The sequence below is a fragment of the Microbispora sp. H10836 genome (assembly GCF_012999525.1).
Lineage (GTDB): Bacteria > Actinomycetota > Actinomycetes > Streptosporangiales > Streptosporangiaceae > Microbispora.
Window position 1 is genome coordinate 55675 of record NZ_JABBWU010000012.1, and the last position, 112545, is coordinate 168219.

Annotated in this window: 109 protein-coding genes, 1 tRNA gene and 2 pseudogenes (2 of these 112 cut by a window edge); 53 read left to right on the forward strand and 59 right to left on the reverse strand. The window is 70.8% G+C overall.

Annotated elements, in window-relative coordinates:
* The 5 genes in view from kdpA to HHX30_RS22160 are tightly spaced (at most 14 nt apart) and all read left to right on the forward strand, a layout consistent with a single transcriptional unit that may run on beyond the window.
* Positions 1–1655, forward strand: the 3' portion of a protein-coding gene (kdpA, locus tag HHX30_RS22140) for a potassium-transporting ATPase subunit KdpA (protein ID WP_169983892.1). The gene continues 7 nt to the left of window position 1, outside the view; 1655 of the gene's 1662 nt are visible here — the last part of the coding sequence; its start codon lies off the left edge, out of view; the stop codon is at positions 1653–1655.
* Between the two features lie 2 nt (positions 1656–1657).
* Positions 1658–3772, forward strand: coding sequence for a potassium-transporting ATPase subunit KdpB (gene kdpB / locus HHX30_RS22145; RefSeq protein WP_169983893.1), 2115 nt, complete (start codon positions 1658–1660; stop codon positions 3770–3772).
* 14 nt (positions 3773–3786) lie between these two features.
* Complete coding sequence (locus HHX30_RS22150) at positions 3787–4650, forward strand: potassium-transporting ATPase subunit C (protein WP_169984084.1); 864 nt, start codon at positions 3787–3789, stop codon at positions 4648–4650.
* A gap of 6 nt (positions 4651–4656) precedes the next feature.
* Positions 4657–7239, forward strand: a complete 2583-nt coding sequence (locus HHX30_RS22155; protein WP_169983894.1) for a DUF4118 domain-containing protein — start codon at positions 4657–4659, stop codon at positions 7237–7239.
* Complete coding sequence (locus tag HHX30_RS22160; protein ID WP_169983895.1) at positions 7236–7904, forward strand: response regulator; 669 nt, start codon at positions 7236–7238, stop codon at positions 7902–7904. Before HHX30_RS22155 ends, HHX30_RS22160 begins: the two co-directional genes overlap by 4 nt.
* A 15-nt stretch (positions 7905–7919) precedes the next feature.
* Here HHX30_RS22160 and HHX30_RS22165 read toward each other — a convergent pair whose 3' ends face one another.
* Positions 7920–8534: a DUF6461 domain-containing protein gene (locus HHX30_RS22165; RefSeq protein ID WP_169983896.1), complete on the reverse strand. Its 615-nt coding sequence runs from the start codon at positions 8532–8534 to the stop codon at positions 7920–7922.
* A 117-nt stretch (positions 8535–8651) separates the two neighbouring features.
* Here HHX30_RS22165 and HHX30_RS22170 point away from each other — a divergent pair, with 117 nt between their 5' ends.
* The 4 genes from HHX30_RS22170 to HHX30_RS22185 all read left to right on the forward strand — a co-directional run bounded on the left by HHX30_RS22170 (position 8652) and on the right by HHX30_RS22185 (position 11723).
* The gene (locus HHX30_RS22170; protein WP_169983897.1) at positions 8652–8867 is read left to right on the forward strand and encodes a hypothetical protein; all 216 of its coding nucleotides are present in this window, start codon (positions 8652–8654) and stop codon (positions 8865–8867) included.
* The gene (locus HHX30_RS22175) at positions 8864–9385 is read left to right on the forward strand and encodes an AAA family ATPase (RefSeq protein WP_169983898.1); all 522 of its coding nucleotides are present in this window, start codon (positions 8864–8866) and stop codon (positions 9383–9385) included. Before HHX30_RS22170 ends, HHX30_RS22175 begins: the two co-directional genes overlap by 4 nt.
* Positions 9386–9603: 218 nt before the next feature.
* The gene (locus HHX30_RS22180) at positions 9604–10809 is read left to right on the forward strand and encodes an NAD(P)/FAD-dependent oxidoreductase (RefSeq protein WP_169983899.1); all 1206 of its coding nucleotides are present in this window, start codon (positions 9604–9606) and stop codon (positions 10807–10809) included.
* Positions 10806–11723 (forward strand): RNA polymerase sigma-70 factor, encoded by a 918-nt coding sequence (locus HHX30_RS22185; protein WP_169983900.1) that lies wholly within the window; start codon positions 10806–10808, stop codon positions 11721–11723. Before HHX30_RS22180 ends, HHX30_RS22185 begins: the two co-directional genes overlap by 4 nt.
* An 8-nt stretch (positions 11724–11731) precedes the next feature.
* Here the strand turns inward: HHX30_RS22185 and HHX30_RS22190 are convergent, their stop codons facing one another.
* From HHX30_RS22190 to HHX30_RS22215, 6 genes are all read right to left on the reverse strand, one after another.
* Positions 11732–12439, reverse strand: coding sequence for a (2Fe-2S)-binding protein (locus HHX30_RS22190; protein WP_169983901.1), 708 nt, complete (start codon positions 12437–12439; stop codon positions 11732–11734).
* Between the two features lie 14 nt (positions 12440–12453).
* Positions 12454–13080, reverse strand: a complete 627-nt coding sequence (locus HHX30_RS22195; RefSeq protein WP_169983902.1) for a GNAT family N-acetyltransferase — start codon at positions 13078–13080, stop codon at positions 12454–12456.
* Positions 13070–15346: a penicillin acylase family protein gene (locus HHX30_RS22200; protein WP_169983903.1), complete on the reverse strand. Its 2277-nt coding sequence runs from the start codon at positions 15344–15346 to the stop codon at positions 13070–13072. The genes HHX30_RS22195 and HHX30_RS22200 overlap by 11 nt, the downstream gene beginning before the upstream one ends.
* Positions 15347–15458: 112 nt before the next feature.
* Complete coding sequence (locus tag HHX30_RS22205; RefSeq protein ID WP_169983904.1) at positions 15459–16322, reverse strand: ABC transporter ATP-binding protein; 864 nt, start codon at positions 16320–16322, stop codon at positions 15459–15461.
* On the reverse strand, positions 16319–17329 hold the full coding sequence (locus HHX30_RS22210) for an iron chelate uptake ABC transporter family permease subunit (RefSeq protein ID WP_169983905.1): 1011 nt from the start codon (positions 17327–17329) through the stop codon (positions 16319–16321). The genes HHX30_RS22205 and HHX30_RS22210 overlap by 4 nt, the downstream gene beginning before the upstream one ends.
* The gene (locus HHX30_RS22215) at positions 17326–18366 is read right to left on the reverse strand and encodes an iron chelate uptake ABC transporter family permease subunit (protein ID WP_311922709.1); all 1041 of its coding nucleotides are present in this window, start codon (positions 18364–18366) and stop codon (positions 17326–17328) included. Before HHX30_RS22215 ends, HHX30_RS22210 begins: the two co-directional genes overlap by 4 nt.
* Before the next feature lie 131 nt (positions 18367–18497).
* On the opposite strand from HHX30_RS22215, the gene HHX30_RS22220 reads away from it, so the two are divergent.
* The 5 genes from HHX30_RS22220 (at position 18498) to HHX30_RS22240 (ending at position 24850) form a co-directional block, all read left to right on the forward strand.
* Positions 18498–19559 (forward strand): ABC transporter substrate-binding protein, encoded by a 1062-nt coding sequence (locus HHX30_RS22220; protein WP_311922710.1) that lies wholly within the window; start codon positions 18498–18500, stop codon positions 19557–19559.
* Positions 19560–19646: 87 nt separating this feature from the next.
* Positions 19647–21143, forward strand: a complete 1497-nt coding sequence (locus HHX30_RS22225; protein WP_169983907.1) for an aspartate aminotransferase family protein — start codon at positions 19647–19649, stop codon at positions 21141–21143.
* The gene (locus tag HHX30_RS22230; RefSeq protein ID WP_169983908.1) at positions 21130–22440 is read left to right on the forward strand and encodes a lysine N(6)-hydroxylase/L-ornithine N(5)-oxygenase family protein; all 1311 of its coding nucleotides are present in this window, start codon (positions 21130–21132) and stop codon (positions 22438–22440) included. The genes HHX30_RS22225 and HHX30_RS22230 overlap by 14 nt, the downstream gene beginning before the upstream one ends.
* Positions 22437–23039 carry a GNAT family N-acetyltransferase gene (locus HHX30_RS22235; RefSeq protein ID WP_169983909.1) on the forward strand — a complete coding sequence of 201 codons (603 nt, stop codon included), beginning with the start codon at positions 22437–22439 and terminating at the stop codon, positions 23037–23039. The genes HHX30_RS22230 and HHX30_RS22235 overlap by 4 nt, the downstream gene beginning before the upstream one ends.
* Positions 23036–24850, forward strand: coding sequence for an IucA/IucC family siderophore biosynthesis protein (locus tag HHX30_RS22240; RefSeq protein ID WP_169983910.1), 1815 nt, complete (start codon positions 23036–23038; stop codon positions 24848–24850). Before HHX30_RS22235 ends, HHX30_RS22240 begins: the two co-directional genes overlap by 4 nt.
* Here HHX30_RS22240 and HHX30_RS22245 read toward each other — a convergent pair.
* A complete protein-coding gene (locus tag HHX30_RS22245) occupies positions 24831–25115 on the reverse strand; it encodes a DUF1540 domain-containing protein (RefSeq protein WP_169983911.1) in 285 nt (94 codons plus the stop codon). The genes HHX30_RS22240 and HHX30_RS22245 overlap by 20 nt on opposite strands.
* A 159-nt stretch (positions 25116–25274) precedes the next feature.
* Between HHX30_RS22245 and crcB (HHX30_RS22250) the strand changes: the two genes are divergently transcribed.
* The 3 genes from crcB (HHX30_RS22250) to crcB (HHX30_RS22260) are packed head-to-tail and all read left to right on the forward strand — an operon-like array spanning position 25275 to position 26523.
* Positions 25275–25817: a fluoride efflux transporter CrcB gene (crcB, locus tag HHX30_RS22250; protein ID WP_169983912.1), complete on the forward strand. Its 543-nt coding sequence runs from the start codon at positions 25275–25277 to the stop codon at positions 25815–25817.
* Positions 25814–26155, forward strand: a complete 342-nt coding sequence (locus HHX30_RS22255) for a DUF190 domain-containing protein (protein WP_169983913.1) — start codon at positions 25814–25816, stop codon at positions 26153–26155. Before crcB (HHX30_RS22250) ends, HHX30_RS22255 begins: the two co-directional genes overlap by 4 nt.
* Entirely contained in the window at positions 26152–26523 is a 372-nt protein-coding gene (crcB, locus tag HHX30_RS22260) for a fluoride efflux transporter CrcB (protein ID WP_169983914.1), read from the forward strand. The genes HHX30_RS22255 and crcB (HHX30_RS22260) overlap by 4 nt, the downstream gene beginning before the upstream one ends.
* 42 nt (positions 26524–26565) lie before the next feature.
* On the opposite strand, the gene HHX30_RS22265 is transcribed toward crcB (HHX30_RS22260), so the two are convergent.
* The 4 genes from HHX30_RS22265 to HHX30_RS22280 all read right to left on the reverse strand — a co-directional run bounded on the left by HHX30_RS22265 (position 26566) and on the right by HHX30_RS22280 (position 29955).
* A complete protein-coding gene (locus HHX30_RS22265; RefSeq protein ID WP_311922711.1) occupies positions 26566–28005 on the reverse strand; it encodes an alkaline phosphatase PhoX in 1440 nt (479 codons plus the stop codon).
* Positions 28006–28135: 130 nt separating this feature from the next.
* Positions 28136–28969: an alpha/beta fold hydrolase gene (locus HHX30_RS22270; RefSeq protein ID WP_169983916.1), complete on the reverse strand. Its 834-nt coding sequence runs from the start codon at positions 28967–28969 to the stop codon at positions 28136–28138.
* Between the two features lie 131 nt (positions 28970–29100).
* A complete protein-coding gene (locus tag HHX30_RS22275; protein ID WP_169983917.1) occupies positions 29101–29574 on the reverse strand; it encodes a MarR family winged helix-turn-helix transcriptional regulator in 474 nt (157 codons plus the stop codon).
* A 108-nt stretch (positions 29575–29682) separates the two neighbouring features.
* Complete coding sequence (locus HHX30_RS22280; protein ID WP_169983918.1) at positions 29683–29955, reverse strand: hypothetical protein; 273 nt, start codon at positions 29953–29955, stop codon at positions 29683–29685.
* A gap of 158 nt (positions 29956–30113) precedes the next feature.
* Between HHX30_RS22280 and HHX30_RS22285 the strand changes: the two genes are divergently transcribed.
* Entirely contained in the window at positions 30114–30446 is a 333-nt protein-coding gene (locus HHX30_RS22285) for a hypothetical protein (RefSeq protein WP_169983919.1), read from the forward strand.
* 66 nt (positions 30447–30512) lie between these two features.
* Here the strand turns inward: HHX30_RS22285 and HHX30_RS22290 are convergent, their stop codons facing one another.
* From HHX30_RS22290 to HHX30_RS40815, 6 genes are all read right to left on the reverse strand, one after another.
* Positions 30513–32750: a cation-translocating P-type ATPase gene (locus HHX30_RS22290; protein ID WP_169983920.1), complete on the reverse strand. Its 2238-nt coding sequence runs from the start codon at positions 32748–32750 to the stop codon at positions 30513–30515.
* Between the two features lie 26 nt (positions 32751–32776).
* Positions 32777–33682, reverse strand: a complete 906-nt coding sequence (locus HHX30_RS22295) for a hypothetical protein (RefSeq protein WP_169983921.1) — start codon at positions 33680–33682, stop codon at positions 32777–32779.
* Positions 33679–33888 carry a heavy-metal-associated domain-containing protein gene (locus HHX30_RS22300; protein ID WP_169983922.1) on the reverse strand — a complete coding sequence of 70 codons (210 nt, stop codon included), beginning with the start codon at positions 33886–33888 and terminating at the stop codon, positions 33679–33681. The genes HHX30_RS22295 and HHX30_RS22300 overlap by 4 nt, the downstream gene beginning before the upstream one ends.
* A gap of 99 nt (positions 33889–33987) precedes the next feature.
* Positions 33988–35274 carry an ArsB/NhaD family transporter gene (locus HHX30_RS22305; protein ID WP_169983923.1) on the reverse strand — a complete coding sequence of 429 codons (1287 nt, stop codon included), beginning with the start codon at positions 35272–35274 and terminating at the stop codon, positions 33988–33990.
* Positions 35271–35708, reverse strand: coding sequence for a CBS domain-containing protein (locus HHX30_RS22310; protein ID WP_169983924.1), 438 nt, complete (start codon positions 35706–35708; stop codon positions 35271–35273). The genes HHX30_RS22305 and HHX30_RS22310 overlap by 4 nt, the downstream gene beginning before the upstream one ends.
* 118 nt (positions 35709–35826) lie before the next feature.
* Positions 35827–37143 (reverse strand): NUDIX domain-containing protein, encoded by a 1317-nt coding sequence (locus HHX30_RS40815; RefSeq protein ID WP_211592363.1) that lies wholly within the window; start codon positions 37141–37143, stop codon positions 35827–35829.
* A gap of 108 nt (positions 37144–37251) precedes the next feature.
* Between HHX30_RS40815 and HHX30_RS22320 the strand changes: the two genes are divergently transcribed.
* Positions 37252–38187, forward strand: coding sequence for an aldo/keto reductase (locus HHX30_RS22320; protein WP_169983925.1), 936 nt, complete (start codon positions 37252–37254; stop codon positions 38185–38187).
* A gap of 76 nt (positions 38188–38263) precedes the next feature.
* Here HHX30_RS22320 and HHX30_RS42790 read toward each other — a convergent pair whose 3' ends face one another.
* From HHX30_RS42790 to HHX30_RS42795, 3 genes are all read right to left on the reverse strand, one after another.
* Positions 38264–38578 carry an STAS domain-containing protein gene (locus HHX30_RS42790; protein ID WP_169983926.1) on the reverse strand — a complete coding sequence of 105 codons (315 nt, stop codon included), beginning with the start codon at positions 38576–38578 and terminating at the stop codon, positions 38264–38266.
* 195 nt (positions 38579–38773) lie between these two features.
* A complete protein-coding gene (locus HHX30_RS22330) occupies positions 38774–39595 on the reverse strand; it encodes an SAM-dependent methyltransferase (RefSeq protein WP_169983927.1) in 822 nt (273 codons plus the stop codon).
* Between the two features lie 95 nt (positions 39596–39690).
* Positions 39691–40089 (reverse strand): ATP-binding protein, encoded by a 399-nt coding sequence (locus tag HHX30_RS42795; RefSeq protein ID WP_310741784.1) that lies wholly within the window; start codon positions 40087–40089, stop codon positions 39691–39693.
* 299 nt (positions 40090–40388) lie between these two features.
* Between HHX30_RS42795 and HHX30_RS22340 the strand changes: the two genes are divergently transcribed.
* The 8 genes from HHX30_RS22340 to HHX30_RS22370 all read left to right on the forward strand — a co-directional run bounded on the left by HHX30_RS22340 (position 40389) and on the right by HHX30_RS22370 (position 44468).
* The gene (locus HHX30_RS22340; protein WP_169983929.1) at positions 40389–40625 is read left to right on the forward strand and encodes a DUF397 domain-containing protein; all 237 of its coding nucleotides are present in this window, start codon (positions 40389–40391) and stop codon (positions 40623–40625) included.
* A gap of 88 nt (positions 40626–40713) precedes the next feature.
* The gene (locus HHX30_RS22345; RefSeq protein ID WP_169983930.1) at positions 40714–41619 is read left to right on the forward strand and encodes a helix-turn-helix transcriptional regulator; all 906 of its coding nucleotides are present in this window, start codon (positions 40714–40716) and stop codon (positions 41617–41619) included.
* Positions 41620–41761: 142 nt separating this feature from the next.
* A complete protein-coding gene (locus HHX30_RS22350) occupies positions 41762–42157 on the forward strand; it encodes an ATP-binding protein (RefSeq protein WP_169983931.1) in 396 nt (131 codons plus the stop codon).
* A 304-nt stretch (positions 42158–42461) separates the two neighbouring features.
* Entirely contained in the window at positions 42462–42581 is a 120-nt protein-coding gene (locus HHX30_RS40820; RefSeq protein ID WP_208802288.1) for a DLW-39 family protein, read from the forward strand.
* A 39-nt stretch (positions 42582–42620) separates the two neighbouring features.
* Positions 42621–43337 (forward strand): HAD family hydrolase, encoded by a 717-nt coding sequence (locus tag HHX30_RS22355; RefSeq protein ID WP_169983932.1) that lies wholly within the window; start codon positions 42621–42623, stop codon positions 43335–43337.
* Between the two features lie 143 nt (positions 43338–43480).
* Positions 43481–43553 (forward strand) — tRNA-Ala (locus tag HHX30_RS22360).
* A 319-nt stretch (positions 43554–43872) separates the two neighbouring features.
* The gene (locus HHX30_RS22365; RefSeq protein WP_169983933.1) at positions 43873–44103 is read left to right on the forward strand and encodes a DUF433 domain-containing protein; all 231 of its coding nucleotides are present in this window, start codon (positions 43873–43875) and stop codon (positions 44101–44103) included.
* Complete coding sequence (locus HHX30_RS22370) at positions 44100–44468, forward strand: DUF5615 family PIN-like protein (protein ID WP_169983934.1); 369 nt, start codon at positions 44100–44102, stop codon at positions 44466–44468. The genes HHX30_RS22365 and HHX30_RS22370 overlap by 4 nt, the downstream gene beginning before the upstream one ends.
* A 189-nt stretch (positions 44469–44657) precedes the next feature.
* Here the strand turns inward: HHX30_RS22370 and HHX30_RS22375 are convergent, their stop codons facing one another.
* From HHX30_RS22375 to HHX30_RS22385, 3 genes are all read right to left on the reverse strand, one after another.
* Complete coding sequence (locus HHX30_RS22375) at positions 44658–45017, reverse strand: ribbon-helix-helix domain-containing protein (protein WP_169983935.1); 360 nt, start codon at positions 45015–45017, stop codon at positions 44658–44660.
* A complete protein-coding gene (locus HHX30_RS22380) occupies positions 45014–45259 on the reverse strand; it encodes a hypothetical protein (protein ID WP_169983936.1) in 246 nt (81 codons plus the stop codon). Before HHX30_RS22380 ends, HHX30_RS22375 begins: the two co-directional genes overlap by 4 nt.
* An 814-nt stretch (positions 45260–46073) precedes the next feature.
* The gene (locus HHX30_RS22385; RefSeq protein WP_169983937.1) at positions 46074–47087 is read right to left on the reverse strand and encodes an NADPH:quinone reductase; all 1014 of its coding nucleotides are present in this window, start codon (positions 47085–47087) and stop codon (positions 46074–46076) included.
* 266 nt (positions 47088–47353) lie between these two features.
* On the opposite strand from HHX30_RS22385, the gene HHX30_RS22390 reads away from it, so the two are divergent.
* Positions 47354–47905 carry a TetR/AcrR family transcriptional regulator gene (locus HHX30_RS22390; RefSeq protein WP_169983938.1) on the forward strand — a complete coding sequence of 184 codons (552 nt, stop codon included), beginning with the start codon at positions 47354–47356 and terminating at the stop codon, positions 47903–47905.
* A gap of 634 nt (positions 47906–48539) precedes the next feature.
* On the opposite strand, the gene HHX30_RS22395 is transcribed toward HHX30_RS22390, so the two are convergent.
* From HHX30_RS22395 to HHX30_RS22410, 4 genes are all read right to left on the reverse strand, one after another.
* Complete coding sequence (locus tag HHX30_RS22395; protein WP_211592364.1) at positions 48540–49553, reverse strand: phosphotransferase; 1014 nt, start codon at positions 49551–49553, stop codon at positions 48540–48542.
* An 833-nt stretch (positions 49554–50386) separates the two neighbouring features.
* A complete protein-coding gene (locus tag HHX30_RS22400) occupies positions 50387–50917 on the reverse strand; it encodes an RICIN domain-containing protein (RefSeq protein ID WP_169983939.1) in 531 nt (176 codons plus the stop codon).
* 594 nt (positions 50918–51511) lie between these two features.
* Complete coding sequence (locus HHX30_RS22405) at positions 51512–52198, reverse strand: hypothetical protein (RefSeq protein WP_211592365.1); 687 nt, start codon at positions 52196–52198, stop codon at positions 51512–51514.
* Between the two features lie 9 nt (positions 52199–52207).
* On the reverse strand, positions 52208–52846 hold the full coding sequence (locus tag HHX30_RS22410; protein ID WP_311922714.1) for an FCD domain-containing protein: 639 nt from the start codon (positions 52844–52846) through the stop codon (positions 52208–52210).
* A gap of 84 nt (positions 52847–52930) precedes the next feature.
* Here HHX30_RS22410 and HHX30_RS22415 point away from each other — a divergent pair, with 84 nt between their 5' ends.
* The 6 genes and pseudogenes from HHX30_RS22415 to HHX30_RS22440 all read left to right on the forward strand — a co-directional run bounded on the left by HHX30_RS22415 (position 52931) and on the right by HHX30_RS22440 (position 60558).
* Positions 52931–54187 (forward strand): CynX/NimT family MFS transporter, encoded by a 1257-nt coding sequence (locus tag HHX30_RS22415; RefSeq protein WP_169983941.1) that lies wholly within the window; start codon positions 52931–52933, stop codon positions 54185–54187.
* 480 nt (positions 54188–54667) lie between these two features.
* Positions 54668–54874: pseudogene (locus HHX30_RS22420) on the forward strand (transposase family protein); the annotation flags it as partial.
* Positions 54875–55480: 606 nt separating this feature from the next.
* Entirely contained in the window at positions 55481–56269 is a 789-nt protein-coding gene (locus tag HHX30_RS22425) for a hypothetical protein (RefSeq protein WP_169983942.1), read from the forward strand.
* Between the two features lie 1131 nt (positions 56270–57400).
* On the forward strand, positions 57401–58678 hold the full coding sequence (locus HHX30_RS22430) for an ABC transporter substrate-binding protein (RefSeq protein WP_169983943.1): 1278 nt from the start codon (positions 57401–57403) through the stop codon (positions 58676–58678).
* A gap of 67 nt (positions 58679–58745) precedes the next feature.
* Positions 58746–59702 (forward strand): carbohydrate ABC transporter permease, encoded by a 957-nt coding sequence (locus HHX30_RS22435; RefSeq protein WP_169983944.1) that lies wholly within the window; start codon positions 58746–58748, stop codon positions 59700–59702.
* A 10-nt stretch (positions 59703–59712) separates the two neighbouring features.
* On the forward strand, positions 59713–60558 hold the full coding sequence (locus HHX30_RS22440) for a carbohydrate ABC transporter permease (protein WP_169983945.1): 846 nt from the start codon (positions 59713–59715) through the stop codon (positions 60556–60558).
* An 80-nt stretch (positions 60559–60638) separates the two neighbouring features.
* Here the strand turns inward: HHX30_RS22440 and HHX30_RS22445 are convergent, their stop codons facing one another.
* From HHX30_RS22445 to HHX30_RS22455, 3 genes are all read right to left on the reverse strand, one after another.
* On the reverse strand, positions 60639–61070 hold the full coding sequence (locus HHX30_RS22445; RefSeq protein ID WP_169983946.1) for a hypothetical protein: 432 nt from the start codon (positions 61068–61070) through the stop codon (positions 60639–60641).
* A 157-nt stretch (positions 61071–61227) separates the two neighbouring features.
* The gene (locus tag HHX30_RS22450) at positions 61228–62835 is read right to left on the reverse strand and encodes an ABC-F family ATP-binding cassette domain-containing protein (RefSeq protein ID WP_169983947.1); all 1608 of its coding nucleotides are present in this window, start codon (positions 62833–62835) and stop codon (positions 61228–61230) included.
* 555 nt (positions 62836–63390) lie between these two features.
* Positions 63391–63780 carry a DUF1330 domain-containing protein gene (locus HHX30_RS22455; protein WP_169983948.1) on the reverse strand — a complete coding sequence of 130 codons (390 nt, stop codon included), beginning with the start codon at positions 63778–63780 and terminating at the stop codon, positions 63391–63393.
* Between the two features lie 80 nt (positions 63781–63860).
* On the opposite strand from HHX30_RS22455, the gene HHX30_RS22460 reads away from it, so the two are divergent.
* Positions 63861–64439, forward strand: coding sequence for a TetR/AcrR family transcriptional regulator (locus tag HHX30_RS22460; protein WP_249350317.1), 579 nt, complete (start codon positions 63861–63863; stop codon positions 64437–64439).
* A gap of 19 nt (positions 64440–64458) precedes the next feature.
* On the opposite strand, the gene HHX30_RS22465 is transcribed toward HHX30_RS22460, so the two are convergent.
* Positions 64459–64923, reverse strand: a complete 465-nt coding sequence (locus HHX30_RS22465; protein ID WP_169983949.1) for an N-acetyltransferase — start codon at positions 64921–64923, stop codon at positions 64459–64461.
* An 88-nt stretch (positions 64924–65011) separates the two neighbouring features.
* Positions 65012–65569 carry a DinB family protein gene (locus HHX30_RS22470; protein ID WP_169983950.1) on the reverse strand — a complete coding sequence of 186 codons (558 nt, stop codon included), beginning with the start codon at positions 65567–65569 and terminating at the stop codon, positions 65012–65014.
* A gap of 94 nt (positions 65570–65663) precedes the next feature.
* Between HHX30_RS22470 and HHX30_RS22475 the strand changes: the two genes are divergently transcribed.
* Positions 65664–66617 carry a YafY family protein gene (locus HHX30_RS22475; RefSeq protein WP_169983951.1) on the forward strand — a complete coding sequence of 318 codons (954 nt, stop codon included), beginning with the start codon at positions 65664–65666 and terminating at the stop codon, positions 66615–66617.
* A gap of 19 nt (positions 66618–66636) precedes the next feature.
* On the opposite strand, the gene HHX30_RS22480 is transcribed toward HHX30_RS22475, so the two are convergent.
* Positions 66637–67809 (reverse strand): hypothetical protein, encoded by a 1173-nt coding sequence (locus HHX30_RS22480; protein WP_169983952.1) that lies wholly within the window; start codon positions 67807–67809, stop codon positions 66637–66639.
* Between the two features lie 40 nt (positions 67810–67849).
* Positions 67850–70120, reverse strand: a complete 2271-nt coding sequence (locus HHX30_RS22485) for an LLM class flavin-dependent oxidoreductase (RefSeq protein WP_169983953.1) — start codon at positions 70118–70120, stop codon at positions 67850–67852.
* Between the two features lie 91 nt (positions 70121–70211).
* Between HHX30_RS22485 and HHX30_RS22490 the strand changes: the two genes are divergently transcribed.
* Positions 70212–70724, forward strand: coding sequence for a MarR family winged helix-turn-helix transcriptional regulator (locus HHX30_RS22490; protein WP_169983954.1), 513 nt, complete (start codon positions 70212–70214; stop codon positions 70722–70724).
* A gap of 160 nt (positions 70725–70884) precedes the next feature.
* Here HHX30_RS22490 and HHX30_RS22495 read toward each other — a convergent pair whose 3' ends face one another.
* The gene (locus HHX30_RS22495; protein ID WP_169983955.1) at positions 70885–71331 is read right to left on the reverse strand and encodes an Lrp/AsnC family transcriptional regulator; all 447 of its coding nucleotides are present in this window, start codon (positions 71329–71331) and stop codon (positions 70885–70887) included.
* A gap of 93 nt (positions 71332–71424) precedes the next feature.
* Between HHX30_RS22495 and HHX30_RS22500 the strand changes: the two genes are divergently transcribed.
* Together HHX30_RS22500 and HHX30_RS22505 are read left to right on the forward strand one after the other, a co-directional pair.
* Positions 71425–72276 carry an LLM class flavin-dependent oxidoreductase gene (locus HHX30_RS22500; RefSeq protein ID WP_169983956.1) on the forward strand — a complete coding sequence of 284 codons (852 nt, stop codon included), beginning with the start codon at positions 71425–71427 and terminating at the stop codon, positions 72274–72276.
* On the forward strand, positions 72273–72698 hold the full coding sequence (locus tag HHX30_RS22505) for a nucleoside deaminase (RefSeq protein WP_169983957.1): 426 nt from the start codon (positions 72273–72275) through the stop codon (positions 72696–72698). The genes HHX30_RS22500 and HHX30_RS22505 overlap by 4 nt, the downstream gene beginning before the upstream one ends.
* A gap of 7 nt (positions 72699–72705) precedes the next feature.
* Here HHX30_RS22505 and HHX30_RS22510 read toward each other — a convergent pair whose 3' ends face one another.
* The 3 genes from HHX30_RS22510 to HHX30_RS22520 form a co-directional block, all read right to left on the reverse strand.
* A complete protein-coding gene (locus HHX30_RS22510; protein WP_169983958.1) occupies positions 72706–73254 on the reverse strand; it encodes a dihydrofolate reductase family protein in 549 nt (182 codons plus the stop codon).
* Between the two features lie 102 nt (positions 73255–73356).
* Positions 73357–73896 (reverse strand): NUDIX hydrolase, encoded by a 540-nt coding sequence (locus HHX30_RS22515; RefSeq protein ID WP_311922716.1) that lies wholly within the window; start codon positions 73894–73896, stop codon positions 73357–73359.
* Positions 73897–73934: 38 nt separating this feature from the next.
* Positions 73935–74483, reverse strand: coding sequence for a dihydrofolate reductase family protein (locus HHX30_RS22520; protein WP_169983959.1), 549 nt, complete (start codon positions 74481–74483; stop codon positions 73935–73937).
* A 400-nt stretch (positions 74484–74883) separates the two neighbouring features.
* Here HHX30_RS22520 and HHX30_RS22525 point away from each other — a divergent pair, with 400 nt between their 5' ends.
* A complete protein-coding gene (locus HHX30_RS22525) occupies positions 74884–79104 on the forward strand; it encodes a BTAD domain-containing putative transcriptional regulator (protein ID WP_169983960.1) in 4221 nt (1406 codons plus the stop codon).
* Between the two features lie 45 nt (positions 79105–79149).
* Here the strand turns inward: HHX30_RS22525 and HHX30_RS22530 are convergent, their stop codons facing one another.
* The 3 genes from HHX30_RS22530 to HHX30_RS22540 all read right to left on the reverse strand — a co-directional run bounded on the left by HHX30_RS22530 (position 79150) and on the right by HHX30_RS22540 (position 81282).
* Complete coding sequence (locus tag HHX30_RS22530; protein ID WP_211592367.1) at positions 79150–79629, reverse strand: hypothetical protein; 480 nt, start codon at positions 79627–79629, stop codon at positions 79150–79152.
* A gap of 79 nt (positions 79630–79708) precedes the next feature.
* Positions 79709–80653 (reverse strand): sugar kinase, encoded by a 945-nt coding sequence (locus tag HHX30_RS22535; RefSeq protein ID WP_169983962.1) that lies wholly within the window; start codon positions 80651–80653, stop codon positions 79709–79711.
* Positions 80650–81282 carry a bifunctional 4-hydroxy-2-oxoglutarate aldolase/2-dehydro-3-deoxy-phosphogluconate aldolase gene (locus HHX30_RS22540; RefSeq protein ID WP_169983963.1) on the reverse strand — a complete coding sequence of 211 codons (633 nt, stop codon included), beginning with the start codon at positions 81280–81282 and terminating at the stop codon, positions 80650–80652. Before HHX30_RS22540 ends, HHX30_RS22535 begins: the two co-directional genes overlap by 4 nt.
* A 297-nt stretch (positions 81283–81579) precedes the next feature.
* On the opposite strand from HHX30_RS22540, the gene HHX30_RS22545 reads away from it, so the two are divergent.
* Positions 81580–82446 (forward strand): DUF72 domain-containing protein, encoded by an 867-nt coding sequence (locus tag HHX30_RS22545; RefSeq protein WP_169983964.1) that lies wholly within the window; start codon positions 81580–81582, stop codon positions 82444–82446.
* Here the strand turns inward: HHX30_RS22545 and HHX30_RS22550 are convergent, their stop codons facing one another.
* From HHX30_RS22550 to HHX30_RS22565, 4 genes are all read right to left on the reverse strand, one after another.
* A complete protein-coding gene (locus HHX30_RS22550; RefSeq protein WP_169983965.1) occupies positions 82447–83613 on the reverse strand; it encodes a methyltransferase in 1167 nt (388 codons plus the stop codon).
* Between the two features lie 77 nt (positions 83614–83690).
* Positions 83691–84401: a hypothetical protein gene (locus HHX30_RS22555; RefSeq protein WP_169983966.1), complete on the reverse strand. Its 711-nt coding sequence runs from the start codon at positions 84399–84401 to the stop codon at positions 83691–83693.
* Positions 84398–84736 carry a PadR family transcriptional regulator gene (locus HHX30_RS22560; RefSeq protein ID WP_169983967.1) on the reverse strand — a complete coding sequence of 113 codons (339 nt, stop codon included), beginning with the start codon at positions 84734–84736 and terminating at the stop codon, positions 84398–84400. The genes HHX30_RS22555 and HHX30_RS22560 overlap by 4 nt, the downstream gene beginning before the upstream one ends.
* Before the next feature lie 30 nt (positions 84737–84766).
* On the reverse strand, positions 84767–85489 hold the full coding sequence (locus tag HHX30_RS22565) for a CPBP family intramembrane glutamic endopeptidase (RefSeq protein ID WP_169983968.1): 723 nt from the start codon (positions 85487–85489) through the stop codon (positions 84767–84769).
* Between the two features lie 259 nt (positions 85490–85748).
* Here HHX30_RS22565 and thrS point away from each other — a divergent pair.
* Positions 85749–86987: pseudogene (gene thrS / locus HHX30_RS22570) on the forward strand (threonine--tRNA ligase); the annotation flags it as partial.
* A 39-nt stretch (positions 86988–87026) separates the two neighbouring features.
* Here thrS and HHX30_RS22575 read toward each other — a convergent pair.
* On the reverse strand, positions 87027–88088 hold the full coding sequence (locus HHX30_RS22575; RefSeq protein WP_169983970.1) for an LCP family protein: 1062 nt from the start codon (positions 88086–88088) through the stop codon (positions 87027–87029).
* A 2-nt stretch (positions 88089–88090) separates the two neighbouring features.
* Positions 88091–88669: an RNA polymerase sigma factor gene (locus HHX30_RS22580; protein WP_249350318.1), complete on the reverse strand. Its 579-nt coding sequence runs from the start codon at positions 88667–88669 to the stop codon at positions 88091–88093.
* A gap of 128 nt (positions 88670–88797) precedes the next feature.
* Here HHX30_RS22580 and HHX30_RS22585 point away from each other — a divergent pair, with 128 nt between their 5' ends.
* Both HHX30_RS22585 and HHX30_RS22590 read left to right on the forward strand, forming a co-directional pair.
* The gene (locus HHX30_RS22585) at positions 88798–89454 is read left to right on the forward strand and encodes a PadR family transcriptional regulator (RefSeq protein ID WP_311922719.1); all 657 of its coding nucleotides are present in this window, start codon (positions 88798–88800) and stop codon (positions 89452–89454) included.
* Positions 89455–89622: 168 nt separating this feature from the next.
* A complete protein-coding gene (locus tag HHX30_RS22590) occupies positions 89623–90282 on the forward strand; it encodes a class I SAM-dependent methyltransferase (protein WP_169983973.1) in 660 nt (219 codons plus the stop codon).
* Positions 90283–90330: 48 nt separating this feature from the next.
* Here HHX30_RS22590 and HHX30_RS22595 read toward each other — a convergent pair whose 3' ends face one another.
* From HHX30_RS22595 to HHX30_RS22605, 3 genes are all read right to left on the reverse strand, one after another.
* Positions 90331–90894 (reverse strand): SRPBCC family protein, encoded by a 564-nt coding sequence (locus HHX30_RS22595; protein WP_169983974.1) that lies wholly within the window; start codon positions 90892–90894, stop codon positions 90331–90333.
* Positions 90895–90934: 40 nt separating this feature from the next.
* Entirely contained in the window at positions 90935–92164 is a 1230-nt protein-coding gene (locus tag HHX30_RS22600) for an MFS transporter (RefSeq protein ID WP_249350319.1), read from the reverse strand.
* Positions 92165–92269: 105 nt separating this feature from the next.
* Positions 92270–93088, reverse strand: coding sequence for a glycerophosphodiester phosphodiesterase family protein (locus tag HHX30_RS22605; protein ID WP_169983976.1), 819 nt, complete (start codon positions 93086–93088; stop codon positions 92270–92272).
* A gap of 282 nt (positions 93089–93370) precedes the next feature.
* Between HHX30_RS22605 and HHX30_RS22610 the strand changes: the two genes are divergently transcribed.
* From HHX30_RS22610 to HHX30_RS22630, 5 genes are all read left to right on the forward strand, one after another.
* Complete coding sequence (locus HHX30_RS22610; RefSeq protein WP_169983977.1) at positions 93371–94951, forward strand: PP2C family protein-serine/threonine phosphatase; 1581 nt, start codon at positions 93371–93373, stop codon at positions 94949–94951.
* Positions 94951–95334: an STAS domain-containing protein gene (locus tag HHX30_RS22615; RefSeq protein WP_169983978.1), complete on the forward strand. Its 384-nt coding sequence runs from the start codon at positions 94951–94953 to the stop codon at positions 95332–95334. The genes HHX30_RS22610 and HHX30_RS22615 overlap by 1 nt, the downstream gene beginning before the upstream one ends.
* A 110-nt stretch (positions 95335–95444) precedes the next feature.
* A complete protein-coding gene (locus HHX30_RS22620; protein WP_211592369.1) occupies positions 95445–95921 on the forward strand; it encodes a hypothetical protein in 477 nt (158 codons plus the stop codon).
* Positions 95918–97093: a zinc-dependent alcohol dehydrogenase gene (locus HHX30_RS22625; RefSeq protein WP_169983979.1), complete on the forward strand. Its 1176-nt coding sequence runs from the start codon at positions 95918–95920 to the stop codon at positions 97091–97093. The genes HHX30_RS22620 and HHX30_RS22625 overlap by 4 nt, the downstream gene beginning before the upstream one ends.
* 437 nt (positions 97094–97530) lie before the next feature.
* Entirely contained in the window at positions 97531–99792 is a 2262-nt protein-coding gene (locus HHX30_RS22630) for an ATP-binding domain-containing protein (RefSeq protein WP_169983980.1), read from the forward strand.
* A 157-nt stretch (positions 99793–99949) separates the two neighbouring features.
* On the opposite strand, the gene HHX30_RS22635 is transcribed toward HHX30_RS22630, so the two are convergent.
* A complete protein-coding gene (locus HHX30_RS22635; RefSeq protein WP_249350320.1) occupies positions 99950–100342 on the reverse strand; it encodes a hypothetical protein in 393 nt (130 codons plus the stop codon).
* A gap of 247 nt (positions 100343–100589) precedes the next feature.
* On the opposite strand from HHX30_RS22635, the gene HHX30_RS22640 reads away from it, so the two are divergent.
* On the forward strand, positions 100590–101123 hold the full coding sequence (locus tag HHX30_RS22640; protein ID WP_311922722.1) for a peptidylprolyl isomerase: 534 nt from the start codon (positions 100590–100592) through the stop codon (positions 101121–101123).
* A gap of 121 nt (positions 101124–101244) precedes the next feature.
* Positions 101245–102111, forward strand: a complete 867-nt coding sequence (locus HHX30_RS22645) for a rhomboid family intramembrane serine protease (RefSeq protein ID WP_169983983.1) — start codon at positions 101245–101247, stop codon at positions 102109–102111.
* Here the strand turns inward: HHX30_RS22645 and HHX30_RS22650 are convergent.
* Positions 102104–102838, reverse strand: a complete 735-nt coding sequence (locus HHX30_RS22650; RefSeq protein WP_169983984.1) for a TetR/AcrR family transcriptional regulator — start codon at positions 102836–102838, stop codon at positions 102104–102106. The two genes, HHX30_RS22645 and HHX30_RS22650, sit on opposite strands and share 8 nt — an antisense overlap.
* 110 nt (positions 102839–102948) lie before the next feature.
* Here HHX30_RS22650 and HHX30_RS22655 point away from each other — a divergent pair, with 110 nt between their 5' ends.
* Positions 102949–103683: an SDR family oxidoreductase gene (locus tag HHX30_RS22655; protein ID WP_169983985.1), complete on the forward strand. Its 735-nt coding sequence runs from the start codon at positions 102949–102951 to the stop codon at positions 103681–103683.
* Between the two features lie 136 nt (positions 103684–103819).
* Here HHX30_RS22655 and HHX30_RS22660 read toward each other — a convergent pair whose 3' ends face one another.
* A complete protein-coding gene (locus tag HHX30_RS22660; RefSeq protein WP_169983986.1) occupies positions 103820–104065 on the reverse strand; it encodes a cell division protein CrgA in 246 nt (81 codons plus the stop codon).
* Between the two features lie 195 nt (positions 104066–104260).
* On the opposite strand from HHX30_RS22660, the gene HHX30_RS22665 reads away from it, so the two are divergent.
* Complete coding sequence (locus tag HHX30_RS22665; RefSeq protein ID WP_169983987.1) at positions 104261–104839, forward strand: aminodeoxychorismate/anthranilate synthase component II; 579 nt, start codon at positions 104261–104263, stop codon at positions 104837–104839.
* Between the two features lie 173 nt (positions 104840–105012).
* On the opposite strand, the gene pknB is transcribed toward HHX30_RS22665, so the two are convergent.
* The 5 genes from pknB to HHX30_RS22690 form a co-directional block, all read right to left on the reverse strand.
* Positions 105013–106932 (reverse strand): Stk1 family PASTA domain-containing Ser/Thr kinase, encoded by a 1920-nt coding sequence (gene pknB / locus HHX30_RS22670; protein WP_169983988.1) that lies wholly within the window; start codon positions 106930–106932, stop codon positions 105013–105015.
* A 67-nt stretch (positions 106933–106999) separates the two neighbouring features.
* Positions 107000–108493, reverse strand: coding sequence for a serine/threonine-protein kinase (locus tag HHX30_RS22675; RefSeq protein ID WP_169983989.1), 1494 nt, complete (start codon positions 108491–108493; stop codon positions 107000–107002).
* 7 nt (positions 108494–108500) lie between these two features.
* Positions 108501–109955 carry a penicillin-binding protein 2 gene (locus tag HHX30_RS22680; protein WP_169983990.1) on the reverse strand — a complete coding sequence of 485 codons (1455 nt, stop codon included), beginning with the start codon at positions 109953–109955 and terminating at the stop codon, positions 108501–108503.
* Positions 109952–111298, reverse strand: coding sequence for an FtsW/RodA/SpoVE family cell cycle protein (locus HHX30_RS22685; protein WP_169983991.1), 1347 nt, complete (start codon positions 111296–111298; stop codon positions 109952–109954). The genes HHX30_RS22680 and HHX30_RS22685 overlap by 4 nt, the downstream gene beginning before the upstream one ends.
* A gap of 26 nt (positions 111299–111324) precedes the next feature.
* Positions 111325–112545, reverse strand: the 3' portion of a protein-coding gene (locus tag HHX30_RS22690) for a Stp1/IreP family PP2C-type Ser/Thr phosphatase (protein ID WP_169983992.1). The gene runs 54 nt beyond the window's last position; the window shows 1221 of its 1275 coding nt (coding positions 55–1275); its start codon lies beyond the right edge, outside the window; the stop codon is at positions 111325–111327.

Genomic DNA, 112545 nt, shown 5'->3' on the forward strand with positions numbered 1-112545 from the left:
CGGCAGCGGCAGGGGCCGTGCTCGTGCTGTCGGTCGTCGCGGTGCTCGCCGTCGTCTACCTGCTGCTGGGCGACTACCTCTACCGGGTCTACACCGGCACCCGGCACAGCGCGGCCGAGCGCCTCGTCTACCGCGTGATCGGCGTGCGGCCGGACGCCGAGCAGCCCTGGGCGGTCTACGCACGCGCCCTGCTGGCCTTCTCCGCGGTCTCGGTGCTGGTCGTGTACGGCATGCAGCGCCTGCAGGACAGGCTGGTCCTCGGCCTCGGGCGGCCCCCGGTCCCCGCCCACGTCGCCTGGAACACGGCCGTCAGCTTCGTGACGAACACGAACTGGCAGGCGTACCCGGGCGAGACGGTCATGGGCCACCTGGTGCAGATGGCCGCCCTGGCGGTGCAGAACTTCGTCTCGGCGGCGGCCGGCATGGCCGTGGCCGTCGCGCTCGTGCGGGGCTTCGCCCGCAGGCAGGCCGACACCATCGGCAACTTCTGGGTCGACCTCGTGCGCGGCACGTTCCGGGTGCTGCTCCCTATCGCGTTCGTCGCAGCGCTGGTGCTGGTCGCCGGTGGCGTGGTGCAGAACTTCGCGTCGCCGCACGCGGTGACGACGCTGACCGGCGGCGCCCAGGAGATCCCCGGGGGCCCGGTGGCGAGCCAGGAGGCGATCAAGGAGCTCGGCACCAACGGCGGCGGCTTCTACAACGCCAACTCCGCCCATCCCTTCGAGAACCCGGCCGGGTGGACGAACTGGCTGCAGATCGTCCTGCTCCTGGCGATCCCGATCGCGCTGCCGCGCACCTTCGGCCGCATGGTCGGCCAGGTGCGGCAGGGACACGCGATTCTCGCCGTCATGGCGGTGATCGCCCTGGTGAGCGTGGTGCTGACGAATATCTTCGAGCTCTCCGGCGGGGCCGCGGTCCCCCGGGCGGCCGGCGCGGCGATGGAGGGCAAGGAGATTCGTTTCGGCGTGCCCGGCTCCGCGACGTTCGCCGCCGCGAGCACGCTGACCTCGACCGGCGCCACCGACGCCGCCCACGACTCCTTCACGCCCCTGGGCGGCATGATGACGATGCTGAACATGATGCTCGGCGAGGTCGCGCCCGGCGGCGCCGGTTCCGGCCTGTACGGCATCCTGGTGCTGGCGGTGATCACCGTATTCGTGGCCGGTCTGATGGTGGGCCGTACACCGGAGTACCTGGGCAAGAAGATCGGCGCGCGCGAGATCAAGCTGGCCTCGCTCTATTTCCTGGTCACCCCGGCCCTGGTGCTCGCCGGCACGGCCGCGGCGATGGGCAACCGGGCCAGCCTCGCGGCCATGCTGAACGGCGGGCCGCACGGCCTGTCGGAGGTCCTCTACGCGTTCACCAGCGCGGCCAACAACAACGGCTCGGCGTTCGCCGGGATCTCCGCGGGCACGCCCTGGTGGTGCGTGGCGCTCGGTCTGTGCATGGCCTTCGGCCGGTTCCTGCCGATCGTCTTCATCCTCGCCCTGGCCGGATCGCTGGCCCGGCAGGCGCCGGTGCCGGTCTCCGCCGGGACGCTGCCCACCCACCGCCCCCAGTTCGTCGGGATGGTGGCCGGCGTCACGGTCGTCCTCGTCGCCCTCACGTTCCTGCCGGCCCTCGCGCTCGCGCCGCTCGCGGAAGGACTGTCCTAGCCATGTCGTCGACGGCATCACCCCGCACAGGCGGCAGGATCGGCGGCGGTTCGCACGATCCCCGGCAGCTCGTGAGGTCGCTGCCCGACGCCGTACGCAAGCTGAACCCGGCGACGCTGTGGCGCAACCCGGTCATGTTCGTCGTCGAGATCGGCGCGTTCCTCACCACGGGCCTGGCGATCGCGAACCCCTCGGTGTTCGCCTGGGCGATCGCGGTCTGGCTGTGGCTGACCGTGCTGTTCGCCACCCTGGCCGAGGCGGTGGCCGAGGGCCGGGGCAAGGCCCAGGCCGCCACGTTGCGGGCGGCCAAGCGCGACACCATGGCCCGGCGCCTGGCGGACCCGCGCGACCCCGCCCGGTGGGATGTCGTCGGCGCCCAGGAGTTGCGACAGGGCGACCACGTCGTCATCGAGGCCGGGGAGGTCATCCCGGGCGACGGCGACGTGGTCGAGGGCATCGCCAGCGTGGACGAGTCGGCGATCACCGGGGAGTCCGCGCCGGTGATCCGCGAGTCCGGCGGCGACCGATCGGCCGTTACGGGCGGCACGAAGGTGCTGTCGGACCGGATCATCGTACGGATCACCCAGAAGCCCGGGGAGAGCTTCATCGACCGGATGATCGCCCTGGTCGAGGGCGCCGACCGGCAGAAGACCCCCAACGAGATCGCGCTGAACATCCTGCTGGCCGCGTTGACGATGATCTTCCTGATCGCCACGGTGACCATGCAGCCACTGGCGATCTACTCCAAGGCCCAGAACCCCGGCGTACCGGACACGACCGCGCTCGGCGCCGACGGGGTGAGCGGGCTGGTGCTGGTGTCGCTGCTGGTCTGCCTGATCCCGACCACGATCGGGGCGTTGCTGTCGGCCATCGGGATCGCGGGCATGGACCGCCTGGTGCAGCGCAACGTGCTGGCCATGAGCGGGCGGGCGGTCGAGGCCGCCGGTGACGTCACCACCCTGCTCCTCGACAAGACCGGCACGATCACGCTCGGCAACCGGCAGGCGTCGCAGTTCGTCCCCGCCGAGGGCGTCTCCGAGCTCGACCTGGCCGAGGCGGCGCAGCTTGCGAGCCTCGCCGACGAGACCCCAGAGGGCCGTTCGATCGTCGTCCACGCCAAGCAGGCCTACGACCTGCGTGAACGCCAGCCGGGCGAGCTGGCTCACGCGGAGTGGATCGCCTTCACCGCCCAGACCCGGATGTCCGGGGTGAACGTGGACGGCCGGCAGGTCCGCAAGGGCGCCGCGACCTCGGTCATGAAGTGGGTGCGCGACAACGGCGGCCATCCCACCGGGCATGTCGGTCACCTGGTGGACGGGATCTCCGCCTCCGGCGGCACGCCTCTCGTCGTCGGCGAGGTGTCCGGCGGAAAGGCCCGGGTGCTCGGGGTGATCCACCTGAAGGACGTGGTCAAACAGGGCATGCGGGAGCGGTTCGACGAGATGCGCCGGATGGGCATCCGCACCGTGATGATCACCGGGGACAACCCGATGACCGCCAAGGCCATCGCCAGGGAGGCCGGGGTGGACGACTTCCTGGCCGAGGCGACCCCCGAGGACAAGCTCGCGCTGATCCGCAAGGAGCAGGAGGGCGGGCGGCTGGTCGCCATGACCGGCGACGGCACCAACGACGCCCCGGCGCTGGCGCAGGCCGACGTGGGGGTGGCGATGAACACCGGCACCTCGGCCGCCAAGGAGGCCGGGAACATGGTCGACCTCGACTCCAACCCCACCAAGCTCATCGAGATCGTCGAGATCGGCAAGCAACTGCTGATCACCAGGGGAGCGCTGACCACGTTCTCCATCGCCAACGACATCGCGAAGTATTTCGCGATCATCCCGGCCATGTTCGCGGCGGTCTACCCCGGGTTGGACACGCTGAACCTCATGCGGCTGCACAGCCCCCAGTCGGCCATCCTGTCCGCGGTGATCTTCAACGCCCTGGTCATCGTCGCGCTGATCCCCCTCGCCCTGCGCGGCGTCCGGTATCGCCCCTCCAGCGCGTCCACACTGCTCGGCCGCAACCTCTACATCTACGGGCTGGGCGGCGTCGTCGCGCCGTTCATCGGCATCAAGCTCATCGACCTGTTCGTCCAATTCCTTCCGGGGATGTCCTGATGGCTGGGAACGTGATGGAACGCCTGCCGAACACACTCCGCCGGCACCTCGCGGCGGTCCGGGCCGTCGCCGTGCTCACGGTGATCCTGGGCGTCCTGTATCCCCTGCTGGTGACCGGCATCGCCCAGGTCCTCCTCCCCCACAGGGCCGGCGGCTCGATCCTGCGCGAGGACGGCAGGGACGTGGGCAGCGCCCTCGTCGGGCAGCTCTTCACCGACCGGAACGGCCGCCCGGTGCGCGGATACTTCCAGAGCCGCCCTTCCGCGGGCGGCTATGACCCGCTGGCCTCGGGCGCGAGCAACCTCGGCCCGCAGGACGTCGTCGACCGGCTGCCCGACCCTCGCGGGACGGACCAGGCCGCGAGGAAGGGGAGGGTCTCCCTGCTGACCCAGGTGTGCGCGCGCTCCAAGGCGGTCGGTGAGCTTGAGGGCGTCAGCGGCGCCAGGCCGTACTGCACGGCGGACGGGGCAGGCGCGGTGCTCAAGGTCTTCCCCGCAGTCGGCAGGCCCGCGAGGGTGGTCAGCGTCAACCAGGCGTGCCCGGCCGCGCCGTTCGCCGCCACGTACCAGGGCGTGCGGGTCGAGTGCGGCAGGCCCGGCGAGGACTATTCGTCAGGGCGTACGGTGCCGGTGCGCGGAAGGGCCGGAGCGGTCGTCCCCCCGGACGCGGTGACGGCGAGCGGCAGCGGCCTCGACCCGCACATCTCCGTCGCGTACGCCGAGCTGCAGGCCCCCCGGGTGGCGAGGGAACGCGGGCTGGACGTGCGCAGGGTGCGCACACTGATCGGAGAGCACACGACCGGCCGCGCCCTCGGCTTCCTGGGGGAGCCCGGCGTGAACGTGCTGGAGCTCAATCTGGCCCTCGACAGGGAGAGGTGAGCGGCCATGCCACGCGGGCGGCTGCGGATCTACCTCGGCGCGGCACCCGGGGTGGGCAAGACGTACGCGATGCTCTGCGAGGGCCACCGCCGCAAGGAACGCGGCACGGACGTCGTGGTCGGCCTCGTGGAGACCCACGGCCGCGTACGCACCGCGCGGTTGCTGGACGGGCTGGAGATCGTCCCCCGCAGGAGCGTGACGTACCGGGGGGCGGCCTTCCCCGAGCTGGACGTGGACGCGGTCGTCGCCCGGCGCCCACGGGTCGCCCTGGTCGACGAACTGGCGCACACCAACGCGCCGGGCTCGCGCAACGCCAAGCGCTGGCAGGACGTCGACGAGCTCCTCGACGCCGGGATCGACGTGATCTCCACGGTGAACATCCAGCACCTGGAGTCGGTCAACGACGTCGTCCAGCACATCACCGGCATCCCGCAGCGCGAGACCGTGCCCGACGAGGTCGTACGGCGGGCCGACCAGGTCGAGCTGGTCGACATGACCCCGGAGGCGCTGCGGCGGCGGCTCGCGCACGGCAACGTGTACACGCCGGAGAAGGTGGACGCCGCCCTCGCCAACTACTTCCGCGTCGGCAACCTCACCGCGCTGCGCGAGCTGGCCCTGCTGTGGCTCGCCGACGAGGTGGACGAGCAGCTCGACCGCTACCGGGCCGAGCACGGCATCGCCGACACGTGGGAGGCGCGCGAGCGGGTCGTCGTCGCGCTCACCGGGGGGCCCGAGGGCGACACCCTCGTGCGGCGGGCGGCCCGCGTCGCCGCCCGGACGAAGGGGGCCGACCTGCTCGCCGTCCACGTCACCCGCGCGGACGGGTTGGGCGGCGGCGACCCGGGGCTGCTGGCGCGCCAGCGCGCCCTCGTGGAGAGCATGGGCGGCACCTACCACCAGGTGGTGGGCGACGACGTGCCGCGGGCGCTGCTGGAGTTCGCCCGCGGCGTCAACGCCACCCAGCTCGTGCTCGGCGCCTCCCGGCGCGGCCGGTTCGCCCAGGTCCTCAGCAGGGGCGTGGGCGTCGAGACGACCGCGCGGTCCGGTTCGATCGACGTCCACATGATCACCCACGAGCACGTCAAGAAGGGACGGGAACGCCCGCACCGGTCGCGGGCGGCGCTCACCCGGCGGCGCAGGCTGGCGGGGTGGGCCGTGGCCGCCATCGGCCTGCCGCTGCTCACCGCCGCGCTGCTTCCCTTCCGGGGCACGCTGGCGCTGCCGAGCTTCATCCTGCTGTTCCTGACCACCGTCGTGGGCGTGGCGCTGATCGGCGGCATGTGGCCGGCGATCACGGCGGCGGTCGCCGGCTCCCTGCTGCTGAACTTCTTCTTCACCCCGCCGCGGCACACCCTGACGATCGCCGACCCGGAGAACCTCTTCGCCCTGGTCGTGTTCGTGTTCGTCGCGGCGGCGGTCAGCATGATCGTGGATGTGGCGGCCCGCCGTACGCGGGAGGCGGCCCGCGCCGGGGCGGACGCCGAGATCCTGTCCGCGCTCGCCGGTCACGTGCTGCGCGGCGAGGCCGCCGTGCCCTCCCTGCTCGCGCGTACGCGGGAGACGTTCGGCCTGGTCGCGGTCACGCTGCTGGAACGGCGCCCCGAGGCGGGGCAGGGACCGGACGACCGGTCCGACCCGGGCTCCTGGCGGATCGTGGCCACCGCGGGAGCAGAGCCCTGCGTCTGCCCCGGCGCCGCCGACGCCGACGTGGACATCGACGACGACCTCGTGCTCGCCGCGCGCGGCCGGCTGCTGGACGCCTCCGAACGCCGCGTGATCGAGGCGTTCGCCGCGCAGGTCGCCGTGGCTCTGCGGCAGGAACGGCTGGAGGAGGAGGCCGAGCAGGCCAGGCCGCTCGCGGAGGCCGACAGGATGCGCACCGCGCTGCTCGCGGCGGTGAGCCACGACCTGCGCACCCCGCTCGCCGCCGCGAAGGCCGCCGTGGAGAGCCTGCGCGCCACGGACGTCGAGTGGTCCGCGGAGGACCGCGCCGAACTGCTGGAGACCGCGGACGAGTCGCTGGCCAAACTCGACCGTCTAGTGGCGAACCTGCTCGACATGAGCCGCCTGCAGGCCGGGGTGCTCGGCGTGGCCGCCCTGCCGGTCGCCGTCGAGGAGATCGTGCCCCGGGCGGTCGACGACCTCGGGCCGCTCGCCGCCGAGGTGAGGATCGACATCCCGCCCGACCTGCCCGAGGTCGTCGCCGACCCGGCGCTGCTGGAGCGCGTGCTCGCCAACGTCGTGGCCAACGCCGTCCGCTACACCCCCGCCGGGGAGAGCGTGCTCGTCACCGCCAGCAGGTACGGCGACCGGGCCGAGATCCGGATAATCGACCGTGGGCCCGGCGTGCCGCGCGACGCCTACGACCGGATCTTCCTGCCCTTCCAGCGGCTGGGGGACCGGGACAACCACACCGGGGTCGGGCTGGGCCTGGCCCTGGCGCGCGGGCTGGCCGAGGCGATGGGAGGAGAGTTGACACCCGACGAGACTCCCGGAGGAGGGCTCACCATGGTCCTCACCCTGCCCGTAGCCGTACACACCGACGACGTGCCCGGGCTTCCGCTGGAGCTCGGCGGCGGAGCGCCATGAGCCGCATCCTCGTCGTCGACGACGAGCCGCAGATCCTGCGCGCGCTGCGGATCAACCTGGCCGCGCGCGGATACGAGGTCGCCATCGCGGCGGACGGCGGCTCGGCGCTGCGCGAGGCCGCCGACCGGCGTCCCGACCTGATCGTGCTGGACCTCGGGCTGCCCGACATGGACGGAGTCGAGGTCATCCACGGCGTACGCGGCTGGAGCAGCGTGCCGATCATCGTGCTGTCCGGGCGCACCGGCAACCAGGACAAGATCGACGCGCTGGACGCCGGAGCGGACGACTACGTCACCAAGCCCTTCGGGGTGGACGAGCTGCTGGCCCGCGTGCGTGCGGTCACCCGGCGCGCCGGTCCCCGGGAGAGCGAGCCCGCCCGCGTACGGATCGGGGACCATGTGGTCGACCTGGCCGGCAAGACCGTCTCCGGCGACGTACGGCTGACCCCGACCGAGTGGCGCATCCTCGAACTCCTGATCCGCAACCCCGGCAAGCTGATCGGCCAGCGGCAGCTGCTGCGCGAGGTGTGGGGCGTGCGGTACGTGAAGGAGACGCACTACCTGCGCCAGTACATGGCCCAGCTCAGGCGCAAGCTCGAGGGGGATCCCGCCCATCCCGTCCACCTGATCACCGAGCCGGGCATGGGCTACCGCTACGTCCCCTGACGTCCCGCCCGGGGCTCAGTCGTCGGGGTTCGTCGTGCCCGCGAGGAACGTCGTCCGCAGCAGGGCGGGGGACAGGTCCACACCGGTGATGACGCCCGCCAGAGCGAACGCGGCGGCGATGGGATCCTCGGGCATGGCATCGTCGAAGCCGTCACGGCCGAGCCCCACGTCGCGCATCTCGCCGACCCACCGGTCGGGGTCGTCGCCGGACCGCAGGTGCGGCGCCAGGGGTTCGAACCGCGTGATCACCCGGCCGTCGATCGCGTGGGCGAAGTCGTCGGAGGCGTAGTCGTGCCTGCTGACCGCCACGACCTCGGTGCCCCGCGAGACGCGCTCGAGCACGCCCGTCTCGGCGGCGACCCGCCAGCCGCCGGGCTCGACGAGCACGGTCCAGTCGCCCGTCCGCACGGCGCCGGCCCAAGCGGCGTCCATGCCGTCCGAGATCTCCAGGCACTCCTCCGCGTTCTCGTCCAGCTCCTCGAACGTCATCTCGTCGATGGTGCTCTCGTCCACACCCAGGCGGACGAGCACCTCCCGGGGCGCGAGCCCGCGGACGAAGGACACCCCGAATATCGAGCCCAGCGGCCCGTCACCGGATAACCAGCCGAATTTCACGTCGATGTCCGACATGGCGACCTCTTTCATCTGCTGCCGGACATCATGGCAGCGATCAACGCCAGGCGCCCGGCCTCTCGGCCGTCGCCGGGGGCGGGAATGTCGGTCGCGTGCGGAAGAATCACTCTCATCATGACCACCACCACCGCGCCGATCGAGGTGCCCACCCGTTCCCTGCCGGTCGAGCTGGTCGACGGTCCCGGGGGCAGGCTCTACCTGCTCCCCTTCGCGCCGCTCACCCCGGACGACTGCGAGGCCCTGTCCGTGCTCCTCGCCGCCCGGGCCGCCGCCGTACGGCGCGACGCGTCCGCCGTGCCGGAGCAGAGCCGGCCCGGGCTCGACCTGTGATCATCTGGCTGAACGGGACGTTCGGCGCGGGCAAGACCACCACGGCGGCGGAACTCGTGCGATCGATCCCGCGGGCTCACTTCTTCGACCCCGAACAGGTCGGCGTCATGCTCACGCATGCCACGGGCCTGCCGAAGGTCGGAGACTTCCAGGACTGGACGCTGTGGCGCACGCTCGTCGTGGAGACCGTCACACGGCTGGCCGACCAGGTCGGCGGCGTCCTCGTCCTGCCCCAGACCGTCCTGGTCGAGGAATACTGGCGGGAGATCCGCGCGGGCCTGGAGGCGGCCGGCATCCCGCTGCACCACTTCGTGCTCCACGCCGACCGGGCCACGCTCCTGCGGAGGATCGAGGGGGACACGCCGTCGAACTCGCGGTGGAGGCTGGACCATCTGACGGCCTACCAGGACGCCCTCCCCTGGCTCAGCCGCGAGGGCCGGCTCGTCGACACGACGGGCATCCCGCCTGCCGGCGTCGCGGCACGCATCGCCGCCGCCGTCGCACCCGATCAGCCCTGAACCGCCTCCCACCTCCGATCACGGCTCGGATCCGCGCTCAGGCGAGCGTGTATTCCGTCTCCCCGAAGTCGGCCACCACGCGCAACCTGCCGCCCAGCGCCTCCACGTAGGACCGGAGGGTCGATGGGGTGTGGCGAGCGTCACATCGGGCGCGTGTCACGTACGGGCGGGCCGCTTCCATCTGGTGGTCGTCAACATCGGAGCGAGGAGGCGGAACGATGAGCGCACGGCACGAAGACGGCGTGGCGACCACACACCGGGTGGTGATCCTGGGAGCGGGGTACGCGGGCCTGTCCGCGGCGATCCAGCTCGCGTCGCGGGTCAGGCGCAGCGGCGACGTGCGGGTGACCCTGGTGAACGCGCAGGAGCGGTTCACCGAGCGGCTGCGGCTGCACATGTCGGCGACCGGGCAGCGGCTCGCCGAGCTGAGCATCCCCGAACTGCTGGAGGGCACGGGCGCCCGCTTCGAGCGCGGGTGGGTGACGGCGGTGGACGTGGACGCGAAGACCGTGCGGATCGACGACGAGCGCGTCCTGTCCTACGACACCCTGGTGTACGCGCTGGGCGGCGTGGCCGACACCGCGGCGGTGCCGGGCGCCGAGGACCACGCCTACACCCTGGACGGCCCCCAGGACGCCGGGATGCTGGCCGACCGGCTGTCGCGGCTCGGCGGCGGCACGGTGGCGGTCGTCGGCAGCGGGCTGACCGGCGTCGAGTCGGCCGCGGAGATCGCCGAGCGGCACCCGGAGCTGAACGTCGTGCTGCTGGGCCGCAGTGAACCCGGCGCGACGATGAACCCCAAGGCCAAGGCGTATCTGCACGCCGCGCTCGAGCGCCTGGGCGTGACGGTCCGCAGCGGGGTCGAGGTGGTGAAGGTGCTGCCCGGCACGGTCGAGCTGGCCGGCGGGGAGAGCGTGGCGGCCGACGCCGTCCTGTGGACGAGCGGCACGCGGGTGTCGCCGCTGCCGGCCGCCGCCGGGCTGACCGTCGACGCACACGGCCGCATCGTGACCGACGCCGCCCTGCGCTCGGTGTCCCACCCCGACGTGTACGCCGTTGGCGACGCGGCGGCGATCCGCCAGGGCTACGGCGTCATGCACGGCACCTGCCAGGGCGGGATGCCGACCGGTGTGCACGCCGCGGTGTCGATCGTCCGGACGCTGAAGGGCGGGCGGCCCAAGCCGTTCCGCTTCGGCTATTACCACACGCCGGTCAGCCTGGGCCGGCACGACGCGGTCGTGCAGTTCACCCACCCCGACGACAGCCCCCGGCGGCTGTACCTGACCGGCCGCGCGGCCGTCCGTTATAAGGAGACGGTGACCGCTTCACCCTGGCCCACGTGGGGCCGCATGAAGAAGATGCCGGCATCGGGCGCGTTCTGGCCCCGCGGTGGCCGCTTCACCCGGGTCGGGCAGGCGCGATGACCGAGACCTCCGACCCCGGCCAGCAGGTGTTCGTCCGGCATCGGAACCTGCTGTTCTCGGTGGCCTACCGCATCCTCGGCACCGCGGCCGACGCCGAGGACGCGGTCCAGGACGCCTGGATCAACTGGTCGGCGGCCGACCGTTCGCAGGTGGCCGACCCGAAGGCGTACCTGACGCGGATCGTGTCGAATGTGGCGCTGGAACGGCTGCGCTCCACGCAGCGCAAGCGTGAGGCCTACGTGGGGCCGTGGCTTCCGGAGCCCGTCCTCACGAGCGGCGACACCGCCGAGGCCGTCACGGAGGCCGAGTCGGTGTCGATGGCGATGCTCGTGGTGCTGGAGACGCTGAGCCCGATCGAGCGCGCGGTGTTCGTGCTGAAGGAGGTCTTCGACTTCAGCCACGCCGAGATCGCGGAGGCGGTCGAGCGCTCCGAAGCCGCGGTACGGCAGGCCGCGCACCGCGCTCGCGAGCATGTGCGGGCCCGGCGGCCGCGCTTCGCCGCCGACCGGTCGCGGCAGCGTGCGGTCACCGAGCGGTTCTTCGCCGCCGCGACCGGCGGTGACGTGAACGCCCTGATGGAGCTGCTGTCCCCGGACGTCACCCTGTGGACCGACGGCGGCGGCAAGGTCCGCCAGGCCCTGCGCCCGGTCGTGGGCGCGGCGACGGTGGCCGCCTGGTTCGCGGCCATCGGCACCGTCACCTACCAGGGCATCGAGCCCGCCGACATGACCGCCGAGCTCGCCGAGATCAACGGCGGGCCGGGCGTCGTCTTCCGCGGCCAGGGTCGTGTGATCGCCACCGTCACCTTCGATTTCGACACCGAGGGCCGGATCACCACCATCCACAACGTCGCCAACCCGGACAAACTCCAGGCGATCGCCGACGGCACCGCCCGCAGCCTCGGCACCCGGTGAGCGCCGGGTCAGCGTACGCAGCAGGTGGAGCAGGGGTCGGCGTCCGGCAGCGTCACCCACAGGCAGCACGTGCGGCGGCGGTATCCGTCGCCGTCGGGCACGAGCAGTCCGGCCACGGGCGGCCCGATCTCGTCGAGCAGCCGGGCCGCCTCGTCGTACGACCCGAGCGTGAGCAGGGGATGGGCGACCGCCTCGGCGGTGGACCCCCACAGGGTGCGCTCGCCCACCTTGGTCGCGGCACTGAGGGCTCTGACGAACGGATACTGGCTCTCCAGGAGGGCCTCCCTGATGGCCGCCGCGAGGTCGGGGACGACGACGGTGCCGTCGGCCCCGGCCAGCGGGTCGCCGGGGAGCACGGCCACGGTCACCCGGGACGCCGCCACCGTCACACCGGCCGCGGACGGCCTGAGCAGCGTGTCCTCCAGGCGCATCAGCGGCACCCGGCGGCCGAGACTCCAGCCCAGGGCCATCGGCATCGTGTGCCAGTAGCCGTAGGTCTTCCACAGCAGCGCCGCCGCCACGTGACGCGGCGCGCTCCAGCGGGCCGCCGTCTCGTCCACCAGCGCGAGCAGGCCCTCGTACGGCTCCCGCACGAGGGAGGCGGCGGGGATCCAGCCGGGGGAGTCGTCGGCGATCAGCCTGGGCAGGACCCCCAGCACGCCGTCCCGCTCCGCCGCGAGGCCTTCCAGATGGTCGGAAAGGGCGTCGAGCAGCACTCGCACTCCTTGTGTCAGCGGTCGTGTCTGGTCAGGAAGCACAGCCGGGCCCGCTTGTCCGGCAGGTCGATCTCGGGGCCGAGGGTGAAGCCGGTACGCAGCATCCGGGCGATCATCTTGTCGTTGCGGGTGTCCGGCTCGGCCACGATCCGGGTGTGGCGCGGGTCGGAGAACGCGTACGCGACGAGCACGGACAGCAGGGCGCCGGTGAAGCCGCGCTCGCCCTCCCCCGCCGCCGGCCCGAGGAGCAGGTGGACCCCGACGTCGCCCGGCTGGACGTCGTAGCACTCCCCGACCGGGTCGGCTCCGGGCTCGTACGTCTGGAAGAGCGCCACCGGCAGGTCGTCGCGGTGGACGAGATAGGCGTGGTGGGTGGTGAGACCGTCCAGGTAGTCGTAGATCTCCAGCACCCCGTCGCGGCTCGCGTCCAGCATGCCCCAGAACCGGGCCCGCTCCTCGGTGACCCAGGAGTGGATCAGATCGGCGTCGGCCGGCGGGTCCACCGGGACGACGCGGATGGCGCCGAATCCCTCGACCACCTGCTCCCACACGGCTTCGCGCCGCGGGGAGGCCGTGGTGTGCGCCCCAGTGGTCGGCGGCTCAGTGGTCAGTGGTTCAGCGGTCAGTGGCTCAGTGGTCATGCTGCTCCTCGACGAGTCGGTCCCAGTCCGTGATCACCGGCACGAGTTCACCGCGCGACCACAGCGGGTGCTGGTCACGCCGATGGGGGTCGCCCGGCACGCCGCTCGCGCCGAACGGGACGATCCACAGGCTCCCGTCGCGCCGGGAGAGGTCCCACACGTAGCGCGCGGCGGGCCCCCGGGCGAAGTGGTGGGTGACGCCGGGCACGCTCGACGTGGACAGCACGCAGTCGTGGTCGCCGGAAAGGCCCGCCTCCGTCGACGTCGCGCCCGGGATCGCGGGGTACGGCACCGCCCGCCAGGGGTCGAGCCGGTGCAGGTCGCCCCACCGGACGCCGGTCGCCTCGCCGCGTGCGGTCACGTCCTCCAGCGCCGCCCGGGCCAGGTCCGCGCGGGCTGCCCGGTCCAGCCCGGGTAGCCGGTCGGTCGTCAGCAGCTTCTCCAGGGCGTACGCGACGCGGGGAGTGAGCGCCAGCCACGGCCGGAAGACCTCGGGAGCCTCCGCGTCCACGCCGGCGAGGGCGGCCAGGGCGGGGTGGGCCGCCAGGCGCCGCACCACCTCCGCACGGACGGCGGCGTACTCCGCCGCGCCGGTGCCGCCGGCGTCCATGCGCCGGTCCCAGCCGAGCAGCCGGTCCCGCAGGCGTACGGCCTCGGGACCGAGCCCGTCAAGCCCGGCGAGCAGGTCCAGGAGAGGGCCCGCGCCCGGCAGCAGCGTGTCGGTGTGGACGGCCGCCATCTCCCCCGCCGACCAGCGCGGTGAGCCGCCGAGCAGGCGGCTGATCCGGGCGGCGCGGTACGGCGCGGCGAACTCGACGCCGAGCGGCGCGGCGAGCCCCCGCTCGTTGGCCATGACAGTGATGCCGGACACCGCGCGGCGCGGCATCGGCGCGTACAGGCCGCTCCACTCGTGCCCCGGCTCCCAGGCGGGCACGATCCGCAGCGCGTTGTCCGGGTGGCGCACGGGCACCACACCGGCGACCCGGTGCAGCAGCCCGCCGTCGACGTCCGCGGCGAGCACGACGTTGACGGGCTCGGCCCAGCGGTCGAGCGCCCGGTCCACGTCGGCCACGGTCTTGGCCCGCAGCAGCGCCGGCAGCGCCGCGAACCCCAGGTCGCGGCGCACCCGGGGCGGATACCGCAGGCTCACCGCCTCCCACGCGGTCTCCCGCTCGCGGTTCCGCGCGTCGTCCGGGAAGCCGTTCTCGTGGGGCCGGCCCTCAACGGCCGGTCCTTCGTGGTCCGCGCCCGTCGGCCCGAGCCTGTCCGGGCCGGACCCGCCGAGCATGACGACCGGGCCGCGCTCGGTCTCGACGACCTCGACCTCGGCCGGGCTCTCCCCCGCGACCTCGACGACCTCGACGTGGGCGGCGCACGGACGCCAGCCGTCCGGCCCGAGCGCCTCGAGGTGGCCTTCGCGGCGCCGGAGCCGTTCCCGGTAGAGGTCCTGGTAGTCGGCCATGGCGTTGGTGATCGCCCAGGCGACCGAGCCCGCGTGCCCGAAGTGGGCGATGCCCGGGACGCCCGGCACGGCCAGCCCTGCCACGTCGAACTCGGGACAGGCCAGGCGGATCTGCTGGTAGAAGCCGGGGTCCTCGATGAACCGGTGGGGATCGCCCGCGATCAGGGCCGCGCCGGTGACGGTGCGATCGCCGGGCACCAGCCAGCCGTTGCTGCCCGAGGTGCCCGGTCCGTCGGCCGCGAACAGCGCGACCGCCTCGGGACCCAGCCGTTCGGCCACCGCCTCGCGCCACAGCTTCGCCGGGAAGTGCGCGAAGAGGATGTGGTGGGACAGCCAGATCGCCATCGGTGTCCACGGCTCCCACCGGCCCGGCGCGAGCCCTGCCGCATCCGGACCTGCCGCATCCGGACCTGTCGCGTCGGGCCCGGCCACGCCGGGCCCTGTCGTCTCTCGCGGTGCCGTTTCCCCCGCGGCGGCGAACTCCGGTGCGCGGCGCGCCCCCTCGGGGAGCCCGGCGTTGACGCCGTCCACGTAGGCGCGCACCCACGCCGCCGTGTCGCCGTCCAGCGCGTGCAGGCAGCGTTCGGCGGTGTCCGCCAGCCGGGCCTGCCGGGCGAAGCGGTCCCAGGGCACGGCGTCCGGCCCGAGGACCGCCGCCGACGTGCCGGTCGCCCGGCGCCGCTCCACCTCGATCTGCCAGGCCCGGTCCAGGGCCGTGACGCGTCCCTGGGCGAAGGCCAGTTCGTACGGATCGTCCGCGCGCAGGTGAGGGATGCCGAAGGCGTCCCGGTACACGCTGCTCATGACGTCGTCTCCGACACCGGGATGCTCATGACGTCGTCTCCGACACCGGGATGCTCATGACGTCGTCTCCGGCACCGGGATGTTCACGACGCGGTCTCCGATATCGGGGTGCTCACGACGCGGCCCTCGCCGCCGATTCGGCGCGGCGGCGGGCGGCGGGGACGACCAGCGGAGTGCCGGTCTCCGGGTCGTCGATCACCCGGCAGGGCAGCCGGAAGACCTCCTCCACCAGACCGGCGGTCATGACCTCACCGGGCGCGCCTGCGGCCACGACCCGGCCGTCGCGCATCGCGATGAGATGGCCGGCGTAGCGGGCGGCGTGGTTGAGGTCGTGGAGCACCGCGACGAGCGTGCGGCCGCGCTCCTCGTGCAGCCGCGCGCACAGGTCGAGGACCTCGATCTGGTGGGCGATGTCCAGGTAGGTCGTCGGCTCGTCCAGGAGCAGCAGCGGCGTCTCCTGGGCCAGCGCCATCGCGATCCACACGCGCTGGCGCTGCCCGCCGGACAGCTCGTCGACCAGGCGCCCGGCCAGGTCGGCGACCCCGGTGGCCTCCATCGACTCGCGCACCACCCGCTCGTCGTCGGCCGACCACTGGCGCAGCAGCCGCTGGTGGGGATAGCGCCCGCGGCCGACCAGCTCGGCGACCGTGATGCCGTCGGGCGCGACGGATGTCTGGGGCAGCAGGCCGAGGGTCCTGGCGACCTTCCTCGCGGGCAGGGAGGTGATGTCACGCCCGTCGAGCAGCACCGTCCCGGCGGCGGGCCGGAGCGTGCGCGCCAGCGCCCGCAGCAGCGTGGACTTGCCGCAGGCGTTCGGCCCGATGATCACCGTGAAGGACCGGTCGGGGATGGCGACGTCGAGGCCCTCGGCGACGACCCTTCTGTCGTAGGAGAGGGTCAGTGCGCTGCCGCTCAGACGCGGCCCGTCGTCGTGCATGCCTGCCATTGCGTTCCTGTCCACGATGGTCTCGGTCATATCCGTCCCGCCTTCCGCTGGGCGGCGAGCAGCCAGACGAGGTAGCCGCCGCCGAGCACCCCCGTCACCACCCCGACCGGCAGCTGGTGGCCGGCGAACAGCCGCTGCGCGGCCAGGTCGGCGCCCGTCAGCAGCGCGGCGCCCGTGCACGTCGCGGCGAGCAGGTTCGGCCCGGGCGTCCCGGTCATCCGCCTGGCCAGGTGCGGGGCGGTGAGCGCGACGAACGACACGGGCCCGGCGGCCGCCGCCGCCAGGGACGTGAGCAGCACGGCCGCCCCCAGCAGGACCAGGCGCATGCCCTGCACCCGTACGCCGAGGCCGCGCGCCAGGTCGTCGCCCATCTCGGTGATCGCCAGGGGGCGTGCGCAACCGAGCAGCACCACCGGCGCCAGCACCGCCATCGCGGCGAGCAGCGGGAGGACGTCCTCCCAGCCGCGCCCGTCCAGGCTGCCGGTGAGCCACAACATGGCCCGCGCCGCCTCCATCAGCCGCCCCTGGGTGAGCAGGTAACCGTTGACGCCGGTGAGGATCGCGGTGGCGCCGATGCCCACCAGCACGAGGCGGTGCCCGTGCAGGCCGCCGCGCCAGGCCAGGGCGTAGATGGCCACTCCGGTGACGACGCCGCCGAGCACCGCGCCGCCCGCGAGCGCCGCGCTGCCGCCCCCCGTGACGACCACGAGGAGCGCCCCGGCCGCCGAGCCCTGGGTGAACCCGAGCAGGTCGGGGCTGCCCAGTGGGTTGCGTACGAGCGACTGGAAGACCGCGCCGGCCAGCGCGAGGGCCGCGCCCACGAGCAGCGCGGTGACCACGCGGGGCAGCCGGAGCCCGTGCACGATGAAGTCCTCGGCCGGGCTGCCGCCGCCCAGCACGGTGCGTACGACGTCGGAGGGGCTCATCGGGTAGTCGCCGCCGCCGACCGCGAGCACGCCGAACACGAGCGCGAGCAGCAGACAGCCGGCTCCCACGGCGACGGCCCTGGGCCGGACGATCACATGGCCGGCGGTCACACCCGGACCTTCCTTCGCACGAAGTACAGGAACAGCGGGCCGCCCAGCACCGCCGTGACGATGCCCGCCTGTAGCTCGCCGGGCCGGGCCACCAGCCGGCCGAGCACGTCGGCGCCGAGCAGCAGCACGGGCGCGAGCAGCGCGCAGCAGGGGAGCATCCAGCGCTGGTCGGGGCCGGTCAGCGCCCGGACGAGGTGCGGCACCATGAGCCCGACGAAGACGATCGGCCCGCAGGCCGCCGTCGCCGCCCCGCACAGCAGCGTCACCGCCACGATGGCGCCCGCTCGGACCCGGGCGGGGTGCGCGCCGAGCGAGCGGGCCGAGTCGTCGCCGAGCGCGAGCGCGTTGAGCGGCCGGGCCAGGGCCATGGCCGCCAACAGTCCCGCCGCGATGAACGGCGCCATCATGGCCGCGGTCCCGCCCTGCGCGCTCGCGAGGGAACCGACGGTCCAAAAGCGCATGGTCTCCAGCGAGGCGGTGTCGAGCAGCATCGTCCCGTTCACGTACGAGTAGAGCGCGGCGTTGATGGCGGCTCCCGCGAGCGCCAGCCGCGCCGGGGTGGCCGCGCGACCGCCGCCCACCGCGTACACCAGCACCGACACGGCCGCCGCGCCGGCCAGGGCGAACCAGACGCGGCCCTGGAACGACGCCACGCCGAGCAGTCCCGCGGCGGTGGCCACCGCGGCCGAGGCGCCCGCGTTGATCCCCAGCAGGCCGGGATCGGCCAGCGGGTTGCGGGTCAGCGCCTGCATGACGCCGCCCGCGACCCCCAGCGCGGCGCCGGCCAGCAGACCGAGGAGGGTGCGCGGCAGCCGCATCTGGTGGACGACCGTGTAGGCGGCCGAGTCGGCGTCCACGAGTCCGTGCCAGACCTCCACCGGCGAGAGTTGCCGTGCGCCGAGCCCGAGGCTGAGCACGAGGACGGCGGCCAGCGCGATCGCCGAGCCCAGCAACGCCGCCGCGCGCCGGCCGTTTTCCGCGCGTTTTCCCGGCGCCCGCGCAGGCCTGCTGATCTGCGAGGACTCTGTGACGACCACGACCTGCTCCGGTGGGGGGCCGGGGACGAATTTCATCGCCCCTCTGGACAAGAACTTAGGTAAGGGTAACCTAACTAGCGATCAACCCCAAGGCCCAGTGTCAGCTGTGCCATGTGAGAGAAAGACGAACCGTGCGAAACCTGAACTCCCCCATGTCCCGTCGCGGCCTTTTCGCGGCGGGCGGAGCCGCCGTACTCACGCTGGCGCTCGCCGCCTGCGGATCGAGCGACCCGGCGCCCTCCGCCGCGGGTCAGAGCGCGACGTCGGGCCAGAGCGCGACGTCAGGTCAGAGCGCGACATCGTGGTCCTTCACCGACGACAGGAAGGAGGCGGTCACGGCCGCGGCCGTCCCGTCGCGGGTCGTGGCGTTCACCGGCGCGGCGGCGGCGCTCGCCGACTACGGGGTGCGGGACGGGATCGTCGGCGTCTTCGGCGAGACGAAGCGCGCCGACGGCTCGCCCGACCCGCAGGCCGGCGACCTCGACGTGAACAAGGTGACGATCCTCGGCAACGTCTGGGGCGAGTTCAACATCGAGAAGTACGCGGCGCTGCGCCCCGAGCTTCTCGTCACGCACATGTACGACCCCGGGGCCCTGTGGTACGTCCCGGACGAGAGCAAGGACAAGATCGTCCAGCTCGCCCCGACCGTCGCCGTCAGCGCGGCCCGCGTCCCGATGACCCAGCCGATCGAGCGCTACGCCGCCCTCGCCGAGTCGCTCGGGGCGGACCTGAAGGCCCCGAAGGTCGCCGAGGCGAAGGCCAGGTTCGAGGCCGCCGCCGAGAGCGTCCGCAAGGCGGTCGCCGACAACCCCGGGATCAGGGTCCTGGCCGCTTCCGGCAGCCCCGACGTGCTGTACGTGTCCAACCCGGAGGTCAACACCGACCTCATGTACTTCGCCCAGCTGGGGGTCGAGATCGTCAAGCCGGACAAGCCCGGCGAGGGCGGTTACTACGAGAACCTGAGCTGGGAGAACGCCGACAAGTACGACGCCGACCTGATCCTGCTCGACAACCGCAGCACCGCGCTGCAGGCCAAGGACCTGACGTCCAAGCCGGCCTGGGCCAAGCTGCCCGCCGTGGAGGCCGACCAGGTCGTCGCCTGGGACCCCGTGCCGCGCTTCTCGTACGCCGGAGCCGCCCCGATCCTGGAGAGCCTGGCGACGGCGATCCGGAACGCCAAGAAGCTCGGCTGACCACACGTCCGAGAAATCACCGGGGGACACGTGTCGACTCCCACAAGTTAGGTTCGCCTAACCTAACCTCTCACGGTAAGGATGACAATGACCTATCCCCATGCCGGGGCCGCGCGGGCGTACCTGTTCAACGACCGCACGGTGGAGGGATACCGGCGGGCGATGGCGGCCGGGACCGAGCGGGTGGCGGAGCGGATCCGGCGCGCCGACCGGCCGTTCAGCGGAGTGTCCCCAGAACGGCTCGCGCCGCGGATCGCCGCGATCGACCTCGAACGGCCGCTGCACGACCAGGCCGCCGTCCTCGACGAGCTCGAACGGGTCTACCTGCGCGACGCCGTCTACTTCCACCACCCCCGCTACCTGGCGCACCTCAACTGCCCGGTGGTGATCCCCGCGCTGCTGGGCGAGGCGGTCCTGTCGGCGGTCAACTCCTCGCTCGACACGTGGGACCAGAGCGCGGGCGGCACGCTCATCGAGCGCCGCCTCGTCGAGTGGACGGCCGGCCGGGTCGGCTTCGGCCCCGCCTCCGACGGTGTCTTCACCAGCGGCGGCACCCAGTCGAACCTCCACGCCCTGCTGCTCGCCCGTGAGGGGGCCCGTACGGACGCCTCGCCGGCGCGGCTGCGGGTGATCACCTCCGAGGCCGGGCACTTCAGCGTGCGCAAGGCGGCGAACCTGCTCGGCCTCGGCCCGGACGCGGTCGTGACCGTGGAGACCGACGCGCAGCGGCGCATGCGGCCGGCCGCGCTCGCCCGCGAACTCGGCCGCTGCCGCCGCGCCGGGCTGGTGGTCATGGCCGTGGTGGCCACCGCCGGCACCACCGACTTCGGCTCGATCGACCCCCTGCCGGAGATCGCCGATCTGTGCGCACGGGCCGGGGCGTGGCTGCACGTGGACGCGGCCTACGGCTGCGGGCTGCTGGTCTCCCGCAGACGGCGGCACCTGCTCGACGGGATCGAGCGGGCCGACTCGGTCACCGTCGACTTCCACAAGTCCTTCTTCCAGCCGGTCAGCTCCAGCGCCGTGCTGGTGCGCGACGGCGCGGTCCTGCGGCACGCGGCCCACCACGCCGACTACCTCAACCCCCTGCGGATGGCCGAGCAGGGCATTCCCAACCAGGTGGACAAGAGCCTGCAGACCACCCGCCGCTTCGACGCGCTCAAGCTCTGGCTGACGCTGCGGACGATGGGCCCGGACGCGGTCGGCGAGCTGTTCGACGAGGTCGTCGACCGCGCGGCCGAGGCGCACGCACTGATCACGGCGGACCCGCGTTTCGAGGTCGTCACGCGGTCGCCGCTGAGCACGCTGGTCTTCCGCTACCTGCCGCAGGAAGGTCCCGGCCGCGAACTCGCCGACGACGCCAACCTGTACGCTCGCGAGGCGCTGGCCGCCTCCGGCGCGGCCGTCGTCGCCGGCACCAAGGTCGACGGCCGCCACCACCTGAAGTTCACCCTGCTGAACCCCGAGACCACGCTGGACGACATCGCGCACGTCCTCGACCTCCTCGCGGGGCACGCCCGGCGCTACGTGGACGAGCTCGCCCCGCCCGCCGACCATCCGGGAGTCACGCATGTCCACGCATGACTTCGTCGCGATCGGGCTGGGGCCGTTCAACCTGGGCCTGGCCTGCCTGACCGAGCCCATCGCCGAGCTCGACGGCGTGTTCCTGGAGGCGAGGCCCGGCTTCGCCTGGCACCCCGGGATGATGCTCGACTCCGTGACGCTGCAGACGCCGTTCATCGCCGACCTCGTCACGCTGGCCGACCCGACCTCGCCGTACTCCTTCCTGAACTACCTGAAGGAGACCGGCAGGCTCTACCCCTTCTACATCCGCGAGAGCTTCTACCAGCTGCGCGCCGAGTACGACGCGTACTGCCGCTGGGCCGCCGGGCGGCTGGGCAGCGTCCGCTTCGGCCACCGCGTGACCTCCGTGACGTACGACGAGACCGACGGCCGCTACGTGGTGCGCGCGGTCACCGACGGCGGGGAGGTGACCGAGCACCGTGAGATTGAACACCGGGCCCGGCACCTCGTGCTCGGCACCGGCACCCCGCCGTACGTGCCGGAGGCCTGCCGGGGCCTCGGCGGCGACCTCGTCCACACCACCGGCTACCTCGACGCCAAGGCCGCGCTGCAGGCGAAGGAGAGCATCACGGTCGTCGGCAGCGGGCAGAGCGCCGCCGAGATCTACCGGGACCTGCTGGCCGACGTCGACACGCGCGGCTACCGGCTGAACTGGGTGACCAGATCCCCGCGGTTCTTCCCGCTGGAATACACCAAGCTGACCCTGGAGATGACCTCTCCCGAGTACGTGGACTACTTCCACGCGCTGCCCGAGGACACCCGCTACCGCCTCGAAGCCGAGCAGAAGTGCCTCTACAAGGGCATCGACGCGGCGCTGATCAACGACATCTTCGACCTGCTCTACGCCAAGACCGTCGGCGGCCCGATCCCCACCCGGCTGCTGACCTGCACCGAGCTGCGCGAGGCGGCCTACGACGCCGGCCGGGGCGAGTACACACTCGGGCTGCGCCATGTGGAGCAGGAGCGCGACCACACGCTCGTCACCCAGGGCCTCGTGCTGGCCACCGGCTACCGCTACGAGCCCCCCGCCTTCCTGGAGCCCGTACGCGACCGGATCCGGTGGGATCGGCACGGCCGGTTCGACGTGGCGAGGAACTACAGCATCGACGTCACCGGCAGGGGGATCTTCCTGCAGAACGGCGCCGCCCACGCTCACAGCGTCACCTCGCCCGACCTCGGCATGGGCCCGTACCGCAACTCGTGGATCATCAGCCAGATCCTGGGCCGCGAGCACTACCCCATCGAGAAGGCCATCGCCTTCCAGGAGTTCGGCGCGCCCGAGGGCGTGGTCGCATGAGTGAGCGCAGCGAGCGAAGCGGTAGGCACAGCGGCGTCCTGTTCCGCCGTACGGACGCCCAGGTCGGCGAGCTCGCCGTACGCCGCCTGGACCCGGAGGCCGACGCGCCGACGGTGCACGCCTGGGTGACCCATCCCAAGGCGGTGTTCTGGATGATGCGGGACGCCGACGTCGCCGACGTGGCGAAGGAGTATCGCGAGATCGTCGATCACCCGCAGCGCGACGCGTTCCTCGGGCTGGTGAACGGGCGCCCGGCGTTCCTGGCCGAGAGTTACGACCCCGCCCGGGTCGAGCTGGCGGGGCTCTACGAGGCCCGGGACGGCGACGTCGGCATGCACTTCCTGTGCGCGCCGACCGGCACCCCGGTGCACGGCTTCACCCGGGCCGTGATCACCACGGTCATGGAGTTCCTGTTCGCCGATCCCGCGATCCGGCGGGTCGTGGTCGAGCCCGACGTGCGCAACACGGCGGTCCACGTGATCAACGCGGCCGTCGGTTTCGAGGTCGCCGGCACGGTCGCCAAGCCGGAGAAGGACGCCCTGCTGAGCGTCTGCACCCGGGAGCGGTTCCTCGCGGCGACCCGGGAGGCGACGGCGTGAACCCCATCCAGGCGGTCTCCCACCTCACGCCGGAGCTGTGGGAGAAGGCCAACCGGCGGCTGGTGCGCAAGGCGCTCGCCGAGTTCGCCCACGAGCGGCTGCTCACTCCGCGCCCCACAGGCGACGGCCGATGGGCGGTGCGCGCCGACTCCGGCGCGGTGGAGTACCGCTTCACCGCGACGGTGATGTCCCTCGATCACTGGCACATCGGCGAGATCACCCGCCACCGGGCCTCGGGCGAGGCCCGGCCGCTCGACGCGCTGGAGTTCGTCACCGAGACGCGCGGCCCGCTCGGGCTGAGCGACGAGATCCTGCCGGTCTACCTGGAGGAGATCACCTCCACGCTGGCGAGCCTCGCGTACAAGCTGAGCCGGCCGCCGGTCGGCGCGGCCGAGCTGGCCAGGGCCGGTTTCCAGGAGATCGAGGCCGCCATGACCGAGGGCCATCCGTGTTTCGTGGCCAACAGCGGCCGGATCGGCTACGGGATCGACGACCATCACCGGTACGCCCCCGAGGCCGCCGCGCCCGTACGGCTGATCTGGCTGGCCGCCCACCGCGACCACACGACGTTCACCTGCTCGCGCGACATCGACTACGAACGGCTGACGCGCGGGGAGCTCGGAAAGGAGGTCCTGGCCCGCTTCGCGGGCACGCTCGCCGGTCTCGGGCTCGACATGGCCGACTACCTGCTCGTGCCGGTGCACCCCTGGCAGTGGTGGAACAGGATCTCGGTGACGTTCGCGGCGGAGGTCGCCGAGCGGCGGCTGGTCTGCCTGGGCCCCGGCGACGACGACCACCTCGCCCAGCAGTCGGTCCGCACGTTCTTCAACGCCGGCGCGCCGTCCAGGCACTACGTCAAGACGGCCCTGTCGGTGCTGAACATGGGCTTCATGCGTGGCCTGTCCGCCGCGTACATGGAGGGCACCCCGGCGATCAACGACTGGCTCGCCGATCTGATCGGGGACGACGAGGTCCTCCGCGCGGCCCGGCTGACGATCATCCGTGAGCGGGCCGCCGTCGGGTACCGCAACCCGCGGTACGAGGCGGCCACCGACCGCCACTCGCCGTACCGGAAGATGCTGGCGGCGCTGTGGCGGGAGAGCCCGGTCGCGGGGCTGGACCCGGGCCGGCGCCTGGCCACGATGGCCTCCCTGCTGCATACCGATGAAGAAGGACGGTCGTTCGCGGCGGCCCTGATCGAGCAGTCGGGCCTCGCCCCCGAGGTGTGGCTGCGGCGCTACCTCGACGCCTACCTCGTCCCGCTGCTGCACGCCTTCTACGCCTACGACCTGGCGTTCATGCCGCACGGCGAGAACGTCATCCTGGTCCTGGACGGCGGCGCGGTGGAGCGGGTGATATTCAAGGACATCGCCGAGGAGATCGTGGTGATGGACCCGGACGCGGACCTGCCGCCCGAGGTCCGGCGGATCCGCGCCGAGGTGCCCGAGGAACAACGTCTCCTGTCGATCTTCACCGACGTCTTCGACTGCTTCCTGCGCTTTCTCAACGCGGTGCTCGCCACGGGCGGGGTGCTGGACGAGGACGCCTTCTGGCGGACCGTCGCCGAGTGCGCGACGGCCTACCAGCGGTCGGTCCCGCACCTCGAGGAGCGGTTCCGGCGCTACGACCTGTTCGCCGGCACGTTCGCCCTGTCGTGCCTCAACCGCCTGCAACTGCGGAACAACCGGCAGATGGTGGACCTGACCGACCCCGCGGCCGCGCTGCAGATGGCCGGCGACCTGGTCAATCCCATCGCCCGCTTCGCCCCGGTTCGTCCTGAGGGCGGAGGCGCTACGCGGGCGCGTACGTGAGGCAGTCGGCCTCGTCCAGGGAGTAGCCGATGTCGATGCCGGGCGCCTGGCATTCCAGTTGCACGTTGTGCTGACAGTCGGACATCTTGCAGGCGCCCACCCGGCCCGTAGTGGACGGGTCGCCTCCCGGCGCGGGCGCGGTGAAGAACGTGTCGCAGTGCGCGTGGGACGCGTCCCCGACCGTGATGGCGGTGGCGTGGCACATGCGGTCGCGGTTGTACGCGCACGAGGTGGCCTCGCATCGGTTGACGACGGGCATTTCCATGAGCGGCTGTTCCCTCCTGACGAATCATGGCTTTCGCCCTGGCTCATACCGTCGGCGACCGGGCCGCTAAGCCCCAGGGTGGATCTAGGCTCGGCAAGGAGGCGCCCGGGCGGAACCTAAACTGGGTGCTCCGACGGCAGGGGCGGGAAGGAGGAGCCCATGAGCGGCCGTCCTTCCCACGACCGGACCGCGGGGACGGGTCCCGTCGATCCGGACGCCGACCTGCGCGACGAGCGCGCCCACGCCGGTGGCGTGTTCCGTTCGCCGGCGGCCCCCGCCCGCCACCGGACCTGGGACGTCCTCGCGGTGATCGCCCTCGGCGGCGGGGGCGGCAGCGTGGCCAGGTATCTGGTCGGCCGGGCGTTCCCCGCGCCGCCCACCGGGTTCCCCTGGGGGACGTTCGTCGCCAACGTCACCGGCTGCCTCGCGATCGGGGCCCTCATGGTCTTCGTCCTGGACGTCTGGCCGCCGCGCCGCTACGTCCGTCCGTTCCTCGGGGTCGGCTTCCTCGGCGGATTCACGACGTTCTCCACCTTCGCCGCGGAGATCGTGGACAGGTCGTCGCGCGGCGCGTGGCCGACGGCCGGCGTGTACGCCGCGAGCAGTCTGCTCGCCGGGCTGGTCGCCGTCTGGTGCGGCATCGTGCTCGCCCGCGCTCTGGCGGGACTCCCCGTACGGCGGCGTGGCAAGGGGGACGCATGAGATCGTACGGCCCGGCGCAACGATTGACGATCTTGATAGGGGAGGGCGACCAGTATCGGCACCGGCCTCTGTACACCGAGATCGTGCACCGGGCGCACGCGATGGGCCTGGCCGGGGCGAGCGTCTTCCGGGGCGTCGAGGGCTTCGGCGCCTCCTCGCGCATCCACACGAGCCGCCTGCTGTCGCTCGGTGAGGACCTGCCCGTCGCCGTCGTCATCGTGGACGTCCCGGAGAGGATCAGCGCGTTCCTGGCGGAGCTGGACGAGCTGGTGACCGAGGGCCTGGTGATCGTCGATCCCGTGGAGGTCTACCGCTACGGGGGGCGCGAGGAGCGGTGATCCTCCTGCTGGTGTTCCTCGGCGGCGTGGTCGGCGCGCCCGCCCGATACCTGGCCGACCGGCTGGTCCAGCGGCTGCACGACAGCGTTTTCCCCTGGGGCACGCTGTCGGTCAACCTGGCCGGGTCGCTCGTGCTCGGGCTGCTGCTCGGCGCGCGGGACGGCGTCGGGCTGCCCGCCGACGTGGTCACCCTGCTCGGGACCGGCTTCTGCGGCGCGCTCACGACGTTCAGCACGTTCGGTTTCGAGACCGTACGGCTGCTGGAGGAGGGCTCGGTCCTGGAGGCGGCGCTCAACGCGCTCGGCAGCCTGGTCCTCGGCGTCCTCGCCGCCGCCGCCGGATTCGTCCTGGCCGCCCTCCTCATATGAGGGACCCGGCGAGCCGGAGGGCTCGCCGGGCGTTCCGCCGGATCAGTGGTGACCGTGACCGTGCCCGTGGCCGTGGTCGTCGTGCTTCTGGGTCCAGGGGCCGGTGATCGCGAAGACGTAGCCGGGGCTCTGGATGTTGGCGAACAGGATGCGGCCGTCGTCGCTGAACGTCGGGCCGGTGAACTCGCTGTCGTTGATCTCGTTGCGGGCCATCGGGTAGGGGGTGCCCTTGTCGGTGACGCCGACCAGGTGCGACAGGCCCTCGCCGTCCTCGGCCAGGATGACGCCGCCGTACGGCGAGACGGTGATGTTGTCCGGCCCGTCGTAGTTCGTGTCCTGCTCCGGGTCGGGGTTGACGCCGAAGATGGTCTTCAGCGTGACGGTCTCCGACTCGGGGTCGTAGAACCAGACCTGGCCGTCGTGCTCGTTCTTGCTGCCGTCGTCGTGCCGGGCGTAGCTGGCGACGAAGTACGCGCCGCCGTCGCCCCACCAGGCGCCCTCCAGCTTGCGGCTGCGGGTGACCTGGTCGTCGGTGAACTGCTTGCGCACCGAGGTGGTCTTGGCGTCCCGGTCCGGCACGTCGACCCACTCGACCTTGTAGCGGGTGCCCGGCTGGGTCGCCTCGGACAGGTCGGCGATGTGCCTGTTGCCCTTGCGGCACCGCATGGCCTGCAGCTTCCCGGCGGTGTCACCGCCGGGGCCGAGCGCGAGCGCGCGCAGCGCGCCCTTGCGGGCGTGGAAGTGCTTCGGCGGGACCCACCGGAAGTAGAGCCCGTTCGGGCCGCTCGCGTCCTCGGTCAGGTAGATCTCCGAGTTGCGGGGGTTGACCGCGACGGCCTCGTGCGAGTAGCGCCCGAGGAACTTCAGCGGCACCGGATCCCTGTTGGCCTCGCGGTCGAACGGGTCCACCTCGAAGACGTAGCCGTGGTCCTTCTGGTACGCGCCCCCGGCCCGCTGCTCGGTCTCCTCACAGGTCAGCCAGGTGTTCCACGGCGTGATGCCGCCCGCGCAGTTGTTGTGCGTGCCCGCGACGCTGACGTACTCGCGGATCCGGTTGCCGTTCCTGTCGACCTCGATGTTCGTCGTGCCGCCCTTGGCGCCGGGGTCGTAGGTCAGGCCGGGCAGGGCCGGTACGCCGTAGGGCTCGCTGCCGTTGATCTCGTGGTTGTTCACCAGGACCCAGCCGTCGCGGCCGGCGAAGCAGCCGGTGCCGTCGGCGTCGCTGGGGGTCGGCTCACCCGACTCCAGGACCGTCTTGCCGGCCTGGGCGACGATCTTGTAGGAGAAGCCCTTCGGCAGGGCGAGCAGACCGGCGGGGTCGGCGACGACCGGGCCGTAACCGGTCGTCTTGCCGATCCCCGACTGGGCGGCCTGGGCGGCGGCGGGACCGGCGATCGCCTCGATGCTGCCGGCGATGGCGATGCCGAGACCACCGGCGGCGGCCGAGCGGATGAGATCGCGGCGGGAGAGGGAGGAACTCACAGACGTACCTTTCGGTGCATTCGGCAGGCGCTGTGATCCCATTCCTCCGTTCTGAACCCCTCCTTCCGCGAAACGGACGTGGGGGTTAACACGTCGCGACGATCTCAGGAAAGCAGATCACACCCGGGCGTCACTTGGCCAGGAAGGCGATGAGCGCGTCGGTGACCTCCTGGGCGTGGGTCCACAGCAGGCCGTGCGGGGCGCCCTCGATCTCGACGTACTCGGCCTGGGGAAGCGCCCGGTGGAAGGGGCGGCCGGTGGAGTCGATGGGCAGGATGCGGTCGGCGGTGCCGTGCACGATGAGCGCGGGCACGTCGATCTTGGGGATGTCGGCCCGGAAGTCGGTCGTCCATGTGGGTACGCACGCCGCCGAGGCGTACCACGATGCACCCGCCGCGGTGTTCCAGTTGGCCCGGACGACCTCCTCGCTGAGGCGGGTGCCGAGGTTCTCGTCGGTGTTGTAGAAGGCGTTGTAGAAGTCGGTGAAATAGGCGTAGCGGTCCTTGGCGACGGCGGCGGAGATGCCCTCGAACACGCTGCCGTCGACGCCCTCCGGGTTGTCCTCCGTCTTGAGCAGGAACGGTTCGAGGGAGGCCAGGAACGCGGCCTTGGCCACCCGGTCCGAGCCGTACGTGCCGAGGTAGCGGCCGACCTCGCCGGTGCCCATCGAGAAGCCGACGAGGATCACGTCACGCAGGTCGAGGGTCTCCAGCAGGGTGTTCAGGTCGGCGGCGAAGGTGTCGTAGTCGTAGCCGACGGTGGGCTGGCTCGACCGGCCGAAGCCGCGGCGGTCGTAGGCGACGACGCGGTAGCCGGCGTCGAGCAGGGCGGGGATCTGCTTCTCCCACGAGTGACCGTCGAGGGGGTAGCCGTGGATGAGCACGACCGGCTGCCCGGTGCCGTGGTCCTCGTAGTACAGGTCGATGGCGGTGCTGTTCTCCTGGCCGACCGTGATGTACGCCATGGCGCGCTCCTTCTGAATCTCCGCTGCGGTTCCGCAACCCGTTTCTTGGTACGCGCTAGAGACTATACCACGATTAAATTGTGCGCAAGGTAATTGGGCACGCTCCATCTTGGGGTGATGGGCGGAGGGTGTCAGCCCTGCCGGTTCGCGTACGCCGTGACGTTGTCCGTCAGCCGGCGCAGCGTCGCCAGGGTGCGGGTGAACTCCTCGGGTTCGAGCGCCATGGCGTCGCCGACCGCGGCGAAGACGCCGTCGCTGCGCTCCCGGAGGTTCGCGCCCTTCTCGGTCAGGGTGATCTGCACCGTGCGCTCGTCGTCGGCGCGGCGCTCCCGGCGCAGCAGGCCGTTCGCCTCCAGGCGCTTGAGCAGGGGTGTCATCGTGCCGTAGTCGAGGTGCAGCGCGGCGCCGAGCTCCTTGACCGTGACACCCTCCGTGGGGCCGTCCCACAGGACCAGCAGGACCAGGAACTGCGGGTAGGTGAGGCCCATCTCGTCGAGCAGGGGCCGGTAGAGGCCGGTGACCGCGCGGGAGGCCGCGTAGAGCGCGAAGCACATCTTGTCGTCGAGGACGCGGGGAAGCCGCTGCTCACTCTGGGTGCTCGTCATCCTTCCACTGTAGGAGCCTGGCCCGCCATCTGCACGTGGGCGGTCCAATCGGGCACGAGGTGTTGACGACGGCGTGACCCGGCGCGGGCCGGGTCACGCCCGGCCTCGTCAGCGGCACGCGCGCACCACTCGGGGGGTGCCGCAGCTCGTGGTGCCCGCGCCGACGCCCGCCTGCGCGTTCAGGTCGAGCCCGACGTTCAGGTCCACGGCGAGACCGAGGCCGAGGCCCAGGTTGAGGCCGGCGTCGACGCCGAGGGCGGCCGTGGGCTTGGTGGCGGCCTTCGGCGCGTCACAGCCGCACGCGGCGTACGCGGGGGCGGTGGCGAGCAGGCCCGCGCAGGTCAGGGCGGCCAGAGACAGAAGGCGGATAGGGCGGCGCATGAAGATTCCTCATCTCAGATGTCACTAATCGTGTTCGATCGTCACTCTTCGTATCCGAACATCGGTTGTGGCAAACCCAGGGCGCTCCCGGTGGAGCACCAAAAGCCGGAGTGAAGACGCCATTGCCCCCGGGAGAGCCCGGAAGTACCGTCGATGTCGTGGCCGTCATCCACAGGGAACGCGTCGCGTGGGAGAGCGCGAGAGTGTTCGTCGCGGCCGCGACGGACGACGCCTACTGGTGGCTCGGTGAGACGCTCGGCCGCCATCTCGGGCAGACGTACGAGCTCGACCTGACCCGCACCCGTTTGCGCCTGCGGCGGGACGAGGTCTCGCGAGCCGGCCGCGCGCACGAGGACGCGCTGTCCGCCGAGGTCGCCGCCTGGCGTGCCCGGATCGAGGACGTCCTGACGGAGCGTCCGGAGATCGCGCCGGTCCTGCGGCAGGTGACCGAGGAGACCGGCCGGCGTCTGCGTCACAGCCCGCGCCGCTGACGACCGTGTTACGACGACTGCGGCCGAGTCGTCCACAGGCTGTGGACAACTCGGCCGTGAAACCTCTCAGCGGAAGCGTCGCAGGCGGAGGCTGTTGCTGACGACGAAGACGCTGGAGAAGGCCATCGCCGCTCCGGCGATCATCGGGTTCAGCAGCCCGGCGGCGGCCAGCGGCAGGGCCGCGACGTTGTAGGCGAAGGCCCAGAACAGGTTGCCCTTGATCGTGCGCAGCGTGCGCCGCGACAGCCGGATCGCGTCGGCCGCCACCCGCAGGTCGCCCCTGACCAGGGTCAGGTCGGCGGCCTCGATGGCCACGTCGGTGCCCGTGCCCATGGCCAGACCGAGGTCGGCCTGGGCGAGCGCGGCGGCGTCGTTGACCCCGTCGCCGACCATGGCGACGGTCCTGCCCTCGGCCTGCAGCCGCTTCACCACGTCGACCTTGTCGGCGGGCAGCACCTCGGCGATCACCTCCTCGATGCCCACCTCCGCCGCGACCGTACGCGCGACCCGCTCGTTGTCGCCGGTCAGCAGCACCGGGGTCAGCCCGAGCGCGCGCAGGTCGCGGATCGCCTCGGCGCTGGTGGCCTTGACGGCGTCGGCCACCACCAGGACGGCGCGGGCCTGGCCGTCCCAGCCGACGGCCACCGCCGTACGGCCGGCGGCCTGCGCCTCGTCCAGCGCCCGCGCGAGGCCGGGGGGCAGGTGCTGGGACCACTCGGCCAGCAGCGCGGGCCGCCCCACCAGGACGGCGTGGCCGTCCACGATGCCCTGGACGCCGAGGCCCTCGACGTTGGCGAAGTCCTCCGGCGCCGGCAGGGGTCCCACCCGTTCGGCGGCCCTCCGCGCGATCGCCTGCGCGATCGGGTGCTCGGAGGCGTGCTCCAGGGCCCCGGCCAGCCGCAGCACCTCCTCGGGGTCCTGCCCCTCGGTGGCCACGACGTCGACCAGCGTCATCTTCCCCTCGGTGACGGTGCCGGTCTTGTCGAGCACGACCGTGTCGATCGTGCGGGTGGACTCCAGCACCTCGGGGCCCTTGATCAGGATGCCGAGCTGGGCGCCGCGGCCGGTGCCGACCAGCAGCGCGGTCGGCGTGGCCAGCCCCAGCGCGCAGGGGCAGGCGATGATCAGCACCGCGACCGCGGCGGTGAAGGCCGCCTGGGTGCCCTCGCCCGTACCGAGCCAGTAGCCGAGCGTGGCGACCGACAGCGCGATGACGATCGGCACGAAGACCCCGGAGATGCGGTCGGCCAGGCGCTGCACCTCGGCCTTTCCGGTCTGCGCCTCCTCCACCAGCCGCGCCATCTGCGCGAGCTGGGTGTCGGAGCCGACCCGGGTGGCCCGCACGACCAGCCGGCCGCCCGCGTTCACCGTCGCGCCGGTCACCGCGTCATCGGGCCGCACCTCCACCGGCACCGACTCGCCGGTGAGCATCGAGGCGTCGACCGCCGAGGTCCCCTCCTCGATCACGCCGTCGGTCGCGATCTTCTCGCCGGGCCGTACGACGAAGCGGTCGCCCACGGCCAGCTCGCCGACCGGGACGCGCACCTCCCTGCCGTCGCGCAGGACGGCGACGTCCTTGGCGCCCAGTTCGAGCAGCGCCCGCAGGGCCGCGCCCGCGCGCCGCTTGGAGCGGGCCTCGAAATAGCGCCCGGCCAGGATGAACGCCGTGACCCCGGCCGCGGCCTCCAGGTAGATGTCACCGGAGCCGTCGCTGCGTGCGATCGTGAACGCGAACGGGTGGGTCATGCCGGGGATGCCCGCGTCGCCCAGGAACAGCGCCCACAGCGACCAGCCCAGCGCCGCGATCGTGCCCAGCGACACGAGCGTGTCCATCGTGGCCGTGCCGTGGCGCAGGTTGGTCCAGGCCGCCCGGTGGAACGGCAGGCCGCCGTACACGACGACCGGGGCCGCGAGCGTGAGCGACAGCCACTGCCAGTACGTGAACTGCAGGGCGGGGATCATCGCCAGCGCGATCACCGGGACGGCGAGCACGACGGAGACGAGCAGCCGGGTCCGCAGGGAGGCGAGCTCGTCCTGCGGTTCCCCGGGCGCCTGCTCCGGTTTCGGCGGCTCGGGCAGCTTGGCCGTGTATCCGGCCTTCTCCACCTCCGCCACCAGGGACTGCGGGTCCAGGTCCACGGGGAAGGTCACCTTGGCCTTCTCCGTGGCGTAGTTGACCGTCGCGGTTACGCCGTCCAGCTTGTTGAGCTTGCGCTCGATCCTGTTGGCGCACGACGCGCAGGTCATGCCGCCTATCGAAAGCTCGACCGCGCCTGTCGGCCGGTCACCGGTTGTCGCCGGCATCACCACTCCTTTCTCGCGTCATGTCGTCAACGGCTGTGCCCGGCCGCTTCCGCGTGAACCGTGAAGGCGGCCGTGCGGACGGTTCCCTCGTGTTTGAAGTCGAGGAACAGGCGGTAGTCGCCGCCGCTCGGCGCCGACGCGGCGAAGGTGACTCCCGCCGCCGTCGTGCCCTCCTCGGGGTGCACGTGCAGGTAGGCCAGGTCGCCCGCGCGGATCGCGACGAGGTGGCCGTAGGCGCCCAGGTAGGGTTCGAGGTCGCCGACCGGCTCGCCGTCCTTGCTCACCGTGAACACGAGCTTACTCACCCGGCCGGGCGCGAGGTCGCCCGCCAGCGTCACCGTGTATCCGTCCACCCGCGCCGTACGATCCGCCGACGGCAGCGGCCGGGGCTCGTAGGCGCCCGGGACGTTCAGGTCGGCGCCGAGCGTCAGGTCCGGCCCGCCCTCCGGGGCGAAGTCGGCGTACGCGCGGTAGGTCCCGGCGGCCGGCAGGGTGAGCCGGACCGTCCAGACCCCGTCGCCGGCCTCCTCCGGGTGCAGGTGCCAGAAGCCGCCGAGGTCCCGGGAGACCACGATGAAGTGCAGCTTCTTGTCGTGCTTCACCTGGTAACGCGTCACCGGCGCGCCATCGGGCCCGTTGACGGTGAAGCGGAACTCGGCGGCCTTCCGCGGCGTGAGCGTCGTGGTCAGCGGGACCAGCGTGTAGCCGTCCTGGGAGATCTGCAGACCCGGTGGCACCGTGGTGGCGGCGTCCTCGGCGTCCTCGGCGCCCGTGTGGGCGTGACCGGCCGCGGGGTCCGGGTGGCCGTGGACGGGTCGCGGTTCCGCGCGCGGGGGCTCGCCGGCGCCGAGCGCGGTCCCCGCGCCCAGGGCCGCCAGGAAGATCACGCCGAGGCCCGCGGCGTACGCGCCGAGCCGGGCCGGGGTGTTCACGAGACACCCGCCACGTCGTACCCGGCCTCCCGGACGGCCGCCACGACGGCCGCGTCGTCCACGCCGCCGTCGGCCTCGACCGTCAGCAGGCCGGAGGCGAGGTCCACGCTGACGTCGGTCACCCCGGGAACCGCGCCGACCTCCTCGCTGACCGAGCTCACGCAGTGGCCGCAGGTCATGCCGGTGACGGTGTAGGTGCTGGTCATGACGATCACTCCTGTAACTCGTGCTTCATCGATGTCAACACCATACCCCCCTATGGTATTTCCGCGTCAAGTCGGGGCCCCGCTCGGGGGCCCGCAGGTCTACAGGAGGTAACGCAGCCAGAGGTACGGCACGCACAGGGCCACCGTGACGACGGTGACCACCAGGCCGTACTTGGTGAACTGCCAGAAGCTGATCCGGGCGCCGTTGCGCTCGGCGATGCCGAGGATGACGACGTTCGCGGAGGCGCCCACGGCGGTGGCGTTGCCGCCGAGGTCCGCGCCGAGCGCGAGCGCCCACCACAGGACGTTGGGGTCGCCGGGCACGTGCTGCGCGAGATCGGCCACGATGGGGCTCATCGTGGCGACGTAGGGAATGTTGTCCACGATGGCCGACAGCCCGGCCGACGCCCAGAGCAGGACCATGGTGGTCACGCCGGGCCGTCCGGCCGTCGCCTCCGCGGCCGCCTGCGACACCTGCGTGATGACGCCGGTCTCCACGAGCGCGCCGACCATCACGAACAGCCCGGCGAAGAACACCAGCGTCGGCCACTCCACCTCGCGCAGCGCGTCGTCGGTGGTGATCTTGGTGACCAGCACGAGCAGCCCCGCGCCGAGCAGCGCCACGACCGACGGCTCGTAGTGCAGCACCGGATGCAGCACGAACGCCGCGATGACCACGCCGAGCACGGACAGGCTCTGCACCAGCATGACCTTGTCCTGGATGGCCGCCCGCTCGTCCAGCTGCATGATCTCGGCCGCCCGCTCGGGGTCGTACCGGAACGCCTTTCGGAACAGCAGCCGGCACAGTCCGATGAAGACCGCCGTCAGCACGATGACCAGCGGAGCGAGGTGGACGAGGAAGTCGTTGAAGGTCAGCCCGGCGCGGGAGGCGATGATGATGTTCGGCGGGTCGCCGACCAGGGTCGCCGTGCCGCCGATGTTGGACGCCATCGCCTCGGCGATCAGGAACGGCGCGACCGGCAGCGCGAGGCGCTCGCAGACGAGGAACGTGACCGGCGCGATCAGCAGCACGGTCGTGACGTTGTCCAGCAGCGCCGACGCGAGGGCCGTGATCACCAGGAGCAGCACCATGAGCCGGAACGGCCGGCCCCTGGCGCGCTTGGCGGCCCAGATGGCGAGGTATTCGAACACGCCGGTCTGCCGCAGCACCCCGACGATGATCATCATGCCCAGCAGCAGGAAGACGACGTTCCAGTCCACGCCGGACTCCTGCGAGAAGAACGCGGAGCCGGCCGCGGTCGCGTGGACCAGCAGCATGATCGCGGCGCCGCCCAGGGCGGCCTTGACCCGGTGGACCTTCTCGCTGGCGATGAGGACGTACGTGGCGACGAAGACGACCGTCGCCACCCATGCGGTCAGCGTCATGTGAGCCGCTTGAGCAGCGCGGAGAGCGTGACCGCGCCCAGCAGGCGGCCGCCGTCCAGCACGGCGACCAGAGGGCTGCGGGTGCGCGCCATCAGCGCGCCGATCTCCAGGAGCGTGGCGTCCGGGTCGGTCACCGGAAGCTCGCGCGGCTGTTGCGGCAGCGCCTGGCGGACCGTGCGGCCGCCCAGCGCGCGGACGAACGCGTCGGCGTGCGCCTCGTCGATCACCCGGGCCAGCGCGGGGTCGTCCTGGCAGTACCGGGGCACGGCCAGGCGCAGCACCTGTGTGCCCGGCAGTATCGACACCGGCGCGCCGCGCTCGTCCAGCACGATCAGCCCGGGCAGTTCGCGTTCGGCCATGAGGCGCGCGGCCTCGGCCACGGGGGAGTCGAGCCCCACGGTGGGGAACGGCACTACGAGATCCCGGGCACGCATGACCTCACCTGCCCGCCGCGTGTGGGTGTGCTCACGTCAGCCTTCCGGTCGCCGGTACGGCCCCCGGGTACGGGGGACCCCTTCGCCGACCAGACTTCCCGGCACGCCCCGGACCAGGCTATCGGCCCGGCAAGCCGTACAAAAGCCCCGGCGACGCGCGGTTGACGTATACCCCCTCGGCGTACGGCAGGCGGCCGAGCGACCCGGCCGGCAGCGGGACCATGCCCTCAGGCGCCTCCGTCAGCCGGGCGGAGAAGGCGAGACGGCGGCCGGCGCGTCCCCGGGCCGAGACGTAGTCGTCCGCGCCGGCGAAGGTCACCTCGCCCACCGAGCCGAGCCGCGCCAGCGCCGCCTCCACCGGCTCGCCCGGCCGGACGACGGTGGCGGGCAGGCGGTCGGTCTCGTCGTCGGAGCGGACGAGCACCGCGCCGTCGAGCCGGGCGACCAGGCAGACCGTGACCTCCTCGAACCCGGCGCGCACGGCCTCGGCCGCCAGATCGGCGCAGCCGGGCACGTCCCACCCGTGCAGGGAGAAGACCGGCGACCCGGCATCGAGCGGCACGGGCAGGCCCGCCGGGGACGAGGCGAGTGCCCGCCGCACGGCCTCGACGCCCGCCCGCGCGTACGGCACGGTCCGCTCGGGCAGCCGGTCCAGCGGAAACCAGCCCAGTTCGGCGCACTTGTGCGGCTCGGCGTTGACCGGCGTGCCGGTGATCGAGCGCGCCACGAGGAACATCCCGATGCGGGCCGTCCCGCCCGCGTTGCGGTGGTGCATGACGTGCACCACCTCGCAGCCGTCCACCTCGACGCCGAGCTCCTCGCGGGCCTCCCGGACGGCGGTGTCCACCACCGACTCCCCCTCCTCGAGATGCCCGGACGGCATGATCTGCCACTCCCCGTCGGCGTAACCGGTGCCCTCGCGGCGGCCGAGCAGCACCTTCCCACCGTCCGTCAGCACCAGATGCACGTCGACGACCGGGCGGTAGCGGCCCGGGGCGTACGTCGCGGCGTCGAGCAGCGCGGGCAGGGTCGCGGCGTTCGCGGAGATGAACTCCCCCAGCTCGGGCGGCACCATGTTCAGGTCGCGCGCCTCCTCCGGACGTACGCGCCGCACCTCGTGCAGGCCGATGTCCGGTTCGAGGAACTCCGGGCCGCTGCGGCGCGACAGGTCGAGCGACACCAGCCGGCAGGCGAAGACCGTGCTGAGACGGCCGGGCTCGGCGAGGGTGAACACGTGCAGCGCCGGCCCCGCCGTCGCCCCGAGTTCCTCGTCGAGCTCGCGGCGCAGCGCCGCCTCCGGCGAGGCGTCGGCCGGCTCCACCCCGCCGCCCGGCGTGACCCAGTACGGCTCCCGCTCCGGTCGTACCCGGCGGAACAGGACGATCTCGTCGCCGTCGAACAGGATGGCCCGGACGCCGTGTCGTACGGAGGTCATGCCCGGAATCCTCTCGCGGACGGTCCGGCGTCCGCTGCCGGAAGGGGCCGAAATACGGTGAGGAGAGCTCTCCCGGCGGAGGGCTTCGTGAAGAAGGGATGTTGCGCGATGACGGAAATGACCTATCGGCGGCTGGGGGACTCGGGACTCGTCGTCTCGGCTCTGGGCCTCGGTGGCAACAACTTCGGCCGCAGGCTCGACCTCGACGCCACCCGCGCCGTGGTCGACGCGGCGCTCGACGCCGGCGTCACGCTGATCGACACGGCCGACATCTACGGCGAGTCGGAGACGCTGCTCGGCGAGGTGCTGAAGGGGCGGCGCGACCAGGTCGTCCTCGCCACCAAGTTCGGCGGGGACGTGCACGGCGCCAACGGGCCCGACTGGGGCGCGCGGGCCTCGCGGCGGTACGTCCGCCTGGCGGTCGAGCGGTCGCTGCGCCGCCTCAAGACCGACTGGATCGACCTCTACCAGCTGCACTTCCCCGACCCCTCCACGCCGGTCGAGGAGACCTTGTCGGTCCTGACCGACCTGGTGCGGGAGGGCAAGGTCCGCTACGTGGGCTCCTCCAACTTCGCGTCCTGGCAGGTCACCGACGCGGACTGGATCGCCCGCACCGGGGGCTTCGAGCGGTTCGTGAGCGCGCAGAACGAGTACAGCCTGCTCGACCGGGGCGTGGAGCGGGAGCTGGTCCCGGCGCTGCTGCACCACGGCATCGGCCTGCTGCCGTACTTCCCGCTGGCCAACGGCCTGCTCACCGGCAAGTACCGGCGCGGGGAGGAGCCGCCGGCGGGCACCCGCCTCGCGGACCGGCCGCAGTACCTGACGGACGCGCGGTTCGCGGTGGTGGAGCGGCTGCGGGAGTTCGCCGAGCGGCAGAGGGTGACCCTGCTCGACGTCGCGATCGGCGGCCTGCTCGCGCAGCCGTCGGTCTCCTCGGTGATCGCGGGGGCGACCCGGCCCGAGCAGATCAAGGCGAACGTCGCGGCGGCGGCGTGGCGGCCGGACGAGGCGGCGCTGAAGGAGCTCAACGAGATCGCGCGCTGACCGGGGCGTGGCCGGCGGGAGACGCCGGCGCAGTGACTGCTCGCCCGAGCCCCGGGACGGGGCCCGGGCGGGGCCGTCAACCGTCGAGCATCGCCATGAGGCGGCGCAGGTAGGGCGGCACGTTGCGCAGCCGTACGGCGCTGCCCGCCACGGGGGACGCGGGAGCCAGCAGGGCCCGCAGCCCGGCCAGGTCGACGAACCGCAGGGCGCCCGCGTCGATGGTGATCTCGCCGCGCTCGCTCCTCGCCTCGGCGAGCGCGGTCGCCAGGGCCGCGCTGTTCGAGACGTCCACCTCGCCCTCCACGATCACGGACGAGTCCGCGGGGGACCACCTGACGCTGAGGTAGGTGTCCGTGTAGAGAACGCCGGGGTGACCGCCGGGTGGATTCACGAGATGCACCGGCACAATGCACCGGTGCGTAACGCGATGCGCGCCCGTTCCGGACGCGGTGTTGCGGAGCAGGACACGGTGAATGTCATCACGGTCCCACCTCCCTGCTGAAGGCGGAAATACTCACTGAGCGTTGCCGTCCGACAGCGCATCTGTCAATGGTTAGCCCAGTTGATATTCAACGGAAGTCGACGATCATCGCTTGCGGCCCACGCCGCCGACCGCCCAGACCGTGTCCTTCGGCGGCCGCAGCTCGTCCGGTTCCGGCCGCCATTCGGGCACCTGGACCAGGCCGGGCTCCACCATCTCCAGATCGCCGAACAACGGCAGGATCTCGTCCTGCGTGGGCAGCCGCAGGCGGCCGTCGTCCTTGACCGCCCACTCGCTGGCGAACAGCAGGGCCAGCTTGTCGGTCACCTCCGGGCGGATGTCGGAGATCGCGTGGCTGATGACCATGTAGCTGCCGGGTGCGATCGCCTCACGCAGGCGGGCGGTGATGGCCATGGTCAGGTCGTCGTCGTTGATCGCCGCCAGGACCGCTACGAGCAGCACGCCCACGGGCTCGTCGAAATTCACCAGCGCCCGCAGTCGCGGATGCGTGAGGATCGAGTCGGGGTCGCGTACGTCGCCGCGGATCACCACGACGCGCTCGTCCTCCTCCACCAGCGCCTGACCGTGGTTGACCACGACCGGATCTTTGTCGACGTAGACCACGCGGGCGTCGGGGGCGCACCCGCGTGCGATCTCGTGCACGTTGCCCTGGGTCGGCAGGCCGCAACCGATGTCGATGAACTGGCGGATTCCGGCGCCGGCCAGGAACCGTACGGCCCGGCGGAGGAACTTGCGGCCCTCGCGGCACATCAGGGGCAGCTCGGGCGCGATCAGCAGCGCCGCCTCGGCGGCCTCGCGGTCCGCGGCGAAATTGTCCTTCCCACCGAGCCAGTAGTCGTAGACCCGGGCCTCGTTGGGGACGGACGGGTCGAAACCCACAGGCTCGACCGGGGAGATACCCGGCATGATCCTCCGTTCAGCCCTGATGACCGATAGTACCGGTGCGAGATGGGCCTAAGTGAGGATTAGTACGTGTTTCCGGATGGGGGCCTTCGGCGGGATCAGCGGTAGCCGGCGCCTTCCGCGGTGAAACCGGCCCACACGGCCTTGCCCACGGGGCGTAGCCGCGCCCAGCCCCACATGCGGCTGACCCCGGCGACGACCTGCAGGCCGCGCCCGGTCTCGGCCACGTAGTCGGGCTCGCGCAGCACCGGCGCGTCGTTGCTGGGGTCGGTGACCACGCACAGCAGCGCACGCGACGATCGGAACATCAGCAGGCGCACCGGCAGGGGATGGATGGCCTGGTGCCGCAGGCCGTGCCGTAGCGCGTTGGTGACCAGTTCGCAGACCGCGAGCCCGGCGTCGTCGGCGACGTCCTCCATGGCCCAGGTCTGCAACACCCCGGTTGTGAAGTGCCGCGCGGTGCGCGCGGCGAGGCTCTCACGGTGGAACTCGTGCACCGCCACCTGAGGGACGCCGCACGGCTCCTCACCACCGGTCCAGGGCCAGCGCTTGCCATCGGGAAAGACCTGCTCAAGCGTGCCAAGCCAGGGATCCCGGGCAACGCTATCGGCTTCTGCAAGGGAAGCGCGGTCTGTCCGATAACCAGTCATTGAGAGCCTTATGAGGTTGATGTCGACCATGTGGCGGGATGACTCAGTAAGTCATACTGCTCCCATTGATGCTCGTGTGCAAGTACAGATGCACGTGCAAACGCACGAAAGCTGTGGTTCGGTCGGATTGCGAAACGAGGCGCCCCATGTCCGTGATCTACAACGGAATGCCCTCATCTCACCTGGGGCAGCAGGCCTGGCGCAAGAGCCGGCACAGCAATCCGAGCGGCAACTGCGTCGAGATCGCCGCGCTGCCCGACGGCCGGGTGGCCCTGCGCAACTCCCGGCACCCGTCCGGTCCGGCGCTTATCGTGCCGCTTCAGGACATGGCGGCATTCATCCGCTCCGTCAAGGAGGGCGAATTCGACGACCTCCTCGGTTAGTGGAGAAATGATCTCGCCACTTGCGCGGGCCGATGTGACGAGTATCGTGAACGTGGCGTAAACATCGGTGCACCTCAAAGGACCCCATATGACTGCGGCCCCTGCGGAGGGTGTGCCTCACCCGCTCGACCTGGGCGCGCGATCGCGCCGCAGCCCGACCGTCCTGCGCATCCTGCTCGGCACCCAGCTGCGACGGCTCCGTGAGAGCAGGCACATTCGCCTGGAAGAGGCCGGCAACGCCATTCGCGCCTCCCACTCGAAGATCAGCCGGATGGAACTCGGGCGGGTCGGGTTCCGCCGTCGCGACGTCGCCGATCTCCTCACCCTGTACGGCGTCACCGACGAGAGCGAGCGGGAGGCGCTGCTCTCGCTGGTCGCCCAGGCCAACGCCCCCGGCTGGTGGCACAAGTACGACGACGTCCTGCCCTCCTGGTTCGAGGCGTACGTCGGCCTGGAGCAGGCCGCGAGCACGATCCGCTGCTACGAGGTGCAGTTCGTGCCGGGGTTGCTGCAGGCCCCGGGATACGCGGAGGCCGTGGTGCGGCTCGGCCACCCGGACGCCTCGGACCAGGAGGTCGAGCGCCGCGTCCGGTTGCGGATGGACCGGCAGGAGGTGCTGGTCCGGCCGGATCCGCCCCTGCTGTGGGCGGTGATCGACGAGGCCGTCCTGCGCCGTCCCGTGGGAGGCGCGGAGGTGATGCGGGCCCAAATCGAGCACTTGCTCGAGATGATCTCGCTGCCTCGTGTCACGCTCCAAGTCATCCCGTTCAGCGCGGGCGGGCACGCCGCCGCGGGAGGGCCGTTCAGCATCCTGCGCTTCGCGGGGGTCGGCCTGCCCGACGTCGTCTACCTCGAACAACTCACCAGCGCCATCTACCTGGAAAAACGAGAGGACATCGACCGCTACCTCGCAGTTATGGAGCGCCTGTGCATCCAGGCCAGGCCGGCCTCGGAGACCGCGCGGATGCTGCGGCAGCTCATGACGGAGCTGTGACGATGCGCTAGCGTCGCGTGGGTGACCTCCGCTGTCGCACGCCCGCAGGAGACGGTGGCGCAAGCCGTACCCGAAAATGCGTGTCAGGTGCGCGTGGGCGGTAAGTGGAGTAGTACCACACTGTGGGGCAAGCAGGAGGGCGGTGAGAACCTTGGCGGGCAGCCTGCTCAGCCTGGAGTTCGACCGAAGCTCGGTCACCAGGGTGCGGCATCTCGTCATGGTTTCGGCCCAGGAGGCCGGGCTCGAAGGCGTGGTCCTGGAGGACTACGTGCTCGCCGTGCACGAGGCGGTCACCAACGCCGTCCGGTACGGCTCGCCGCCGCGGGGGATCGCCATGTGGCATGAGACGGGGACGCTGGTGTGCGAGATCACCGACAAGGGCCCCGGCATTCCCGACGAGGTGCTGGAGCGGGAGGAGCCGGCGACGCGGTTCGACTTCGGGGGGCGCGGACTGTGGCTCATGAACCGCCTGGCCGATCGCGTCGTGCGTACGGGGGCGGATGGTACGACGATCCGTCTCAGCGTGCCGCTTTCCTGATCGACCTTTGACTTCCGCTGAGAGCGGAGCACGGACCGCCTGACCGAAACCAGGCCTCCCCACTTCCCCCCGCGCCCTCTGGCGTCAGGGTTAACGCCACTGCGAGCTGGGCACTTCTGATCTCGTCACTCTGTCGTCAGGGGCGAACGCCAGGTCGGACGGGTGAGCCGTAATCGCGAGTTTGGCTCACCGAAATTTCGGGCAATCCGGGTCGGACGCCGAGACCTTGCTAGGCTGCAGGGAACCGTAGAACCGGGCGTTGTCTCACCCGGCAGGTGAGACCGTCGAGAAGTGGGGTCACACCGTGAAGAAGCTGCTTGTTCTCGCTCTGGTCGCCGTCGGCGGGCTCCTGGTCTGGCGCAAGGTACAGGCCGACCGTGCGGAGCTCGATCTGTGGACTGAGGCCACCGGCAGCGAGAACTGACCACCAGGGATGGTGCTTGATCGTGGCAGAGGTGCGGGAATGACCCCCGTGAAGCTGGCCTGCCTTGACTTGGCCGGGACCACGATCGGTGACATCGACATGGTGGAACGGGCGTTCGCCGAGGCGATCGCCACGCAGGGCATCGTCCCCGGGACCAGCGCATATGCCCGTGCCATGGTGCATGTGCACAGGTCCCGGGGATGTCCCAAGATCGAGGTCTTCCGGGGCATCTTCCCCGGCAACGAGGCCCAGGCGCAGGCCGCGAACCTCACCTTCGAGCGTTCCTACGAGGGAGCCATCGAGAGGACCGGTCTCGTGCCGCTGCCGGGGGCGGTCGAGGCCGTCGCGAAGCTGCGCGACGCCGGCCTGAAGGTCGCCCTGATCACCGGCTTCAGCCGCGCGACCCTGGGGCGGGTGCTGAGTACCCTCGCCTGGGTCGACATGCTGGACCTCGCGCTGTGCCCCGAGGACGCCGGACGGGGCCGTCCGTACCCTGACATGGTGCTCACCGCCGTCCTGCGCTCCGGCGTCGACGACGTACGGCAGGTGGCCGTGGCGGGCGACTCCGAGAGCGACATGCTGTGCGGCCGGCGTGCGGGCGCCTCGATCGTCGCCGGAGTGCTCACCGGCGTGCACAGCAAGGAGCGTCTGCTCGGCGGCGGCGCCACCCACATCATCGACTCCCTCGTCGACTTCCCCGGGCTCGTCCTCGGCAGCGAGGTCGGCGCGTCTCCGGTGGCCACCTCGGCCCCCTGATCGCCGGCTCGCTCCCCTGGGATTTTTCTCCGGTGCCCAGGCGGCACGGGGTGGTATCAAGTGGCGCTCGGGTGCGGGCTGTTGCTACGGTGTACGCACCGGCGGCCTGTGGATCTGCGTGTTTGCGCAGTTCGCACCGTCACGGGGCCTTAGCTCAGCTGGCAGAGCGCCTGCTTTGCAAGCAGGAAGTCAGGGGTTCGAATCCCCTAGGCTCCACCCACTCAAAAGCCCAGGCCAGGGACCCTTTCCCCACCTGGGCTTTGATCGTTAGTCGGCCTTCGCGCTCTCCGTGCCCATTGCGTGCCCGATCTCGAGTCGTCCTCGCGCGAGGCTGTCGAGCTGCTTGGCCACTTGGGCCGCCGCTCGTCCGTCGCGTGCTGGTGGACGTTCGTGGAGCACATGCGATCACGCCGCCTGTGTCCTGGGTACGCCGAAGGCATGACTCGGGCACTGGCCGGCTTATGGATGGAGACCGGAGCTTCTCGGTCGCCGATCCGCGCTCGGCCTGGCACTATCGGAGATGAGGGGAGACACCATGGACTTCGATCGCATCACTGCTGAGCCGGACAAGCTCGAAGGCAGACCGACAATCAGAGGACTCCGCATCACTGTCGAGACGGTGGTCCGACTCGTTGCCGCCGGATGGTCCTTCGATGACATCGTGTCGGACTACCCAGACCTGGAACGTGCGGATATCAAGCAGGCTCTCGAGTACGCTGCTGCCTCCACAAACGTCCATTACTATCGGCTCCGCGAGACGGCGTGAACTTTCTGGTTGACGAGAACCTCTCCCCTCGCGTCGCTGAGCTGTTGGCCAAAGCCGGCCATGACGTGGTGCACGTCCGTGACCTCCAAGCGACGAGCGCACCAGATTCGACGGTCATGGCCCTTGCCGCAGCGGACGGACGGGTCATCATCTCCGCTGACACCGACTTCGGCGCCCTCCTGGCTTACGCCCGTGCAAAGGAGCCCTCGGTTGTCCTTGTGCGAGAGATCGTGGAACTTCGGCCACCTGACATGGTGAACGTCATCCTGGGGCACCTCGACGTCCTCGAACCACACTTGCGCGCGGGAGCGATTGCGACGTTCACCGCGACAGGCATCCGTGTACGGGCGCTGCCTCTCCGTTGAGCGCACCGTTGAAGGGCCCACGGGATACAGGCAGGCGGGCCAGGTGGTGTGGATCAGATGAGAACGCGCACGTGGCAGCTAGTCGGCCTTCGCGCTCTCCGTGCCCATTGCGTGCCCGATCTCGAGTCGTCCTCGCGCGAGGCTGTCGAGCTGCTTGGCCACTTGGGCCGCCGCTCGTCCGTCGCGTGCTCATCCTGCTCTGAGGAACTGCTCAAAGGCTTCCCGTGCCAGCGCGGACACGCTCTTGCCCTCTTGCTCGGCGCGGGCCTTCGCGCGTTCACGCAACTCCTCGGGGAGTCTGAAGGAGACCCTTGGGGAATGTGTGCCCTCGCCTGTGAGCGATGGACGTCCGGGGCGACTGGTCGGCACGGGTACGCGGCCTTCGTCGATCGCGCGGTGGACGTCGCCGATTGCGTTGCGTACGTACTCGTCCGTGATCAGGTTGCCTTTGGCGTCGTGGATCTCTTCGGAGTCGCTGTCGATATCGGAGTCGTGGTCCAGAGCCAGCTCGATGTCTTCGGGTGGCCAGCCTGCCTCGTGCTCAGTCATGGCGTCCTTCTCCGTAGCGCGGTCGGCATCACGTGGATGATCACTAGAGCTTTGTCGGTGAGGATGCCGATCACCTCCAGCTCTATGCCCCGATCATCGGGGCCGATCCAGACCCATCGGTCCTCCAACGTCGGGTCGGTGGCCGGCACGATCGCTGGCGGACCGGATCGGACGACGTGTAAGGCATGCGCCTGCCCGATGCGATGCTTGCGCGCCGACCGGTAGAAGCGCAACTTCTTCATGCCCATATTATGTCCGACACAACCTCTGTAGGTAGGGAGTTCTGGTCTGCAGCGTGAGCCCCTTCGAACGGCGGTCCCGTCCTGGGGGGTCGGCAGCTACGAGGAGGACGGGGGCGGTCCAGGAGACGGGCCGCGTCGGCCCCTGTCTGGGCAGGTCGGATCGCGTGATCGTCGTGCCATTAGCGTGCCATTAAGGGTGGTCAACAGGGGGTACTCGCGGTCACTCGCGGGCTGTCTCTCGCCCAGGTCGGATCCGTTGTCCCTGATGATCAGGCCGATTTGCAAGCAGGAAGTCAGGGGTTCGAATCCCCTAGGCTCCACCGTTTGGTCGAAGTCGCTGCCCTGCCTCGTGATCGGTGGGCAGAAGTGGGCTGATCGACTCGTGGAGCGTACGTGTCCGAGTGGCGATGGGCGAGTACGCGGTAGGAGCGCGTGTCTGCGCTCTCCGATCGGCGTGATGGTCACGGGCACCCGGGCCAGAGAGCAAGACCGGTGTCGCCAGTAGGGCGACGTCGGCGAGGACGATGGCGGCTTAAGCGCCGACGAACCCAGCGAGGACACCCAGGTGGCGGTTAGCGCCGCAATGGTCGTGTTGCCGCTGATTCGCCGAGCTGTGGGGGCTCGCGCGACCCTTTGGGGTTGGAGCCTCTGTAGCCGGTAGGGCGAACACCGGCGATGCTGGGGATGCGCTCGAACTCCCCCACTTGGCCGCCCGTCGGAAGCCGCTGATAATCGGTGCCGGGTTCGCAACCGCTCAGGGAAGTGAGGTGGTGGCGGCGCCGGGCAGCCGTTGGCGCACCCGGCGCCGCCCCCGTCACATCGTGGGGTCCACGATCATTTTGCCCACCGCACCGTTCTGCGAGGCGAGCTGCGCTGCGGCGGTCTCGGCCAGCGGGAAGCGAACCACGGGCAGTCCGTGCTCCTCGCCCACTCCCATCGCGCCGTCCCGCACCGCCGCCGTGACGTCGTCGGCCGCGACTGCCATCCGCTCGCGGTCGAGGAAGATTAGAAGGAACTGGAACCGAGCGTTCAGCTGGAGGGCCTGGAGGATGTCCAGCTCCACCTTGGGGCGGTCGTCGGCGTAGACCGCGATCGTGCCGCCGTTCTTGAGCGTCGCCAGGTCGAGGTCGATGTTCTTCGCCACGGCGACATCGACGATGATGTCCACGCCGTCCTTCGCCACCGCGCGGATCTCGGCCGCCGGGTCGCCCTCTCGGTAGTTGACCACGTGGTGCGCGCCGGCCGCGCTGGCCAGCGCCGCCTTCTCCGGCCCGCTGACCGTGGTGATCAAGGTGGCGCCGGCCCAGCGGGCGAGTTGGATCGCGGCGTGACCGACCGCGCCCGCGCCGCCGGTCACCAGCACGGTGCGGCCGTCCAGCGCGTTGGGGGCCAGGCGCCGTGGGCCGTCCTCGGCGACGGTGAGCGCCCGGTGCGCGGTGAGCGCGGGGATCCCGAGCGATGCGCCCACGTCGAATGACGCGTTCTCCGCCAGTGGTCGCACCCAGGACGCGGGCACGACGGTGAACTCCTGGGCGGTGCCGGTGTTGTAGCCCAATCCTGCCATCATCACCCACACCCGGTCGCCGGGCGCGAACGTCTCGACCCCCAGGCCGACCGCGTCGATCACGCCGCCGCCGTCGTGGTGCGGGGTCACCTCGGGATATGGCATCGGCCACGCGGTGCTGGAGCGTCCCCTCCAGTCGGTCGGGTTGATGCCGGAGGCGTGGATGCGGATGCGGACCTCGCCGGGGCCGGGCACGGGCACGTCACGCTCGATGAGTTCCAGGACGGAAGGATCACCGATTTTGCGGTACACGATGGCTTTCATCTGCTCTCCATGGTGGTGTGGCAGCGGCCGGGCGGTCTCGTCAGGAGTCGTCCGCCGCGAGGTTGATGGTGAAGTCGTCACTCGCCGAGCATCCGAGCGAAAGTTTCGTTGGCCGCATCCCGTGCCCGGCGCCGGGTCGGCGGGGTCACGCCTGGAAGCAGGGTCGGTCAGGCTGGGCACATGGGCCACGGGAGTTGCTGAGGACGACGTCCAGACCGGCGTCGGCGGGATGGCCGTCCCGCTTGTCGATGGGGAGGTGCGGGACCATGACCGACGAACGCGCGTTGCGGGCCGACGCGCGGCGTAACCGGGCACGCGTGCTGGAGGTGGCGGCCGAGGTGTTCGCCACCGAGGGCCTTTCCGTGCCAGTTCACGAGATCGCCCGCCGTGCCGGGGTCGGTACCGGCACGGTGAGTCGGCACTTCCCGACGAAGGAGGATCTCCTCATCGCGATCATGTCCACCCGGCTGGTGAAGCTCACCGCCCAAGCCGACGAGCTCGCCCGCCGAGAAGATCCCGGCACCGCCTTCTTCGCTCTCTTCGTCGCTCTGGTGCGAGCGGGGGCGGCCGACTGCGGGCTGGCCGAGCTGGCCGTAGCCGATCGCCGGTTGGACGACATCGGCGAACGCGCGGGCGCCGACCTGTGTGGTCGGCTACAGGAACTGCTTGCCGCGGCCCAAAAGTCGGGCGACGTGCGAGCCGATGTCAGCTACCCGGACATCAGGGCGCTGATGTCCGCTTGCATGGCCAGGAGAGAAGATTCGCTGGAACCGATCCTCGCCGTCGTCACCGACGGACTGCGGAGAGGTCCTACATGAGGTGTGGGCGGCCCTCCGTGGCACCGGAGGGCCCGTCATCTTTGAACGGACCCGGGCCGACCACGGGTAGGAAGCTATCTGGAGTTGCTCCTAGCGTCTGGTTTCGATCACGCCTTCTGACCTGCGATTACGCGAAGGGCCCACACAGGCCAGGACGCTCGTATCAACATATGTTGATGGCAGAGACAACCGAGGACTTTGATGCCTTCCTCGCGAGGGTGACCCGCCGGCTCGTGTCTCCCCTGACGGGTGGGACGACGGCGACGGGATGATCAGGCAGGGGGAAGCGTGCGCGTCCGCGCGGGATCGAGGCTCCACCGCGTGCCCGTCGCGTGCCCGATGGGGCGGTGATCAAGGGGGAGTCACGGGGAACCCGATCAGGGCGCTGAGCAGCGTCTGTGCAGATCGGGCAAGATCGACAGGTGTCTTTGCAAGCAGGAAGTCAGGGGTTCGAATCCCCCAGGCTTCACCCACTCGAAAGCCCAGGCCAGGGACCCTTTTCCCCGCCTGGGCTTTGATCGTTATTCGGCCTTGTCGCTCTTGCGCGCCTGTTGCGTGCCCGATCCACTCTTGAGTTGTCCTCGCGCGAGGCTGTCAAGGCGGCGGCGCGTCGCGCCGCCGGTCAGACCACAGGTCAGTCTTGGCTGGATTCGAGATAGCCGGTGAGATAGGTCAACGATGCGGCGATGTCCTCACCGGTGCCGTGCGGCCGGCGCAGCTCGTCGACGAAGATGGCGATGTCGGCGAGCCGCCACCAAAGCGGATAGAGAGCGAGGCCGGCCGGTGAGACAGCCCGGCCGGTGGCTCGGGTGTAACGGACGAGTGCGCTATCGTCGCCAACCGGGTCCTCGCCGAGCATGCGGGCGAGGGCGGAGGTGAGCATCCACAGGTCCCGCTCCGGCGGAGCGATCTGCACGGTGCCCCAGTCGATGAGCCGCAGTCCAGCCGAGGTACGCATGACGTTCCCGGGGTGCGGTTCGCCGTGCGTGACCACCCATACCGCCGCGCTGTCTCGTACCTGGTCGACCCGCCGATCGAAGTCGGCGAGCAATCGTTGGACGTGCCCGGCCTGGGCGGACAGCATCTTACGGGCTGGCTCGGCATAAGGCCCGCCGGTCCACTCCCGATCGAGGTTCTGCAGCGCCTCCTCCAGCTTGTCCCGACCGGGCAACACCAGGTCGGTCCGTGATGCGGTGTCCGCCACAATCGGGGTCGCCTTGTGCAGCTCGGCCAGCAGGCCGATTACCTCGACGTGATCCTCGGGCCGGTGCGTGCCGAAGCGCCCGGCGGCACCCGCCACCTTTGGAAACACCGACAGGGCGTACCGCGAGGTCAGCCGCCAGACCGCGGTGTCGGTGGCGGTCGGGATCGGCGCGAGGACGAAATCGAGACCCGCGTCCCGGCGCAGTGCCAGGGCGGCACCAAACGATCGACCGAGTCGGTCGAACGCATCATCACGTCCTGCCTCCTCGACGCCGAGGTCATCCACCTTGACGAACCACGCCGTCCCACGTTGATCCACCATCGACCAGTGGTAGCTGCCTGCGCCGACCGGGAGGTACTCGACCGAGTGGGGCTCGATGCCCCAGCCCTCGGTCAGTGCCACCATCAGTTCGGCCTCCGCCAGACCTGCCGGTCTATCCCTCATGCGCCCGTATTCTGTCTCACCCGTCGCAGGGCCGCAGATCGTTTTAGGAAGGGCTCTTGAGGCCTGTGAGGCAATACGGGTTGCTCTCTCTGCCTCGCTTCTGCCTCCGGCAGGGGCCTCGAGTCCAATTTGGTAGCCCGTCCTCCCCGCTACCCAAGTGCCTCGGCCGTTCCTTACCGAGTCAAAACCAGGGGCGGGACGCGCATAGCCGGCCGCTGCGGGTCGGCGAGCGTGATCGAGTGCCATTAGCGTGCCATTGAGGGCGGTAAACAGGGAGCACTCGCGGTCACTCACGGATCGCCTCTCGCCCAGGTCGGGGCCGTTGTCCCTGATGATCAGGCCGATTTGCGAGCACGAAGTCAGGAGTTCGAATCCCCCAGGCTTCACGCACTAAAAGCCCAGGCCAGGGACCGATTTCCCCGCCTGGGCTTTGATCGTTAGTCTGCCTTCGCGCTCTTCCGTGCAGCGAAGAAGGCTCGCCGTCAGGCGACTCCTTGCCGAATTGTTCTTCGCTGAGCGCCGCCGCACGGCCCGTCGCCCGCCCGCCGTCCGGGCATGGGGCCTGGGGGCCGGTCCCAGCCGGCAGCGGCTCGGGCCGCCCGCCGTACACCGCTCGCCGTACCAAGCCGCACCCCCCCCGACTACAGGCGCGCCGCCGCCGTACTGATGCGGCACGACGATCGCCCTGCTGTGGCCGGCCGTTACACGGGTGGGGGCGATCGATGGTCCGGCACTTCGTTCCTAGCCCCGGCCCAGCGGAGAAGGCGGGTTGCTGTCCTGTCTGCCGCTGATGCCCTGCGGTGCGTCGGGAAGGTGCCAGGTGTGACCAGAAATCAGGAGAGGGTGTCCTTGACCACGATCTGGCCGTCGTCGATCACGAATTTCTGGTTGTTGTTGGGCACGCACTGCCACAGGTAAACCGGCGAGAGGTTGGCGCGGCTGTTGGTGACGTCCAGACAGATGCGGTTGCCTGTGTTGAGGGTGGACTTGAGGATGATCTGGCCCCTCTGGAGGACCCAAAGCTGGTTAGCGTTTCCGACGCACTGCCACTGGTACACGCGAGTACCGTTGGCGCGGCTGTTGGAGGCGTCCAGACACATCTCCCGGGCCTTGCCGATGGTGTCTTCCACCTTGATGAGGCCGTCCTGGAAGACGAACTTCTGGTTGGCGTTGTTGTTCTGGCACTCCCACAGGTACATCTGGGTACCGTTGCCGCGATTGTTGCTGACGTCGACGCAGGCCGGGGGGCCGACCAGGGCCGGGCTGCCGGCGTACTGGTGAGCCGAGGCCGTGGCGGGCACGGTGGTGACCGCACCCACTGCGGCGGAGATGACGGCGACGGCGAGTAGACGGTGAGCAAGCATGGTTTGCCTCCGAGAGAGTTGATCGAGACGTAAGCACCATGGCATCACTCAATGTCACTGATCAATTACCGAGTACATGCGTCCTATCGTGTGGCGGAACCTTGGGCTGTGGGCGACGGCGGCGCCGACAGGGAAGGTTCACAGCTTCGGCAAGATCTGGAACGCGCTTGGAATGATCTCATCGTCAAGCGATCAAGAACAGCGAGATGAGCAGGTTGGAGCCATGCCTGAGCAAGGAAAATCTTCCACTTCCGATCCGATGGCCTTCGTCCTCCTCGCTGGCCGAATGTCCCGGACGTGCCCGCCCAGTCAAGGGCGCCTGCGGCGTCGCTCGCCGTGCCCGTTGCGTGCCCGATGGGGCGGTGATCAAGGGGGAACTGCGGGGACCCACGGGGAACGCGATCAGTAGCCCCAGCAGCAGAGACGCAGATCAACCATGATCGGCTTACGTGTTTGCAAGCAGGAAGTCAGGGGTTCGAATCCCCTAGGGTCCACCAGCCAAAACGCCGCTTCCACGATCATGGGAAGCGGCGTTCGTGTCATTAACGTGCCATTAGCTCTTGTCGGCATCGCGCTCCGCCTCGACTCGCGCGCTCAGGGCATCGGCGATCTTCCGGTCGGCGTCTCGCGTGGCGTGCTGGTAAATGAGCGCGGCCCGGCCGCTGTTGTGGCCATCCGGGCCTTGAGGTCGGCGAGGCTCGCGCCCGACTGCGCGGCGAGGGTGTTGCCCGTGTGCCGGAGGTCGTGGAAGTGCAATCCCTTGACGCCCATCTCCTTGAGGGCTTCCGCCCACTTGGCCTCACGCCGGAAGTCGCCACCGCAGAGGTAGGCGCCGCGCTTGCCGAGACGAACGCGTCCTCGCCTGTGCCGGTGAACTGGCCGAGGTGGTCGACGAGGGCCGGAACGATGGCCGAGGGGATGCTGGCAGTGCGCTTGCCGGCCCGCCACTTGGGCGGCGTGAGCACCATGTCTCCCCCCGCCCAGCTCTATGAGCTGTTCGCGTACGCGGACCGTACGCGCGTTGAGGTCGATGTCCGAGCGCCGCAGCGCGATCACCTCGCCCCAACGCAAGCGGCCGATTGGCACCTCGCCGAGGCCGGGAACGATGTGTCGCTCAAGGAGCCAGGTGTAGAGCTCTACCGTTTTGGGCCGCAGGCCCGGCCGCTCTTTGATCCAGGTCCGCGCGTAGTCGCCGAGCAGGACCTTTCCACGGTCGGGGTCCGTCCACTCTGCTTCGCGTTGCGGGGCATCGTCAGACGCCTCGCCCGAGCGGGGAGGCAATTGCGTGGTTCAGCGCATGAAGGGTTTGAAGATGGAAACCACCTTCGTGGCAGCACGGTCGGCGTCCCCGTCCGCGATCGCCTCGACCAGCTCGTGGTGGTAGCGGTGTGCCGCGTCCTCGTCCTCGTTCTTCTCGTCGCGCATGTGGGCAGCGAAGACGTCGAGCATGCTGGAGTACAGCTTGACGTAGAGAGGGTTGTGCGTCGCTGCCACGATCGCGTGGTGCAGGGCGAGGTCCGCGCTCGCTCTCAGGTCGAGATCATCGGTCGACCAGCTCGCTTCTCGACGGTCGCGCAGCTCGCGCAGCAGCTCGACGTCGGCATCTGAGCGGTTCAATGCGGCCAGTGACGCTGCAGCGCTGTCAAGGGCAAGGCGTAGTTCCAGGTAGTGGCGACGGGTGCCACCGGCGAACTGACGTTCAAGAGTGCCTGTCAGCTCGGAGCTGGAGATGACGAAGGTGCCGCGGCCCTGCTCACGGCGCAGCAAACCTGCGTGCACCAGCGACTGCAGCGCCTCGCGCACCGTGTTCCGGCCGATCCCGAACTCCGACACCAATGCGGCCTCGGTCGGTATTCGCTCACCGACCGGCCAGCGTCCAGAGACCACCTCCTCGCGGAAGCGTTCGGCGGCCTGGTCGATGAGTCCCACTCGACGTACCGGCTGTCGCGTGCCAGAATTTTCCGAACTCATCCCATAATCCCATCATCTGCTGACGTTACACCGGAGTATAACGTGACATCGCTCTCCTCAACGGTCGTTCCGCTGCACCGTGGGCGTTTGACCTTGTGGGCCGGGCTCGCTATCGCCCTGACAGCGGTCAACCTGCGAACGGCCGTGACCGGGTTCACTCCGCTCCTGGAGATCATCGGATCCGATCTCGGCTTCGGGGTGACGCTGTCCGGCCTGCTCGGCACTGTGCCAGCGGCGTCCTTCGGCATCTTCGGGTTTCTCGCCCCAGCGGTGACGAAAAAGTTCGGACTCGAGCGCACGGCCACTGTGGCGCTGGGCCTGACGGCTCTGTCGCTCCTGATGCGCGCCTTCTCTCCAACGCCCTCGTTGCTGGTGCTTTCGACCGTGCTGGCACTGGCCGGGATCGGAGCCGCGAACGTCGTGGTCGTTCCGTTGGTGAAGGCCTGGTTCCCCGATCGACTGGCCCTGTGGACTTCGCTTTACCTGATCCTCTTGCAGACGGGCCAGTTCAGCGCCCCGCTCCTCGCGGTCCCGGTGGCAGAAGCGGCGACGTGGCGGCTCTCGGTAGGTATCTGGGCGGGACCAGCTGCTGTGGCTGGTGTGGTCTGGCTCATCCTGGCAGTCAGGCTGCCCGCCGATCACCACGCGCCCGCGGTCGTGACGGCGACCGACGCGGGACCGAGGATCAGCCGATCATCAACCGTCTGGGGCCTGGTGATCCTCTTCGCGATGATGTCGCTGTCCAACTACGGGATTATCACCTGGGTCCCGGCAGTGCTCACCGACGCAGGAGGCAGCGCGGCCCTGGGTGGCTCCATGGTCGCGCTCTACTCGGCGTGGGGCATGCTCGCGGCCTTGGTGGTTCCACACCTGGCCACGCGCATGACGAACCCGTTCATCGTGGTCGTCGTGTGTGCGATCTTCCTGGTAGCGGGATACCTGGGCCTGCTTCTGTTCCCGCTCGACGGCACGCTGATGTGGGTGTGCGCGCTGGGAATCGGGGTGAGCACCTTCCCGCTCTGCATGACCCTCATCAACCGTCGAACCAAGAGCCCGCAGACAGCCTCTGCCGTGTCGGGCTTCGTTCAGGGCATCGGCTATGGGCTGGCGTGCTTCGGCCCGATCGGTTTGGGCCTTCTGCGCGAGGCGACCGGATCATGGTCGATCCCGCTCCTGGTGCTCGCTGCGACCGCCATCCCAGGGGTGATCGCCGGCTGGTTCGCTTGCCGTCCTCGCTTCGTGGAGGACTCTGCGCCACAGCCGACGAAGTTCGACGCTGACCAGCAGTCGCGACGATAAGGGTCATGCGTCGAACAGATCCGAATTCGTGTCGACCGAGTATCGCGAAGCAGGAGTCCGCTACTTGACTCCGCCTCGGTTCGATGCAGCAGAACGCCGCTTCTCCGATCATGGGAAGCGGCGTTCGTGTCATTAATGCGCCATTAGACTAAGCAGATACTTCGCTTGTCCATAGGAAGATCAGGTGATCTGGTGGCCTATTTATACGAAGAGCGAGAAGAACTTCCGTCCGGGTCTTACGGTGACCTGAATCTGGAGCGGGAGTTCTACGTCCACAATTCAGATCTGGCAGCCGACTGGCTGGACGCCTTACCTCCCTCCGCTCAAGCAGACATGTGGGCCTTGGAGATACGGAGCCTTTTCAACCTGAAGTGGCAGGTCACGGGCGCGGCGTGGTGGGCTGTACCTGATCGACAAATGAAGAAGCCCCTGGTAGAAGGGTTGTCGACCAAGATCAACCTATGCACCAGAGGCTTCGAGTTGTTGTTCTATCGTGCCGCGCTGCCGTTGTCACATCGGGCGCTGTCCTACCTTGCCGGTCTCATCCGCCGTCACCGCAAGTCGATCGGCTCGACGTGGCGCCGCCTTAACCCCGGCCGGCAGGCCCTGCTCGTGCTGGTCCACCTGCGCAAAGGCGAAACACTCGCCGAGGCCGCGGCCGGGTTCGGCGTGGGGGCCTTGACGGCGAGGTTCGCAAAGCCCTCGTCGAAGTGGGCTTCCAGGAGATCGTGCCACCATTCGGTGTCGATCGAGGCGCCGCAGTGCGGGCAGCCGATCCTTTCCAGGTTCGCGCCACAGGCGATGACGGCGATGTTGTCGTGCCATGTCACGTCTATTTCGGCATCCACGCCGTCTGGCTCACCCGGAGCCAGGTCCGCCATGATCGCCGCAGCGCGATCGGCCGCGTCCTGGACGGGTTGCCAGTGCGGATCGGTCGGAATGATCGACAGGATGTCGTCGCTCACAGACTTACTCGATTCGCCCCACTACCTCTACATGGATCATGACGTTAACCGCTGTTGCCTCGTCGTGGGTCTTGCTGCGTGGCCAGCGTTCGCCGTGGGGGTCGGAGCGCTCGGCGTCGGCGGCTCCGTCGGTTAGCACGGCCGCGGCGTGTACGTGGTTGGTGAGAATGGTGCCGGTGAGGGCTTGGTCGGTGGCGAGGGGGTCGCTGGAGGCGATCCAGAAGCCGCCGTCGGGGTACGGGGCGTCCTTCCTCCGGGCCTCTTCTGTACCTGCAACTCCCCTGTGATCTTCTATGCGCAGACTGGGCTCGTCGGACGGGGAGGGCCTGTGAAGCGTCTTGTCGCCAGCATGGCGATTGTTGTGTTGTCTGTTCTAGGGGTTGTGGCCCCCGCCCATGCGGTCACGGACCCGGTGGCCATACTCAAAAAGCACCTCGTCCCCGATCATGGCGTACGGATCTCCATTGCCTGGAAGATGGATCAGGGCGGAGCGGCGATAAAATTCCGGCATGCCGGTGACCTGGGCTTCGATGCGTCTGGAGTGGTCACCTTCGATCTGGCCGGTCAGGCCAAAGTCGAAAACAAAGCGAAAGACATATTCGTCGGCACGAACGAGGGCCCCACCCGTTCCATCGCCATTGGCAATGAGACCTACAGCACCGGTGCCTACGACCACCTTCTGCCTGACGGTAAGGCCTGGGCGCGAATCGTCTCGCCCAAGGGCACTGTCGCTGCCCGACGCTACTCCCTCCTCAACGTTCTCGACCCGGCCACGCTGAAGGCCGTGCTGGCTACGGCGAAGACCAAGGCGCCCGGCATGGAGCTTGATGGCGTGAAGACCACGCTCTATACCGGCGTGATCACGGTCAGACAGGCGTCTCCCGGCACCAAGATGTCTGCCAGGGAGGGCGCGCAGCGGATCGGCTGGCGCTTGTGGATCGGCTCTGATGGTTTGATCAGGCGACAGATGACCACTACGACCAAGAGGATCCAGATTGGCAGGAGGGCCGCCAAGGAGCTTCTGAGCGAAGACATCCATTACAGTGCCTGGGGATCTGACGTGATCATCACCGCGCCACCGGCCGAGGAAGTTTGGGACGTCAAGTCCCCGTTCTGACGCCTTGGCCGAGCCCCCGCAGTGAAACGCCGTTGAACAGCGAGGGCACGCTTTGCGCATCGCAGCGTGCCATGGCGCCCGCCGGCTACAACGAATGGACCGAAGCCCGCCGCTACATAGGCCTGGACGTCCTAGCCAAAGCCCGCCTCCGCGTGATCCCCGGCGACACACCGGACCAGGAACAGCTCCCCGTCACCCTCACCGCTTAACCTGCAGAAACGGATCACGCGGTGGCAGCTCATACACCACTTCCCTGGACGTGACCTACAACGGGGGGCCGGCGGCTCGGCTGTGGACGCGAAGAGCGGCGATCAGCCAGTGCTCAATGGGCACGAGCCCTCTCCACCGGCAGTGCCCGCCTTCACCTCTGTTCCGTCACTCACGAGAACGAGCCTGCACCTTCGAGCCACTCGAGACTCAAGCCGGAGGTCGTCTTGAGTGAGGGCCATCACCGGTCCTCGCCGGACTCGCCTCTGCCGTACGACGAATGGGCACAAGGTCGCCGATGTGATGGCCAATACGAGTCACGGCGTAACCGTTCCCCTGCTACTGAGTAGCACCACCTGTTCGAAGGCTTCCCGTGCCTGCGCGACACGCTCCTGCCCGGTACGGGTACGTGATCGCGCGATGGCCGGTCACCCACGGGGCTGAGGACGATCGCCGAGCCGGTGCCTCATGCCTGATGAGGAGAGGGTGGGCGCGATCCCCGATCCATGTGGGTGCCGGATCTCTCCTTCGGCTCCGGTGATCTGCCAGGCAGGCGGGTTCCGTCCTCTCGGTGGAGGGGCGCCGGGGCTTCCGAAACTTAAAATCGGCGGGCCGATTGTTTCAGACAGATGGCCCTCAGAATATTGACGCTCAGGTCGACGGAGGCCTAATGTCCTGGAGCAATGATCGAGATGACATCCCGAAAGTTTCATCAGCAAGAGTGATGTCAGAAGGCTCTGCAGGTGAAACACCAGGTCGGCATGGCGGTGCTGGACCTGCCCGGCGCTCATGGTCCGGAGCCTGAAGTAGCACGGCACCGTCGCCGTCCTGCACACGTAGGAGGTGCCCGGCGAGCGCAGCGCGTTCTCTCGGTGCCGGGCCGCACATCACACCCCTGACCACAGCAAGCGAAAAGAGGTCGCCGTGAAGTTCCGCAAGGTCTCAGCGGTCGTGTTCGCCGCTACCGCGGCCCTCAGCATGGCAGCGTGCTCAGGCTCGTCGTCCGGGACTTCCTCCGGCGGGTCGGACGGCAAGTCGTTCGAGTTCTGGTCGTTCACCGGGATCAACGCGAAGGGGTCCGCGGAGGAGTACAAGAAGATAAAGCCGGACGTGCAGATCAAGCTGACCGAGGTGGGGAACGCACAGGAGACGGCGCAGGCGCTCACCACCGCGCTCGCCGGCGGCAAAGTGCCCGACCTGGTGCTGATCCAGGGCGACGACCTACCCAAGTTCGTCCAGCAGCCGCAGAACTTCGTCGACCTGCGCACGATGGGCGCCGACAAGATCAAGGGCGACTACCTCGACTGGGTGATCAGCCAGTCCACGACCAAGGACGGCGCGATCATCGGTATCCCGACCGACGTCGGCGGCATGGCCATCGCCTACCGGACCGACCTGTTCAAGGAGGCCGGGCTGCCGACGGACCGCGAGGAGGTGAGCAAGCTCTGGCCCACCTGGGACGCCTTCATCGAGACCGGCAAGAAGTACACGGCGGCCACCGGCAAGGCGTTCATCGACAACGCCGGCGGGAGCATCTACTCGCAGGTTGTCAACCAGGGGCAGGAGAAGTACTACGACCCCGCGGGCAATCTGGTGTACGAACAGAGCCCCCAGGTCAAGACCGCCTTCGACCTGGCGCTCAAGGCCGTGGCCGCCGGGATCACCGCCAAGCAGAGCACGTTCACCGAAGGCTGGAGCGCCGCGATGAAGAGGGGGGACTTCGCCGCCATCGCCGCACCGGTCTGGTTGCTCGGCTCCATCCGCGACAACGCCCCCGACACCAAGGGCAATTGGGATATCGCCACGATCCCCGGCGGCTCGGGCAACTGGGGCGGCAGCTTCCTCGCCATCCCCAAGGGCGCCAAGAACCCGAAGGCCGCCTGGGACTACATCGCCGCCACGCAGTCGCCGCAGGGCCAGCTTGATCACTTCTCTCAGGCCAGGTCACTGCCCTCGACCCCGTCGGTCTACCAGGACCCGAAGCTCACCTCGGTCAAGGACCCGTTCTTCTCCGGTGCGCCCATCGGCACGATTTACACCAACTCGCTGCTCGGCCTCAAGCCGTTCCTCATCGGGCCGGACAGCACCACGATCGGCATTGAGTTCACGAACGCCATCGCCAACGTCGAGCAGGGCAAGGGTGACCCCGCGAAGGCGTGGGACGCGGCGGTGACCAACATCAAGACCGCGATCGGCGGCTAGCTAACGTGCGCCGCCGGCGCGTGCCGTCCCCACCGGCACGCGCCGGCGGCGGGGAAGTGAGCAGACCGTGACGACGAGCATCAGCCCCACCAAGGCGAGCCTGCCTCCGGCCCCGCCGGTGCAGGCGGCGCGGCGCGGTTTCACCGAGATCGTCGCCCCCTACGCCTACATCGCCCCGTTCTTCGTGCTCTTCGCGGTGTTCGGCCTCATCCCGCTGCTGTTCACCTTCTATGTGGCGCTGTTCGACTGGAACCCGATCGGCGAGCACGTGTTCGTCGGCATGGACAACTTCAACCGGCTGGTCGGGGACGTGCGGTTCTGGAACGCGGCGCGCAACACCGTGAGCATCTGGCTGCTGTCCACCGTGCCGCAGTTGCTGATCGCGCTGGTGCTCGCGCACCTGCTCAACCACGTACGGCTGCGCCTCGCTCTGTTCTTCCGCATGACGATGCTCGTGCCGTACATCACCTCGGTGGCCGCCACGGCCATCGTGTTCGTCCAGATGTTCGACCGCGACTACGGGTTGCTGAACTGGCTGCTCGGCCTGGTGGGTTTCGAGCACATCGACTTCACCCAGTCGGTGATGGGCAGCCATGTGCTGATCGCCGTCATGGTGACCTGGCGGTGGTTCGGCTACACGACGCTGCTCTACCTGGCCTCACTGCAGGCGGTTCCCCGAGCGATCTACGAGGCGGCCGCCGTCGACGGAGCCGGAGGTGTGCGGCAGTTCCTGCACATCTCCCTCCCCTCGTTACGGCCGGTCATCGTCTTCACGATCGTGACCTCGACGATCGGCGGGCTGCAGATCTTCACCGAGGCCCTACTCATGAACCGTGGCGCGGCCAACACCTGCGGACCGGTCCGCCAGTGTCAGACACTCACTCTCTTCCTGTTCGAGCAGGGGTTCATCCAGTTCAAGTTCGGTTACGCCGCGGCGGTCGGGGTGGCGTTGTTCGTGATGGTCGTCGTGCTCGCCGGCCTCAACTACTTCCTGTCCACCCGGATCCGCCCGGTCAAGGGCTGAGGGGGCGATCATGAAGACTACGAGGAGACGGCGCTCCGGCGAGCGTGTCCGATGGTGGACCTACGCGCTGCTGGCGCTCGCCGCCTTCGCCTGCCTGTTCCCCCTGTACTGGATGTTCATCGTCGCCACCACCGACACCGCGACGGCGATCAAGCTGCCGCCCGAGATCGTGCCGGGCGGCAACTTCTTCCACCTCGCCGGCCTGGTGTTCTCGACCGTGCCGTTCGTCCGGTCGATCGTCAACAGCCTGGTCGTGGCCGGGTCGATCGGCGTGGGCCAGGCGGTGCTGTGCGCGCTGGCGGGCTTCGCGTTCGCCAAGATGCGCTTCCGTGGCCGCAACGCGCTGTTCCTGTTCGTCGTCCTGACGATGACCGTGCCGACCCAGCTCGCCATCGTCCCCCAGTACATGATCATCTCGTCGCTGGGCTGGGTGGACACGCTCCAGGCGCTGATCGTCCCCGGGTTGGCCAACGCCTTCGGCATCTTCTGGATGCGTCAGCACATATCGTCCGCGATCAGTGACGAGATCCTTCAGGCGGCCCGCATCGACGGAGCGTCGACCTGGCAGATCTTCTGGCGCGTCGCGTTCCCGCTGGTGCGTCCCGCCGCCTTCGTGCTCGGTCTGCTGGGCTTCGTCACCGCGTGGAACGACTTCCTGTGGCCGTTCGTGGTGCTGAAGTCGCCGGAGATGTACACCGTCCAGATCGCGATCAAGGCGTTGCAGAACAGCTTCAACATCGACCTCGGGCTCGCCATGTCCGGCTCCTTCCTCGCCACCCTCCCGCTGCTCGTCCTGTTCGTCTTCGTCGGGCGGCGCATGGTGGCCGGGATCATGAACGGCGCCTTCAAGGGCTGAGGCCGCCGTCGAGTGGGCCTTCGCGCTCTTCGGTGTCCGGCCGGCCACCTCGCCGAGCGAGGCGGCCGGCCTGTTCCGGGTCAGGCCGTGGTCTGCTTCTCGTTCCAGGTGTAGTAGAGGTAGGTGCTGCCGGGCCCGGTCAGCGTGCCGTAGACCTGCCAGAAGCTGTTGGGGCCGAGCGAGTAGCGGAAGACCTTGTCTCCGGGCCGGTCGTCCACGAACACGGACTGTGTCCCGTTGTTCCAGATCCGTACCTCGATGGTGAATGTCTCGGTGTCCGGGATGTCGAGGCAGACCTCGTACGTGTACTCCAACGGGCCGCCGATGTTGTAGCTGTGACCGTCCACCGCCGGCCGCTGGACGTTGGTGGGGACGTAGCTGTTCACGACCCGGGTGTACTCGCCCGTGGAGCAGTCGACCGCAGGGGCGGCTGCGGACGCGGGACTGATGCCGGTGAGCGTGGCGCCGAGGACGCCGGCGGCGACGGCGAGAACGGAGATGGTGCGCTTCATGCCTCTCCTCATCCGTGCAGTGACCCCCCAACCAAGTAGTTGAAGGCTGAACTGATTCTGGCGCGATCAACGCATTTGGACAAGTGTGGGCAAAAATCGAAACACGTACGAGTAAAGTCCCCGGGCTGCCTCGTGCGCAGTCGGCGGTCCAGCGCTGTCAGACGCCCAGGTCCCGGCGCTGGTGCATCCGTCCGTTTCCGTCGAGCTCGATGATGGTGTCGACGCCGATCCGCTCAAGGAACGCGAAGTCATGACTGACGATGAGGAGCGCGCCGCGGTACGCGTCGAGGGCTTCGGCGAGTTGCTCGACGCTGGCGATGTCGAGGTTGTTCGTCGGCTCGTCCAGGATCAGCAGTTGGGCAGGCGGCTCGGCCAGGAGGAGCCGGGCGAGCGAGACCCGGAAGCGCTCCCCGCCGGAGAGCGTGCGGACGGGGCGGTCCACGCTGTCACCACGGAGCAACAGCCGGGCGAGCTGGTTGCGGATCGTGCCCGCCGGCGTGCCCGGGGCGACGGCCCGCACGTTCTCCATCGCGCTGGCGTCTTCATCGAGCCCGTCCAGGCGTTGCGGAAGGAAACCGACGAGTTCGGTCACAAGGCGGCCGTGCGGTCGCCCGGGCGTCGGCTCGGCATGTCGCACGAGCTGCTCGATCAGAGTGGACTTCCCGGCACCGTTCGCGCCGACGAGCGCTACCCGTTCCGGGCCCTGGATCACGATGGTCCGGCCCTCGTCCTCCAGCTCCGCCAGCCGCCGCCCGCGCGGGACGTCCGGATCGGGCAGCACCAGATGGATGTGCTCCTCATCGCGGACGCGTGCGTCCGCGGCGTCGACCGCGGCCTGCGCGGCCTGGACCTTGTCGTCGAGTGTCGAACGGAGTGATCCCGCGGACGCCTGGGCCTTACTGGCGCGGTTGCCGGCGAGGATCTTCGGGATGCCGCCGTCCTTCTGGGTCTTCTTCCCTGTCCGCTCGCGGCGCGCCAGCTTCGTCTCTGCCTCGATGCGTTGCCGCTTCTCGACCTTGAGCGCCTGCTGAGCCGAACGAGCGGCCTGCACGGCGGCTGCCTGCTCCTGCTCCTGGTGCTCCTTCCATGCGCTGTACGGGCCGCCGAATGTGGCCAGGGTGCCGCTGTACAGCTCCGTGGTGTTGTCCATGTGCTCCAGTAGATCGAGGTCGTGGCTCACGACGACGAGCGTCCCGGGCCACTGGTCGACGAACTCGGCCAGCTTGGCGCGCGTGGCGCGGTCGAGGTTGTTCGTGGGCTCGTCGAGCAGGGTGATCGGGGTGCGGCGGACGCGCAGCCCGGTGATCGCGATGAGCATGCCTTCGCCACCGGAGACCTCGGCGACGCGGCGGTCGAGGTCCGCGGCGGAGAATCCGATGTGGTGCAGAGCTTCGTCGGCACGGGACTCGATGTCCCAGTCGTCACCGATCACATCGAAGTGGCGTTGGTCGGCGTCGCCGGACTCGATCGCCTTGATCGCGGCGAGGGTCCCGTGGATGCCGAGTAGCTCGGCGACGGTGGTGTCCTGACGCAGTGTGAGCGTCTGCGGCAGGTAGCCGACCTCGCCCACGACGTCGATCTGCCCGGCAGTCGGGTGCAGGTCACCGGCGATGAGCCGGAGCAGGGTGGACTTGCCTGCGCCGTTGCGGCCGATCAGTCCGGTCCGGCCGGTGCCGAAAGTGCCGTTGACCCCGGCGAGCGCGATGATGCCGTCGGGCCACTCGAAGGTCAGATCACGGAGGGTGATGGCGGATTTCGTCGACATTGCGGTGTTTCTCTTTCCCTATCCCCGTCGACCGCGCGGTGTGGCATGGCGATGCCAACGTGAACGGGTCGCGGGAGCCGGCGGAACTGGCAGGACAACCGGCCACGGGGCCGTGGGCCGACGCGGGCGAGAGGGTTCGACCGGAACGGGCACGAATCACGCTCCTGCGGCAAGGGAGCCGCTACCCGGACGCCGGGCAGGAGGAGGTTGCGTACCTGGCAGGTCGTAGTCGCGCGTTCGCGGTCAGGCACCTGGGACCGAGGCCGGTGCGATGCGAACGTGCCGGCGAGATCACGCGTCGGTGTCAACGCCCGGAAGGGCGGACTCACGCGCGTGCGTTGCGAAACGATTGTTCACTGGTACGGACGATGCCCGCACAAGTGAAGCCACCGGCAGTTCGGTGGCTAGGCTCTGTCCACCTCGATCAGTCCCATGCCGGGCACCTTACCAGCCCTTGTATCTCGCCCGAGCGCGACTGGCAGGGCGGGCCGTCGTGCCCGCCCCGCGACGAGGGAGACCCCATTCAAAGCCCAGGCTAGGAGTGCCCTGCCCCACTCACGATGCCGCCTGGATGGCGGCCCGGACCTGCTGGGCGAATCCGCGCACGGTGTAGTCCGCGGGAAGGCTGTCGATCAGCACGACATCGGAGATGGCGTTGTTGGCACGCAGGGGCAGGATCTCCTGGTATTCCGCCGAGTTGTACCACCGGTCGGCGGCGGCTCGGTCGGGGAACTCCATGAGGACGACCAGGCCCGGCCATGCTCCTTCCACGACGCTGACCTCGCCGTTCGCGAGCCACTTGCCGCCGTAGGGCTTCACGGTGGCCTCGACCTGTTCGAGGTAGGACAGACCCGCTTCGTCCGTGGGCGGTGTTGCTCGAAAGGCTCCACGCCTCGTACGTGATCGGGGGGACCCGCGGATTCCGTGGTGTGCGGCCGCCCACATAGATGGTGCCTATAATCTACTTCTCGCGCGGCACGCCGGCCTCGGACGCCTGGAATCCAGCCTCCGGCACGTTCCCGGCGATGAATCGAAGCGACGAGGGATCGAAGATGAGTCGAGTATCGCAGGCTGAGGCACGGGCCAACCGGAAGCGTGTGGTGGAATCCGCATCGCGACTCTTCCGCGAGAAGGGGGTGCGCGATGTGAGCGTCGCCGACGTCATGCAGTCGGTCGGCATGACGCAGGGCGGCTTCTACAAGCAGTTCGCCTCCAAGGCGGCGCTCGTCGACGAGGCCACGGCCGAGGCCTTCTCCGAGATGCTGCGGTATCTGACAGCCTTGGACGACTGCCACGGTGGTCACGATGCCGCGTGGTCGTCGCTGATCGACTCCTACCTGTCGGCCGAAGCGCGTGACAACGCCGGCAGCGGATGCCCGGCAGCCGGGTTCGCCGGCGATTTCGCCCGAGATCCTGAATCTCGCGACACTTACGCCGCTGGAATTCGCGAGATGGCCGGGTGGATCGCTCCTGAGGACACCGGACTGGCGGCCCTGTCCACGCTCGTGGGCGCTCTCCTGCTCGCGCGGGCGACGGCGGGCTCCCCTCTTTCCGAGGAAATCCTGCGAGCCGCGAGGAAGGCAGCGACTCGGCTGACCGAATGAACGACCACGGAGCCGTCCGTTAGATCAGGTCCAGCACCCCGACTCTCTGGCCGCCGCTTTCCTCGCCGGTGAGCTGGAACCCGAGCTTCCGGTAGAAGCCTTCGGGCCCGTCTTCCGCCGGCTCCCACGTGACGTACATCCGCGTGGCGCCGCGACGCCCGACTTCGGCGGCCACGGCCCTGACGGCGAATCGGCCGACGCCCTGTCCCTGGGCCTCGGGTGTCACGTTGAGGCGCCACAGCCTTGACCGGAAGTCGATCCCCTTGCCGTCCCAATCGATGTCGATGAAGGCCATGAGGAATCCGACCGGACGGTCATCGTCGAGGATGAGGCGGGGCCAGGCCACCTGCGGCTGCACGTAGGCCTCGGCCAGGGACTTCACCACCGGCGAGACGAAGCGCTCCTGGTCGGGACGGACTTTGACAGCCATGGCCGTCTCGACGTTGGCAGGAGTGATCGGCACCAGCCGTAGCGACTCGTTCATGAAAAGACCATAAGGGCCGTGATCGCCATGGCGGGGATAGTTTCGGGCAGGCCCTCGGAGAAGGGCCTGCCCGTCCTCGGATCACGTGTCAGCCCATGCTCTTGGCGCCGTCCAGGGACTCGCGGATGATGTCGGCGTGGCCGGCGTGCTGGGCGGTTTCGGAGACGATCTGCATCAGCACCCGGCGGGCCGACCATCGCGCGCCGGCCTCGAACCACGGGGCCTTCGGCAGCGGCTGGGTCGCGTCCAGGTCGGGCAGGGTGGCCACCAGCTCGTCCGTACGGCGGGCCACCTCGGCGTAGGCGGCCAGCAGACCGGCGAGTGTCTCACCGCGCTGCATCCGGAACTGGTCGGCCCATGTGGCCCAGTCGGCCTCGGTCATGGTCGTGGCGTCGCCCATCGCCGCAGGGCCGTGCAGGATGAAGTCCGCCCACCTCCGCTCGACCAGGGTGACGTGCTTGATCAGACCGCCCAGGCAGAGCTCGCTTGCCGTGGTTCGCTGCCCGGCCTGCTCATCGGTGAGGTCGCGGGTGGTGAGGCGCAAGAAGTGCCGGCTCTTGGCCAGTGCCGCCAGCAGGTCCGCGCGCTCACCGCTGATGGCCGGCGCGTCGGTGAGATCGGGAGTGCTCAGCTCGTTGACGGTCACAGTCGTCTGCCTTCCGTTGTTCCGCTCGGTCGAGGACCACGCTAGGAGGCATAACGGTCACTTTCTGACCTGAATCGGCGAGAGAATCGCGACCATGGCGAACACCAGCACGCGGACGCTGCGGCTGCTCTCCCTGCTCCAGACCCACCGCTACTGGCAGGGCAGTGAACTGGCCGAACGGCTGGGAGTCTCCGTACGCACCCTGCGCCGGGACATCGACCGGCTGCGTGAGCTGGGCTATCCGGTCGAGGCGCAGCGCGGTGTCGACGGCGGTTACCAGCTCGCCGCGGGCGCCGCGCTGCCGCCGCTGGTGATCGACGACGAGGAGGCGGTCGCGCTGGCCGTGGGACTGCAGACCGCCGTCCAGGGGGCGGTGGAGGGCATCGCCGAGTCCTCGGTGCGGGTGCTGGCCAAGGTGGTGCAGGTGATGCCCACCCGGCTGCGGCACCGGGTCGAGGCGCTGCGCACGATGACCGTACCCGCCGGGTGGGACGGCCACGCCCCGACGAGCGTCGACCCGGACGTGCTCACCACGGTCGCGCTGGCCTGCCGGGACCATGAACGGCTTCGCTTCACCTACACCCCCGCGGACGGCCGGCGGACGGACCGGCACGTCGAGCCGCACCGGCTGGTCCGGCTCGGCCGCCGCTGGTACCTGGTCGCGTACGACCTGACCCGGCACGACTGGCGAAGTTTCCGGGTCGACCGGCTGGCCGAGCCCGAGGGCAGCGGCTCCCGGTTCCGTCCCCGGGACCTGCCCGCCGCCGACGCCGCCGAGTTCGTCCGCGCCGCCATGGACAACCTGCCCCGTCCGTACCGGGTTGAGGCCCTCGTCGACGCTCCGGCGGTCGCCGTGCGCCGGCGGATCGGCCACTGGTGCACGGTCGAGGAGGTCGACGCCGAGCGCTGCCGGATCCGGATGATCACCCACTCTCTGCACTGGCCGGCCATGGCACTGGGGATGGCCGGCGCGGACTTCCGCGTCCTCGCCCCGCCCGAACTGCTCGACGAGATCCGCGAGTGGGGGGCCCGGTTCCAGCGGGCCTGACACCGCGCCGGGAGGCGCTCTACCAGTCGCGTACGGCGTCCACGCCGGCCGCGAGCATGTCCGCCGCCGATTCGAGCCGTACGCCGAGAGCCTCTTCGGCGTCGCTCACCATGACGTCGAGGGCGGCGAAGAGTTCCTCGCGTTCCTCGGTCTCGATGAACCCCGTCCGGCGATCGAGCAGGTTGAAGGCCTCACCGTATTCGCGGCCGATCTCGTGCAGCCGGGCCGGCCGGTCCTCCTGAGAGCCGTCGGAAAGCACTGCGATCAGTGCCGCCCGCGTCTTCCTGTACTGCGCCACGGCCCTTCTGAAGCAGGTTCTGCTGATCTGCTCGCGACCGTCCCAGTCGCGCAACGGGTTGCCGCGGTTCTCCGCGACCCATTCGGGTTTGCGGGCAGCGGTGATGTCGACGTAGGTGCCGTACGCGACCTGGGGGCGCCATCTCGACCGCATCGCCACGGCGTACTCGTGCGGGATGCTGCGCAGGTACAAGAACTCCAGCGTGGGAACGCGTTCGGGCAGCAGAGCATCGGCCGCGCTCATGCCGAAGAGATCGGTGATCCACAGCTGTCGAAGCGACGCCAGCCGGTTGAGACCCGACGCGTGGACGAGCAGGCCGAGGTCGCCGGACAGGCAGAGCGTCCTCAGCTCGGGAAAGCGCTCGGCGAGCCGCTCACAGTCGAGCGACTCGACCTCGGTGACACGCAGATGACGAATGTCCCGGCGCGGTTCGCCGGGGTCGCTCGTCATCCGGTCGAGACCGGCGCCTGTGGTGCTCATCTCGCGCGGATCCGACCAGAGGGCACGCTCACCTCTGTCCCAGCGCCTCTGCCGAGCGAGCTGTTCGCCGAGGCGCCAACCTATGGAGTAGCTCTGTGAGGGTGTGGTGCACAACAGCGGCAGCGTGCCGATGACCTTGTAGCTGCGCGGAAGGACCCACTCGTAGTTGCAGTGAGATGGGCCTTTGATCGCGTTCGCGTGCCTCAGCACCAGGGGTGACACCTCGCCGAGGTCCGTCACCGAGGCGGGCTCCGGGCCCGACCAGTCCAGCTCGAGCACTCCCGCCGTCTGCCAGTCCGGATTGAGGTCGGTGATCTGCGCGGCCGTCCACGCGCCGAGAGACTCGGAGAACGTCACGACGACGTCCCCCGGTGCGATCGGCCGCGGGGGCGAGGTCGGTTTCCGGCCAGCCATGTCCGAAGGGTAGTCGGCAAATGGATCACTCGCACGATGCTCAGTCGTCGGCCGGTTGGATGGGGAAGTTGGCGCGGAACACGTTGTCCGGGTCGTAGGCGCGTTTGACCTGCCGCAGCCGGGCGAGGTTGGCCTCGCCGAACGCGTCGACCAGCCGCTCGGGCCGGGTGTCGGTGTCGAAGGACAGGTAGAGGCCGTCGGTGTGCGGCGCGACCTCGGCGTCCCACGCGGCGTCCAGGGCCGGCTGCGCGGCGCCCATGGCGGTGAGCAGGAAGTTCTGGTGCCGGTGCGGATAGGCGGTCGCGTCGGGAGCCAGGTCGTGCGCGGCGCCACCGGTGGCGCGTATCTGCAGGAAGTAGGACACCCCGGAGCGTGCGATCCTCTCGAAGGCGCGGCTCACGTCACCGTCCAGGTGAGTGACCAGGCCGGAGCGTACGGCGGGGTCGCCGCCGCCGGTGTGGTGCCTGTCGGCCGGCTGCACCACGCCCGAATAGGGCAGCACGTATCCCTGGTGCCCCAGCAGCGGGCCGGCCTCGGCGAGCCGTTCGAGCTCGTGCACCGCGGCGGTGGTGTCCGCACCGGCGTAGACGGTCATGAGCTGGGCGACCGCGTCCTGGCCGCGGCGCGGCGGGGACAGGATCAGGAAGCTCGTCAGCTCACGCGGCGCCTTCTCCACGGCCGCGCCCCAGCGCTCCAGCAGCCCGGCCGTGTCGCGGGCGTCCAGGGTCATCTGGGAGAAGACGACGTCGCCGAGCTCCATCGCCTCGATCTCGGCCCAGGTCACCACTCCGAGGTTGCCCCCGGCGCCGCGCAGGCCCCAGAACAGGTCGGGGTTCTCCTCCCGCGAGGCGTGCAGCACCCGCCCGTCGGCGGTCACGACCTGCGCGGCGACGACGTGGTCGATCGTCAGGCCGAAGCCGCGCCCGAGCAGGCCGATCCCGCCCGTGGTCGCGAGGCCGCCCACGCCCACGCCGCCGTAGTCGCCCGAGCTGATCGCCCATCCGTGCGGGACCAGGGCCTCGGCGACCGCGCCCCAGGTCGCGCCCGCGCCCAGCCGCACCCGGCGGGTGGCCGGGTCGACGACCTCGACGGTGTCGAGCGCGCCGACGTCGAGCACGATGCCGCCGTCGTTCGTGGAGCGGCCGCTGATCCCGTGCCCGCCGGAGCGTACGCCGAGCGGCACGTCCTGGGACCGGGCGTACGCGAGCCCCTCGACGACCTGGTCGACGGTCCGGGGGCGCAGCACCAGGCCGGGGGACCCGGCGCGCAGGTAGTTGTGCCGCACGGACTCGTACGCGCGGTCGCCGGGCTCCACGGCGTCGGCCGCGAGGCTCGCCGGGACCTTGTCGTAGTCGATCCCGTCGCGGCGCAGTGCGATCGCGGCCGTTCCGCGGCGGGCGGCCGCGGGGACGGTGCCCGTGGCGGCCCGCGCACGCGCCACCGCGTCGCGTACGGCGGGGGCGATCTCCTCGCCGTACACCTGGATGAGCCGCGGGTCGTCCGTGCTCAGGATGAACGTGCCGATTCCGTCCTCCAGCGCCAGGCCGGTCAGCTCCTCCACCCACTGCTCGACCGGTCCCTGCAGGAAGCCCTGGCGGGTCTCGGCGACCGCGCCGCCGATGTTCAGCAGGCGCCGCACCTGTGCCGGGTCGCGCCCGGCCTCCGCCGCGGCCTCGTCGATGATCTCGTTGCCGCGCCGCAGGTCGCCGTCCTTGAGGTAGGCGAGCGAGGGGAGCCAGCCGTCGGCGTCCCGCGCCACCAGGCGCAGCATCCGCGGCTTGTAGGCGCCGACCCAGATGGGGATGTCGTGGGCGGGGGCCGGGCCGCGCTTGGCCCCGGCGACGCGGTGGTGCTCGCCGTCGACGCGCAGGATGCGGCGCTCGCGCACGTCCCAGACGCCGCGGATGATCTCGATCGCCTCCCCCAGCGCGGTCACCGATTCGGCGGGTGTCAGGCGGGTGCCGCCCATCGACTCGATCGCGTCCCAGAAGGCGCCCGCGCCGATGCCGAGCGCGAACCGGCCGCCGGAGAGCAGGTCGAGCGATGCCGCGGCCCGGGCCAGCGCCGCCGGCGGGCGCAGCGGCAGGTTCAGCACGTTGCCCGAGACGGTGATCCGCTCGGTCTGCGCGGCAACCCAGGACAGCAAGGTCCAGGTGTCCAGGAACCCCGGCTGGTACGGATGGTCCTGGAACGTCACGAGATCCAGCCCGGCGGCCTCGGAGACCCGGGCGAGCCGGACCGGTCCCTGCGGGTCCTGGTTCTGGGGTGTGAGAAACGTGCCGAAGGCCAGATCGTGGCCGTAATCCTTCATTGCCGGGCCCTCTCCAAAGTAGTCTATTTTACAGACTATATGCGGAACAACTCATCGGAGAGTCAGCGTATTCCGGGTTAGGGTGGACGGTGTGAGCGCGCGCGAACAGACCGGCACCCCGACGCCGTCCACCCAGGGATCCGTGCTCGGGTGGTCCCTCACCGTGCTGCTGAGGGAGTGGAGCACACGCGTCGAGGACATCTCACGCGACCTGCCGCACGGGGTGCGCGGCTACCAGGTGCTTTCCGCGGTCGTCCACGAGGCGCCGCCGACGCAGGCCGCGCTCGCCGCCCGCCTCGGCATCGACCGCACCGTCATGACGTACCTGCTCGACAAGTTCGAGGGGTGCGGTCTCGTGGAGCGCCGCCAGGACCCGGCCGACCGCCGCGCGCGGCGCATCGTGCCGACCGAGCACGGCCGGGGTGTCCTCGCCGAACTCGACGCGCGCGTCGCGCGGGCCGAGGGCGAGTTGCTCGCCGGGCTCCCGCCCCAGGACCGGCGTGTCCTCCTGGCGCTGCTGGAGCACGCCGCCACCGGGGCGGCTCCCGGCGAGGACCGCTGCGCCGCCGTCGCGAGATCGGCCGCACTGACCCGGGAGTCCTGACCCGGGAGCCGTGACGCGTCCAGACCTACACCCTGGTCCGCCTGGCGACCGGCGAATGGAAGGTCGCCGCCTTCCAGAACACCAAGCACAAGGCCCTCATGGAGGCCATCTCCTTCAGGGCGCAGCCCGCCACCAGACCCGCCGCGTGACACCACGGGCGTCACGGGGCATGGGGCCCGCGGTACGGCAGGGTCTCGCTGTAGACGATGTTGGTCGTGGTGCTGCCGAACTGCGCCAGATCGTCCACCACCTTCTCCAGGTGGGCCATGGAGGTCGCGGCGACCTTGAGCGTGTAGCAGTCGTCGCCGGTGGTGCGCAGGCACTCCAGGATCTCCATGCGCTCGCCGAGCAACCGGTGCAGCGGCTCGTGCCGGCTGCCCGGATACTTGAGCCGCACCACGGCGAGCACGGCGTATCCGGCCTTCCCCAGGTCGACGACCGCGCGGTATCCGCTGATGACGCCGGCCGCCTCCATCCGCCGTACCCGCTCGGTCGTCGCGGAGGCGCTGAGGCTCACCCGCCGGGCCAGCTCGGTGAGCGGTACGCGGCCGTCGCGCTGCAACTCGGTCAGGATGGACCAGTCCGTCACGTCAAGACTCTCGGCCATCGGCCGAATATACCGTGAAATCCACGGCCAGATGCCCTCCATCCAGGGAGTTCTTTCTTCCACAGGCCCTGATCGCCTGAATAGGCTGGACCGGTGAAACTAGGCGTCAACGTGCCGAACTTCGGCCCGGGCACCCGGCCGGACGTGCTGCGCGGCTGGGCCGAGACGGCGGAGGGGCTCGGGTTCGACCTGCTCATGGTCTCCGACCACGTCGTGGTGACTCCCGACGTGGCCGAGCAGTATCCCGCGCCGTTCTACGAGCCCTTCACCACGCTGTCCTGGCTCGCCGGAATCACCACCAGGATCAGGCTCGGCACCACCGTGCTGATCCTGCCCTACCGGCACCCGCTGCTGACCGCCCGGATGGCGGCCAACCTCCAGCAGCTCAGCGGGGGGCGGCTGGTCCTCGGCGTGGGGGTGGGCTGGGCGCGGCAGGAGTTCGAGGCGCTCGGCGTGCCGTACGAACGGCGGGGGGCGCTGACCGACGAGCACCTGCGGGCGATCCGCCTGGCCTGGCGGGACGAGGAGGACTACCGGGCCGGGCACATCCCGATCTGGGTCGGCGGCGGCAGCGACGCCGCTCTCCGCAGGGCGGTGCTCCTCGGCGACGCGTGGCACCCGCTGCGGTTCACCTTCCCGTGGCTGGACGAGCGGATGGACCGGCTGGCCGCCGTCGCGGAGAGCCTGGGGCGCCCCGCCCCCGTGTTCGCCCCGCGCATCCTGCTGCGGCTCACCGGCGCCCCGGTGACCGGTGAGGGGCGCCACGCCGGCGAGGGCACCCTCGACCAGGTCGTGGACGACCTGGAACGGCTGCGCCTCCTGGGCGCCGAGACCGTCCTGCTCGACCCCTTCCACGGGGACCCCGAGGAGACGAACCATCCCGAGACGGCGTGGCACATGCTCGAGGCAGTGGCCGCCGCGTACACAGGAGCGGAGCAGTCATGACACCCGACGACGAGAAGTTCCTCCGCAGGGCGATCGAGCTTGCCGCGCAGGCTCGGGCGGGCGGCAACCCGCCGTTCGGCTCGCTGCTGGTGGGCCCGGACGGCGACGTGCTCGCCGAGGAGCGCAACACGACGCTGACGGAGTCGGACATCACCGCCCACCCCGAGCTGAAGCTCGCACGCTGGGCCGCCCGCGAGCTCGATCCGGCCGCCGCGGCCGCGACCACCATGTACACGAGCTGCCAGCCGTGCGGCATGTGCACGGGCGCCATCGAGCGCTCCGGGCTCGGCCGGGTCGTCTTCGCCCTCTCGGGCGAGCAACTCGCCACGCTGAAGCCGCCCGCCGGCCCTCCGTCCGTACGGCAGGAGGGGCCGGCGCTCTTCGGCGAGGCGCGCCTACCCGTCGAGGGCTACTACGTCTGAGGCGAGGTCAGCCGGCGTCCGGGACGAAGCTGAGGTTGAGCACGCCGGTCTTGAACGTCTCGGACTTGACCAGCTTCAGCTTGTGCGTCGGGGTGTCCTCGAACAGACGCTGCCCGCGGCCGACGACGATCGGGTGGACGAGCAGGTTCAGCTCGTCGAGCAGCCCGTTGGCGAGGAGCCACCGCACGGTCGTCGCGCTGCCCGACATCTGGAGATCGCCGCCCTCGATCCGCTCCTTGAGCTCGCGCACCCTGGCCGCGACGTCGCCGTTGACGACGGTGGTGTTGTTCCAGTCCGCCTTCTCCAGGGTGCTCGACAGCACGTACTTGGGGGCGCTGTTGAAGGCCGCGGCGATCTCCGGGTCCTGGTCCGTCGTCGTCCAGTACGCCGACCACTCCTCGTACAGCTTGCGGCCCATCAGCATCCCGGCCGAGTTCTGCATGCCCGCCTGGACCACGGCGCCCATCTCGTCGTTCCAGTACGGGAAGTGCCACTGGTCGGGCGACTCGACGACGCCGTCCAGGGAGATGAAGAAGTTCGCGACGATCCTGGCCATGTGCTCCGCTCTTTTCCATACGACGGTGGCTGCGAACAGGAGATTAGGCGGGGTCGCTCGCCCGGGTCTTGTACAGAAACGACACGGCCGTGCCGTACGGCCTCACGAGCGGCGCAGCCGCCAGAGCATGTAGGCGGCGACGGACGACGAGTCGCTGACGACGCCGTCGAGGATCATCTGCTCGAACTCGGTGCGGTGCACCCATCGCTGGCGCATGTCCTGCTCGGTGTGCTCGCGGCGGGGCTCGCCCTTGGTGAGGCCGGTCGCCAAGTAGACGTGCAGCCCCTGGTCGGTCATCCCGTGGGCGTTGTCCATGCGCCCCAGATAGCGCAGCCGGTCGGCCAGGAGCCCGGTCTCCTCCACCAGTTCGCGCCGGGCCTCGTCCTCACGGGTGTCCGCCTCGGCCATGCCCTGGGGGAAACTCCACGAGCGGCGGCCGATCGGGTACCGGTACTCCTCCACGATGTGGAAGCCGTCGTCCTCTTCCGGCACGATCAGGACGAAATCGGGCCTGACCACGTACCCGTACAGGCCGGGGGAGCCGTCCGGGCGCTCGATCGCGTCCTCTCGTACGGTCATCCACGCGTTGCGGTAGACGACGCGAGAGGAAACCTGCCGGATCACGGGCTGCGCTTCGGTCACGTGGCCGGATACTACCGACGCCCGGACGGCCGCGGCGGTCACTTCTCCGTGGGCTGGTAGGCGAGGGACAGCACGCCCGTCGGGAAGGTCTCCGAGGAGGTGAGCTTCATCGGGATCTCCAGGCCCTCCTCGAACAGCCGCTGGCCCTTGCCGACCACGAGCGGGTGGACCAGCAGCCGGAGCTCGTCGAGCAGACCGTGCCGCATCAGCGAGCGGACGAGGTTCGTGCTGCCGCTGATGCCGATGGTCCCGCCCGGCTGCTGCTTGAGCTTGGTGATCTCCTCTGCCAGGTCGCCGTTGACGAGGGTGGAGTTCTGCCATTCGACCGTGTCCAGGGTCGTCGAGACGACGTACTTCCGGATGTTGTTGATGAAGCCGGCGAAGGGGTCGTCCGCGTCGGTCTTGCCCGGCCAGTAGGCCGCCCAGGCCTCGTACGTGACCCGGCCCATCATCATCGCGTCGGACTCCGTCATCAGTGCGCCCACGGCCGCGCCCATCTCCTCGCTGAAGTAGGGGAAGTGCCACTGGTCGGGCGACTCGACGACACCGTCGAGGGACATGAAGAAGCTGGCGACGATCTTGCGCATCTGGATCTCCTCTGTCTCGCGCTTGCGTGACTCCAGACTGGCAGCCGACTAGTTCAACTGTCAAGACAAATTTTATTTTCGGTACCCTGTGATGCGGTGCCACATGATGCGGTGCCGGAAGAAGAGCGCCAGGAGGGATATGCCCCTGCCGATACCCCGCCTGGCGATGCGCCCGCGTCCCCCGGGGCGGGGGATGCGGGCCGACGAGCCGGATCCGGGCGAGGCCCGAGCGGCTCGGGCCGAGCATCGGACGGGCCGGTATACGGGCCGTATAGGTCCTGATGGGGAACGCGTGCGACGGTGTGGTCCGGGCGGGGTCGCCGCCTTTACCGGCTCGTTGACAGAGCAGGCGGTGATCCTGGATTCTTCACTCCGGTGTCCGGACAGAGGCGGAATCTGAGTGGAATTTCATGTTCTGGGGCCGCTCAGCGTTACCCGCGATGGCCGTCCGGTCCCTGTAGACGGAGCGCCGAAACTCCGGCTCACCCTGGCCGCGCTGCTGTCCAGAGCGGGCCAGCCGGTGTCCGTCGACTGGTTGATCGCCGCCGTCTGGGGCGACCGGCCGCCGGCGTCCGCGCGGCGCAACGTCCACCTCTACATCCACCAGCTGCGGCGGGCGTACGGCGCGCACGTCCTGCCCGGACGGCCCGGCGGATACGCGATCGTCACCGACGCGCTCGACGCGACACGGTTCCGTGGCCTCGCCGCCCAGGCGAGCGCGGCCCTGGAGCAGGGCGACCTCGAATCCGCCCGAGATCGGCTGCGCGCGGCGCTGAACCTGTGGCGGGGGCCGGCGTTCGCGGAGTTCGCCGACTGCCCGCTCGTCGCCGACGAGGCCCGGCGGCTGGAGGAGTCGCGACTCACGGCGTACGAGCGGCTGGCGGAGACCGAGCTCGCTCTGGGGCGGCATGCCGAGGTGGCCGCCGAACTCGCCGACCTCATCGAGGAGCATCCCTACCGGGAGAGCCTGCACGGGCACCTCATGCTCGCGCTGTACCGGTCCGGGCGTCAGGCCGAGGCGCTGGAGGTCTTCCGCCGGGCCCGAGACCTCCTGAACGCCCAGCTCGGCATCGAGCCCGGCCCCGTGCTCCGGCGTCTGCACGAGGCGATGCTCCGCGGGGACGAGGACCTCCTCCCGGCACTCGCCCCGGCCGCGGAGCGGCCGAAGACGGGCGACTGCCCGTACCGGGGCCTGATGGCGTTCCAGCCGGAGGACGCGGAGTGGTTCTTCGGCCGTTCCCATCTGGTCGACCGGCTCCGCGAGCTGGTCGACCGGCTGCCCGTGGTCGGTGTGTTCGGCGCGTCGGGAAGCGGCAAGTCGTCGCTGCTGCGCGCCGGCCTGCTGGGGTCCGTGCCGAGCGGGGACGGGCAGGGGGCGCCCTCGCGGGGGTTGCTCATGACGCCGGGCGAACACCCGCTGGACGCGCTGGCCGACCTGGTGGCGAAGGCGACCGGCGGCGACCCGATGGCGCTGCGCGACGACCTGACCCGGGATCCGGCCGCTCTGGCCGTCGCACTGCGCGGGGTGCCGGAGACCCGCCTGCTGCTGGTGGTCGACCAGTTCGAGGAGACCTTCACGCTCTGCGCCGACGACGACGAGCGCCGCCGGTTCGTCGAGGCTCTCCTCGGCGTCGCACTCGACGCGGGCCGCGTCGTCCTCGTGCTCGGCGTGCGCGCCGACTTCCTCGCCCACCTGACCCAGCACCCCGCCCTGGTCGAGGCGCTCGGCGGCGAGGCCCAGATGCTCGTCGGGCCGGTGTCGTCGCCGGACCTCCGGGAGATCGTCGTACGGCCCGCCGCCCGGGCGGGGCTCACCGTGGCACCCGACCTGCTGGCCACGGTGCTGGCCGACGCCGCCGAGGAGCCGGGCAGCCTGCCGCTGGTCTCGCACGCGCTGCTGGAGACCTGGCGGAACGCCACAGGACCGAGGCTCACGCTGCCGGCCTACCTGGCCGCCGGCGGCGTACGCGGCGCCATCGCGCAGAGCGCGGAACGGGTCTACGGCGAGTTCGCCCCGGCGGAACGGCAGGCGGCGCGCCGGATCTTCCTCCGGCTGACCGCGCTGGGAGACGGCACCGAGGACACCAGGCGTCCCATCTCCCGGACGGAGCTCGTCGGCGTGGCCGACCCCGGCGTCACCGCACGCGTGCTCGACCGGCTCGCCGCCGCGCGACTCGTCGTCCTCGCGGAGGAGACGGTCGACGTGGCACACGAGGCGCTGATCAGGGCCTGGCCGCGGCTCCATCACTGGCTCACCGACGACCGCGAGAACCTGTTCGTCCACCGGCGGCTCACCGACGCCGCCCAGTTGTGGCGGGAGCTGGACCGCGACCAGGGGGCCCTGTATCGGGGCGCCCAGCTTCTCGTCGCCCGGACCTGGGCGGAGGACCACCCGCAGGAGCTCAACGACACCGAAAGCGCCTTCCTGCGGGCCAGCCGCGCGCTGGAGGAGAGCGAGCGCACCGCGGCGCGGCGCCGCACCCGGCTGCTGCAACGCCTCCTGGCCGGGATGGCCGTGCTCTTCCTGCTCGCCCTGCTCGGCGGCGGCGTGGCCGTACGGCAGGGCGGCGAGGCCGCCCACCAGCAACTGGTCGCCCTGTCGCGGCAGCAGTCCCTGCAGGCCCGATCGCTCCTCGGCACCGACCCCGACCTCGCCGGCCTGCTGGCGATCGCGGCGTTCCGGCTCGACCCCGAGCCCGAGACACGGGGCGCCCTGCTGAGCGTGTCGGCCGCCGCGCGCCGCCGCACCGAGCTCAACCAGGAAGGGCCGGCGGTCTTCGGGCTGGCGTTCAGCCCGGACGGGTCGCGCCTGGCCTCGGCCGGCACCGACGGAGCCGTCGGCCTCTGGGACGTGCGGGCCCGCGAGCGGGTCGCCACGTTCCCCGGTCCGCTGACCCGTACAGGACCGGGGGAGATCCACGCCAGGGCGGCGGCGTTCAGCCGCGACGGCAGGCTGCTCGCCTCCGTGGTCAGGGACGCCGCGCTCGGATCGAGCAGGGGCGTGGTCGTCGTCTGGGACGTGGCCTCCCGCCGGGCCGTGTTCCAGCGGCAACGGGACAGGCTCACCGACGCGATGGCGCTGAGCCCGGACGGCACGAGGATCGCGGTCGGGGCCGGCACGGGCGCGGTCGAGCTGTGGGACCTGCGCGACGGGAGCATGCGCACGCTCAAGGGACACCGGGAGGAGGTCGTGGCGCTCGCCTTCAGTCCCGACCAGGCGTTCCTGGTGTCGACCACGGGTGGCACCGAGAACCCCCTCGTGTGGGACGTCTCCTCCGGGGCGAAGGTCGCGGCGCTCGACGCCGTGAACGTCCACAGGCTGGGCTTCGATCCCGCGAACGGAACCCTCGCCACGGGATCGTCGCACTACGGTGTGCGGTTCTGGCGGATCGCGCGCGACCATGTCACTCGACTGCCGGGGCTGCCGAAGAGGTCGCCGTACACCTGGGACATGTCGGCTCCGGTCGCCGGCCGGATCGCCGTCGCCGACGAGGACGGCCTGATCACGATCTGGGACGTGGCGCGACGGCAGCCCGTCGAGACCTACCAGGACAGAAGCCGCACGGAGACGCTGTCCCTCGCCCTGAGCGCCGACGGCTCCATGCTCGCCTCGGGCGGGCTCGGCCGGACCATCGTGGTCCGCGAGCGCGCCGTTCCCCCGTTCAGCGGACACAGCCAGGCCGTGAACGACATCGAGATCAGCCCGGACGGCCGGCTCGTGGCGTCGGCGAGCAGCGACAGGACCGTCCGGCTGTGGGACGTGCGGGGAAACCCGGTCGCCACGATCGGCGACCACCCCGACCATGTGCGGGCCGTCGCCTTCAGCCCGGACGGGCGCCGGCTCGCGACCGTCACCCGCAGTCACACGCTCACCCTCTGGGACACCGGCAGCGGACGCAGGCTCGGCACGGCCGCGTACCAGGGGCTCGGCGCGTCCACCGACGTCGCCTTCGATCCGCGCGGGCGCTTTCTCGTCGCCACCGCGCTCGGCCGGTTCCGGTGGGACGTCAGCGATCCGGCGAAGCCGGTCGAGGCGCCGTTCCCGGGCGGATACCTCGTCTCGGCGCTGGCGTTCGGCCCCCGCGAGCCGCTGCTCGCCACGACCGGCCCCGCCGGCGACCTCATCGTCTGGGATCTGGCCCGGGACCGGGAGGTACGCGCCCTCAGGGCCGGGCAGGGCTCGGTGCTCGACGTCGCCTTCAGCCCGGACGGCACGTCGATCGCCACGGCGGGCGCCGACCGCACCGTCAGGCTCTGGGACACGCGGACCGGGGCGGGCCGCGGCACGCTGACCGGCCACACGGCTCCGATCCAGGTCCTCGCCTTCAGCCGGGACGGCCGTTCGCTCGCGTCCGCGGGGGACGACCGCACGATCATCGTCTGGGACCTCGGGACGATGCGGCCCTCGGCCACGCTGACCGGTCACACGGCTCCGATCAGGGGACTGGCCTTCACCGCCGACGGGGACCTGATCTCCGGAGGCGAGGACGGCAGGATCATCCGCTGGGGGCTCCGCCCCGAAGCGCTCGTGGGCCGGCTCTGCGCGGAGATCGGCCGCGACCTCACCCGCGCGGAGTGGACCTCCCACTTCCCCACGCTGGACTACCGCCCGACGTGCTGAGGGACCACGTGTGCTGAGGGACCACGTGCCGAGAGGACCGCGCGGTCAGACGAACGTGAGCGCCATGGTGTCGGTATGTCCCGACCAGCTCAAGGTCAGGCGCCAGCAGCCGGCCGTGGGCAGGCTGACCGACGAGGGCCCGGCGCCTCCCGTGAGCTCACGGGTCACCGAGGTCGTCGTCCCGTCGAGGCGCGCCTCGATCGTCAGCGGCCGCATCGGCTGCTGCGGCAGCCGCGAGACCCACAGGATCTTGTTGCCGTCGTCGGGATCGGTGGACGCCTTCGGCGGATACTCGAACAGCACGGCGAGTATGTCGCCGCGCTCGCCGAACACGTGCGGGATTCCCGATCCGTCGTCGCTGAAGCCCCCGCGTGCCCAGGTCGGCAGCGCGTCCCGGCTGACGGCGGACGCGCACGCGCCGGACGGCCGCCCGGCGTCCCGGGCCTCGGGCGCCTGACCACCCGCCGAGCACCCGGCGGCCACGACGAGTGCGCTCAAGGCCCACAGGCCCCGTCTGATCACCACACCGACCTCCTCCGCGATGTCGTTCTCCATACGGTCGGGGGCCGCCCGAGGTTCCTTCCGGCGGCCGCCGCGCCGCGTGTCAGCGCAGCGGCTCCCCTTCCGGCAGGGCCAGGGCGGGCAGCTCCGCCCGGGTGGGCAGCCCTTCCCAGTCCCCGGCGCAGGCCACGGAGGCGGCGCCGAGCAGGGTCGCCCGTTCGAGCCGGCCGTACGCGTCGAGCCCGTCGAGCCGCCCGGACAGGTATCCGGCGGTGAACGCGTCGCCCGCGCCGACGACGTCCACGACGGGCACCCTGCGCGCGGGGACGTCGAAGGAGGTGCGCCGGTCGTGGTAGCCGGCGCCCGCGGCGCCGCGCTTGACGACGACCTCCTCGACTCCGGCCTCCAGCAGGGCCGCCACTTGGTCGCGGTCGCCCTCGCCGTCCGCCACGAGGGCCAGCTCGTCGTCGGACGCGATCAGCACGGTCACGTACGGCACCAGCGGGCGCAGCGCTCGCGCGGCCGCCTCCCGGGTCCAGAGCAGGGAGCGGTGGTTGACGTCGAGGCTCACCCAGGCGCCGGACCGGCGCACCTCGCGGGCGGCGGCGGTGACGGCCTCCAGCGGCGCGGGCCCCAGCGCCGGCGTGATGCCGGTGAGGTGCAGGCCCGCCTGACCCGCGTCGACGGCGGGCCGCACCTCCGTCCAGGACAGCGCCGAGGCGGCCGAGTCCCTGCGGTAGTAGTGCACGCGGGCCCGGCCCCCGGCGGCCACGTCCCGGAGCAGCAGGCCTGTCGGGGCGTCCGTACGCCGCACGACGTGGTCGGTGAGGACGCCCTCGGCTCGCAGTGTGCGCAGGACGAGCTCGCCGGGCTCGTCGTTCCCGAGGGCGCCGGCCCAGCGGGCCGTGTGCCCGAGGCGGGACAGGGCGATCGCGACGTTGGCCTCGGCGCCGGCCACGGACACGCGCGCGTCGCCGCCCAGGCGCAGCGATCCGGCGCAGCGGACCGTGACCATCGCCTCGCCGATCGTCAGGACGTCCGCCCTCATAGCGCGCCCACCAGGCCGAGCGCCTTTCTCACGCGGCGGCGCAGGCCGTCCAGGTCGCCGCCGCGCGGGGCGTCGCCGAGCAGCGGCGAGCCGAGACCGACCGCGACGGCGCCGGCCTCCAGATAGTCGTGCACGCTGTCGAGGCCGACACCGCCGACCGGAACGAACGGCACGGCGGGGAACGGGTCGCGCAGCGCGCGCAGATAGGAGGCCCCTCCCGCGGAGGCGGGGAAGAGCTTGACGGCGGCGGCGCCCCGCGCGGTCGCGGCGATGACCTCGGTGGGGGTCAGCGCCCCGGCGAGCACGGGCAGTCCGAGGCGCAGCGCCTCGTCCACTCCTTCGCCGAGGCCGGGCGTGACGACGAACGTGGCGCCCGCGTCCCGGGCCGCGACGGCGTCCCGTGCGGTCAGCACGGTTCCGGCGCCGAGGTGCACGTCCGCGCCCAGGGAGGAGGCCGCCTTCCGGATGACCGGCAGCGCGCCGGCGCCGCTGAGCGAGACCTCCATCAGGGTCACGCCCTCTTCGGCGAGGACGTCGATGCTGCGCAGCGCCGCCACCGGGTCGTCGCCGCGGACGATGGCCAGGAGCCGCCGGGCGCCGAGTAGGTCGAGCAGATCGTGTGGGTGCACGCGGTCACCATTCTGCGTAGGAAGCGGCCGGGTGGCGCCGGCTCGGAGAGCGCCGGCGCATGGCCCTGCTTGTCGGCCTCACGATGCCCAGCCTCGGGTCGGTCGGCATCAAGCCGGCCGGCCCGGCATGGGCGGCCGTGTCATCGTCTACCACATCTGCGGCCGCGGGTGGTGCTCCGAGCCGCTCTGACAGTCGATTGCGTCGGTCCGACGTGTGGCTGGGCGAGGCGTCCGCGGACGCGGGGCCGCAGGACCTGCGCTCGGAAGCTGTCGCCCGTCTTGGATAGCGTCTGGGCCATGCGGCTTCATGTGGGATGCGCGATGTGGACGCACGCGCCGTGGCGGGGGCGTCTGCTGCCGCATCCGCTTCCTCCCGGGGAGCGGCTGCGGGCCTACGCGACCTGGTGCAACGCGGTCGAGGGCAACACCACGTTCTACGCGACGCCCTCGCGGGACACGGTCGAATCGTGGGCGCGGCAGACCGACCCCGGCTTCCGCTTCGTGGTCAAGCTGCCCAAGCCGATCACCCACGAGCGCCGTCTCACGGGGGCCGACGAGGACCTGCACGCCTTTCTCGACGCGATCGAGCCCCTGGGCCCGCGCGCCCACGCGCTGTGGATCCAACTCCCGGGCTCGTTCGGCCCGGCGGACACCGGCGCGCTGGCGGCCTTCCTCGGCCGCCTTCCCCGTGCGTACCGGTACGCCGTGGAGGTGCGTCACCGCGCGTTCTTCGACGACCCCCGGGCCGTACGGCTCCTGGAACGCGTGCTGACCGGGGCGAAAGCCGAGTGGATCCCGTTCGACACGACCGTCCTGTTCCGCAGCCCGCCGACCAGCGACGCCGAACGGGACGCCTGGACGAAGAAGCCGCGCGTGCCGCTGCGTACGGCGGCGCTCACCGATCGCCCGATCGTCCGCTACATCGGCCGAGACGACCCGGAGCGTACGGCCGAGGGCTGGCGGCACTGGGTGGACGCGGTGGCCGGATGGCTGCGCGAGGGCCGCTCGCCGACGGTGTTCGTCCACACGCCCGACAACGCCGACGCGCTGACGCTCGCCCGCCGGTTCCACGACGACGTGCGCGCCGAGGTGCCCGGCGTGGAGCCGCTGCCCGAGCCTGTTTCGCAGGGACCGGCGCCGGACGAGCCGCTCACCCTGTTCTGATCACCGTTTGACGGCCCGCAGCACGACGAACTTCGGGTCGCTCGCGACGACCTCGCAGCCGCCGAAGAGCCGGCGCAGCTTGACGTGGTAGCCGAGGTGGCGGTTGCCGACCACCCACAGCTCGCCGCCCCGGCGCAGCGCGGCGCGCGAGCCGTTGAACATCCGCCAGGCGGTCGCGTCGGTCCTGCCCCGGTGGCTGTGGAACGGCGGGTTGTTCAGGACCAGGTCGGCCGTGCCCGGAGGGAAGCCCGACAGGCCGTCGGCCGCCACGAACCGGGCGGTTGCGCCCGCCGGGGCGTTCGCCCGGAAGGTGGCCTCCGCCGAGGCCAGCGCCTGGTGGGACTCGTCGACGAACGTCACCTCGGTCTCGTCGCCGGCCAGCGCGGCGGCGAGCCCGACGACCCCGTTGCCGCAGCCGAGGTCGACCACGTGCTCGCTCCCCGTACGCGCGGGCAGGTTGCGCAGCAGGAGCCGGGTGCCGGCGTCGAGGCGCTCGGCGGAGAAGACGCCGGCGTGGTTGACGACGGTCAGGCCGGAGACGACCCCGACGTCGGCGGGCAGCGCGTAGCTCCGCGGCCACGGGCTCACACCTCGGGGCAGCCCGGCGCCGGGCGAGCAGAAGATCAGCCGCGCCTTCTTCACCGCCAGCGAGGTCCGGGTCGGCCCGAGGACGCGTTCGAACAGCTTCAGCGTCGAGGTGTGGATCTCGGTGACCATCCCCGTGCCGACGACCACGGTGCCCTCGTGCACGTGCGGGGCGAGGCGGTGCAACTGGTCCTCCAGGAGGGCGAGGCTCTTAGGCACCCGCACCAGCAGCACGTCGATCCGTTCCGGCGGCGCGTCCCTGGTCGTGCGCAGCCTTACGGCGCTCGCGTCCAGGCCGTTGCGCTCCAGGTTGGCGCGGGTGGCCTGCTGACCGAGGAAGGAGTCGCTGATCTGGACCGGCCGGTGGACGGGGCGGTGCGCGGCGAGCGCGGTGACGAGGGCGCCCCACCGATCGCCCAGCACGACCACGGTCCCCGACAGGTCCACCGGCCCGCCCTCGCGTTCGTCGAGGTGCCGCAGCAGGTATTCGTCGGCCGCGTCCCATGCGCGGAGCGGGTCGCGGGGGTCCTCGGGAAATCGGGCGAGGTCGAAGTCTCCCCGCGCCGTCGTCATACGGTCCATCAGAGCCTCAGGCTAGTGCCGCGGCCGACAAGGTTCGCCCGGGCGAGGATCGGCGGGAGGGGCACGAGTGCCCCGGCTCAGGGACGGCGGCGGGCCATCCAGAACCACATCGACGCCAGGGCCGCGATCGCGACGCAGGCGCCGACGGCCATGCCGGCGAAGAAGCCCGCCCCGCCACCGTCGGACGGCGCCAGCACAAGCCCGGGCACGACCAGGGCGAGCAGGGCCACGGCCATCAGCAGGTAGAAGCGCCGGCTGAAGAAGACGCTGCTCCGGGGCGCCGCGGGCGGCGAGTCGAGCTGCGCGGCAGGTCCCACGCTGGCGGCCCTGGGCCGCTTGAAGTACCGGTAGTACATCCAGGTGCCGCAGGGCTCCCAGCCCTCGGGCGCCAGCCGCGCCGCCAGCGCGCGGCCCCTGCCCGGAGGCACCAGTTCCCTGCGGTACTCCCATCGCTGCGGCCGTTCCGGATCGCGGTGGCTGACGAACCTGCCGAGATGGTCGATCCGGTCGATCTCCCAGCCCTGGTCGCCGAACCGGGCCAGCGTCTGCCGGTCGGCGAAGATGTCCGCGGTCCACCGCCATTCGGTCGCGTCCGCCGGGTCGGCCTCGGGCGCGCGCGCCGTCAGCAACTGCCCCGCGAAGTCGCCGACCGGCCCGAACTCCTCCTCCGGGTCGGCGCCGGTCTCCGCAACGTACGCGGCGAGGTCGGAGACGGTGGCCTCGACCTGCTCCGCGGGCACGCCGCCCTCGCGCAACAGGGCCTTCAGCTCGTCGAGGTAGGTGCTCACTTCAGTCCTCCCGAGGCCAGCACTGTGCGTACGGACTCGTCGAACGCCAGCCACAGGCGGCCCTGCTCGGCCAGCGTCTGCCTGCCCTGTTCGGTCAGCCGGTAGTAGCGCCGGCCCGGCCCGCGCTCGGTCACCCGGAACTCGGCCGACACCAGGCCCGCCTCCTCCAGGCGGTTGAGCACGGGATAGAGCGTGCCGCCCCGGATCTGGCCGAGCCCGGAGCCGGCCAGCATCTTGGCGATCTCGTAGCCGTAGTTCTCGCCCTCCGTCAGGGTGGCCAGCACCAGCAGGTCGAGGACGCCCTTGAGCCAACTCGCGCGGCGGTCGGTCGCCATGACGTCATCCTCGCACGGTAGGAGTACTACCTAGACCGCTTGACCGACCGTCCCCCGGGGAGGTGCCGGCAGGCACACGAGCCCCCGGACGTCGATCAGGACGTGCATCACGATCGGCGGCAACAGGCTGCCGGTGGCCAGATACACGATGGTGAGCCAGAAGCCGAGGAGAGCCACCACGGCCATGCCCTTCCAGCCCTGGTACCAGTGGCCCGCCACGAAGACCGCCAGGGCCAGGGCGGCGGCCGCGGTGGTGCTCAGGCCCAGGGCGCCGACGCCGAGCGCGATGAGCAGGCCACGGTAGACGATCTCCTCGCAGACGCCCGCGGTGACCGCCATGCCCAGGCCGTGCCACCGCTCGGCGGAAGTGCGGGGCATCAACTCCGCCACGGCCGCCTGGCCCGGTACGGCGCGGCCGGAGCGGGCCAGGCGGTGCAGCAGCACAGTGCCGATCACGATGGCGCCGGTCATGCCGGCGACCGCCGGGGCGATCTGGCTGAGGTTGGTCGGCGTCGCGAAGCCCAGATCCGCGGGGCGGACCCCCGGCGACAGCACCAGGATCAGCGCCGCCACGGCGACCCAGACCCACTCCTCGGCGATCCACAGCCGGTACGCGTGCACCAGCGCCCGGGGGGCGTGGTCGCGGCGGCGCGCCAGCCGGTCGTACTGCCGCCTGCCCAGCCACGGGGAGACGAAGGCCAGATAGGCCGTCAGCGGGGCCGCGAGGAGAAGGCTCGGAGCCGAGAAGCTCATGGATTGCCGCCCTTCTTACGTCAGATTACGAGCTAGACGATAGAGCGAGCTAGTTAGGATTGCAATCTAGGTAGAGGGGTAACCATTTCAGGGACGATCATCGGCTGTGCTAGCGTTCGCGGCATGATGCGCGCCCTGACGACGACGCCGGAGACCGTCCCGGCGCGCTGACACGTACCTTCACCGAAGCCCCGGGGCGAGTGCCCCGGGGCTTCGTCGTCGTCCGGTCACTCGCCTCGCCGCGGACGAACGCGAGGAGACCGCGATGCACGACCACCGCAAGCTGGGCCGCGAGCTCGGCCTGTTCGACACCGACCCGCTGATCGGCGCCGGGCTGCCCTACTGGCTGCCCGACGGCGCCGTCATCCGTCACACCCTGGAGGAGTACATCCGCGACGCCGAACGGCGGGCGGGCTACCGGCACGTGTACTCCCCCGTGCTGGGCAAACGGGAGCTGTACGAGATCTCGGGGCACTGGTCCCACTACAGCGACGACATGTTCCCGCCGATGGAGCTCGGGGGCGAGCAGGTCGTGCTGCGGCCGAGCCTGTGCCCCCACCACGCGTTGATCTACCGCTCCCGTTCGCACAGCTACCGCGAGCTGCCGCTGCGCGTCGCCGAGCTGGGCGGCATGTACCGCTCCGAGCTGTCGGGCGTGCTCGGCGGGCTCACCCGGGTGCGGGCGATCCAGCTCAACGACGCGCACATCTTCTGCACCCTCGACCAGGTCGCCGACGAGGCGGCCGGGGCCCTGGAGCTGATCCGGCAGGCGTACGAGGTGCTCGGCATCCGCCCGGTCCGCTACCGGCTCTCGCTGCCGAGGGCCGGCGGGAAGTACGTCGCCGCCCCCGAGATGTGGCGGCGGGCGACCGGCATGCTGACCGGCGTCCTCGACCGCTCCGGGCTGGCGTACGAGGCCGTGGAGGGCGAGGCCGCTTTCTACGGCCCGAAGATCGACGTGCAGATCGCCGACGGCGCCGGGCGCGAGGCGACCCTGTCCACCGTGCAGGTCGACTTCCACCAGCCCGAGCGGTTCGACCTGCGCTACGTCGGCCCGGACGGCGGCAGGCACCGGCCCGTCATGGTCCACCGCAGCATCATCGGCAGCGTGGAGCGGGCGGTCGCGCACCTTATCGAGGTGTACGGCGGCGCCTTCCCCGCCTGGCTCGCCCCCACCCAGCTCGTGGTCCTGCCGGTGACCGAGGCCGAGGCGCCCCCGGCCGAGGCGCTCGTACGGCGCTGCGCCGAGCTGGGCCTGCGGGCGGAGGTCTCCGGTCCCGAGCAGGGCAGCCTGGGCGCCCGCGTCCGGGCCGCCCGGCTGGCGCCGTACCAGGCGGTGATCGGCGCGAAGGAGGCCGGGAGCGACCAGGTCGCGCTGCGCCTGCGCGACGGGCGCGCACTGGAGGCGATGCCCGCCGCCGAGGCGCTGGCCCGCATCGGCGCTCTCGCCGAGGCCCGCGCCGCCGACCTGTGGGAACCGGCCGTCCAGCGGGCCTGACCGCGCGCTGACGACGCTGACGGCCCCCGGCGCCACGGTTCACTCGTCGGCGAGTTGTGCGAACAGACGGGAGGCCTCGGGCTGCTTCCACTCGATCCGGTTCGGATCCCGCTCGGCGGGCCGCCACGGCACGGTCAGGGCCGTGACCCGGGTGCCGGCCCGCTGCAGGTCCACGGCCAGCGTGAGCATGGCGTCCAGGTCCAGCCCCGCGTCGGTGGTGACCGACGTGGCGGCCACGCGGACGAAGGAGACCAGGGCGGCGGGCTCGCCGAGACGAGAGGCCTTCTTCAGCATCGCCTGCATCAGGGTCATGTTCCGCTTGATGCGGGCGATGTCGGAGCCGTCGCCCACGTACCGCAGGCGCGCGTACGCCACCGCGGTCCGGCCGTCGACGAGGGAGCGGCCCGCGGGCAGCTTGAGCTTCGACTTGGGGTCGTCCACCGCGCGGGGGAGGGTGACCTCGACGCCGCCGAGCGCGTCGACCAGCTTCGCCAGGCCGTCGTAGCGGATGGCGACGGCGTGGTCGACGCGCACGCCCGTCGTGGTCTCCACCGTCTTCCACGCACAGGCCAGGCCACCGATCGCGTACGCCTGATTGATCATGTCGACGTGCGCGGCGACGGTCCGGCCGTCGGCGGACCGGCACTGCGGGATCCGGACCAGGGAGTCGCGGGGCAGGCTGACGGCCGTCGCCCGCTTCCGGTCGGCGGACAGCCGCAGCAGGATGATGAGATCGCTGTGCTCCGCGGGGTTGCCGCCGTGCAAGGGCGGCTGGTCGGTGCCGAGGAGCAGCACCGTCAACGCCTCGCCCTGCTTGAACGGGCGGTCTCCCGTGGCCGGCGTCAGGAGGTGCGCGCCGGTGCTCCCGCGCAGCAGCACGGTCGGCACCACGATCAGCGCGGCGGTGACCGCCGCGACCGCCGCCAGGGCGATCCAGCCCGCCCGGCGGCCGCCCGGCCACCTCGCCGGCCACCTCGCCGGGCGCCGCCTGCGCCCGTCCGCCGCCTCGTCGAGCAGGCGGCTTCGCTGGCGTACGAGACCGGCGGGAGGCTCGTGCTCGAGACCCCGGCCGAAGTCGCGGAGCGTCGTGAGGTCGTCCATGGTCACTCCTCGTCCCGCAGCGGATTGGTGTGGCCGAGCGCCTCGCGCACCTTGCGACGGGCCCGGTTCAGGCGTGAGCGCACCGTGCCCACGGGGATGCCGAGTGCCTGCGCCACCTCGTCGTACGACAGGTCCGCCCACGCGATGAGCAGCAGGACGTCGCGGTCGCCCTTCGGCAGGCGCGCGAGCGCGGAGGCGAGCAGCGGGCGGACGGCCGTCGCGCGCACGCCGTCCTCGACCCGTTCGGCGGGGGACTCCGCGACGTCGTCGAGAGGACTGCGGGTGAGCGCGCGATAGCGCGCGGCCTCGTCGCGGTGGTGCCGGGAGACGAGCTTGCTGACGATGCCGAACAGCCAGGGACGGGCGTCCGGGCGGGTGAGGTCGTAGCGGTCCCGGCGCCGGAACGCGACGAGGAACGTCTCACCCACCATGTCCTCGGCGACCTCCGGACCGAGTCGGCGGGACACGTAGCGGTAGAGCATCGCCGCGTAGCGGTCGAACAGCGCCGCGAACGCCTCGGGCCGCGCCCTGGACTCGGCGATCAGGTCCGAGTCCTGGCGTGGGGTGGCAAGGGGGATCATCAACGACACCATGGCATCGAGCCGGACCTAACTTCGGGAATCTGACAGCCATGTCTCGCCACTCGTGCCGCTGGGAGTTCACGGGCGCTACTCGCCGACGTATACTCGCGAACGAGTATCAGAATGAGGTGAGGCACTTGGCCGGACGGCGGAAGGTGAACAACCTGCTGGGCCTGGCCGTGCTCGCCACCGTCGTCGAGCGGCCGATGCACCCGTACGAGATGGCCACGCTGATCCGCGCCCGCGGCAAGGACCGCGACATGGGCGTCAAGTGGGGCTCGCTCTACACGGTCGTGCGCAACCTGGAGAAACACGGGTTCCTGGCCGTGGAGGAGACCGTGCGGCAGGGGGCGCACCCCGAGCGCACGATCTACCGCATCACCGACGCCGGACGGGCGGAACTGGCCGACTGGGCGCGCGACCTGATCGCGACGCCGGAGCGGGAGCAGTCACGTTTCCAGGCCGGTCTGTCGGTGGGCGCCGTGCTGCCGCCGGACGAGCTGGCCGGCCTGCTGCGCCGGCGGCTGGCCCTGCTGGACGAGGACATCACCGCCCAGCGGCGGATGCTCGACACCGCACGCCGGGAGGTGCCGCGGCTGTTCCTCGTGGAGGCGGAGTACGAACTCGCCGTTCGTGAGGCCGAGGCGTCCTGGGTCCGCTCCTTCCTGGAGGAGCTGACCACGGGGTCGTTCCCCGGCCTGGACCTGTGGCGGGCCTGGCACGAGTCCGGGCGGATGCCGCCGGAGGTGGCCGAACTCGCGGAAAGGGGCCGTACGACGGACTGAACTCGCAGGAACGGACCCCGGCGAGGTGCGGGAACACCTGGCCGGGGCCCGTGACCCCCGAACCGAAACCGCGGGCGGAATCCGGCCGGAAGGTGGCAACCGCAAGGATATCCGGGCTCCCTCCGCGGGCCGGTTCGGACACGCATGATCCGGAACCGGAGGAGAACCATGGAAAAGATCACGAAGACCCGGGCGCCCGGCATGGAGGGCGCGATGGCCCGGTGGTACGCGCGGCAGCGTGCCTCGGCGCCCCAGATCGCCGTCGTACGGCGGTACGCCGCGCGGGTCACCGCCGGGCTGCCGGCCGGGGCGGCCGTCCTGGAGGTGGCTCCCGGGCCCGGTTACCTGGCCGTCGAGATGGCACGGCTCGGCTTCGCCGTGACCGCGCTCGACCTGAGCCGCACGTTCGTGGAGATCGCCGCGGACAACGCCCGGCGGGCGGGGGTGCGCGTCGACGTGCGGCGGGGCGACGCCGCCGATCTCCCCTTCCCCGGCGGCTCGTTCGACCTGGTCGTCTGCCAGGCCGCGTTCAAGAACTTCGGGCGGCCCGTCCGCGCGCTGGACGAGATGCACCGGGTGCTGCGTCCCGGTGGCACCGCGGTGGTGCACGACATGACCAGGGAGGCGTCCCGGGCCGACATCGACGAGGAGGTCAGGGGGATGGGGCTGACGCCGCTGAACTCCGTCCTGACCAAGGTGCCGCTGCTGATGCTGCGCCGCCGCGCCTACTCCCGCGACCTGTTCGCCCGCTTCGCCGCCGAGAGCGCGTTCGGCACCTGCGAGATCCGCACGGAGGGGATCACCGCCGAGGTCCGGCTGACGAAGTAGGTCCGAAGATCCCGGGGTGGGGTTCCCCACTCCGCCCCGGGCGTCCGGTCAGACGGACGCGGCGGTCATCGCGTCGAGCGTCTCGGTCATGTGCTTGCGCAGCTCCTCGAGGCGTACGTCGAGGATGATCGGCGCGATCTCCGGGTGGCTGTGGATCATCTCGCGCAGGCCGCTGTGCCCCGGGCCGTGCACGAAGCTGTGCCGTACCAGGGTCTGGCCGGGAAGGTCGCCGGGCTCGAGGTCGTAGCGCCAGGACGACGAGGGGCGCTCCGGGTCGGCGGCACGGTCGAGCACCAGCCAGGCGAACGAGCGCTGGTGCTCGACCTCGGTCACGACGCAGTTCACCGTCCAGACCCGGCCCTCGCGGCGGTTGCGCCCCTCGAAGCGGGTCCCCACGGTGATCGGTCCCTCGCCGCCGTCGAGCAGGGCGGTGTGCTCGCACTCGGGGCTCCACTCGCTCACCCGGTGGACGGCGGTGACGAGGTCCCACAACCGCCCCTGCGGCATGTCGACGACGACCTCGAGGTCCACCCGCGCGCCGGTGATGCCGTAGTCCTCCATGCTGACCTCCGTGTGCGGCGTCCCGTCCCCCTCACCATGGACCACCGGCATGCCGGTGAACAGACCCGCCCTTATCGCAGAATGCGCGGTTTCAGGAGACGGCCGCGACGGCCGCGGGCTCCTCGTCGGCGACCCGCAGCCCGCGTACGCCGGGGGCCAGCAGCGCGGCCAGCGTGACCAGCACGATGATCATCCCGCAGGCGACCAGCGCCGGCCGCGGCCCGACCGCGATGGCCGCCGGCCCGGCCAGCAGCAGGCCGAGCGGCCCGAACATCAGGGATCCGAGCGCGTCGTAGGAGCTCACCCGCGACAGCGACTCGGCCGGGATCTCGCGTTGCATGGTGGTCTGCCACAGCACGCCGAAGATGTCGAAGCACACCCCCATCACGAACGCGCCGCCGATGACCGTCCACAGCGGCGCGCTCATGCCCAGCAGCAGGTACGGCAGAGCCGTGGGCAGGGTGACGAGCGTTCCGATCAGGATGGGCCGCCGCGGCCGCAGCCGCAGCGTGACGACCACCCCGACGATCATGCCGACGGCCTCGCCCGCCAGGACCGCCGACCAGGCGGGCGCCCCGCCGAGCGACTCCTTGGCGACCAGCGGCCCGAGCACGCCGTGGGCGGCCTGCAATGCCATGACCAGGATCGAGAACTGGGCGACCACCACCCACAGCCACTGCCGGGAGACGAACTCGCGCCAGCCGGACCGCAGGTCGGCCAGCACCGAGTGCCCGCCGGCCGAGCTCCGTTCGGCGGGGGTGAGGCGCAGCAGCGTGATCAGCGCGCCGGCCGTGGCGAACATCGCCCCGCTGACGGCCAGCGCCCACCCTCCGCCCAGCAGCACCACGGCGGCGCCGCTCAGCACCAGGCCGGCGACCCGGGAGATGTTCTGTCCCAGTCCCAGCAGGGCGTTGGCGGTCTGCAGCCGGTCGGCGGGCACGACGTCGGGGATGATGCCGGTCAGGGCGGGGAACAGGATCGCGGTCGCGATGCCGCTCACCGCGCTCGCGATGACCAGCGCGGGCAGCGGCGTCCATCCCGTCAGCATCATTGCGGCCAGGCAGAAGTACGCCAGCGCGTTGATCGACTCTCCCGCCGTCATGACCCGGTGGCGCGGCAGCCGGTCGGCGATCACCCCGCCGACCAGCATGAAGAGCACCATCGGCAACGCCTCGGCGGTGAGCACGGCAGACAGCGTCCTGCCGTCCGCGCCCGGGAGGCCGAGCACGCCGAAGGCGAGGGCCACCGGCGCGAAGGCGGTGCCGAGTACGGAGATCGTCCGGGCCGCCAGCAGCAGGGCGAACCGCCGATCCCTGAGCATGCCGAGATCATGGCGGAAGCCAGGCATGAGAGAACTCCGGATGACGTGGAACACGAAGAGGGGGACACTCCATCGTGCCGTCCCCGCTCGCGCCCGTCACCTCATTTACGCCGCACGCGCGTCGACGGCGGAGGAGGCGGAATAGCGGCGGCATCTGCCGTCGAGCCAGGCGCGGTAGTCGGGGGTGTGACTGGTCATCACGCTGGTGGGGGCCTCGTCGAACACGGCCTGCCATCGGGGCGCGTTGAGCTGCCAGGGGGGTGGTGGTTCGTCCCACGCGACGCCGTCGGTCCACTTCGCCGCCGAACCTCGCAGATGCCCGGGCAGCCGGTCGGCGAGCTCCGCCTTGATCCACTGGTCCCGTGAGTAGACGAGGATCGGCTGGGCGTGCTGCCGTTCGACGACGGGATCGACGATCTCCCGCCACGCGGAGGGTCCGTACGCGGGGTCGGCCAGGACGGGCGCCGCGGACTTCTTGATCTCGAGCAGCGCGACCAGTCCCCGGGCGCGGACGTGGTCGAGCCACTCCCGCAGCGTCGGCACGGGCTCGCCCGCGTAAGGGCCGCGGGCGACGCGGCGGTCCCGCAGGTCGCCCGGCCCGTCGGCCCACCAGGTCTCGCGGATCTCCTGCCGGGGGCCGGTCAGCCCGTTGGTCGTCCTGTTGTGCCACATGACCGCCTTCGCGCCCCGCCTCGTGAGCTGGACGTCGGCCTCCACACCGTCGGCGCCCCACGACCACTGGTCGTCGACCGCCCGCAGCACGTTGGGCTGACGGATCGCGTCCTTCGCCTTGGCCCCGGCGCTCTTCGGGTAGCCGCCGTGACCGAAGACCAGCGGGCACGGCGGCAGGTCCGTGGGGGGCGCGGGAGCGGCGAGCACCGCGGCCGCGAGGGTCAGCGCGACACCCGCACATGCCCCGGTCATCGTTCCCCCCGTCTGTCGGCCAGCAGGCATTGTGCGCGGACGCCAGGAGGACGGGCGGCTGACACAAAGCCACAAAAAGTAAAAAGTTCCCCAAATTTCCACGAGCACATAAGGGCCCTGTGCTCAGGGCGAAGGGCGGGACGTGACGGAACGACGCCGGGATACCAAAGGGCGTCCAGCACTTATCCCCGGCTGCGGCAGGTAACCTCATCGGGAAGGCAAGAGCGATCCTCCATACAGTCCGCTCTTGCGGATGCCTTGCGAAAGGTGGCCGGCGGATCGATGAGCGGAGGTGATCGCATCCTGCGGCTTACTCCAGTGAGCGGCCCGTCTGTCGACCTGGACGAGTCGTCTGTCGAAGCGATGGCCGGGCTGGTGCAGGCCATGCTTGACGCGATCTCCATTCAGGGTGTCTGGCTGGCGCCCATCCGCGACAAGGCCGGCGCGATCGCCGATTTCGAGGTGCTCGCGGCCAGTCCCGACGCGAGGGACATCCGCGATCGGGCCGGCAAGGAGCTCGTCGGTCTGCGGACGATCGAGGCGTATCCGGGCGTCGGCGGTTCCCCGCTGTGGGATGCCTACCTTCGTGTCATGGAGACGGGGGAACCCGAGAACGTCGACCCCTACATCCACCGGGAGACCGGGGAAGGCGTCTCGCACCTGTCCACCTACGGCGTCCGCCTCGCCCCGCTGCACGGCGGCCTCTTGGCCTCCTGGGTGCGCCACGACAGGGAGGAGCGCCTGTCGGCCAGGCTGCTCCACACCGAGCGCCTGGGCCACCTCGGATGGGGGCACTGGAGCCTTGTCACCGGCGAGGCCGAGTGGTCGGACCAGCTCTACACCATCCACGGGCGCGACCCGGCCGAGGGGCCGTTCGCGCTGGAGCACTACCGCGAGATCGCCCACCCGGACGACGTGCCGATCGTCGAGCACGCGCTCACGACGCTGACCAGCAGCGGCGGGCCGCACGAGTTCGAGGTCCGCATCCGCGTCGGCGGCGAATACCGGCACATCAGGGCAACGGCCGAGGTCAGCCGGGACGCGAACGGCCGGCCCGTCGAGATCCACGGCGTCGTGCAGGACGTGACCGACTGGCGCAGGACCGCCGACGAGCTCGCCGAGGTCACCCAGCGGCTGGAGGAGGAGTCGCAGCTCACCGCGCGACTGCAGAGCATCATCCTGCCCGTGCAGGACACGGTGCCCGGGCTGCAGATCGGCGTGCGCTACTTTCCCGCCGAGACCGCTCCGCTGGGCGGCGACTGGTACCAGGCCATCCACCTCGATCACGAGGAGGCGCTGCTGGCCGTGGGCGACGTCGCCGGGCACGGCCTGGCCGCCGCCTCAGCGATGGCCAAGCTGCGGCACGCGATCACCGGGCTGGCCTTCGCCGACCACGACCCGGCGCAGATCCTCGTGGCGCTGAACCGGCTGCTGCGGCGGATGCGGCCGGACGTGCTGGCGACGTCGGTGGTGGCCCGCTACCGGACCAAGGACCGCACGCTGCGGTGGACCCACGCGGGTCACCCGCCGATGCTGCTGGTCCGCGGGAGCAGGGTCCAGCGGCTGCTCCACCCGGGCGTGCTGCTCGGCGTCTTCGAGGACGTGAGCTACAGCTGCGCCGAGATCCGGCTGGAACCGGACGATCTACTCCTCATGTTCACCGACGGTCTTATCGAGCGGCCGGGCCGGGACCTGTTCGAGGGCCTGGACATCCTCAGCGCCGCGATCGCCGAGACAGTGCCGAAGGTGCCACCGCAGGATCGCGTGGCGGCGGTGATGGAGGCTCTGGCCCCGAGTAACACCGGCGACGACACCTGCATTCTGGTCGCGCGCATTTTGCCGAACTCCACGGAAGTGTCCTGATGTCTGATCTGCACAACATCTCGACAGCCGAGACCACGTTCGCCGCCGAGAGCAGCGGAAGCATCGGACTGCTGACGGTGCGGGGGACCCTCGACTTCACCACCCACGAGGTGGCCACGGAATTCCTCGACAAGGCCTTCGCTCATTTCGGGCCGTACCTCGTGGTGAACCTGCTCGAACTGGCCTTCCTCGACTCCAGGGCGACGGGCCTGCTGGTCAACTGCTGGAAGCGCGCGCTGGACGAGGGCGGCTGGATGGCCCTCGTCGCGGTCGAGCAGGGCGCGGCCCGCGCCCTGTGGATCACCGGGCTGGCCTTCCACGTCCCGGTCTTCCCCACTGTGGCGGACGCCCTCGCCGCCGCGCCGTCCCGCGAGCCGGAGTAGTCCGCAGGCCCGCCATCCGCGACCGACTCCCCTCAGGCACCGCCACTGGCGGGTAGAGCCCCGGAGCCGGGGGTAGCACCCGAGAAGTCGGCCGTGGAGGGGGCGAAGTCATGAAACGTCTCGTTGCCGGAGCGGCGGCCCTTGCCGCCGCGGGCCTGGGAGCGGCGCGATGGGCGGCCTCGCGTAGGCGTGTGCAGGCCGCGGCGAAGGACCCCCTGGAGTCGAGCCGCTGGCTCGGCGTCACGATCAACCGGCCGCCGGACGAGGTCGCCCCGGGTGGGCACCTGCCGGATCCGCTGGCCCGGGTGGACGCCGAGGTGCGGATGAACCGGGCGCCGGGCGACCGGGGCACGGAGATCTACGCCCGGCCGAGGGAGCACCGCGCGGGCGCCGAGGGCGTCCTCGCCCGGCTGCGGGGTGACGATCCCCGTACGGTGGTCCGTACGGCGTTGCGCGAGACGAAGTCCCTGCTGGAGACCGGCGACGTGCTGCGGTCGGACGAGGAGCTCGGCACGACCAGGCCGACGATGCCGGGCAAGGTGCTCGACATGGCGCTGGGACGCGCGGCGGAGGGGGGACGACTGTGAAGGCGCTGTGCTGGCAGGGCGTGAACGAGCTGTCGGTCGAGCAGGTGCCCGACCCCGCGATCCTCAACGCCCAGGACGCGATCGTGAAGGTGACGGCGAGCACCACCTGCGGTTCCGACCTTCACCTGCTCGGCGGATACATCCCCGCGATGCGGGCCGGGGACGTCATCGGGCACGAGTTCATCGGCGAGATCGTCGACGTCGGCCCCGAGGTGAACCGGCACCGCGTGGGTGACCGCGTCGTGGTCTGCTCCATCATCGGATGCGGCCGCTGCTGGGCCTGCCGGCACGACGAGTGGTCGCTGTGTGAGAACAGCAACCCCAAGCCGGGCGTCACGGACCTGATGTGGGGTGGCACGACCGCCGGCATCTTCGGCTACTCCCACGCCATGGGCGGCTTCCGGGGCAGCCACGCCGAGTACATCCGCGTTCCCTTCGTCGACTACAACGCGTTCACCGTCCCCGAGGGCATCGCGGACCTCGACGCCCTGTTCGCCTCCGACGCGGCCCCGACCGGCTGGATGGGCGCCGAGCTCGGCGGTGTGAAGCCGGGAGACGTGGTCGCGGTGTGGGGGTGCGGCGCCGTCGGCCAGATGGCCGCCCGGGCCGCCATGCTGCTCGGCGCCGAGCGGGTCATCGCGATCGACCGCTACCCGGAACGCCTCGCCATGACCGCCCGCCACGTCGGCTGCGAGGTGATCGACTACACGAGCACCGACGTCACCGCCGAGCTGCGCGAGCGCACCGGCGGCCGGGGCCCGGACGTGTGCGTCGAGGCCGTCGGCATGGAGGCCGACAGCACCGGGATCCAGCGCGTGTACGACGGGATCAAGCAGCAGCTCCGCCTGGAGCAGGACCGCCCGATCGCGGTACGCGAGGCGATCCACGCCTGCCGCAAGGGCGGCTCGGTGTTCGTGCTGGGGGTCTTCGCCGGATTCGTGGACAAGTTTCCACTCGGCGCGCTGATGAACAAGGGCCTCACGCTGCGCGGCGCGCAGCAGCACGGCCAGCGGTACATCCCGAAGCTCCTCGACCGGATCGCGAAGGGCGACCTGAAGACCTCCTACCTCGCGACGCACACGATGACGCTCGACGAGGGGCCGAAGGGCTACGACATGTTCAAGCACAAGAAGGACGGTTGCGTCCGCGCCGTCTTCCGCCCCTGGGCGTGACGTGAGGGGGCGCCCGCCGCCCCGAGGTGGGGCGGCGGGCGGGTGATCTCAGCGTACGGCTGGGGCGGCCAGCCGTTCCGCCTCATGGTGCAGTGCCTCGATCAGGACGAGCTCCAGGCGGAGCTCGTCCTCCACGAGGCTGTCGAGGACGTCCATCCGGGCCTCCTTGTTTCCAAAGACGTCCCGCGGCACGCGGCGGTTGACCATGGCACGGCACGAATCCGGATGGAACGAGGCAATCTTCCCAGTCGGCCGCGCCGCACGTCGGCTACCCAGAACGGATGCGTCATCACTCACATCCGTCACAAAAGACTCGGAAAACAAAAAATCCACCCCGAAGCGGAGTGGAGATCGCGAGGCATGCATGCGATGCCCTATAGTGAGAGATTCCCAGTTATCTGATACACAGACCCTCTCGATAGGAGTTTATCACAGGAATGGGTGACCGTCAATCCGACTCCGCTCGCGCCGACGCCCTGCGGATCGAACAGTCCTACGTCTCCATGCTGTACGACCGCCTCGACATCGCACGTGAGCGGGCCGAGCACGGCATGCGGGAGGTCCTGGCCCGCGGTGGCACGGGCACCCGCCAGGCCGTCGTGGAGCGGGAGGTGACGGCGGCCGAGCACGGCCGCCGCCTCGCGCAACTGTCGGCCGTGGAACGCGGCCTGTGCTTCGGGCGCATCGACGACGCCGACGGCGAGACCCTCTACATCGGCCGCATCGGGCTGCGTGACGACGACCACACCTCCGTGCTCGTCGACTGGCGCGCCCCCGCCGCCCGCCCCTTCTACGTCGCCACCCCCGGCGACCCGGGCTCCCTCGTACGCCGCCGTCACCTGCACACGCGGCACCGCGAGGTCGTGGGCATCGACGACGAGGTCTTCGACCTCGACCGGATGGCCGACGGAGACCGCCGTACGCTCGTCGGCGAGGCCGCGCTGCTCGCGGCGCTGCGCCGCGGGCGCACCGGACGCATGGGCGAGGTCGTCGCCACCATCCAACGCGAGCAGGACCGGGTCATCCGCTCCGGCCTGGCGGGGGCGCTCGTCGTGCAGGGCGGGCCGGGCACGGGCAAGACCGTCGCCGCCCTGCACCGGGCGGCGTACCTGCTCTACACGCACCGCGACACGCTGGAGCGGCGAGGCGTGCTCGTCGTCGGTCCCAACGCGACGTTCTCCCGCTACATCAGCCAGGTGCTGCCCGCGCTGGGCGAGACGCAGGTGGTGCTGACGAGCATGGGCGGGCTCCATCCCGGGGTGCGGGCCGGCGCCGAGGACGAGCCGGCGGTCGCCGTCGTCAAGGGCGACCCGCGCATGGCCCGGGTGGTCGAGGAGGCGGTCCGCGACCGCCAGCGCGTGCCGGAGGGCGACCTGGAGGTGAAGATCCCCGTCCGCACCTCGGTGCGCGGCGGCGTGGAGGTGGTGGTCGAGGAGATGCCGCTGCGGGTGGACCACGCCACCTGCCTGCGGGCCCGGGACCGCGCACGCGGCCTGCGGCGTCAGCACAACATCGCCCGGTGGACGTTCGTGGACCAGGTGCTGCGGGCCCTGGCCCGGGACGAGGCGGCACGGCTCGACCGGCCGCTGGAGGACGGCGACCTGAAGTACGCCGCCACGACCCTGTGGGAGCACCGGCCGGTCCGCGACGCGCTCGACGCCCTGTGGCCGGAGATCACCCCGGAACGGCTCGTCCGCGAACTCCTGTCGGACCAGGAACGGCTGCGCGCGGCGGCCGGGCCGCACCTGACGGAGGAGGAGCGCGCGCTCCTGCTGCGGCCCCGCGAGGCGCCGTGGACGGTCGGCGACGTCCCCCTGCTGGACGAGGCCGCCGAACTGCTCGGCGAGTACGACTACGGGGCCGGGGCCAGGCGGCGCCGCGCGGAGGAGGAGCGGCGCGAGGAGGAGCTGTACGCCCGGGAAGTGCTGACGATCACCGACGTCGACCCCGTGCTCGACGCGACCCTGCTGGCCGGCCGCAACCGCGCCGACGAGGCGTACGTGACGACCGCGGACCGGGCCGCCCGCGACCGCACCTGGGCGTACGGGCACGTGATCGTGGACGAGGCCCAGGAGCTGTCGGCGATGGCGTGGCGGACGGTGATGCGGCGGGTCCCGGCACGCTCCCTCACGGTGGTCGGCGACATCGCCCAGACCGGCTCGGCCGCGGGCGCGCGCTCCTGGGGCGAGATGCTCGACCCCTATGTGAAGGGACGCTGGCGGGAGGAGCGCCTGCTGGTCAACTACCGGACGCCGGCCGAGATCATGGAGGTCGCCGCCGACGTGCTGCGCGCCGTGGCGCCCGGGGAGGAGCCGCCCGAGTCGGTCCGGTTCGGCGGCGCCCGCCCCCGCGCCGTGCCCGCCGCCGGGACCGACCTGCGGCTGCTCGTGGAGTCGGAGCTGCGCGAGATCGAAGAGGGACGGGTCGGCGTCGTCACGCCGGACGCCCGGCACGCGGAGGTCGCCGCGCAGTTCCCCGAGGCCGTCGACCCTCTGGACAGCCCGGTCGCCGTCCTCACCGTACGCGGCTCGAAGGGCCTGGAATTCGACGCCGTGGTGGTCGTGGACCCCGAGGGCATCCTGAGCCAGTCGCCCAATGGCGGCCAGGACCTGTACGTCGCCATCACCCGGGCGACCCGGCGGCTCACCGTCCTCTACGAGGACCGCCTGCCCGCCATGCTCCACCGCCTGGCCATCTGATCTAGTGCCCTTGGCGTGCCTCCGGCACGACTCCGGCGGGAGTGGGTGCCCCGCCGGGCGAAGCGGGAAACACTGAGCGCCCCGATGAGCGAAGCGGGAAACACAGTACGGCCGGCGTGGGGGACGCCGGCCGTACTGGGTGGCTGTGAGGGATGAGCTAGGGCATTTTTCCCGAGATTTCGTCGGCGGCCTTGTCGGCCTTCTCGCCGACTTCCTCGGCCTTGTCTCCGACCCACTTGCTGGCGTCGGATCCGGTGTGCCGCATGCTCTCCCGCATCGTCTCGGTCCAGCGCTGGGCGTTGTTCCGGTACATCGCCACACCGACCGCGCCGATCGCGACGCCGCTCAGCAACGCGAGGACCGGCCAGCGCCGGCGCGTCTTCTTGGTGCTGGACACGTCGATGCGGCGGGCCATCTCGGTCAGGAACGCGCTGACGATCGGCGCGATCTGCTCCTCGACCGACTGTGCCGCCTGGTCGAGCTTCGGCGCCGCCCAGACCCTGGCGTCCTCGATCCGGTGCGTCGCGAGATCCCGGGCGGTCTCCGCCATCGGGCTCATCCGGCCACCGGCTCTCCTCGCCTGGTCTCTCATCCTGCTCAGCCACGTCTGCGGGATGACCACTTCGGCGCGGCGCCTTCTGTTCATTGTCAGGGACACGATCAACCTCCCCAATCGACGGGGCCCCGGAACGACCCCTTCCCGGATGGTCGCGGCTCAATCACGAGCAGTGCTTGAAGGCATGCTCGATACCCTGTTCACGGACAACAAACACGATCAGACAAAGGGGGCGGCCCTCGTGGCTGACAACCTCATCGCGAATCTGCGCACGAACCACGGCACGATCCGCGTCCAGCTCTTCCCCAACAAGGCGCCGAAGACCGTGCGCAACTTCGTGGAACTCGCCGAGGGCACCCGGGAGTGGACTCACCCGGAGACCGGCGAGAAGCAGACGAACGTCAAGCTCTACGACGGCACGATCTTCCACCGGGTCATCAGCGGCTTCATGATCCAGGGTGGCGACCCGCTCGGCCAGGGCATCGGCGGGCCCGGCTACGACTTCGACGACGAGATCCACCCGGAGAACCAGTTCAACCGGCCCTACCTGCTCGCCATGGCGAACGCGGGCAAGCGGTTCGGCAAGGGCACCAACGGCTCCCAGTTCTTCATCACCGTCGCGCCGACGCCGCACCTCAACCAGGGGCACACGATCTTCGGCGAGGTGATCGAGGGCACCGAGGTGGTCGACGCGATCGCCAAGACCCCCACCGGCCGCAACGACCGCCCGGTGAACGACGTGGTGCTCGAAGAGGTCACCATCGAGCGGTCCTGACGCCGCGTCGTCCGATCCCCGGCGCCCCGGCCGCAGCGAACGCGCGGCCGGGGCGTTTCCGGCTTATAGGCTGGCTCGTGGATGCGCTCCCCCGCACAGGGACACGCCAGGAAAGGACCCCATGACCTCCCAGCCTCCGCCGCCCCCGCAGCCGGGGGCGCAAGCCGTACCCACCTGCTACCGGCACCCCGACCGCGAGACCTACGTCCGCTGCCAGCGCTGTGAGCGCCCGATCTGCCCCGACTGCATGCGGGATGCGGCGGTCGGTCACCAGTGCCCCGAGTGCGTCCGTGAGGGCAACCGGGAGGTGCGGCAGGCCCAAGCCACGTTCGGCGGCGCCGCCGTCGCCACGCCCCGCGTCACGTGGACGCTGCTGGTGCTCAACGTGCTCGCGTACGCGGCCGAGGTCCTGCGCCCGGACGAGGTCGTCCAGCGGTTCGCGATGTGGTCGCTCGGCGTCCACCTGGGTGAGTGGTGGCGGCTGATCACCAGTGCCTTCCTGCACGCCCCGCCGCCGTCCTTCTGGCACATCCTGTTCAACATGTGGGCGCTCTACGCCCTCGGCCCCGAACTGGAGCGCAGGCTCGGCTCGGGCCGGTTCGCCACGCTCTACCTGTTGTCGGCGCTGGGCGGCTCGGTCGCCATCTACCTGTTCGGCACGTCGGCCGTCGGCGCCTCCGGCGCCATCTACGGCCTGTTCGGCGCGTTGTTCGTGGTGGCCCGCAGGCTCGGGTACGACGCGCGTGGCGTTCTCTGGCTGATCGGCATCAACGTGGTGCTGACGTTCGTCGTGCCCGGCATCAGCTGGCAGGGCCACCTGGGCGGGCTCGTGACCGGCGCGATCGTCGCGGCGGGCTTCGCCTACGCGCCGCGCCGCAACCGCGCCATCGTGCAGTTCGGCATCGCCGTGGCCGTGCTGGTGGCGCTGGTCCTGCTCGTCACCATGCTCCCGCCGTACGGCCTGCGCCTGGAGGGCGCCTTCACCTGACGGTGTCCGGGGCTCCCTGCGTGATGCGGTCGAGCCAGCGCAGCAGCAGGGCGGTCTCGACCGGCTCCAGTGCTCCGGTGCCGGCGAGGGCGAGTTGCGCGCGCAGGCGCAGCGCGGCCTCGCGCAGGGGGTCGCCGTCCTCGCGCAGGGGGTCGCCGTCCTCGCGTGGGGTCGTCTCGGTGAGCACGTGCCCGAACACGGCGTCACGCATGCGATGCGACAGCGCCGGATCGTCGAAGCACTCCGGACTGGCGATGTGATCGAGAGCGGTGCCGACGCTCGCGGACAGGATCAGCCGGGCGGCGACGCGCGGCTCGACCTTCAGCGCGCCGATCGCCGCGCACCGTACGAGCGTGGCCTCCAGGAGGTCGAACACCCGGTCGCGAGCCGTGGAGTGGGACCACGGCCGTGGGGTGAACATGAGCTGGTAGAGGGCCGGGTTGTCCCGCGCGAACGCCATGTGGCCGTCCCAGCCGGCCCGCAGGTCGGTCACCGGATCGGCCGTCTGCTCCTGTGCGGCCTTGAGTGCGACGTAGCGCTCGTACCCGTGGTCGGCGACGGCGTCGAGGAGCCCCCGCTTGTCGCCGAACAGCCGGTATAGCACGGGCTGGGTCACGCCGACGGCCTCACAGACCGCCCGCGTGGCGATGTCGTTGTCGGATGACGCCGCGAGCTGCTTCTCGGCGGCCTCGATCATCGCCGCGCGTAGGGTGTCCGCACCTGCCATGTAACCAATGATACGAAACTTCGCTAGCGGCGATACGCCGACCGTGCTAACGTTTCACTCGTAACGTCGATATGCAGAATGCTTATCGACGATAGATGAGGAGGTTCGTGATGAGTGACCAGCGCGTGGCCGTCGTCACCGGCGGCTCCCGTGGGATCGGCCGGGCCGTCGCCACAACGCTCGCCGCACGCGGTCTCGCCGTCGTCGTGGGTTATCAGGGAGCGGCCTCGGCCGCGGCCGAGGTGGTCGACGCGATCACGTCGGCGGGCGGCCGGGCGTTCGCGGCGCAGGCCGACGTCGCGGACGAGAACGCGGTCGCGGCGATGTTCGACACGGCGGACGAGACCTTCGGCGGGATCGACGTCGTCGTCAACGCGGCGGGACGCCTGTCGCTGTCCCCGATCGCGGATCTCGACCTCGCCGCCCTGGACGCGTTGCACCGCACCAACATCCGCGGCACCTTCGTCATGGCGAGGGAGGCCGCGCGCCGCGTGCGCGACGGTGGCGCGATCATCACGATGTCCACGTCCGTCGTGGGCCTGCAACTGCCCAACTACGGCGCGTACGTCGCCAGCAAGGGCGCCGTCGAGGCGATGACGCTCGTGCTCGCCCGCGAACTGCGGGGGCGGGACATCACCGTCAACGCGGTCGCGCCCGGCCCGACCGCCACCGAACTGTTCTTCGAGGGCAAGGACGAGGCCACGATCGAGCGGATGGCCAAGCAGCCCCCGCTGGAACGGCTCGGCACGCCGGAGGACATCGCGGAGGTCGTCGCCTTCTTGACGAGCCCCGCGGGGCACTGGGTCAACGGGCAGGTCGTGCGTGCCAACGGCGGCATCGTCTGACGCCCGCGGGACGCGCGGGCCCAGGGCATGCCAGGGTCACAGGCGTCCGCTGGGTGGCCGGCACCCGTCGGTCACGAGTTGCCCACAGGCTGTGGATAAAGACTGTGGAAAGTTTTTGGGAAAGCGCAGGAGCGCCCTAGCGCCACTTGGTCGACAGCACGACGCCGACGATGATGAGCCCGAACCCGATCAGCAGGTTCCAGTTCTGCAGGCTGGAGATCCCCGGGACGTTCGGCGCGATGTAGTAGACCGCGATCCAGGCGATACCGATGATCCAGGTGGCCACCATGACGGGGGCGAGCCAACGCGGGCTGACCTTCACCGTCTGCGCCTTCTGCGGCGGGGTGTAGACGGCCTTCTTGCGAGTCTTCGACTTGGGCACGGGAGTGTCTCCTGGTGGGTACCCGCGCGGTCGTGCGGGCTGGTGTCAATAGCGTAATCGCTGTGGCGATGAAGTCCCGAGCAAGGATAGTCGGCCCGGACCCTGCCGGGCGATCCCCCACGAGGGATTGCCGTACGCTGAAAGTCCGATTTCCGCTCTGCACGCCCAGCCACGCCGGTGAAGCGGGAGACACCTATGAGCCCGACCCGGGTGCTCGTGGTCGACAATCACGACAGCTTCGTGCACACGATCGTGCAGTATCTGCGCGGTCTGGGCGCCGACTGCGACGTACGGCCGCGTGACCACGTCGTCGTGGACGACGCCGACGGCTTCGACGCCGTGCTCGTGTCTCCCGGGCCCGGCACGCCGGAGGCGGCCGGGGTGTCGGTGCCCCTCGTACGGCACTGCGCCGAGCGCGGCCTGCCGCTGCTCGGAGTCTGCCTCGGTCACCAGGCCATCGCCGTGGCGTACGGGGCCGTGGTGGACCGCGCGCCGGAGCTCATGCACGGCCGCACCAGCCTGATCTCCCACGACGGGCGGGGGGTGTTCCGGGAGCTCCCTTCGCCGGTCACGATGACGCGCTACCACTCGCTCGCCGTGGTCCCCGGAACCGTGCCGGACCCGCTGGAGGTGACGGCCACGACCCCCGACGGCGTCATCATGGGCCTGCGCCACCGCGGGGCGCCCGTCGAGGGCGTGCAGTTCCACCCCGAGTCGGTCGTGTCCGAGCACGGCCACCGGCTGCTCGGAAATTGGCTCGCGCAGATCGTGTAACGCTTTCCGCTCTCGGCACGACTACATGAGTGAGGGCTTCCGCCATTGCCCCCGAGTGGCGGAAGCCCTTCCTCATGTCCGCGTGCGCCGTACGCCGTGCGCCGTTCCCGGCGGGCCCCCGGAAACGCCGACGGCGGCCACCGCCTCGCGATGACCGCCGTCCGCTCGTGTCGTCAGTTGCCGAACGGGTTGTCCCCGCCCTCTCCGGGAGGGCCGACCTGGACGCTGTCGCCCCCACCGTCACCGGTGCCGTCGCCGCCGGTTCCCGTGCCGTCGCCGCCGGTGCCGTCACCGGTGCCGTCCGTCGGCGTGTCGCCGGTCGGCTGCTGGGTCGGCGGCTGCTCCTGCGAGGGGCCGCTGGAGACCGTCAGTGTGATCGTGGTGCCGGGGTTGAGCTTGGTCCCCGGCTGAGGCGACTGGTCGATCACGTTGCCCTGCGGCACCACGTCGCTCGGCCGCTCCTGGACCCTGACCTTGAAGCCGGACCCCTCCAGGGTCTGCTTCGCGTCGTCGAGCGTCTGCCCGACCACGGCGGGGAGCTCGGTCATCTCCTTGGGCACGTACAGCGTGACCAGGGCGCCCTTCTCGACCTTCTCACCCGGCTTGGGCTTGGTGTCGAACACCTGGCCCTGGGGCTTGCTGGAGGCCTTCGGCACGATGCTGACCTTGAGCCCCATCGCCTCCAGCTCGGCCCTCGCCTCCTCCGGCGACTTGCCGAGCACGGTCTCGGGGATGGCGACCTTCTCCTGGCCCTTGGAGACGACGACGGTGACCGTGGACCCCGGGTCGGCCTGCTCGCCCCCGGCGGGATCGGTGCTCACGACGGCGCCCTTGGGCACGTCGCCGTTGAACTCCTCCGGCCCGAAGGCGACCTTGAACCCGGCCGCCTTCAACGCCTGCTCGGCCGCGGCCTTGTTCTGGTTGGTCACCGACGGCACCTCGACCTTGTCGGCCGTGGAGGAGCCGCCGGACCCGAGGAACGCGTAGCCGACGCCGATCATCGCGCCGATCACCAGCAGCGGGATGAGGATCCACAGGGCCGTCTTCAGCGCGTTGTTGCCGCCGCCGTTGCTGCGCCGCCGCCCGTCGTACCTGCCGCCGCGCTCCTCCTGGGCGTACTCGTAGTCGGGGATGGCGCGGGTGTTCTGGGTCATGGCGCCGCCGCCGGCCGTGGCCATCGTCCGCGTGCGGTCCGCCCCGCCGTACCCGTTGTACTGCTGGGTGGCCATCGCCATCGTCTGCGGGTCGACCGGCATGCCGGACAGCGCCCGCTGGATGTCTCCGCGCATCTCCGTGGCGCTCTGGTAGCGGTGGAGCGGGTCCTTGGCCATCGCCTTGAGCACGATCGCGTCGGCCCACTGCGGGATCTCGGGATCGATCCGGGACGGCGGGATGGGGTCCTCCCGCACGTGCTGGTAGGCGATCGCCACGGGGGAGTCGCCGGTGAAGGGCGGCTGGCCGGTGAGCAGCTCGTACAGCACGCAGCCGGTCGAGTAGATGTCGCTGCGCGCGTCGACGCGCTCGCCGCGGGCCTGCTCGGGGGACAGGTACTGCGCGGTGCCGATCACCTGGGCCGTCTGGGTCATCGTGGCGGCGGAGTCGGCCATCGCCCGGGCGATGCCGAAGTCCATGACCTTGACCTCGCCGTTGACCGTCAACATGATGTTGGCCGGTTTGATGTCCCGGTGGACGATGCCGCCCCGGTGGCTGTAGTCCAGCGCCCGCAGGATGCCGTCCACCAGTTCCATGGCCCGCTCGGGCAGCAGCCGCCGGTCGGCGCGCAGCAGGTCGCGCAGCGTCCGCCCGTCGACGAACTCCATCACGATGTACGGCACGGGGGTGGCGTCCATCATGTCCTCGCCGGTGTCGTACACGGCGATGATCGACGGGTGGTTGAGCGAGGCGGCGGACTGCGCCTCACGCCGGAAGCGCGCCTGGAAGGTGTGGTCCCTGGCGAGGTCGGAGCGGAGCGTCTTGATGGCGACAATACGGTCCAGGCGGATGTCCCGGGCGCGATACACCTCGGCCATGCCGCCACGCCCCACGACGCCATCCAGCTCGTAGCGTCCGCCGAGAAGTCGTGGCTGAGTCATTTCCTGCACTGTCCCTTGCCGTTCATCTTGGGGTGCCGCCGGTCTCCATCATCGACCCATCTCCTCATCACGCCCCCTCATCCGGAGGGTTCGTGTCGTCGGGTGGGGCTTCCGTCGGGAGCGGAGTCTCATCGGTTTCCGGGGCCGAGGTGGACGTCGAAGTCGGGGTCGAGGTCGGGGACGAAGCGGGTGTGGGCGACTGGGTTGTGGGTGGTGCCGACCTGCTTACGGTAGCCGACGGAACGGCGCTCGGCTCGGCCGACGTCGCCACAGCAGACGGCCGATGCGTCCGCGGAACCTCTGACCTGTGCGTACGTGCCGACGACGGCGATGGCGACGGCGAGGATGACGGTGTGACGGGCACGGCCGTCTCGCCCGGGTCCGGCGGCGCATCGCCGGTCCGGGCGGCGGTGAAGGCCAGAACCCCGATGCCGACGGCGGCCGCGCAGCCGGCCGTCGCGAGGAGCAGGGTCGCCGGACGGCGGCGCCGCCCGCCGACGGGCCCGTCGGGACCGCCCGGGCGCCGCGTACGGGCGTCGGGGACGCCCGCGGGAGCCGTACGCGGGGCGGCCGGGGCCGGCCCCAGCGGGGCGGTGGCGCCGGGACGCGAGGTTTCCTGGCCCGGCTGCCGGCTCAGGGGTGCCGTCAGCCCGGGCGCGGCCGCGGCGGTGCGGCCCGCTCCACCGGTCGCGGGGAAGCCCCTGGGGTCGGTCAGCGAGCCGAGGACCGCCGCCGGGGCGGCCGTGCCCGCGAGCGTCTCACGCAGCACCCGCACCCTGTCGAGGAGCACCGGCCCGGTCTCCGGCCGCGCGGCGGGGTCCTTGGCCAGCATGGCCATGACGAGAGCCGCCACCGGCGCGGGCACGGTCCCGGGCAGCGGCGGGGGCGTGTCGTTGAGATGCCGCAGCGCCAGCGCCACCGGGGTCTCCGCCGTGAACGGCGGACGGCCCGCGAGGCACTCGTAGGCCACCACCCCGAGCGAGTAGATGTCGCTCGCCGGGGTCAGGGTCGTGCCGGACGCCTGCTCCGGGCTCACGTACTGGGCGGTGCCGAGGATCAGGCCGGTCGCGGTCAGCGGTGCGGCCTCCAGCGCGCGGGCGATGCCGAAGTCGGTGATCTTCACCTGCCCGTCCTCGGTGACGAGCAGGTTGCCGGGCTTGACGTCGCGGTGGATCACTCCGGCCCGGTGCGCGGCGTACAGGCCCCGGGCGGTCTGCTGGACGATGTCGAGCGTGACGTCCGGCCCGAGCACGCCGTTGCGGGTGAGGATGGCCGACAGCGGCTCGCCCCGCACCAGCTCCATCACGAGGTAGGCGAGGCCGTCGGTCTCGCCGTAGTCGAAGACCTGGGCGATGCCGGGGTCGGTCAGGGCGGCGGTGATCCTGGCCTCGGAGCGGAACCGGTCACGGAAGGTGGCGTCGTCCGCGACGTGGCGGCCGAGCAGCTTGATCGCCACCTCCCGGCCGAGGAGTTCGTCGTCGGCCCGCCAGACCTCGCCCATGCCACCCGCGGCGATGGGGGAGGTCAGCCGGTATCGCCCGCCGAGCACCGTTTCGTTCATGTGTCCGTCACTGTCCCAGCACCGCCTGCATGACGTCGTGGGCGATCGGCGCGGCGACCGCGCCGCCGGTGGCGTCGTTGCCGGCGCTGCCCGACTCCACGAAGACCGCCACGGCGACCTTCGGGTTGTCGACCGGGGCGAAGGAGATGAACCACGCGTGCGACGGCTTGCCCGGCAGGGTCTCCGCCGTGCCCGTCTTGCCGGCCACGGTGATCCCGGGAAGCCTGGCCGCGCCGCCGGTGCCGCGCTCCACCACGTTGACCATCATCTTGGTCAGCTCGCCGGCCACCTCGGGGCTGACGGCCTCGTCCAGCTCGTCGGGGTCGGTCCCGTCGATCTCCGAGCCGTCCGCCATGATCTTGTTGACCAGGTACGGCTTCATGACCGTGCCCTGGTTGGCGATCCCGGCGGCGACCATCGCCATCTGCAGCGGGGTCATCTGGTTGCTCTGCTGCCCGATCGCGGTCTTGGCGAGGGCGGCCTTGCTCTCGTCCGGGCCGATGTCGCTGGCCGCGACGTCGAGGGGGATCTCCAGCGGCTGGCCGACCCCGAACTTCTCGGCCTGCTCCTTGAGCTTGTCGTAGCCGACGTCCATGCCCATGATGGCGAACGGCGTGTTGCAGGAGATCGTCAGCGCCTCGACCAGCGTCGCCCGGCCGCCGCACGACTCGCCGTGGTAGTTGGGCAGCGAGATGTTCGTGCCCGGCAGCGGCAGCGAGTCGGGCGCGTCGACCTGCGTGTTCTCGTCACGCGACTCGTCGTCGCTGAGATAGGCCGCGGCGGTCACGGTCTTGAACGTGGACCCCGGGGCGAACGTCAGGTTGATGGCCCGGTTGAGCAGCGGCTTGTCGCCGTCCTTGTCCAGCTTGTTGTACGCCTTGTTGACCTCGGCCTTGTTGGCCACTGCCAGCGGGTTCGGGTCGTACGACGGCACCGACACCATCGCCAGGATCTTGCCGGTCTTCGGTTCGAGCGCGACGACCGCGCCGCGCTTGCCGGTGCCGGCCAGGTCCTTGTACGCGATCTCCTGGGCCTTGGTGTTCAGCGTGAGGTCGACGCTCGCGCCCTTGGCGGGCTTGCCGCTGACCATGTCGATGGCCCGGCGCACAACCAGGTCGGGGTGGCTGCCGTCGAGGTAGCGGCTCATCGCGGCCTCGATGCCCGCGGCGCTCTCCGGCGCGAACCAGCCGACCACGTGCGTGAACGGCTTGCCGAGCGGATACTCCCGCTCGAACCGGAACTGCTTGTCCCCGGTGTCCACCGTCTTGGCCAGGGTGGTCTTGCCGTTGTCGGCCGTGATCCAGCCGCGGTCGACGTTGTAGCGGCCGTACAGCATGCGCACGTTGCGGGAGTCGTTGCGCAACCCCTCGGCCCGCACCGCGCCGAGATACGTCACGTTGGCCATGAGCAGGCCGAACATGAGCAGGCAGGCCACGGCGACACGCTTGAGCGGGCTGTTCATCGCTGCATCACCTGGGTCATCCCCTCGTCCTGGATCGCCTGCGGCGGCGGCCGGCGGGCCGCGTCGGACATCCGTACGAGCAGGGCGATGAGCATCCAGTTGGCCAGCAGGGCCGAGCCTCCGGCGGACATGAACGGCGTCACGAGACCGGTCAGCGGGATCAGCCGGGTCACGCCGCCGACGATGATGAACACCTGCCAGGCCAGGATGAACGACAGGCCGCCCGCGAGCAGCTTGGTGAACGGGTCGCGGGCCGCCAGCGACGTGCGCAGCCCCCGCTCGACGATCAGCGCGTAGACCATGAGGATGGCCATCAGACCGGTGAGGCCCAGCTCCTCGCCCACCGCCGGGAAGATGAAGTCGGAGAACGACAGCGGGATCCTGTACGGGTAGCCCTGCCCGAGCCCGGTGCCGAGGATGCCGCCCGAGCCCATCGCGAACTGGCCCTGCATGAGCTGTTCGCTGCCGCCCACGGCCGTGTACAGCCTCTGGTCCTCCGCGTGCAGCCAGACGTCGAACCGGGCCTCGACGTGGCTGAAGATCTGCCCGGCGACGAAGGCGCCGCCGACGAACAGCAGGATGCCGATGAGCACCCAGGAGGTGCGCTGGGTGGCGACGTACAGCATCACGATGAACGCGCCGAACAGCAGCAGCGAGCTGCCGAGGTCCTTCTGCAGGACCAGGACGCCGAGGCTGATCACCCAGGTGATGAGGATGGGACCGAGGTCGCGTGCCCGGGGCAGGTCGATGAACAGCAGGCGGCGGCCCGCGAGGGCCAGCACGTCGCGTTTGGCGACCAGGTAGCCCGCGAAGAAGACGACCAGGGCCAGCTTGGCGAACTCGGCGGGCTGGATGCTGAAGGGGCCGACGCCGACCCAGATGCGCGCGCCGTTGATCTCCCTGCCGATGAAGGGCAGCATGGGGAGCACCAGCAGGCCCAGCCCGGCGAAGCCGGCGGTGTAGGTGAGGCGCTGCAAGACGCGGTGGTCTCTCAACGCGATCAGGACCGCGGAGAACATCACCACGCCGAGCGCCGTCCACATGAGCTGGTTGGCCGCCGACGCGAGTTTCTCGCCGGCCAGCTCGATCCGGTAGATCATCACCAGGCCGATGCCGTTGACCAGCGTCACGAGGGGAAGCAGAAGAGGATCGGCCCATGGCGCCCACTTGGCCAGCACCAGGTAGGCCGCGAGCATCAGACCGCCGAGGCCGAGGCCGTAGCCGAGCATGCCGGACGGGACCTTGCCGTTGATCCCGAGCCCGACGCCGGCGTACGCGCCCATCACGATCAGCACGGCGAAGGCGAGCATGCCCAGCTGGGCCCCCCGCCTCTTCGCGGTCATCGGTACGGGCGTGGCTTCGACAGCAGTCACTTACTGGACCTCGTGGGGGTCGGCGTCGCCTCGGTGTCCGGCGTGGGGGCCGCCGAGGCGCCGAAATTCTTGATCCTGGTGATCCCGGCCTGCAGGTCGTCGACCGGGATGCCGCTGCGGACCTGGTCCTGCTGAACGGCCGGCAGCGACGAGACGCGCAGGTGGTCGGTGTAGGCGACCTTCTTGAAGGACACCGGCCCGACCTCCGCGTCGACGCCCTGGAAGACGACGAGCTCGTCCCCCTTGACGCCTACGTAGAACTGGCTCTGGGTCCACTCGTAGCCGAAATAGCCGCCGGCCCCGAGCGCGGCGGCGACGACCAGCACCCCGGCGGCCACTTTCGGGCCCGACCGGCGCTTGCGCGAACGCCGCGCGGAGGCCTGGGCCTCGCGCGCGGGTTCGTCGTCCAGGTCGTCGTCCGTGATCACCGGTTGTGGCGCGGTCACGGTGGCGGCCCGGCCGGCCGGGGTGTCCGGCGGCGCGGAGCGCCCCCGGCCGGAACCGGCCGCGCCCACGACCGCCGCCACTCCGAGCGGCGGCTGAAGGTCGTCCACCTCGATCACGTCGGCGACCACGCAGGTGATGTTGTCCGGCCCGCCGCCCCGGTTGGCCAGGTCGATGAGCTGCCGGACGACGTCCTCGGGATCGTCGATCGTGGTCAGGGTGTGGTGCAGGGTCTCGGCGCTGACCACGGTGGACAGGCCGTCCGAGCACAGCAGGTAACGGTCGCCCACCTGGGCCTCCCGGTCCTGCAGGTCGGGGTCGACCTCGCCGCTCCCGTCCAGCGCGCGCAGCAGGATCGAGCGCTGGGGATGGTTGGCGGCCTCCTCCTGCGTGATCCGCCCGTCGTCCACGAGGGACTGCACCAGCGTGTGGTCGTGCGTGATCTGGTACAGCTCGCCGTTCCTGAGCAGGTACGCGCGGGAGTCACCCACGTGGACCAGCGCGAAGCGTGCACCGCTCCAGAGCATCGCGGTGAGGGTGGTGCCCATGCCCTTGAGGCTCGGGTCACGGGCCACCATCGCGTGCAACTGGTGGTTGGCGTCCCGGACGGCCGCCTCGATGGCGTTGAGCAGGTCACCACCGGAGGCGTCCCTGTCGAGGGACGACAGTGCGGCGATGGCGACCGAGCTGGCCACCTCGCCGTGGGCATGCCCGCCCATGCCGTCGGCGACGGCAAGCAGGCGGCCGCTGGCGTACGCCGAGTCCTCGTTGCC

Bases quoted from the DNA above. Each gene is read 5' to 3' on its own strand.
- kdpB (WP_169983893.1), top strand. From the start codon at position 1,658: ATGTCGTCGACGGCATCACCCCGCACAGGCGGCAGGATCGGCGGCGGT.
- HHX30_RS22150 (WP_169984084.1), top strand. From the start codon at position 3,787: ATGGAACGCCTGCCGAACACACTCCGCCGGCACCTCGCGGCGGTCCGG.
- HHX30_RS22155 (WP_169983894.1), top strand. From the start codon at position 4,657: ATGCCACGCGGGCGGCTGCGGATCTACCTCGGCGCGGCACCCGGGGTG.
- HHX30_RS22160 (WP_169983895.1), top strand. From the start codon at position 7,236: ATGAGCCGCATCCTCGTCGTCGACGACGAGCCGCAGATCCTGCGCGCG.
- HHX30_RS22165 (WP_169983896.1), bottom strand. From the start codon at position 8,534: ATGTCGGACATCGACGTGAAATTCGGCTGGTTATCCGGTGACGGGCCG.
- HHX30_RS22170 (WP_169983897.1), top strand. From the start codon at position 8,652: ATGACCACCACCACCGCGCCGATCGAGGTGCCCACCCGTTCCCTGCCG.
- HHX30_RS22180 (WP_169983899.1), top strand. From the start codon at position 9,604: ATGAGCGCACGGCACGAAGACGGCGTGGCGACCACACACCGGGTGGTG.
- HHX30_RS22185 (WP_169983900.1), top strand. From the start codon at position 10,806: ATGACCGAGACCTCCGACCCCGGCCAGCAGGTGTTCGTCCGGCATCGG.
- HHX30_RS22195 (WP_169983902.1), bottom strand. From the start codon at position 13,080: ATGACCACTGAGCCACTGACCGCTGAACCACTGACCACTGAGCCGCCG.
- HHX30_RS22200 (WP_169983903.1), bottom strand. From the start codon at position 15,346: ATGAGCAGCGTGTACCGGGACGCCTTCGGCATCCCTCACCTGCGCGCG.
- HHX30_RS22205 (WP_169983904.1), bottom strand. From the start codon at position 16,322: ATGACCGAGACCATCGTGGACAGGAACGCAATGGCAGGCATGCACGAC.
- HHX30_RS22225 (WP_169983907.1), top strand. From the start codon at position 19,647: ATGACCTATCCCCATGCCGGGGCCGCGCGGGCGTACCTGTTCAACGAC.
- HHX30_RS22230 (WP_169983908.1), top strand. From the start codon at position 21,130: ATGTCCACGCATGACTTCGTCGCGATCGGGCTGGGGCCGTTCAACCTG.
- HHX30_RS22235 (WP_169983909.1), top strand. From the start codon at position 22,437: ATGAGTGAGCGCAGCGAGCGAAGCGGTAGGCACAGCGGCGTCCTGTTC.
- HHX30_RS22245 (WP_169983911.1), bottom strand. From the start codon at position 25,115: ATGGAAATGCCCGTCGTCAACCGATGCGAGGCCACCTCGTGCGCGTAC.
- crcB (WP_169983912.1), top strand. From the start codon at position 25,275: ATGAGCGGCCGTCCTTCCCACGACCGGACCGCGGGGACGGGTCCCGTC.
- HHX30_RS22255 (WP_169983913.1), top strand. From the start codon at position 25,814: ATGAGATCGTACGGCCCGGCGCAACGATTGACGATCTTGATAGGGGAG.
- HHX30_RS22270 (WP_169983916.1), bottom strand. From the start codon at position 28,969: ATGGCGTACATCACGGTCGGCCAGGAGAACAGCACCGCCATCGACCTG.
- HHX30_RS22275 (WP_169983917.1), bottom strand. From the start codon at position 29,574: ATGACGAGCACCCAGAGTGAGCAGCGGCTTCCCCGCGTCCTCGACGAC.
- HHX30_RS22280 (WP_169983918.1), bottom strand. From the start codon at position 29,955: ATGCGCCGCCCTATCCGCCTTCTGTCTCTGGCCGCCCTGACCTGCGCG.
- HHX30_RS22290 (WP_169983920.1), bottom strand. From the start codon at position 32,750: ATGCCGGCGACAACCGGTGACCGGCCGACAGGCGCGGTCGAGCTTTCG.
- HHX30_RS22300 (WP_169983922.1), bottom strand. From the start codon at position 33,888: ATGACCAGCACCTACACCGTCACCGGCATGACCTGCGGCCACTGCGTG.
- HHX30_RS22305 (WP_169983923.1), bottom strand. From the start codon at position 35,274: ATGACGCTGACCGCATGGGTGGCGACGGTCGTCTTCGTCGCCACGTAC.
- HHX30_RS22310 (WP_169983924.1), bottom strand. From the start codon at position 35,708: ATGCGTGCCCGGGATCTCGTAGTGCCGTTCCCCACCGTGGGGCTCGAC.
- HHX30_RS40815 (WP_211592363.1), bottom strand. From the start codon at position 37,143: ATGACCTCCGTACGACACGGCGTCCGGGCCATCCTGTTCGACGGCGAC.
- HHX30_RS22320 (WP_169983925.1), top strand. From the start codon at position 37,252: ATGACGGAAATGACCTATCGGCGGCTGGGGGACTCGGGACTCGTCGTC.
- HHX30_RS22330 (WP_169983927.1), bottom strand. From the start codon at position 39,595: ATGCCGGGTATCTCCCCGGTCGAGCCTGTGGGTTTCGACCCGTCCGTC.
- HHX30_RS22340 (WP_169983929.1), top strand. From the start codon at position 40,389: ATGTCCGTGATCTACAACGGAATGCCCTCATCTCACCTGGGGCAGCAG.
- HHX30_RS22345 (WP_169983930.1), top strand. From the start codon at position 40,714: ATGACTGCGGCCCCTGCGGAGGGTGTGCCTCACCCGCTCGACCTGGGC.
- HHX30_RS22355 (WP_169983932.1), top strand. From the start codon at position 42,621: ATGACCCCCGTGAAGCTGGCCTGCCTTGACTTGGCCGGGACCACGATC.
- HHX30_RS22365 (WP_169983933.1), top strand. From the start codon at position 43,873: ATGGACTTCGATCGCATCACTGCTGAGCCGGACAAGCTCGAAGGCAGA.
- HHX30_RS22375 (WP_169983935.1), bottom strand. From the start codon at position 45,017: ATGACTGAGCACGAGGCAGGCTGGCCACCCGAAGACATCGAGCTGGCT.
- HHX30_RS22380 (WP_169983936.1), bottom strand. From the start codon at position 45,259: ATGAAGAAGTTGCGCTTCTACCGGTCGGCGCGCAAGCATCGCATCGGG.
- HHX30_RS22385 (WP_169983937.1), bottom strand. From the start codon at position 47,087: ATGAAAGCCATCGTGTACCGCAAAATCGGTGATCCTTCCGTCCTGGAA.
- HHX30_RS22390 (WP_169983938.1), top strand. From the start codon at position 47,354: ATGACCGACGAACGCGCGTTGCGGGCCGACGCGCGGCGTAACCGGGCA.
- HHX30_RS22395 (WP_211592364.1), bottom strand. From the start codon at position 49,553: ATGAGGGATAGACCGGCAGGTCTGGCGGAGGCCGAACTGATGGTGGCA.
- HHX30_RS22400 (WP_169983939.1), bottom strand. From the start codon at position 50,917: ATGCTTGCTCACCGTCTACTCGCCGTCGCCGTCATCTCCGCCGCAGTG.
- HHX30_RS22440 (WP_169983945.1), top strand. From the start codon at position 59,713: ATGAAGACTACGAGGAGACGGCGCTCCGGCGAGCGTGTCCGATGGTGG.
- HHX30_RS22445 (WP_169983946.1), bottom strand. From the start codon at position 61,070: ATGAAGCGCACCATCTCCGTTCTCGCCGTCGCCGCCGGCGTCCTCGGC.
- HHX30_RS22450 (WP_169983947.1), bottom strand. From the start codon at position 62,835: ATGTCGACGAAATCCGCCATCACCCTCCGTGATCTGACCTTCGAGTGG.
- HHX30_RS22455 (WP_169983948.1), bottom strand. From the start codon at position 63,780: ATGTGGGCGGCCGCACACCACGGAATCCGCGGGTCCCCCCGATCACGT.
- HHX30_RS22460 (WP_249350317.1), top strand. From the start codon at position 63,861: ATGAATCGAAGCGACGAGGGATCGAAGATGAGTCGAGTATCGCAGGCT.
- HHX30_RS22465 (WP_169983949.1), bottom strand. From the start codon at position 64,923: ATGAACGAGTCGCTACGGCTGGTGCCGATCACTCCTGCCAACGTCGAG.
- HHX30_RS22475 (WP_169983951.1), top strand. From the start codon at position 65,664: ATGGCGAACACCAGCACGCGGACGCTGCGGCTGCTCTCCCTGCTCCAG.
- HHX30_RS22480 (WP_169983952.1), bottom strand. From the start codon at position 67,809: ATGGCTGGCCGGAAACCGACCTCGCCCCCGCGGCCGATCGCACCGGGG.
- HHX30_RS22485 (WP_169983953.1), bottom strand. From the start codon at position 70,120: ATGAAGGATTACGGCCACGATCTGGCCTTCGGCACGTTTCTCACACCC.
- HHX30_RS22495 (WP_169983955.1), bottom strand. From the start codon at position 71,331: ATGGCCGAGAGTCTTGACGTGACGGACTGGTCCATCCTGACCGAGTTG.
- HHX30_RS22505 (WP_169983957.1), top strand. From the start codon at position 72,273: ATGACACCCGACGACGAGAAGTTCCTCCGCAGGGCGATCGAGCTTGCC.
- HHX30_RS22510 (WP_169983958.1), bottom strand. From the start codon at position 73,254: ATGGCCAGGATCGTCGCGAACTTCTTCATCTCCCTGGACGGCGTCGTC.
- HHX30_RS22520 (WP_169983959.1), bottom strand. From the start codon at position 74,483: ATGCGCAAGATCGTCGCCAGCTTCTTCATGTCCCTCGACGGTGTCGTC.
- HHX30_RS22535 (WP_169983962.1), bottom strand. From the start codon at position 80,653: ATGAGGGCGGACGTCCTGACGATCGGCGAGGCGATGGTCACGGTCCGC.
- HHX30_RS22545 (WP_169983964.1), top strand. From the start codon at position 81,580: ATGCGGCTTCATGTGGGATGCGCGATGTGGACGCACGCGCCGTGGCGG.
- HHX30_RS22550 (WP_169983965.1), bottom strand. From the start codon at position 83,613: ATGGACCGTATGACGACGGCGCGGGGAGACTTCGACCTCGCCCGATTT.
- HHX30_RS22560 (WP_169983967.1), bottom strand. From the start codon at position 84,736: ATGGCGACCGACCGCCGCGCGAGTTGGCTCAAGGGCGTCCTCGACCTG.
- HHX30_RS22565 (WP_169983968.1), bottom strand. From the start codon at position 85,489: ATGAGCTTCTCGGCTCCGAGCCTTCTCCTCGCGGCCCCGCTGACGGCC.
- HHX30_RS22575 (WP_169983970.1), bottom strand. From the start codon at position 88,088: ATGGACGACCTCACGACGCTCCGCGACTTCGGCCGGGGTCTCGAGCAC.
- HHX30_RS22580 (WP_249350318.1), bottom strand. From the start codon at position 88,669: ATGATCCCCCTTGCCACCCCACGCCAGGACTCGGACCTGATCGCCGAG.
- HHX30_RS22590 (WP_169983973.1), top strand. From the start codon at position 89,623: ATGGAAAAGATCACGAAGACCCGGGCGCCCGGCATGGAGGGCGCGATG.
- HHX30_RS22595 (WP_169983974.1), bottom strand. From the start codon at position 90,894: ATGCCGGTGGTCCATGGTGAGGGGGACGGGACGCCGCACACGGAGGTC.
- HHX30_RS22600 (WP_249350319.1), bottom strand. From the start codon at position 92,164: ATGCTCAGGGATCGGCGGTTCGCCCTGCTGCTGGCGGCCCGGACGATC.
- HHX30_RS22605 (WP_169983976.1), bottom strand. From the start codon at position 93,088: ATGACCGGGGCATGTGCGGGTGTCGCGCTGACCCTCGCGGCCGCGGTG.
- HHX30_RS22610 (WP_169983977.1), top strand. From the start codon at position 93,371: ATGAGCGGAGGTGATCGCATCCTGCGGCTTACTCCAGTGAGCGGCCCG.
- HHX30_RS22615 (WP_169983978.1), top strand. From the start codon at position 94,951: ATGTCTGATCTGCACAACATCTCGACAGCCGAGACCACGTTCGCCGCC.
- HHX30_RS22620 (WP_211592369.1), top strand. From the start codon at position 95,445: ATGAAACGTCTCGTTGCCGGAGCGGCGGCCCTTGCCGCCGCGGGCCTG.
- HHX30_RS22630 (WP_169983980.1), top strand. From the start codon at position 97,531: ATGGGTGACCGTCAATCCGACTCCGCTCGCGCCGACGCCCTGCGGATC.
- HHX30_RS22635 (WP_249350320.1), bottom strand. From the start codon at position 100,342: ATGGCGGAGACCGCCCGGGATCTCGCGACGCACCGGATCGAGGACGCC.
- HHX30_RS22645 (WP_169983983.1), top strand. From the start codon at position 101,245: ATGACCTCCCAGCCTCCGCCGCCCCCGCAGCCGGGGGCGCAAGCCGTA.
- HHX30_RS22650 (WP_169983984.1), bottom strand. From the start codon at position 102,838: ATGGCAGGTGCGGACACCCTACGCGCGGCGATGATCGAGGCCGCCGAG.
- HHX30_RS22655 (WP_169983985.1), top strand. From the start codon at position 102,949: ATGAGTGACCAGCGCGTGGCCGTCGTCACCGGCGGCTCCCGTGGGATC.
- HHX30_RS22665 (WP_169983987.1), top strand. From the start codon at position 104,261: ATGAGCCCGACCCGGGTGCTCGTGGTCGACAATCACGACAGCTTCGTG.
- pknB (WP_169983988.1), bottom strand. From the start codon at position 106,932: ATGACTCAGCCACGACTTCTCGGCGGACGCTACGAGCTGGATGGCGTC.
- HHX30_RS22675 (WP_169983989.1), bottom strand. From the start codon at position 108,493: ATGAACGAAACGGTGCTCGGCGGGCGATACCGGCTGACCTCCCCCATC.
- HHX30_RS22680 (WP_169983990.1), bottom strand. From the start codon at position 109,955: ATGAACAGCCCGCTCAAGCGTGTCGCCGTGGCCTGCCTGCTCATGTTC.
- HHX30_RS22685 (WP_169983991.1), bottom strand. From the start codon at position 111,298: ATGACCGCGAAGAGGCGGGGGGCCCAGCTGGGCATGCTCGCCTTCGCC.